This window comes from Kitasatospora sp. UYEF31 (genome assembly GCF_057291755.1).
On record NZ_JBXAWK010000004.1, the window covers coordinates 57,672 to 169,742 of the forward strand.

A 112,071-nucleotide genomic window follows, 5' to 3' on the forward strand; every position below is an offset into this window, starting at 1 on the left:
CGCACACGACCGCCGGGGTCGTGCCGCCGGTGAAGGAACCGGCGCCGGTCATCTGCACGACGTTGCCGAGGGAACCCCGGAACGTGGCGGTGACCATCGTGGTCGGCAGCGGCCCGCCGGTGCAGACGACGTTGCCCGCTCCGATGGTCGACAGGGCCACGAGCGCGGCCGTGACCTGCGCCGGTGTCGCGTTGTAGGGGATCGCGGCGGTGGTCTGCGCACCGCAGGTCAAGGTGAAAGTGCCAGCTGTCGGGGTGCCTGTGATGGTGACCGTCTGGACCTCGGCGCTGAAGAACGCGCTGATGTCCGCCGAGCCGTAGTTGGCCAGCTTGCTGACGGACGCGGTTCCGCCAGGGCCCGGGTACGCGGTGACCGTGAAGTCCAGCGTCGCGTAGTCGGACGTGCCGGTCTTGTCGTCACCCCGGTCGGTGATCTCGCCGTTGGGCAGGTAGTACATGACTTTCTTGTTGCCGTCGTCGGCGATGAACACCCAGGCGTACAGCCTGCGCGTCGGCCGGTCGGGGAGGTCCCAGGTCGCGATGCCGCCCACACCGGGGGCGACGGATGTGAGGGCCACGTTGTCATACAGCGCCCTGACCAGCGGCGACATCGACTCGTCTACCGTGAACTTCATCGTCCGGTTGGCCTTGACGATCTTCGAGGCGATCGGGGCGATCGACCCTGCCGCCTCCAGCTCCTTGCGGTCCTCCGACGGCGACCAGGTGCCGCCGTCCTGCGAGATCCAGCCGGCGCACACCCACGGCGACGCAAGGGCAGAGAAGTCGACCGGCTTGGCCGTGCCGACAGGTGCGAGGTAGACGAGGAAGTCGTTTGGGGCAAAGCTCAGATCCGCATTGCGGGTGTCGACCATTGGTGTCTCCAGACGTGGAGACCCCGGGCGCGGTCGGGGTCGTACGGGTGCGTCAGTCCGCAGGATTCGGGACGACGACGATCAGGTATGTGGCGTTGTACCGGGTCATGGCCGGGTTGTCGTACGGAAGTCTGCGGGGCCCGGCCCGCACGGACACGGCCTGCACGGTCGCCATGGCGGTGACGGTGCGCGGGAGCTGGTGCATCATCAGGTCGCGTACGTGGTTGGCGAGTTCGACCGCCTGAGCACGTGTCGCCGCATACACGTCGATGTCGACCACGGGCAGGTCCCGGAACTGGTCGTTGCCGCCGCCGACCCGGGCCGTGGCCACCAGCGGCAGGACATCGGCGAGGTTCGCCGGAAGGTCGGTCACCACCCGCTCGACCTCCGCACCCAGGTGCGTACGGAGCCACGACGTCAACAGCAACTCGACGTCCGCGAACTCCCGCGTTCTCACCGGATCCTCGCCAGGTCGACGGCCCGCTGCAGGGTGTGCCGTGCGTGGATCTTCTCGTTGCCGAACTCAACAGCAACGGCATGCGGAGAGTCATTGAGCACGGTGACCTGGGCCCGGGACCCGACTCCGTACCGGGGTGAAATCATGTGCCAGCGACCTTGACGCGTCCGCCACGACCTGCGATACAGACCAGGATGCTTGTCCCTCGGCGGGGTCCCGACCGGACTGATCGACTCGGCGATCTGCTGCAACAGGTCCGCATGCACCACCAGGCCCATCATCATCATCTGCGAGTTAGCCAACTTCTTGAGCCCCGCATTGTCTAGTTTCACAGTGGCAGCCACCGATAACCTCCCATCCACATCGGTCCAGCAATGGAGGGAACTGTGGAACCCGGCACTCTCCTGACCCGGGGATTCGTCCGCTTCGCCATCCCCGGCGCCGGAGCGCCCACCCGCCGCAATCCACAACGACTCACTGTCAGCCAGATCGAGGGCGACGACTTCACGGTGACGTTCCACCGCGGCGGGAACGGCGCATTCGCCACTGTCACCACGGCTGTGGAGGACGCGCTGGTACGACTGCGGCAACCGCCGACTGCTTAGCCGGTGACTCGCTTCATGTTGATCTCGGAGTGATGGAACCCGCCCGGGTCGAAAACCGGAGCAGGCTGGCCGTCCACCTCGAATGTCTCGTTCCGCCAGGTGATCCGGTCGCCCGGCTTGATGCCGTCCACATTGCAGACCAGCAGCCACTCCCACACAACCGTGTCCCGGCCGGCCGCTGTGGAGGTGGCCAGCGCGCTCTGCCCGCCCAGCGTCATCTCCAGACTGGTGAGCTGCTGCACCCAGGCCCGCACCGTGGTACCCGTGGACCACCCGGGGAGATCATTGCCGTACGGGTCGGTGCCCATCGTCGGGGTCTGCCACAGCACCGAGTGCGGCAGCAAGTCCGCCCCGATCACCAGCAGGTCCCATGCGACGGCACCCACGCCGGGCCGTCAGCGCAGATCACGCTGTACGCCGCATCGCCGTCACCCATCGCATCGCCGAGCAGGGTCTCCACCTCACCGTCAGTCAGGTACAGACCACCCGCCTCACCCAAGGTCTCGCTGTACTGGCCGATCGAGCGGCTGCGGTACCCGCCCGGGTTCGTACGAGCCCGCCGGGCGACCACCACCGTCAGCGCCCGAGCAGCATCCGCATCCGGGACGAAACCCCGCGGCAGACGGGAACGGATCAGCGCAGATGCGTCCTCGAGGAGTGCCTGCACCTGGACCCGGTCCGCCCCGGCGAGACTGACCGCAGTCCTGGCCTCGAAATCCTCCGTGGTCGCGAAAGCAGCCATGGTCAGCCCTCCCGGACGACCCCAGCAGCGACAAGCGCAGCCACGATCTCCTCGCGGGATGCACCCTGGGGAACGTCGACCTCGCGGGCAACGGCGAACTGCGCCCAGACGTCCTTGCCGGAACCAGGACCCGACCGCGGCGGCTCAACAGGAGTCACATCCTCCGGAGCCGGGGCCGCCTCAGCTTCGTCGTCGGCCCACGCCGCCGGGTTCGTGATCAGGGCACTCGCCCAGTCCGGAACCACATCATCAGGACCGAACACACAAGATCGACCGGACTCATCGTGAACATGCACGTGCTTACGCAGCCTCATCCGGGCTCCTCTGCTACGGGGTGACGACGTCGGCGACGAACGTGAGATCCGGATTCGCCAGGACCGGAATCACCACCGCTGCGGCCTTGGTCCACAGGGCCGGAGTCTCATCCGTCCGGTACACCCCGGCGACGATCCCCGCGTCCTCCTCCAGCGCGTACCCACCGTCGATGCTCTCGACGGTCGGACCCCAGAACGTGCCGCCCAGCTCGGTGTCATCCGTCGGAAGGAACAGCAACCGGTCATCAGGGATGTACCGGGTCGCCACCCCGCCCGCCTTGTACTGCGCGTCGTACGTGGTGACCGGCGGAAGGCCGTGCACCTCGAGGGTGGCCTGCAGCGCCGCCTGGGAGACGATCGCCGGAGCCCCGGCCATCGTCGCAGCCAGAGCCCGCACCTCGGCGTTGCGCAGCATGAACGCCAGCACCCGTCGGGACGTCAGAATGACCCCGGGGTCCTGCCCGTTGGTGGCCACGTACGTGTCCCGCCACGACAGCAGGTCGGTGATCGGCGTCGCGGTGGCCACCGTCGCCCACGAGGTCGCGGTCACGACCGAGTGCGCCGGGTTCCGCCCGAAGTCGACGGTGGCGGACACCCCGTTCTCGGCGATCGTCACCGCCCCGGTGACCAGGGCGTCCGCGCGGGCCTTCTCGACCCGCACCGCGATCTCCCGGGCCACCTTGCTCGCGTCCGCCATCAGCGCGTCGATGATGTCGCCGGTCGGGGCGTTGCGCTGCCGCAGCCGGTCGTACTCACCCAGCCGCATCTTCCGGGAAATGGCGGGGAGTTCCCCGGTCACCCGGCTGACACCGTCACGGCCGGAGATCGACGCCTCGGCATCGTAGGCCCGGTACGGGGCCGCCTCCAAGAGGCCGCCACCGCCCTTGTTGAACCGGTACACGAGGTCGTCCACCATCACGGCCGGCAGGTACTGCGCGAGCTGCAGCCGGTTGATCTCCATGTCCCTCAGCGCCATCCGGACATAGCCGGTGAGCTGCGCGGGGGTGATGTAGTCCTGGTTCAGATACATGATCGGTCACTCCCCTCAGAGGAACTGGATGCGGCCGGCGACGTCGACCTTGCCGGCGGCGTCGACGGCGATGGGCAGGCGGGCGGTGAGGACCTTGCCGTGGTCCAGCAGGGCACCGACGACCTTCGTGCCGGTGCTCGTGGCCGACGGCGAGGCGACCGTGCAGAACAGCATCCCGACCAGGGTCTGGCGCCCGTCGACCGCTGTGTCGTCGTACGGGCCGAACAGCCCGCCTGCGGTGACCTGCCCGAGCGCCAGCCCGGACGGGAAGTAGCCGTTGGGGTAGTGCGTGTTCTTCACGAACTTGGCCACGTCGAGCGTGATGCTCCGCGCCGCTTCCGTACCGTGCTGGGACGCCAGCCAGGACTGATCCTCCTGGCCCCAGGTTTCGGTCCTCAGGGTGAGGTCCATGCCTTCTCCTTTGTCTAGGTCTTCTTGCCGTGCCGTTCGAGCCACAGCTCCCTGCCGGCGGACTCGGTGCCCGCGGCCTTGTCCGTCTTGGAGGAACTGCGGGCGCCCTGGCCCGGGGTCACATGCCGTCGGTCGTCTGCCGGAGCGGCGGGCGCGAACCCGGCGATCAGCGCGGACACCTTGTCGGCGTCCACCTCGCCCAGGTCGTCCGCGAGCGCGGACAGGTCCATGAGGTCGAGCGCGGCGGCGGGGACCGTCACCCGTTCCTGTGCGGCGGCGGCGAGAACGGCGTGGTGGGCGATCTTCGACCGGAACGTCACCGACGCCTCCGTACGGCCGGCCGTCTTCGCTTCCTCGACGGCCCGTTCCTGCTCGCTCAGGCCCTTCTGCCGCAGCTCCTCCAGCTCCCGCTGGGCAGCGGCGTTCGCCTTCGACTGGTCCTCGTGCTTCCGCGAGAGGCCCTTCCACTTCTCCGCCTCGGCCTGCCAGTCGGTGACCTTCGGGTCCGGGGGATTCGGTGGTTCAACGGGCTTCGGGACAACGGCCGGAAGTGTGCCGCCGCCGGGGTCCGCTTCGGCTCCGCCAGCGATCGGCAGGATCGGGCGGCCGTCGCGGCGGTAGCCGAGCACGTGGCCGGGAGCATGGCGAAGCAGGGTGGGGCGTGTCATGTGGGTCTCCCGTGTCGGGTGTGCCGTGCCCGTGTCGGGCGCGGAAGTCAGGGGGCGGCGATGTCCCCGGGGCCGGTGAAGGTCTGGCCGGCCCAGCCCAGGACCGGGCCGAGTTCGCCATGCTGATGAGTGATCAGCAGGGACCGGTAGTCCGGCTGCCGGCCGCCGCGGTCGACCTGGCGGCCGGCTGCGGCAACGGCGTCGTGCACGCGTTCCAGCAGGCCGGGGTCGATGATGTGGCCCGGGTCGTCGTGGCCGGTGATGGGCGCGACCGAGCAGTCGCAGGCCGGATGGATCGGCATCAGGTCCCGGCGGTGGTACCGCTGGGTGGATGCGATCAGGCACAGCGCACAGGAGTACGGGCCTTCCGGCACCCGGCGGTACCCGACGACGCGTTCGCCCTGCCCGGAGATCGCCATCTGCGAGGCGTGCGTCTTGGCGAGCTGCAGGTCCGTCGCGGCCAGGGTCTCCAGGCGTCGCTCCGCACTCTTCAGCGCGGCGTCGAACTCCTTGCCCGCTTTGAGGTCTGACCACAGCTGGATGTACGGCCGCTCGTACACCACCTCGGACGTGACACCGCGCAGATCCTCCGGCAGGCGCACACCCACCGGGTCCGCGCCGACCGTGTCCGCGATGTACCGGTCCGTCAGCGCAGCCATCTGCTGCTGAGCACCCCGGACCACCGGAACGATCTGCTCGACGAACGCCGAAGCGTCCGCCCGGTCCCATGACCTGCGTTGTCGGAACGCCCCGAGAACCGCCCGAAGGAAGTTCGTCCGAAGCTTCCCAGTCGCCGCGAGATACGCATCCAGCGGCGTCGTCACGGCACTACACCGACTGCGGCCGGCGGACCCTGCTGCTGCGCTGCCTTGCCCGCCAGAGCATCACGCGCAGCACCAGGCCCCGTCTGCACCGGCTGCAGTGACGCAGCACCCACCAGCATCTCCCCGGCCTGACCCGCGACGATCCGCTTGATCCGCTGCGGCGACTCACCCATCTCCTCAGCGACCACCTCGAGGGGATAGCCCATCGACCGTTTCTTGATCCCCGCATCAGCGATGACCGCAGGGTTCAGGGCCCGGGAGTCCTCCCAGCGGATCTCATGCGAAGCGAAGTCCCGTCCGCCTTCCCCCGCCACGACAGCGGCCAGGGACAGGACGTCCTCGAGCTGCTCGCCGAAGTGGGCCTGGTGCTCCTTGACCTTGGCGAGGTGGTGACCGTCGAGCGCCGTCACCGTGTCCGTACCGATGTTGATGAGCTGCGTGACCGCGTAGTACGTCGGCGTATCGGTGATCAGCAGCAGGTCGCGGACATCGGCCTCGTGCGCTTTCAGGTAGCCCAGAAGATCCGTCTGTGAGAACTCGCCGAAGTGCGCGTTCTCGCCCTCCGACACCCAGACCGAAGCGGGGTCCGGAACGAACGGGTTGCCGGTCGGAATCTTCGTCGGCACTTCGACCTCGAGGCCGGACTCCGGATCCGTCACCGTCGTCATGACCGTCTTGGTCTGGAACTTGTGACCCGTCACATACCGCTGACGAAACGCCGAATAGCGTGCGGCGGTCATCCGGTTCAGCACACCGAGGTTGATCCGCTGCTGTAGCGGGATCCCCCGGTGGAACTCCGGCAACGGATCCTCGCCCAGCTCCGGCCTGCACCAGAACGGCACGACCGGCACCCGCTCGAACCCGTGCGGGATGACCTCCCCGGGATCCCAGGACTTCACGGACGGGGCGAACCGGCGGGCCACCTGCGGCCGGCGGTACTCCACCCGCTCGACGGGCAGCGTCACCGTCGCGCGCGCTTCCTGCCGGACCTCGTCGTACCAGACCTTCAACGCCGCGAGCCGCTCACCGGTCGCCGGATCGACCTCGACGATGCACTCCCGAGGGTGCTCCGGCACGATCAGCGGCCGGCCGGGATGGTCAGGATGCTCACCAACGGACAGGTACGCCTCGCCGAGGGCGAGCGAAGTCCGGTACACCTGGCGCTGTTTCGAGTCCAGGTGGTTGACCTGCCACCAGCCCCACGCCGCATCGTCGGCGACACCCTGGGCGTCGGTGACCCCGATGGCGTTCAGGCGGAAGACCGAAGCGTCGACCACGGACGCCAGGAAGTTCGTCCGGGCCATCTTCTGGAAGTCCCGGTACGCCTGGATTGCTTTGACCGGCCCCTGCGGCAATGGGTGGTCGCCCGTGTACCAGTCCCACCACATGTCCAGGTCCCGGCGTCGGGCTGCCAGCTTCCGGGACAGTCGCAGCAGCCACCAGTCCGCGGAACCAGGGTGGGGATCAAGCACGGCGATCACCCCGTCTTTGGTTCTCAGAAAGTCCAGCCGAGCATTTCTTCCTGCTCCGCGAGCACGCCCTTGGCGACCGCGTCCAAGCGGGCCTGGAAGGCGAGCACCGCGGCGACGATGGCGTCGATCTTGCGGGGTGAGTCCGGATGTTCCTTCGCGATCTGGAGACCGGACTTCGACGTCCGCCGCCGTGCGTTGAGTGCGTGCCGGGCGAGGACGGACGAGCCGTCATGTGTCAGCTCCCGCTCGATCACCGCGGAGTGGAACTTCTCCAGGGCGCGGACGATCGTCAGTGACCGGCCGCCGGTCATCCACCACTCGATGGGATGGGTCGTCGTCGCCTTCACCTTCAGGCCCGCGCCCCACTTGGCCTCCCAGTCGGCGACGTGCCCCTCCCAGCGGGCGGGGTCCGCGAAGAACCCGACCACCGTGAACCGGTCGAAAGCCTCCTCGACGACCGCGAGCACCTGCGGTACCGGCACCGTCCAGTCCTGCCCGGCCGGCCCTTCCGGCTCCTCCCATACCCCGAGCTGGAACAGGTGCCCGTCCGACACCCGGCACGCCACCAGGGCCGTAGCGTCAGCCACACCCCGCGCACGCGACCGGGACCCGTCGAACCCCAGCGTGATCACGTCGCCGTCGGCGACGGTCTTGTCCGGAGCCGCGCAGCCCGACCACTCCGGCTGTGTCAGCCAGCTGTCGGACGCGTGCGTGATCTGGTTGAGGAAGTCCGCCCGCATCACCTGCGGGTCGTTCGACAGATCCCAGAAGTCCCCGGCGATCACCTCGATCGGTGACCACCCCGGAGCGCACGGCGGCCGGTGCAGTACGCAGCCGGCCGCGTCGTCCGACGAGTCCCCGTATGCGAACCGCAGCCCCGCGACCAGCGAGGCCCGGTCCGATACGTCGGTGTCCGCGGGGCCCTCGCGGTGGTCGTACAACAGCCCCTTGGTCTTGGCGCGGCCGTCCTTGATGGCCGCGGCGAACGCCGCCGTGGTCTCGGCGACGGAATCCTCGCCTGGGGTGAACGCGTTCGGCGACTCGATCGTCGAACCGCCCAGTTTCGTGGCGTTGTCCCGCATCCGCTGGGCGAGTTTCACACCGCCGTTGCTCTGCCGCCACTCTTCGGTCTGGTCGAGGATCGCGTGCACCGCACGGTTGCCTTTGATCGACGTCGCTGACGATGTCACCGGCTCGATCCGGCCCTTCGGTAGGGCGACGAACGAGTCCATCGGGTCCAGGCCCGGGTACTCGTCCACCACGGGGCCTTCGCGGAGCATCTCCAGAAGCGGTGACCACGAGTTCTGCGTCTGTTTCTCACTGACCGCCGCGACCTGCACCAGCGGCGTACGGACAGTAGACCAGGGCTTCCCGACCGGCTGCCCGGTCGCGTCCCACCCGTCGAAGAGCACCGGGCCGAGCGCCTCCGCGCAGGCGATCGAGGACAGGAACGGAGACTTGCCCCAGCCGCGAGGGCGGGAGATCACACCGCGCCGGATGACCCGCTTGCCCGTGTGCGGATCCAGCTCATAGAAGCGGAGGATGAACTCGGCCTGCTCCCGCGTGGGAACGAACGGCTCGTACTCTGCACGGTCCGGGGCCGCCAGCATCGCCGTGATCCAGTCCAGGACTTCGAAGCCCAGCGTCGGCAGCTCACCCGGCTCGGATGGCCGCCAGGGCATCAGTCGCCCGACGCAGCCGACGGCAGGACCCGCAGCGTTCCGTACCGCTCCCGAGAGGGAGCGGCCTCCGGGCGACGGGCGTCCTTCTCGTCCGCGTCGGCGAACGCCATCCGCAACCTCGCCCGGTCCTCCGGCGTCGCGCCGAACTTGGCGACCCTCAACCTGACTTCGGCTGCCAGAGTCCACGCGCCCTTGCTCCACATCGCGTGATGCATCAGCGCCGTGTCCAGCAGGAACACCCAGTCCGTCTCAATCATCACCTCGGCCTGCGGCGACCGCGCCCACATCTCCCACCACGCCACCGTCCGCGGATGCCACTCCTGCCCGTCGCCGAGGTCCGGAAGCCCAGGAGCCTCCGCACGCTCGAACCGCAGCAGGGTCTGGGGGGCCGGGTCCCGGTTTGTCCGGGCCCGCCGCGACGCCGGTTTAGGCGCCGGACCGCGGCCGGCCATCAGACACCGCCCTGAGGTCGGCCCGCCGCGAGGACCTGGCCGAGGATGACCAGCGCCTGCTGCTCGGTGAAGCCCTCATTCACCAGTGCGACGAACATCTGCCGCAGATCCGCGGCGGGCTCGGTAGGAAAGCCGGACATGGTGAAACCTCCCGTGTCGGGAACAGCGTCCCCGTGTCGGGAACGCTCTAGGTGATCAGTGAAGTGACCAGGCCGGACAGGTCGCCGAGAACCGCCGGAGCGGACCGGAACGGGCGGTGCGTCACCGTGACGTACCTGCCCGACGGGTAGATCTCGGCCTTGCCGCCACCCGCCGTGTTCACCACCCGGCCCGCGGCCATGTCGGCCCGGCCCCAGATGTGCAGACCGTGCCCGCTGGGAGAGATCTCGGTGTACGTACGGCCGGCCGCCTCCACGACCCGGGCCGCCCAGTCCGTGAGCACCACGCCCTCGAGGCAGTGGTCCAGGTCGATGCACACGATGCCGTCGCCGTCGAGGACGAAGCCCGGGCCGACACCCTCAGGTGACGCCGCGGCCTTCTCGTACGTCGTCCACGTCGCCCGGTCCGTCGAGGACGCCAGACCCTGCCCGTCCGCCCGCAGCGGGACCTTCCGCGCCGAATACCGCACCCACCGTGGTCTTGCGGTCAGTTCGGCGGGCAGGACGTAGACCGCCAGGACCGGAGCCGGATTCTGCTTCCGGGCGCGGTGAGCGGCGACCCTGCACGTCACATCGCAGTACCTCGCGGTGATCCTCGCCCGCGCCGGGAGGGGAGTGCCGCAGTGGTCGCAGAGTCGGGGTTCCACGAGTCCATTCTACTGCGAATGTCGGTAAAAATGCAGGTGTAAGCGTTACATTCGGTCGATTGAATGTGCGGCGATCTGCCGCAGCCCGCGCCTGTCAGCCCGGGATGGTGGTGATCGGCCGCCACGCGGACGCCTGGATACCGTCCCGGTCCATGATCCCCAGACCTGTAGCCGCCGCGAGCGGCAGCATTCCTACGGTCCTGGCGATCTCCCCGGGGGGAGATCATCCCCACCCCAACAAACATGTTGTTGGATCTTCATTGGATCTTGTTTCCCGCATGATCAAACCTCGAAAGTTGGACAGCTTCGATCATGGGAACTTCGTGATCCAGCCATCTCGAACAACCAGGTCGTTCATGATTGTCCGATCAAGCTCGGCGATCTCCTCTGACCTTGATCAGCACAGCCCCGGATGCCGCTCCGCCGATCTCCGCTCACTGACCGCAGGACCGCGTGCCGCAGCTGCCTCGCCCTGCGTCTTGGCCCGGTGATGCCAGGCGCACAGCAGCCACAGGTTGTGGTCACCGTGGTCATCGCCCGCCTGTCTGTGGTCTACGTCCTGCCCTGCCCTCCCGCATATCCCTGCTGGGCTTGGCCATTGGCACAGTCCTCGGTCCCGTGCCCTGATCTTCGGCACGGTCCTGCTCGACCAGCCTGGTGGCAGCCGGGCTCTGCGGTCGCTGCTCTCCCAGGCCATCGCACCTCCTGGTCAGTGGATGGTGACGGGTCCGGCTTCGAGGACGGGACGTTCGGGGTCGGCGGTGGTCCTGGCGTAGATCGTGTATGTCCCGGGTGTGAGCTGCACGGTTCCGCCGGGGCCGACCAGTATCCGTACGGCGGCGTCCCCGTCGGGCTCGGCTGCTGTCCACGTCGCGGCATCTGGGTGCAGCTCCTTCCCGTCGGCCACGAATGTGACTTCGGTCGGCAGGCTGCCCGCTCCGGCTCCGCCTTGGGTGAGCGGGATCTGTATGAACTCTCGGCTGCCTGGCTGGAGTTCGGGCACCGGTTTCCCCTTCGCTCAGATGCTGGCCGGTCCGGCGCGCCACCGGGTCTGTGGTGGTCCGGCGCGGAGTTGGTGGGCGGTGCGGGCCTGGTCTCCGTGTGTGGCTGTGTCGGTGACGCCCATCTGGTCGGTGACGGTGGCCTGGCGGTCCATGGTCACGGTGACGGCGTCTCCCGGGGTGAGGCTGTCGGTGATGGCGGGGTCGACTGGTCCAGGGGTCAGGATCGCTTGCGCGGTGTCGCCGAGGGCGTAGGTGTCGGCGGTATCGCGGACGGCGGCGAGGCGGAAGGCCGCAGCGTCCGCGAGGCTGGCGGGGTCGCCGGTTCCTCGGGTTCCGTCGGCTGCGGTGGTGGCCGCGTCGGTGAGCGACGCCTGGTCGCTGACGTCCTGGCTGACGGCCCCTGACGCCTGGGTGACGGCCTGGTCGGTGAGTGTGAGGGGATCGCCCTGGGTCCGTGCGAGCGCGGCCTGAGGGGCGACCGTGTCGGCTCCTGTGAGCGCGTCGTTGACGCCCCGGTCGTACGAGGTCGAAGCCGTCGTCTGGTCCGTCAGCGCGGCTGCGTCAGCGGCGAATCTGGCCGAGTCCACGGTGGTGCTTGCGGTGTCGGTGAGGGTCGCTCCGTCGACCGTCGGCCGGGCCGCGTCGAGGGTGCTGTTCGCGGTATCGGCCAGGGTCGCAGGGTCGGTTCCTGTGCGGGCTACGTCGAGGACGACGCCGGCCGCGTCGGTCAGGGCCGCTCCGTCAGCCGCTGCCCGAGTGGCCGCGAGGGCGGTGCCTGCCGCGTCTGCGAGCGCTGCCGTGTCAGCGGCTGCGCGGACTGCGTCGAGGCCACTGACGGGGCTGTCTATGAGGCTGACGGTCTCGGCTGGCGCTGCTGCCCGGGCAAGTGCCGCAGTGGCTGCGTCGGTCAGTCCGGCGGTGTCGGCGGCGGTGCCCGTCAGGCTGCCCGGGTTGGTGTCGCTGACGCTGACGTCCACCCAGTAGTTCGTCGACTGGAATGTCGACGTCGGGTAGGTCAGGGACGCGCCGCCGATGTACGAACATTGGCCGGTCGTCGCGGAAGCATTGTTGACGCCGGTCAGGATGCCGTTGGTGATGCCGGACGCTCCGGCTCCCGCTCCCGCCCAAAAAGTGTTGCTGGCACCGTACTTGCCGGTCGGGTGCAGGACGACCGCTTTGTACCTGGTCGTTGCTGCGAGCTGTACCGGGGTGGCGAGTGTGGCGGTCTGCCAGCCGGTGCCGACGTCGGTGAACGTGACCGTGGTTCCGGCGACCTGAAGCCCGGACGTGACGAGGTAGATCGCGCCGGTGTGGGTTCCGGCGTCCGCTGTTGAGGGCCGCCAGTACAGGAGTGCGGTGACCCAGCCGGTGGCCGACAGCTGGAACTCTGTGCCCAGGCTCACGGCTGTGGCATCCGGGTCGGATGAGCCGGGGCCGCTGGTGGCCGGCCATAGGCGGTACGTCGTCACCGCGTCCTCCTCCGGTTACCCGGGGATAGCTCAGGTGCCTTGGAGGTCGTTCGTCCAGGTCACGGTGAGGGTGTCCGAGGCGCCTTTGGATCCGATTCCGGCCAGGAGCGCGCGGGCGACGGTCGCCGCCGCAGTCGAGGTGGCGTCGGCGAGCGTGTCGTTCACGATGACGACTTCGGTGATCGGCGACGCAGTGGTCGCCTTCCCCGCAGCCCAGACCGCCTGCCAGGTGATCCGTCGTGCGGCCCCGTTGAGCGCAGACGTCGGGTAGCCGCCGTTGAGCGCCTGGTGACTGTTGGCGAGGTAGGTGACCAGGGCCGCACCCGCGCCCGTCTTCGCCGTGGCCGTCGAACCGCCACCGAGTTTCATGCCGGTGACCTGCGCGGGCGGTGATCCGATCCCGGCAGCCCGTTCCGCGTAGTACTGGTCACCGGTCTGGGTGATCAGATTGTGGGTGGAGCCCTGGCGGATCACGGTGCCGTCGGGGGCGGTGAGCCGCCATTCGACTCGGCCGCGCAGGGCGACCGGGGAGGACGGGACGTCGGGCATGGGGTCACCTCGGGTGGTGTCGGCGGTGTGTGTCCGTCGGCTACGGCCTGCCAGTAGGCGGTCCAGACGGCGGTGCGGGTGGCGGGGGCGGGAGTCGAACCGGCACCGAAACACGGGGTTGAATCCGCTGCTACCTGATTGAGCGACCCCGCCCAGGGGCTACGCGGCCTGCTTCGCCCGAAGCTGCGCAGCCGCCAGGAACACATTCCGGCGCAGCGGAGCCCTGCCCCGCGTTGCGTGCTCGGCTGCGGCCAGATCAGCCAGACGGTAGATCTTCCGGCCGTCCGGCAGCGGATACCGCCCCACCGGCACGATCCGGCACCGGTGCACCCACTGACGCACCGTTGCCTTGCCGACGCCGACACGGGCGGCGAACTCCGGGACGGTGGTGTAGTCAGCCGGGTCGACGTCGTCTACAGGCAGCACCGGGACCTCCGGGAACGCGAAAAGCCCCGCACCACGAGGTGGTTGCGGGGCTTGCTGATCGTCAGCGGGCGCATTACGCCTGCTGCATGGAGTGTGACGCCCGGACGATCACAGCGCAAGTGAGCACGCGCTCGGGGTGCGGGACCAGCCTCCGTGGGGTGTCCTGGAGGTATGGAGCATCCGCTGAGCAGCCTGGTAGACCGCGTGATCGCGGCTACGGGCTTATCCCAAGCCGAAGCGTTCGCCCTCGTGAGCGAAGCGTGGAGCGCGGGCGTCGCCGAAGGGGAACGCCGGATGCTCGCGGACCTCGCGGATGCCCAGCGGGAGGCGGCCGACCTGCGGAACGAACTCAAGGGGTTGCCGTAGCGACGGCCGACAGGGGACCGCCCCCGGCCTCGGGTGGGGTTCCAAGGCCGGGGGCGGCGTCTACGGGGAGTGCGTCAGGCTTACGCAGCCAATCGCAGGTCCGGTCCGAAGTACTTCGCGGACATGAACACGGCGTTGAACGTGCCGGGTCCGTGACGCTGGTCGAGCCAGACGCACAGCCTGCTGGTGTCACCGGAGATCACAGCGGTGAGGACCGTCGTGTGCAGGTCCTCGGCCTCAGCCCCGCCGAAGTCGTCCAGGAACACGGTGTACCGGACGTTCACGCCCGCCTGGTACCTCCCCAGGGAGGTGAGGTACGCGGCGGCCTCCGGCGGCGCGAGCGCCGCGGCACCGGTCAGCGCCTCGGTGTCCTGGGCGTCGAGCTGCCCGGTGACGTCCCGGAAGGCGAACCGGTCGACGCCCTCGGTGTACGCGATGCCGTGCAGGCGCGCGACCTGCCAGGCCAGGGAACGCGCCTGCCGGTCGCACGCGCCTTCCATGACCACGCCCAGGTTGCGGGTGCCGGCCGTTCCGGGCAGGTCGGGGGACGAGTAGCTGCGCCCGGTGTGGTGGCGGTAGTTGATGCCGTACCGGGTCCGCACGACCTTGCCGTCCCGCAGCTGGTAGCTGCGGTACGAGCCGTAGTGCAGGCAGTCGTGGGCGTAGGAGCGCAGTAGGTCCAGTACGGCCAGGCCGGGGACCGGGGGAAGGGCGGTGCCCAGGTCTCCGTAGCGGGTGATGAGGGCGCGCATCTGGAGGTGCCGGTATCCCTGACCGGGGTGGTGGAAGCCGCCGAAGGCCCCGGGCCTGACGGACCGTACGCCGACGAGCACGCGGTCCACAGGCAGCAGCCCGGTCAGGCCCAGGGCGGCGTAGCAGGGCCGCAGGAGGTCCAGCCCGTCAAAGAACGGACTGATGTCGACCGCGCTGTGCTGCCACCGGTGGAGGGTTTCGCACAGCGGCAGGAACGTGTGGTGCGGGTGCTGCTGGGTGAGGGTGTCGGCGGTGCGCACACCCGCATGTGCGCCGCGACGATCCGTGCCCGCTGCGAGGAGCCGCGGATGCCGCTGCCCGACGGCGGGTCGGGGACCTCGCGGAGGTAGGCGTGCAGTTCGTCGGCGGCGACGTCGAGTTCGGCGTGGAGTTGCCGGAAGGCTTTGCGGACGCGTTCGCAGTACTGACGGATGGCGACGTCCGTCGTCAGCTCGGGGTCCCCGAGGATGGTGGGCATGTCAGACCGCCTTCAGCTGGGACCGCTGCGGGTATCGGGCGAGGGTGGGGTCGGTGTCGCGGGCGGACTGGCGGGCGGTGACGCAGGTGCCGTGGGAGTGCGCGAGTCCGCGGCCTTGGAGCGTTTGGCGGATCTCGGTGAGGGACGGCTCGGCGCGCATCCGCCGGTACAGCCCGGCGACCGTATGAGCTGCTGTCCCCTCGGCGAGTTCCTCCGGGATCGGCCTGTCCCACAGGGCGGTTGACGGTGTGCTGACGGGTGTCGGCGGGGGTGTCAGTGGCTGCGGTGGTGCCGGGGTGGCCAGGGGTGCGGCGGGGGTCGGCACGGCGAGCAGGCGGGGTAGCGCTGACGGTCCGCTGACGGCGGTGATGACGGGCGTCAGCACTGTCTTGACGCCCTGGTCGCGCCCGAGGGCGTGGACGCGCCACATCACCAGCGGGGCGACGGCTGAGACCGCGACGACCAGGTAGACGCTGACGGCCAGCATCCCGGCGGTGACGAGGTGGGAGGCCGCGTTGACGCCGATCATCGCGAGGACGACGGCGGCGACGTCACGGCGGGCGCGCAGGGCACGGACGGCGTAGATGTCCAGGGCGGCGGGCAGGGCGCCGGCGACGGTGCGGTCGTAGCCGACCTGGCGGGCGAGCTGGTATTCGGCGGCGGCGGTGACGGTGATCGCCGCGGCGAGTGCGGCCCAGCAGAGGATGTCGAGACGGGGTGCTGACGGCTGGTGACGGCCGTCAGTAGGGTTCGCAGTAGCCATTCGTGATCTCCTGGATCCGATTGGTCAGGCGTCCGGCGTGAGCTGCGAACTCATGCCGGGCGCCGCTTTGTTGATGGGTGTCGGTCTGCGATTCCGACGCTGTCAGCGTACGCCGTACGGGCGTCAGTCTGTTGTCGATTGGGTGTCAATGGCCTTGATCACGTGGCGGGTTGGCGGTGTCAGCGTTGTGCGCGGCGGCGTTCGACTCCGGTGTAGTCCTCGCCGTCGATCTGCTGGATGGTGGCGGCCGGGACGCGCATGACGAGGATGTCGGGTTGGCCAGCGGTCCATCCGTCGTATTCGACGACCGCCCACCAGGTTCCGTCGGGCGTGCGTTGCCACCAGCGCAGGCGGGCGTCGAGGATGCCGCCGCCGGGTTGGGTGACCCGGATGCGCGGCCGGTGCTCCTGGTCACTGCGCGTGTCCATTTGGCCATGGTGGCGCGCGGGTAGGCGGGATGTCCGCGAGTTCCCGGATCACGGGCTGCTCGACAGTGCCGGTGCGGGGTGACCGAGTCCATCGAGCGGACGTCGGCGGTTTCAGCAGACAGCCGTCACAATGATTGATCATCCGTCAAAAATTGGATGAGGCGGGCGATTTCCACAGCCGGGAACTGCTTGCGCAAGGAAGCAGCTGCTGACGCCGGGTTGTCAACGGGGATAGTGACGGTCTTCCGCCGGAATCCGCCTTTGATCATTGCGGCGTGAGCGGAGATGCGGCCGGCGAGGACTTCGGCGTGGAGCTCGGGTGCGTCTTTGCGAAGGCGGCGGAGAGCTTGCTCCTTGCTCGTTCCGGTGGGCCTAACCTCGTTGATGTTATCAACAAGGTCTGTTCTGGTGCCTGCTCTCCCGAGCAGTGCCTGATCCAACAGATCGACCGCTTCCGGGTCTGCAGACACGATCCGTTTGACCAGACTGACCGAAGCGCCCAAGCCCGCCGACGGCGCGGTACTGACGAAGTCGACGAACCGCTCGTACCGCACCACTTCGCCGCGCGGCGTCACGAATTCCCGCCACGCTTCCTCCTGAAGCAGCCGCTTCAACAGGGCGGGCACATCTTCCAGAGCATTCCCGCCCCGCCGCAGCGAGGACCCCAACGCCTCGACCAGGACCGCGTTGGCCTTGGCTTCACTCACCGGTACCCCCGCAACTGCTCCTCGACCAGGTCGAGTCGCCGCTGCAACGTCTCCAGAGTGGCCTGGGAAATGCTGCTCTCCCCACACATCCGGTTCAGCTCACTGTGGATGTGCGAGTGCGGAGTATTGGTCAGCCGTTGGAGCTGCCCGACCATCCGCTTCAGGCTGAGACGCAGGTCCTTCTTCTGCTCGGTGAGGGTCTTGTCCACCACAGTGGCGACTGGTGCCGTCGGCATTTCCACCGTGCCGACCTTCTTGCCGCCGCTGACCATCCGGAACGCCTGCGCGAGCTGCGCCAGGGAAACGCTGCTGGGTATCCCCGTTTGTTCCGCGATGTTCTTTGCCTGAAGAAGCTCCTCCTCGGTGTACGACTCCCCGCCGTACACCGTGGAGTGGTACATCGCCTCGGAGGAGTCGATCGGCTGCACCAGATCCAGCTGGAGAAACCCCTGCCCGCCGGCGCCGGCACGTCCTTCCCGGACGTCGTCGACCTGCTTCTTCAACACCGCGTCCACGGTCCGCTCGATCTCCTGCGCAAACCCGAGTAGAGGCTGCACCGAGGGGATGAACAAGGTTGCCGTCGTCTCGTCCTCCGGACCTCGGACCCGGACGAACCGGCCGACAACCTGTCGGAAGAACATCGGCGTCCGAGTGCGGGAGGCGTAGACACCGACCGCCAGACGCGGGATATCCACGCCTTCGGACACCATGTTGACGGCGACGATCCACTTCGACGCATCCCGGGAGAAGCGGTCGATGTTGGCCGACGCCTCGGGCTCATCGGAAATCGCCAGCGTGACCCGCTGGCCGGTGTGCTGTTCCAGGAGCGCGGCGTACTCCCGTGCTTTGTACTGGTCGGACGCGATGACCAGGCCGCCGGCGTCGGGGACTTCCTCACGTAGACGGGTCAGTTCCTCGTCGGCACGCTGGAGGACGGACCGGATCCACTGCCCTTTGGGATCCAACGCGGACCTCAGCGCGTTGACCAAAGTGGTTTCGTCGGTGTCGGCCAGGTCGGTGGACATGATGGTGCCCGCGTCACGCCAGCGGACATTTCCGTCGAGGGCGGGAAACGCGATCGGCCGGACGACGTTCCTGTCCGCCAGGGCGGTTCCGTAGTCGTAGTTGTAAGTGGGGGTACAGCGCCCGCCGGAGTCGTACTCGACGAAGGGGATCGGCTGGCCGTCAGTGCGGAACGGGGTGCCGGACAGCAGGATGCGTCGGGTGGCACGGGAGAACGCCTGGGTCAGCGCGAGGCCCCAGGAGAGGTGCTCGGCCTCTCCGGCGTGATGGATCTCGTCGAGGATGACCAGAGTCCGGGCGCCGGAAGCAAGTTTCGCCCACAGTAGAGGTGTGGTGGCGACGGTCTGGTAGGTGGCGACCACCCCGTCGTAGTCGCGGGCGACGGTCGCATCACCGTTGACGAAGGTGTAGTCGAGCTTCAGCCCCAGCTTGCTCGCGGCTTTGGCCCACTGCCCTCGCAGGTGTTTGCTGGGAACGATGACGATGACGCGCTGGACGTCTCCGCGGTCGATGAGTTTCTGCGCGGCGACGAGCGCGAAGGTGGTCTTACCTGCGCCGGGGGTGGCGACGGCAAGGTAGTCCTTGTTGTCTCGCAGGAGCCTGTCGAGCGCTTCATTCTGCCACGGCCGCAGTTCCATCCAGGTAGCTCCTTTGCTGAGGTTGCACGCGGGGCAGAGAGCCTGCCCGTTGACGACGTCGGTGGCTCCGTCGGCGGACCACGGAATCATGTGGTCGGCGTGCCAGCCCGGGGCGAGTTCGTTGCCACAACGGGCGCAGTGGCCGTCGGCGGCGAGGTAGAGGGCGACGCGTTCGCGACTGTTGAAGCGGCGGCGTTCGGGTTGCTGAGCATCCGTCAAGGAGGCTCCCAGTGCGTTGATGTTGCGAGCGTACGGGACGGTTCCGACACTTGAGTCGCAGTTGTGTCGGCCCGTCACACCGCTGCGATGAGCGCGTCGGCGTACATCTCGTACTCGTCCTGGTCCATGGCGGTGCCGCAGGCCCGGCACCTGACCTCGTCGGTGCCGTCGCGGCGGCCCAGGGCGATGTGGGAGCACTGCGGGCAGGGGGCTGCCAATGGTTGGTACTCGGGTCCGCCGCCGATGAGGCGGTCCGCGACTGCCGCCAGGGTGAGGATTTCCTGGCCGAGGTCTTGAGCGAACGGGGCGCTGAGGGCGGGGGTTTGGTGGCGTGTGAGGTAGGTGGCGGCGGTGCGCAGGTCGCGTCCGTCGTGGCGGTGTGACGGGTCGGGCCAGCGTGGTGTGTGGCCGACGTGTTCGCCGACGAGGTTCGCCCAGGAGCAGACGGTGCGGAGCATCTCGTCGGCGTGCTCCACCTCAGGGCTCAACGTCCCCGCGCTGGCCCGGGACGATCGTTCCGGCCTTGCCCGGGTGGCGAGTTCGGTCGTGTCCGCCAGGGCGGTGTACAGCTCGTACAGGCGGCTGACGGCCCCGCCGATACGGACCTGGCAGGACAGGCACCAGTCGGGTTGTCCGGGGGCGGGCTCGCGGTGCCGGCCGGGGCAGGGCGGGAGTTCGGCCTCGTGGGCTGCGTCTGCGGTGGTCACGGTGCCTCCGGGGTTGCGCGGCGAACCGGTCAGGTGGTGCGGCAGGTGGGGCATTCCTGGCGGACGTCGGGCAGTGGGTGGCCGGCGACGGCTGTGTTGATCTCGGCTTCGGTGGCGTCGCCGACGGACCGGTTGCAGCCGTTGCAGTGGCGTTTGAGGCGGACGTTGGTGGCGGCGGTGGTGCGGGTGGTTTTTCTGTCGGGGGTGTCGGGCCGCCGGTGGGTGTCGGCGTGCGCGAGGCCTGCGGCCAGGTCGCTGTCCTTCTGGGTGTAGACGAGGTGGTCCAGCCACAGTTCGATGCCGGTGCCTGCGTGGCCTACGGGTGGGGAGTCCCAGCCGCAGGAGCAGTGCAGGTGGTGGGCCTGCCACGTGGGTGTGTGCTGGGTGAGGGCGGGTGCGTGTTCCGGGCAGAGGTAGCCGTGGACGGCGTTGCACCGCAGCCATCCGGGGCCCAGCGCCATGAGGTCGGTCTCGGACCAGCACCCGAGGTACTGGCAGGTGCGGCGGGTGGTGCCGTGGGTACTGCGCCGCCGGGCGTCTTCGAGGGCGGCGGTGAGGCGGCCGATTTCGGCGAGGAGGTCCGGCACGTCCGTGTGTTCGGCGGCTGCGTCGGCTCGGGCCCGGATGGCGTCGAGGTCGAGGTAGGTCATGTGGTGCTCCTGGGTGGGGGCCCGGCGGCTGGTGGGCCGCCGGGCGGGCGGTCATGCGGCCGGTACTGGGCTGGACAGCGGGTCGACGGCTTCGCCGGTGAGGGCTTCGACGGCCATGGCGATGAGGTCGCGGGCGGTGTTGGGAGTGACTGCGTTGCCGAGCATCTGCACGCGCGTGCGCTTGTCCTGCGGCGTGAGGATGTAGTCGGCGGGGAATTCCATGGCGGCTTGGTACTCGTGGGGTTCGAGCATCCGGAACCGCATGTCCTCCGCCGCGGTGACCTGGCCGCCGTACAGGGCGCCGCACCGTTCGACGGTGGTGACGGTGGGCAGGGGCCGGTCTGCGGTCTGTGCGGCGGCGGTGGAGTAGTACGGGACGATCATGTTCGGGGCGGTGACGACTCCGTGGTGGTTGCCGCCGGCGCAGACGGTCGCCAGGGGGGCGGTAACGGCGCGGTGGGAGGAGGAGCCGCCGCGGAGTTCGACCATGTACGGGGCCAGGGCGATGCCGGTCTCGTTGCGGGTGGAGCAGGTGCGCATGGGCCCGTCGACGGACAGGGGCTGCTTGCCGTCGCGGCCTTCGACGGGTACCAGGTAGGGGCGGGTGAACTGGTCGAATCCGGCGCGGATGCGGCGCATGGTCGCCGGTTCGAGGGCCCGCATCCCGCGTTCGGCCCGGTCCTTGATGGCGGTGGCGGGCAGCGTCCAGTCGACGATTTCCGCGGCCGGGCGAACAGTAGGTTCGATGACGGCGTTGCGGCAGGAGGTGTGCGGGCAGCGCCACACGTACTGGTTGCGGGCCCCGTATTTGCCCCACGGCCGCAACGGGCTGCACAGGGCCGTCGTCTTCCAGCCCTGCAGGGCGCGGACGGTGCCGTGCTGGGGGCAGTGGGCGGAGGGCCGCAGCCATTTGTCGAAGTCGGGTGGCTGGGCGGTCTTTTCGGGCAGCCAGAACACGTCGTATTTGCGGTCGCGGGTCTGTGCGGCGCCGCGGCCGGCCGCCTGGGCGTGCATGGAGTTGAGGTACACCGGGCGGTGCTCGTAGCCCCAGGCGGTCATGGTGCTGAGCCAGGCGTCGTAGACGGCGCCGCGGTTGTTCTTCGGCCCCCACCAGCGTGATTCGACGACGTTCTCGACGATGACGACGGGATACCGGTGGGCTTCGGCGAAGCGGGGGACGTCCCACATGGTGGCGCGGGAGCGGATGGCGGCCTCGTTGGTGCCGTCGGGGGCGAACAGGCCGTCGTCCCATTCGCCGTGGGCGCGTTTGGTGCCGCGGGCGTTGGAGTGGTTGGTGCACTCGGGTGAGGCCCAGAGGATGTCCGTGGCGGGATAGCGGGTGGGGATGACTTGGGAGATGTCGGCGCAGTCGTGGCGGGTGTCGGGGTGGTTGGCCTGGTGGGTGTCGATGGCGTGCCGGGCGTGGTTGGCGGCCATGGCGACGCGGACGCCGGGGATCTGGACGGCGCCGGTGGATGATCCTCCGGCTCCGCAGAACAGGTCGGTGAGGGTGAGCACTGTGGGCTCCTGCTTCACGAGGTGGTGGGTTGTTCTGCGTGCTGGTCGCAGTCCCAGGGGTGGCCGGTGCGGGCGCGAAAATCAGCCAGCAGTACGGGGATGACGGTCGCCCCGTGGTTGATCTCTGCGGCGCGGACTTTGGGGCCGCCTTCGGTGAGGGTGAGGTGGGCTTTTTTTCGGGGTGTCGAGGCGTTGGCCTCCGGCGGTGGCGGTGGTGGCTGCGGTGATGCAGCCGCAGTGGCGGCGGAGGAGCCAGCCGCAGTCGGCGAGGGGGTGGTGGGTGCCGTCGATTTCGAGGGTGGGTGTCATGGGTGACTCCTGCGTCTGGGGTGCGGGCGGGGCGTGAAGGGGCCTGTGTGGCCGCGTGGCGGCCTGTTGGGTTCGATTAGTTCTGGAGTGCCGGACGGTTGCTGAGCATGCATTAGGCGGACTCCTGTGGCTCCGGCTTGCGGTTGGGGCGTGCGTACGACGCCTCGATGCGGGCCGCGATCAGTCGTGCGTCCCTCGGCATGGCCCGGGGTTTCGTCGTCAGCGGGTTGACGCCCTGGGCGATGCGGACGACGCGGCAGGCCAGGTCCCGGGCGGACACGTCCCCGCCGGCGAGGGCGAACAGGATCACGTCGTACACGTCGCGTTCGACGTCGGTGAGCGGCTGGCGGTTGGGTGCGGTGGCGGTCATGCGCGGCGCTCCTGAGTGGTGGCGTGGCGGGCGGCGGGTGTGATCTCCCAGCCGTGGGCGTCGAGTTCGGCGAGGACGGCTCCGGTTGCGGTGTGCGGGTCCAGGTGCCCGCGCGGGGCAGGTCGGGTGAGCCAGTCCTCGAGGGCGGCGCGGACGACAGCCAGGGCGGCGTCCGGCGTCACGACGCGGTCCCGTCGGTGCCCCGCACCCGCTGCTCGGCGGCGGCGACCAGGGCGAGCAGTGCGGTCCGGACCGGCGAGGCGTTGTGGGCGCCGTTGAACGTGTCCGGCGGGATGAACCCGTTCCAGATCCGCGGATCGCTGTGGCTCAGCGGCCGTTCGCGGAGCCGGGCGGCGAGGTCCGGGTGCGCCAGGACGAGGGCGCGCCGGCGCTCGCATTCGTCCAGGCCCTGCCGGAAAGCGATCATCAGCGTGTGGGTCATGTCGCCGTCGGCGAGGAGTGCGCGAACGTCCTGGTCGGTGAAGTTCACGCGGCCCTCCGGCGGTCCTGGCCGGGGATGACGACACGGGTGCACATCTCCGTGAGGCGGGAGGCGATGCGGTCGCCCAGGACGTCGGCGAGCTGCGTCGGCGTGACGTTGCTCGTGAAGACCGTCGGGGTGCATTCCTGGTACCGGTGGTTGATCAGCCGGTAGGTGACCTCCTCGGTCCAGTCGGTGTGCTTGGCCGCGCCGATGTCGTCGATCAACAGCAGTGGGCACTGCGCGACCTTGCGGAACTCGGTGGCGGAGTCGGTGTCCTGGCGGGGGCGCAGGTCGGCGTACAGGTCGGCGGCGGTGGTCGCCCGCCAGTCGGTGGGGCGGACGGTGGCGACGGCGGCGCGGACCGCCCCGAACGCCTGGTAGGTCTTGCCGACGCCGGTGGGGCCGAGCAGCAGCAGTGAGGGGCAGGTGCGGGGGTCGTCGCGGTAGTCGGCGGCCCAGGCGACGACGTCGGGCAGGTCGGCGTGGGCGGTGGTGTAGCGGCGGGGGAACAGTCGGTCGCAGCGGTCGAGGGCGCGGCGGATGCGCCAGTCGGGTTCGGGTGTGGGCGTCATGGGGTGTCTCCGCTCTTGATCTCTTCGTAGTAGGCGTCGTCCGATGCGGGGTTGCGGAACGGCTTGTGGCCTCCGGTCGCGCCGGTCTCGGTGCGGTTTTCTTCGGGGGTGGGGATGTAGTCGTCGTAGCGCTCGCCGTTGAGCCAGGTCGCGGGGTGGGGGATGTATTGCTGTGCGGTGTTGCACAGGCGGGTGTGGGCGGCGTAGCGGGCGGCGACGGCAGCGAGTTCGTCGGGGTTCTGGCCGTTCTTGACGGCGGCGGCGAAGGCCTTGCGGGCACTGCCCTTGGCGACCTTGCGGGGGTACGTGGACCAGAAGGCGTCGAAACCGTCGGCGGCCGGTCCGGGGGATGTGTCCGGGGGGTTCGCGCGGGGTGTGTGTTCTTTAGAAACAAACAAAGGACGGTTCATAGACGGTTCGGGCGGCGCTGAGTGCGTGACGGCCGCACTCTGAGTGCGTGACATAGGGGATGTCACGTCGTCTGAGTGCGTGACTGTCGCGGACTCTGAGTGCGTGACCGTCACGTCGTCTGAGTGCGTGACGCCCTTGTCGCGGGACCGCCGCTTCCTCTCGGCGGCCGAGGACCGGTCGCGTTCCTCCGCGGCCTCCAGCTCCGACCAGTCCGACGCGGGCCGGACCTTCGCCATCGCCAGCCGGTAGCGGACACAACCGTTCACCACGCCGTACGCGGACACCAGCCCGCCGCTCTCCAGACGGCGCAGTGCCCGCTGCACCGTCCGCCGGTCGTACCCGGTCCGGTACTGGATGCGCAGGACCGACGGGCGGGCGTCGCTGCCGTCGGAGTGCGCGTGCTCGGCCAGGGCCTGCAGGACGTGCCGGGCCGTGGAGTCCGGCCTGCCCTTGTCGGTGAGCAGCATGGGTGCCTCGTCCATCGCCCACTGCGTGGCCTCGATGCTCAAGAAGGTCTTCTTTCGGGTCGCGCAGGACGTCAGAGGACTGCGGGTGCGGGCCATCAGGCGCGTGTCCCCTTCTGTTGCAGGAGCGGAGGCGTGCAGGGTTGAGCGGGTTGATCAGAAACACTGATCGCATATGCAAAACGCTACCATCATGCAGGCCGAAACGCATATGCGTTACGCGTGCGATGAACCGCCGGAGTGTCGACTTGGACGCAATGCGTGGGCTAGTCTTTTGCCATGGCAACCACCCGCGAACCCATGGCGAACCGCGTCTTCCGGCTCGACACCGAGACGTGGGACACCTACGCCGAGGTGTGTGCCGACAAGGGCCTGTCCCGCTCGGACGACCTGCGCGTCTACATCAAGCGCGAAGTGGCTGCCCACCGAAAACGCCTGCGCGAGCAGCAGTCCTGACACGTCCCCTCCTTCCCGGGCCCGGCCGAACGGCCGGGCCTTCGTCACGTACGGGCCGTACGGGTCAGGTGTTGTTGGCGGCGGTGTGGAACCCACGGGAGGCGGCGGCGAGGCCGGTACGGATCGCGCGGAGTTCCGCGCCGATGTCCGGGTCGTCCTGGGTGAGGCCGGCGCGCTCCAGCAGTGGGCCGACGGCATCGGCGAGGTGGTCGAGCGTGTGGCCGAGGTTCCTGAGCGCGGCGCGGGGGTCGTCGCTTTCGGGGATGACGCCCGGTTCGTTGAGGGTGTGCGCGGATTCGCGGATCAGGTCGGTGTGCCAAACGGTGGTGCGGGTCATGGGTGTCCTGTTCTCGCGGGTGCCGGGGTGGTTGGTGCGGGGTCCGGCGGGGTCGGTGCCGCCCGCCGGACCCCGGGCTTTCAGGAGCCGCCGGGGAGCTCTCCGGCTTCGGCGTCGGTCATGAGACCGGAGGCGAGGCCCGCCTCGATGGCGGCGTCGACCGTTTCCTTCGCGTGCTCGGCCTGACGCTGGTTCTCGCAGTCGCAGGGCCAACCGCCCTCGACACGCTCGGCGTCGCAGTCGTCGTAGTGGTCGTAGTGGTCGGTCATTGGGTCCTCCGGTCGTTGTGTGTCGGTCTCAGGCCGCGGTGCGTGCTCGGTTCCGGGCGGCGCGGCGTTTGAGGGACCGGCGTTCGTCCTCACTCATGCCGCCCCAAACTCCGGCGTCCTGTCCGGTTTCGAGGGCCCACAGCAGACAAACTTCCTCGACGGGACACCGACGGCAGACCGCCTTCGCCTCCTCGATCTGCAACAGGGCCGAGCCGGTGTTGCCGACAGGGAAGAACAACTCCGGGTCTTCGTCCCGGCAGGCAGCTACGTGTCGCCAGTCGCTCATACGGCCCTCCTCGGGCAAGTCTTCTTGTGATCAGGGATGAGCGTCTGGACGAGGTCGATGACGGCGTACCGGCCGTCGGCGAACCGGCCCCAGCCGCAGGGGCATTCGAACCAGGCGCGGGCGAGCGGACTGTCGAGGTCCTTCACCTGGAAGCCGTTCAGGCAGGCCGGCGGCGGGTCAGTCGGAACGTGCATCGCGACGGGCCCGGTCGCGTTCTTCGGTGACTTCGCGCAGCTCCTCGAGGACGTCGTCGGCGAGGGTCCGCTCCCGGTCGAGATCCGCTAGGAGGTTGCGGAGCCGTCGCGTACGGATGATGCGGATCACGCGGCACCGTCCTGGAACTCGTCGGGCCGTGCGGTCGCGCACAGCGCCCACAGGACTCCCCACGCTCCGACGTGGAGCACGGCCAGGCCGATCAGCAGCGCGGCCATCACAGGGACCTCGGCGGCGCCGCACAGTGGCAGCACTGCCCGTCGCGGTGCAGCCGGAGCACACCCAGCTCAGCGAGGCACGGGTCCTCGGTGTAGCCGTCCGGCCACAGGTGCAGCGGCAGCACGTCCGCGAGGCTGACGGCCACGTCCCGCACGCCGATGGCAGGGATGGCGACCGTCGGATCGTCACGGGTAAGCAGCTCGACGGGGATCACGCCAACCCCCCGAGAGCCGCGGCACGGTCGTCCGCCGGCCAGTGCTGCGCGACCGGGACGTCCGGCCCGGCGTACAGCCCGGCGGCGAGGACCGGCTGGGCTCCGGCGAGGGCGAGCATCGCGTGCGCCTGCGCCCGGGCGGCCCTTGCGACGACGTCCCCGCCGGCAGGGTTCTGAGCGGCCAGCTTGAGGATCCGCTCCGCCTCGCGGTAGTGCTCGATCGGGGTCATGATCAGTTCCCTTCTTTGCTGTGGTCGGGGTGCTGGTCGAAGTGGTCGACCAGGTAGGCGAGATCGGCGAGCAGGGCATCCACGGCATCGCGTTCGGCGATCCACCGGGCGAGCAGCTCGGGCGACGGCCCGCCTGCGATGTCCGCCTCGAGGGCGGCCCGGTCGGTGTCGGCCTGGGCGGCGCGGGCGTCCCGCCGGCGGACGACGTCGACCCACGCGGGGTCGATCTTCACGACGGGCTGCTGCGGCACCAGGTGCAGGACCCGCAGCACCCCCAGCGCCACATCAGCAGCGGCATCCACCCACGGGGCGGTCACGACTCACCGCCAGGCCGCGCGGTCGACGGCCACTGCGCGGGCTCCGGCGACTCGACAGGATCAGCGGGCGGGGACACTTGGGCCTGGACCTCGGCCACAGTCACCCGCCGCTGAGGGAACTCATCGTCGACCGTGACCTCGCCCCGGTCGATGCTCTTGAACATCACGCCCAGCTGGGCGACGTCATGCTCCGTCCACTTCCCCGACGGCCGGCCGAACTTGTCCTCGATCCGGTCGGAGGTGATCCCCAGGCCCTCGAACGCCCGGATGGCGTCAGCGATGCGCTGCGGCAGTGGTTTACCGCCGCCGTCCCGCAACGTCCTGGCGCACAGCTCCTTGGCTTCTTCCACGAACCACAGGGGCAGGATCGCGAAGATCGCCTCCCGGACCCTGCGGGCCCCGTTGTTGGCGTTGTTCTCGTAGATATCCCGCATGTCGGTGAGTTCCTTGACGCCGGTCTTGGTGTCGCGGCGATGCGGAACGATGAACGTCGAACTGTTGCGGGAGTTGGTCTGGACGTCCCACGCGAAGGCCCGCATCTCGGACTGGCCGTAGCCGTCGTCACGCCGCATCTCGACGAGGCCGTACTCGACGTTGCCCCAGCAGCGGGCCAGCTCCCGGGCCAGGTGCACGGACGGTCCGGACACCGTCTGCCCCGCGCGGGGGAACCGGAAGAACGCCTTCTCGGCGAGGGCCGTCTGCTGGCTCGACTGCCGCATTTCGGCGACGGCGGCCTGGATGTTGCGCGGGCACTGCTGGGCGACGACGACCGCCGCCTGGACCTCGGCGACCGCACGGGACTGCTCGACCGCGGTGGCCTGCCCGATCCGCGCGGGCGTCGGTGCTGCGGGTGTGTGGGGTTCGGCGGAGTGGTTCACCGTGTCTCCTCGTGGAAGCGGTTCTCTGCCCAGGTCGGGATGCCGATGACTTCGATGTCGTCGCTGTAGCCGGGCCAGTGGTCTTCGGCCGTGCAGTGGTGGTAGACCTCCAGGGCCCTGCGGTTGAGGGCCGCGCCGATGCGCATCGCCACCGGGTCCGGCTGGACGACCGTCACCAGGTACGGCGGGGTCTTGTCCTGGAACACGAAGACGAACGCGGCGTCCCGGCCTGCGAGTTCGAGCGCCTGGACGGCGTCGAGATACCAGGCGGCCTGCTGGTGGTAGCCGTAGTCGTGCATCGACTTCTGGAGGGCGTCCGGCGCGGCACTACGCGTGGTCTTGTAGTCGGGCACGATCAGACGCCCCGGGCCGGGGTGGGGAAGCCAGTCCGGACGGGCCCGCCTCCACACGCCGGTCGGTCCGTCCTGCCAGAACAGGGACTGCTCGGGCCGGCCGCTGCCCGGCGCGAACAGACTGCGGGCGACGGGGTGGCCGTGGAGCGCTTCGGCCATCGCGACGACCTGCTCGTAGTCGGCGGTCAGGAGAGGGACAGCGCCCTGGTCGCGGGCTTCGTCGCGCTGCTGCTGCGCGGCTTTGGTCCGCCAGTCGGCGGCGTCGACCACGATCAGCTGGGGGCCGTCGCCGAGGACCAGGTGGTGCGCGGCCTGGCCGAAGTCGAAGCAGTCCTTGTAGTGCGGCGGGTTGTCCTGCTCGTACCGGAACAGGGCCGGGCAGCTGGGGGCGTGGAGTTTCCGGGCGCCGGACGAGGACAGGGACTGGCGGCAGGCGTGGTACTCCTGCGCGGGCATCCCGTCGTAGACGCCGGCTTGGAGAGGCTGGGGCCCGGGGGCCGCCCCCATGACGGGGGCGGCCAGTGCGGTGTCGGTCATCCGGCATCACCGCGGACGATGCGCTGGAGGTTCGCGACGCCGTGCGGGGTGTACTGCACCAGGCGGACCGCGTCCACGTAGTGTGGGAAACCCAGCCGGAGACGGGCCTGGTTGTCTTCGTCGGCCCAGTCGATCAGTTTGATCAGCTGCCGGGTGAAGTCCCCGGCCTCGTAGCCGCCGTGTCCGAAGTGCGCCAGGACGTGCGCGGCCACTTCGTCCGGGACCAGGCTGTTCGTCTCATCGGGCGTGGGGGTCACTGGGTCGCCTCCGTGGTGGTGGTGCGCAGCAGGTGGGCGTGGTCGCGGGCGGCGATGTGCGCGGCAGCGGCGACTGTCACCGGACAGCTGACGCACTCGACGCCGCGGTCCATGCCGGGTGCGGTCCGGAACCACTGGCGGCAGCTGGGGCAGATCCGCTTCACCCGCTCGTCCACCGGGAGCTTGGGCGGGGCGTGGCGGATCATGCCGCCTCCCGGGCGTCCGGCGCGGGCAGGACGTCCTCGTCCGTCAGCAGCCCGCGGGCGAACCCCAGTCCGACGGCATGCGCCCGGTCGCGGGCACCGAGCTTCCTGAACAGCCGGCGTGCGTGGGACTTGACCGTGTCCTCGCAGAGGAACAGCTCCCGGCCGATCTCTGCATTGCCGAGGCCGCGCGCCATACCGAGCAGGACCTGCTCCTCACGGCGGGACAGGTCCACCGCCCGGGCCGGCGCCCGCAGTCCGGCGGTGACGCCGTGCACCAGCGCGGCGACCTGGCCGGCGGTCAGGTCGATGCCCCGGTCCTGGCAGGTGGAGATGATCCCGTCGCGGACGCGGTCGTACATCGCGGAACTCACGCTGCCTCACCGGCCAGGCGCTCGGCGGCGTACCGGGCGGCCAGGTCGGTGACCGCGCGCCGCCAGTCCTCCACGCTGACGTCCGCGCCCCACGGGACGTCCATCGCCTCGTTCGCGGCCTGGAGCATCGCGATCTGGTGCTGCATCAGGAGGACGGCCTGGGCGTCGCGGCTGGCACGGACCACAGCCCGGCCCCGCTCCACCAGCTCGGACAGCTCCGCGATGCGGCGGCCGAGCGGCCTGAGGTCGGCGTCGTGCTCGATCCGGGACCCGGCCCGGCCGGTGCTGTGGCCGTCGGTGTAGCTCTTGTTCATCAGGTCGGCGAGCCGCCGACGGGTCATGAAGCGCACGAGTCCTCCTCGATGGGTGCGGGGGTGGAGCTGAGCCCGAGCGCGTCCAGCAGCCCCAGCTCGTCGGGAACGTCACGGGCCATGCGGGCCACCAACCGCCGGACCGCGGCGGCCCGTTCCACGTGCGTGGCCGCGAGAAAGACGGTGATCTCCGGGATCTGGTCACGGGCCGTCGACAACGTCACGACGACACCCACTGTGCGGCGGCCAGTGCCGCCCGAAGGCGCTCGACTTCAGCAACGAGGTCCGGAACATCGGTCCGGGCACGGGCGATGAACTCGGCGATGTACTCGCCGTAGTCGGGGATGGTGGCGATCAGTCCCGCGTCCGGATTGTCGGTCGGGTAGCCGATGAGCCAGCTGTTTCTGCCGTCTGCGAGCTCGTACGTCCAGGGCCCGGGGTAGTACGGGATGGCGTTCTTGATCGGCACGAGGTCGAGCGGCTCCGTCAGTCCCTCGGCGACGTCACTGACCCCTGCCAACAGCCCGGCCTTCGCCAGAGCTTCGGCGATGTTGTGGGCAGTGTCGTCAGAGTCGTCGCCGATCAGGCCACAGGCGATGATGTGCTGGGCCTGGGCGATCCGGTCGGCGTCGGTCATGACACACCGCCGTCCGCTGCCCAGGTGTACGTCGCCGACGCGTCGAGCGACTCGACCGGGCGGGTACTGACGGCCGTCAACACGTGCCCACAGCCGAGCAGTGCCCGCAGACTCTCCACCTGCCGCGCGGCGACGGTCAGCTCCGTCCGTCCGTAGCCGCCGGGCTCCGCGAACACCAGGGTCAGCGACCCGTCAGCCTCCGTACGGACACCGTCAAGAACCGCGCTCTCTGTGATCGTCACGAACCGCCGCTCCAGCGGCTGACCCGCCCTCACGACGACACACCCTCACGCCGCGGCTGACCGGGACGGGCCGCACGCTCCCGCTCCAGGTGCCCGACGGCCTTCACGACGGCCTCGGTCAGCCACTCCCGGGCCGTCTGGCTGAGTTCACACACATCCAGGACGGACTGCACACCGCCGATCAGCAGGGTGACCTGCGCGTCGAGCTGACCGACGTGGTACGGCCACTGGCAGTCCGGCGGGTTGTAGTCTTGCTTCACGATCACCATCTCCTTGAGAGTTGTTGTGGTGGTCAGCGGGTCGCGTCCTGAGCCGACGTGGCCCGCACTTACGTCAGAATGGGAAGCCGTCCAAAGCGGCGGCGTCGGCGATCGCCGAGTCCAGCTCCGCCTTACGCCGCGCGATCCGCTTCTGGATCAGATCCACACCCGCCGGCCGGACATAGAGCGTGTAGTGGGAACAACGGCCCCACGTGTGCTCCACCGGGTGCTCAATCGACCGGAAGTGCTGCGCGTGACTGGCGTAGAAGTCCCAGACCGTCACGCCACACAGCGCCTCACGGGCGAAGATGAACTTCTCCTCAACGAGGAAGCGGCGGAGGCCCTGCTGCCGCCAGGCCAGGAGCTTGGCGACCTCGCGGACCAGGCGCTCACCTGACTGCGCGGACAGGTAGGTGTCGTGCGCGACTGCCTTCGGCTCCAGTTCACGGAGTTTCGCGTCGGCGGCGACCAGCTGCTCGGCGGTCCGGACGAACTGGGTAGCCATCGCCAGGACGCCGGCCGCAGTGGTGATGTCCGGAAGCGCGGGCGCCGGGGGAACGACGGAGTACGAACCCGTCCGGCGAATCGACGGGATGACTTCGCCGGTGATCCAGCGGCGGAAGGCCCGCGCCTCGGGCTTTCGGCTGTCGAGGATTAGGTCGTACAACCCCGATTCGTTGGCCGCATAGGCCTGCTGGCGTCGGCCGAGGGAATCGGTGACCTCGATGGTGTCGAGGTCATCGGCGTTCAGCCGCCGCGCAGCGTCGGACGGGTTGCCGATGCCGAGGACGCGACAGAGATCCGCGATTACGAACCGCGGCTCGCCGTCGACAAGCGCCATGCGGACGTCCTGACCGGTGGCGGGGAATGTGAACGGAACGATGTTGCTCATTGGTGCGCCTTTCGAAGATCAGCCGGAGGCCGGATCTGCGGCGCAGGGACGGCCGTGCTGTTTTCAGGCCGCGCAGCGGCGGGCGATTACGTCCCGGGAGATCTGGCGCTCCTCCCACAGGACGATGTCGGCGAGGCTGTACAGCACGTCGCGTCCGAAGCGCGTTCCGCGAGGCCCGTGGCCCCGGTGGCGCCACATGCGGATCGTCTGCGGCTGCTTACGCAGCCGCGTGGCCAGCTCCTTCGTCGTCAGATAGGGCGAGTCCTGCTCGCTCATGGGTGTGCTCCTCGTCTTCGTAGGCGAGGGTCTTGACCTTCGTCTTCAGCTGGTCCGCGATGCGTTTCAACACTTCGGGCTGAGGACTGGCCAGACCTCGCTCGATCCGGGACAGGTGCGAGGGGGACGTTCTCGCTGCTCGGGCGAAGTTCCGCAGGCCGAAGCCCGCTTCCTCGCGCATGCGCCGGATTCGGGATCCGTCCACTTGCACAACAGAGACGATACGCAACGAGACGTAACGATGCAAGTGACGATGCGAATCAACGCGTGACAAGTCCTGGCGTGTGCTGAATGTCTGGTTCCTGACGCGGAAGTCTGGGCTGTCGGCGGTATCTTGTTGCCTGTCGTTGCTGATCGTTGATCGTTGAGGGGACCTGTGGCTCTGACGCAAGATCCAGAGACGTGGGCTCGCCTGGGGCGGGCCATACGGAATGCGCGCCTGCGACGAGGCTGGGACCAGAAGCGACTGGCCGAAGTTGCCCAGGTGTCCACGAAATCCGTTTCCGATGCAGAGTCAGGCAAGGTCCCTAAGGCGCGGATGCCGTACACGCTGGCGCGAATCGCGCAGGCACTTGGCTGGTCAGAGGGGGCAGTGGATGCGATTCTCAACGGAAGTGACCTCGGCAAGGCGGACGCCATGATTGGCGGTTGGAGCCAGGTGCCGGCGCCGGTCGACTCGGCGGACATCGCCTCGCAGATCATCAGCTCGGCCATGATTCGAGCTGCTGACAACGTGACTGCTTCGGAGATCAGAGAGGCTACGGAGATGGCCCTGAGTGAGCTCCGTCGTCACGGTTTGTTGCCTCCCGTTGCTAACGGCGCGTAAAGCGAACTGCAATGAACTGGTCGCTTTCGTTGGAACTCTCACCTACGCTGACGACCTGTCGCGGGTGGGGGCACCCGATGGGGGGAGCAAGTACATGCCGGAACAGACGCGTGACGAAAGCGCCGTCGTCATCGCATGTCCGCTCGGACGCAACATCGCCGCGTGGACCGGAACGGTGAACCGAACGCCTGTGGCCGTGATCAATGAGGCTGCCGGGATCGACCCAGATTTGTACGCCCAGGCGTGTGCGCAGGTGGCGGCTGCTGGTATCCACGTGGATCTTCGCGAGGTGCTTGATGGGGTACGTACTCGACCGATGGCACAAACAGAAACCCGGCCCTGGAGAGCCCCAGTGTGCTGAGCACAAAGGCAAAGTGCCGACCCTTGCTCATGGGAAAGGGAAGCGCTGGCAGTCCCGCTATGACGGTCCGGGCGGGAAGGAGGTGGCGAAGCTCTTCCGGACGCTGGTTGAGGCGGAGCGCTACTGGCAAGATGAGGAATCGAAGGTCCGTCAGGGGAAGTGGATCGATCCGAAACGTGGTGAAGTCACTGTGTGTGATTTCGCTACAGAGACGTGGCTTCCCAGCTGCGATGTGATTCCTCGTACGCTCAAGGAGTATGCGGGGGTTATTCGCCGGTACGTTGCTACGTCGTCGTTCGGTGGCCTGGAGATCGGTTCGGTCCTGCCGTCCCACGCCAGGCGCTGGCAGGCGGACCTTCGGACCAAGCACGGATTGGGCGCGAACACCCGGGCACGCATCGTCCGTCAGGTCAGCAGCATCTTTACGATGGCGCGTCTCGACCGCCGGATTTCCGTCAGTCCGTTCGAAGAGGTCGACCCGCCCAAGTCGCAGCAGAATGAGGCACATCCGCCGTCTGTTGAGGAAGTGCGACGGATGGTCGACCATGCGCACAAGCCGTTGTGGGCGGCGATGATCGAAGTGGATGCGCAGACTGGGATGCGGTCTGGGGAGTTGCGAGGTCTGGTCGTGGACCGGATCAACCGGAAGGCGATGACGATCCGCGTTGATCAACAACTTGTACACGAGCCGGGCCGCGGGTTCTACCTAGATGAACTCAAGACGCCGGCCTCGCGCCGAACGCTGCCTATCACCCAGCAGACGCTTGATTGCCTAGATGGGTGGATGAAGCGCCATCCACCCATTGAAGACGGCCACCTGAAAGGTCTGATCTTCACTCTCCCCAACCGGCGGGCAGTTTTGGAGTCGTCGGGGGACTGGGCGATCAAGGCGATCGGGCGCAAGGCGGGCATCGGCTGGATCTCTTGGCATCAGCTCCGGCACCACTATGCGAGTGTGCTGATCGCGTGGGGTGAGAGCGTGAAGGTCGTTCAACGGAGACTCGGGCACAAGAAGTCCAGTACGACGCTGGAGATCTACGCGCATCTGTGGGCGGAGTCCGAGGAGAAGACGCGGGCGGTTCTGGATGAGGCGTGGAAGGAAGATCTTTCCCAGCGGGCGGAAGAATCCCGGAAAGCCAAGCCGAGGAGACACGTCTTGCGCAGGTAGATCCATGATCTGGAACATCTGGCTTGGATGTTCCAGGCGGAGAACCAGAGCTGAGGTCGTACGGCCTTCTCTTCGGTTTTCCAGCACTCGCCGCCCGGCGCGGTGGACCCCACCCGGTCCGCCCGCCGGGCGGCGGCGTATCCGGCGTATCCGGCGGGTTCGGCCGTGCCGGGATGCGCCGATGATTCACTGAGAGCACTTTTTCTGTCACTTTGCGTCGCGACACGCAGAGCCGAACGGGTGAAAGATGGATCAAGGGCTGGTCTGACCGGATGGCCGCGGCGCAATGTGGGGACTTCACCATCAGGGCCTCTCATGAGGCCCGAGGAGGTGGACGGCCATGGATACGGTCGCAGAACACCTCGGCGGCGCAGAGCGTCCTGAAGACCAGCGCCCCGGACCGCAGCACTCCGAAGCGGAGCACTCCGAAGTACAGCGCCACAGGCCGCAGCAGTACGGGCCGCAGCGCCCCGTACGGGCGGCGTCCCCCCTCGCCCGCCTCGCCGCGCAACTGTTCACCGGACCCGTGCGGGAGCGGGCCCCCGCAGTCTGGCTCCTGACAAGCCTCCTCACCCTGGCCTGGTGGGTGGCCCTGGGCTGGTCGCTGCGCGACGGCGGCATGACCGCGACGTCGGCGACGGTCGTCGTCGGCGGCTGGGGCCTGGGGTTCCTGCCGGTGCACTGCGCCAGGCGACTGCGCGGAGCCGCCGGAGGACTGCCCCGCCAGCGCCGCGCGGCGACCGACTGCGAGCAGTGCCGGAAAGTCGTCACCAGGGCATCGTGACGCCGCCGTTGGGCCGCAGGATCTGCCCGGTGGTGAACTTGGCGGCGTCCGAGGCCAGATAGGCGACGGCGTACGCGATGTCCTCCGGCTGGCCCACCGCGTTCAGCGGCGACATCCGGCGCATCGGCCCTGAAACGGCCTCCTTGCGGCCCTCGTCCTGATCGCCGTCCTCGTCGGTCCAGTGCCGCCCGGTCATACCCGTGACGGTCCAGCCCGGGGCCACGGCGTTGACCCGGACGCCCTGCGGGCCGACCTCGGTGGCGAGGGTCTTGGTCAGCTGCACCATGGCGGCCTTGGCCGCGCCGTAGCACAGCAGTCCCGCGTTGGCGGTGTCCACGGCGCTGGACGCCATGTTGATGATGCTGCCGCCGTGCCCCTGCGCCACCATCACCCTCGCCGCCGCCCGGCAGCCGAAGAACGCACCCTTGAAGTTGACCGCCAGGACCCGGTCGAGGTCGGTCTCGTCGGTCTCCATGACGGTGCTCATGTGCATGATCCCGGCGATGTTCGCCATCACGTCGAGCCGCCCGTACGTCGCGACGGCACCGGCGACCAGAGCCTCGACGCTGGCCGCGTCCGCGACGTCGACAGTGGCGGCCGTGCCGGTGCAGCCGGCCCCGGCGATGGACTCCGCGGTCGCGTCGGCACCGGCGGCGTTGAGGTCCGCGCACACCACGGACGCGCCCATCTCAGCCAGGACCAGGGCACTGCTGCGGCCGATGCCGCTGGCCGCGCCGGTGACCACGGCGACCCGTCCGGTCAGGTCGAGAGCCTTGTGCAGCACGGTGCGCCTCCGCGGGTCGTCGGGTCGTCTCGCCGGGTGACCGTACGGCCGGACAGCCTTCGGATCACCGACGGGGCGACCGTACGAATGTTCTGACGAACAGTCAACGGAGGTGCTCGGTAACGGGGGTCACCCGGCGTCCAGAGGCCCCGGGCGGCAGGCCGGTCCGGGGCCCGGGGCTGGGGGAGGGGAGTGCCTGGTGGCCGGGGTGGCCGGGGTGGCCGGGCGGGGAGCGCGCGGCGCTCAGGGCTGCCCGGCCCGTTCCTGGTCGTGGCACTGCCGCCAGGTGCTCGAACCCGGCGACAGGAGCCCGTGGTCGGCGAGCTGGTCGCAGACACTGCGCGGGGCCTGGCCGGCGGCTGGCTGCTGCGGCGTCCGGTCCGGCGCGGGCCGGGGCGGACGGGGCTGCGCCGGCCGGGCCGGTGCCGTGTTCCGGGCCGGGACCCGGCCGGCGGGTCCGTCGGGGCCGCCGCCGAGGCTGCGGACGAAACCGGCCGGCGCGTCCGCGGCTGTCACCACCACCGGACCGGCGGCGTCCGCCGGGCCGTGCGGGCCGGGCGGAGCGGGCACGGGTGGTCCTGGGCGGGCCGCGGGAGTCTGCGCCGCGGGGGGTGTGTCCGTACGGTCGACTCCGGCCGGTGGCCGTGGCGCCGCCGTCACAGTGGCGCAGCCCGTGGCCGCGAGGAGGAGGAACGGCAGTGCGTACTGCCGCAGGCGCGTGCTCACAAAGGGGACCCTGCCGTCGCTGGGTTGTCGCCCGGCTGGGGAATGCGGGCAATGCCTACGCAGACGACCGGGGCCGCCCCGGGTCACCGGCACGGGGCGGGATTCGCCCGAAGGAGTGGCGCCGGCCGGTGCCGCGGCAACGGTGGCGCCAGCTGCAACGGCAGCGACCGGCCCGCCCCTCCGTGCGGCCAGGAGCGCGGAGGGTACGGACCGGCCGGGTACTGCATTTTTTTTCCCCCTACCGTGGCGCGTGCAGGGTCGCCACGGGCGGCGGTTGTCCCGGAGAGGGCTGCCCTCCGGTAGACGCCATCCTGACTGGCCGGCATGACCGCAGTGTTTCGGGTATCGGGCGGGCAGGTAACAAATCGTCAGCGTTCATGTCGTGACGGTGACGCTTCCGCCCGGATCGTGCTCCTGGCGCCCTTCCCTCCCGCCGGTCAGCACGCCTGCTGCTCTTTACGCCTGCCGCTCTTCAGCTCTGTGTGTAACGGCTGATCATCGGACCGGCCTACCACCAGTAAGCCGGGTAGGGGGTGCTCTTGCCGCTGCGCCCCGCGAGGTAGCCGACCCCGATCAGGATCACGGTGGCCAGCAGCAGCAACGACAGGAAGCGGACCGGGGGCGGCCCGGTGAGGACTGCGATGACCGCAGTCGCAGCCGCCGGCGAGTGCGGCGTGCGGACCAGTGCCATGGCTCCGATGGCGAGCCCGCCCGCCACCGCCGCCGTCCACAGCGAACCGCCGCCCACGGCAAGGGCGATGAGGCCGACGGACGCCGAGACCAGCTGCCCGCCGACGACGTTCCTGGGCTGGGCCAGCGGGAGGGTGGGGGCGGCGAAGACCAGTGCCGCGCTGGCGGCCAGCGGCGGGATGAGCACCGGCGCGTCGATCGCGGCGCCGACGGCCACGAGGAGGAGTAGGGCCGCGACACCGGTCAGCGCGGCGATCGCGATGGTGGAACGCGGCGGCCGGGCCGGGGCCTTGCCGGTCAGTGCGGCGGCGACTCGGCGGGGGGCGGATTCGTGGGGTGCGGGTGCGAGTGCGTGGGGTGCGGGTACGTGGGGGATGGGTCCGTGTGCGGCGGGTTCGTGCACTCCGGGTCCGTGGGGGGCCAGCTGGAGGCGGGCGAACTGACGGGGAGTGAGTCGGCGGGGGCCGCCTTCAGGTGTGGACGTGATGGACATGGGTGCCTTCCGTGACGAGCGATCGGCGGAGTGCGGCGGGGGGTGGCGAGTGCCGGGCGGGGGCGGACCGGGGGTGGGCGGGGGGTTGGGTGGAGGTTGGGTGGGATCGAATGAACTAACGCTATATTAGGAGAATGTGCATTAATTTGGTGAGGGATTTCCATCAACGCGGCATGATGGAGTGATGAGGGACGTGACGAACCGGCAGCCGGAACAGCCGACGGTGGACCAGATGCCGCTGACCGGCGAGCCGTTGCCGCTGGAACTGGTGAACACCACCTACGTCAAGGGCGGCGTACGCGGTCATCTCGTCGACGCGCTCGCCACACCCGCGGACCTCGACCGATGGCTCGGCCGGCACCGGTCGCAGCTCAGCCCCGCGCTCGCCGGCGCGCTGGAGCCGGCCGGCCCGGCCCACGTCAACCGTTTCCTGGAACTGCGCCGCGCCGTACGCGACCTGGCGGCGGCCCGGACCTCCGGGCGGTGCCCGGACCCCGCGGACACCTGGGTGGTGAACGCGGCGGCCCGGTCGGCGGCCCACTGGCAGGAGATGCGCCCCGGGCCGGGCTTCGAGGCGGTGCCGCGCTGGCCGGAGACCGATCTCCTCCTGGTCGCCCTGGGGGAGATCGCGGTGGCGGCGGTGCGTCTGCTGGCCGGTGCGGAAGGCGATCGGGTGCGGGCCTGCCCGGCTCCGGGCTGCATTCTCTACTTCGTCAAGGGCCACGCCCGCCGGGAGTGGTGCACCGCGGCCTGCGGGAACCGGGTGCGGGTCGCCCGGCACAGTCGCCGCGCGCGGAGCGGGGACGGTACGGGGACCGCCGCGGGGCCGGGCGCTTCCCCGGCCTGACGGTGGGTTACGGCCGATCAGCCGACCGGATGGGAGTTGGGTGGGCGGGCGCCGGGCGGGCCGGTCCCGAGTCTCCTTCTCCGTCATAAACTAAGCGGCGTCGCCGTATCACCCGTTAGGCTGAGAGACGCCTCGGCGGGAGCCTGACTGGGGGACGCGGGTCTCCGCCGGGTGGGCGTTGAATTCCGGGACCCGACCCGCCAGTCCGCCGCAGGCCGCGGACGGACCTGTCGGGGTCCGGCGCGCCGGCAGGGTAGATCCTGTGTCCCACGGGGGGATCCATGACCGTTGACCTCGCACTTTATCAACTGCGGACATTTCGTGAGGTGGCCCGCCTCGGCAGCCTCACCAAAGCCGCCCGGAGCCTCGGATATGCGCAGTCAAGCGTTACGTCGCATATTCGATCTCTGGAATCCCAGATCGGCGTCCAGCTTGTGCGGCGACTGCCGCACGGCGTGTGCCTCACCGCGGCGGGCGAGATATTCCATGATTACACCGGGCGGATATTCCTCGTCCTGGACGAGATGGCCGGTGCGCTGGACCCGGCCGGGAAAAAGGAGCGCAGTGCCCCGGCGGGCGCGCCGGACCTCCTGGCTGAGCCCGGGGCCGCCGCGGACCCGCCGGGAGCTGGCACGCCGCTTGGGGTGATCCGGGAGTAGGGATATCCCTCGCCGCGATTCGGGAGTAGGGATATCCCTGAAATTCTGCCGGGCCGGAACCGAATACCGTTCCGGCATGTCCGCATTTCCTCGTATCAGCCCATCGGGAAAATCGATACCATATATCGAAGGATGCGCGGAACCAGTCCGGGCCCGGTTGCGTATTTTCTTGTTAAATAGTCCTCTCGGGGAATTGAGGGGAACTCCGGAAACGCTGGTCAATGATCAGCGTTCCTGCTGACAAGAGGTCGGTCATGTCTGATATCTCGTACATCGCGAATGTGTTCCGCAGTGGATTCGAACTGGGCGACCTTGAGTGGACCGCGTGGTCCGAGCCCGGCCGGGCCGGGGTCGAGCACCATGTGCTCTGGTCGCCGGACAAACCCGGCGAAGGGGACGAGGACGCGGCCGGCCTGCTCCTGCGCTTCCCGGCCGGCGCGCACGGCGACTTCCACGAACACCTCGGCTACGAGCTGATGCTGGTCCTGGACGGCGTGCTCGACCACAGTGACGGGATCTCCTACGTCAAGGGGGACCTGGTCGTCGAGGGCCCCGGCACCGAGCACCAGATGTCCAGCCGTACGGGCTGCACCGTCCTGGCGGTCCGGACGAAGCCCGCCGCCGCGCGTACTCCGCACAAGCCGCTCCGTCGGGTCGGCGTCACCGCGGCGCCCTGACCCGGGCCGACCGGGGTTCCGCGCCCGGGACCTGACCGGAGCGCACCACCCCGGCCCCCGGCCTGAACGACCAGTTCCTGAACGACCCACGCCTGCACGCCTCCTGTGTGCACGGCTTCCTTCCGCACGCCTCCATCCGTGGACCCGAACCGAAAGATCTTCACCGTGTCTCCGCAGCCCCTTCAGCACGGCCGGACGCTCCTGGACGGCCGGATCTTCCAGTACGGCCGGTACCCGCAGCCCACCGGGCGGGACCGGACCGCAGACAGCTCCGGCCCGCGCGGCGCCCACCGGGTCCTGGTGTCCAGCGTCTCCTCGGATTCGCACACCTGGAACCTCGTCTACCTCCAGCTCTTCCTGGAGGAACTGGGCTACGACGTCGTCAACGCGGGCTCATGCGTGCCCGACGCGCTCCTCATCGGAGAATGCCGCCGTGTCCGGCCCGACCTGGTGGTCGTCAGCAGCGTCAACGGGCACGGGGCCCTCGACGGGGCGCGGGCCGTCCGGACGCTCCGGGCCCAGCCGGACCTGCGGGACCTCCGGGTCGTCATCGGCGGCAAACTCGGCGTCCGCGGAGCCGAAGCGGGCTCGTACGGGCCGGAGTTGACGGCCGCCGGGTTCGACGCCGTCTTCGCGGACGCGGCAGGTGTCGGGGAGTTCCGCCGCTATCTCGCGGAGTTCCCCGTCACCGCCCGCACCGCCCGCACCGCCCGCACCGCCCGCACCACAGCGGAGGCGGCATGAACGCCGGAGCGCCGGCGCGGGCGCACCCGAATCCGTATCCGTATCCGCGGTCATCGGCCGCCGGGGCGCACCGGGCAACCGGTCCCGGGGTGTTCGCGTCTGCCGTCGCCGCGGCCGGCCGGGCCGGGCAACTCGTCGTGCAGCCTCGGATGGGCTTCGCCGACGTGCCGCGCATGCGCGCCGGCCTGTGCGCCGTCAAGCAGGCCCGTGCCCGGACCGTCGGCACCCTCACGATCGACAGCTACACCCGGGTGGGGGACGACGAGTCGGCCCGGCGTGCCCTGCTCGACGGTACGGACCTCAACGGCTACCCGATCGTCGCCCACAGCGTGGAAACCACCCGGGGGCTCGTAGCGGGGCTGACCGGTGACGGCTTCGCTGTCCAGGTGCGGCACGGCTCCGCCGACCCGCGGGGCATCGTCCAGGCCCTCCTGGACGCCGGTCTCGACGCCACCGAGGGCGGCCCCGTCTCGTACTGCCTGCCGTACAGCCGCACTCCCCTGCGGGCAGCGGTCGACGCCTGGGCGCAAACCTGCGAACTGCTCGCCTCGCGCCCCGGCACGCACTTGGAGAGCTTCGGCGGGTGCATGCTCGGCCAGCTCTGCCCGCCCGGTCTGCTCGTCGCACTGTCGGTCCTCGAAGGCATCTTCTTCCGGCAGCACGGCCTGCGCAGCGTCTCCCTCAGCTACACCCAGCAGACCCACCACGGTCAGGACGTGGAGGCCCTCCTGGCCCTCCGCGCCCTGGCTGGCGAGCACCTGGCGGACCTCGACTGGCACGTCGTGCTCTACACGTACATGGGGGTCTTCCCGCGAACCACCGGCGGGGCACTGGGGCTTCTGCGCGACAGTGCCCGGCTGGCCGCGCTCACCGGCACCGAACGCATGATCGTCAAGACACCGGCGGAAGCGCACCGGATCCCCACCATCGAGGACAACATCCACGCGCTGGAGGAGGCCGCCCGGACCGCGGCTGAGCATTACGGGCGGGTGGCCGCGGCAGACGGGGAATTCGGCGTCCTGGCTGAAGCAAGGGTCCTGGTCGAGGCCGTACTGGAGCTCCACCCGGACACGGGCCGCGCGCTGACGGAGGCCTTCCGGCGCGGCATCCTCGACGTCCCCTACTGCCTGCACGCCGACAATGCCCAGCGCTCACGCAGCTACATCGACACACGCGGCAGCCTGCAATGGCACACCACCGGCTCCATGCCCGTCCCGGCGCTGCCCGTCCCCGGACGGGGCCGCCTGCGCGCCGACGACCTGCTCGGCATGCTCTCGCACACGCAGGAGCGCTTCGACCGGGCCGCGGCGGCCCGGTCCGGCGGACACACCATGTCGCCGTCCTGACCACCCGGGCCCGTGCCCGGTCCGGCGGGCACACCGGGCCGCCGCCACGGCCGCCACGACCCACTGCCCGGTCCCGCGCCATCCGCCAGCCAATCCCCTTAGGAATCCCCAGTGTCCGGTCATTCATCCACGACCCGCCCACTCGTCCTCGCCGTCATCGGCAGCGGCCCCCGCGGCCTATCCGTCCTCGAACGGATCGCCGTCCGGGTCAGGACCGAAGCCGCGCGGGCGGGGGACGACCCAGCGCCCAGGCCCGTACGGATCCACCTCATCGACGCGACGGAGATCGGCGCCGGCCGGGTGTGGCGCACCGGCCAGGACCCCTGGTTCACCATGAACACCGTCATCAGCCAGGTCACCATGTACTCCGGCGACCCCGACGGCGGCCCCGCCCGGCCCGGCGCGGGGCCCTCGCTCGGCCAGTGGATCGAACAGCGCGCCCGGCAGGACGAGGAACCGCTCGGCCCCGACGACTACGCCTCGCGGGCCCGGTACGGGCACTACCTCGCCGACGTGTACGCCACCATCGTCCGCAGCCTGCCCGAGCACGTCGAACTCGTGCCCCTCACCGGCCGGGTGACCGCGCTGCGGCCGGGCCCCGACACCGGCTACCTCCTGAGCCTCGACACGGCCCCGCACCTCCTTGAGGCGGACCGCGTGGTGATAGCCACCGGCCACCCGGTCAACGCTCCCGACCCCTTCGAGCGGGAGATGCTCGGTTTCGTCTCCCGCACCCCCGGCACCCGCTACCTGTGCGGCGACTCGGCGGCCGACATGGAACTCGACGAAGAAACGGTCCCGGCCGGAAGCGCCGTGGGCATCCGCGGACTCGGCCTGTCCTTCTACGACGTCATGCTCTCGTTGACGGTCGGCCGGGGCGGCGTGTTCCACCCCGGCCCGGACGGCACCCTGACCTACCGGCCCAGTGGCCGGGAGCCCAGGATCACCGCCGGATCCCGCAGCGGCCTGCCCATCCCCGCCCGGGGCCGCAACCAGAAGGCGCCGTCCTACAGCCACAAGGCGCTCTTCCTGACCAGGGACGCCCTGACCGCGCTGCGGGCCGTACGCCGGGCCTCGACCGGCAGCGGGCAACTGCACTTCGCCGAAGACGTGTTCCCGCTGCTGCTCCAGGAAGTCGGACACGTCTACTACGTCACGCACGTCCGGACCACCCGGGGCACCGCGGCCGCGGCGGAATTCGCCGAAGCGCACGCCGCCGCGCTCCGGGCCGGGTCCGACCCGGCGGCGCTCCGGGCCGGGGCAGGCCTGGCCGACGTGCCACCGCCCGACCTGGCGGCGCTCGCCCGTCCGTTCGGCGCAACGCGTTTCGCCTCGCCGGATGAATTCCGTACGCGACTGCTCGACGTCATGGACCGGGATCTGGCCGCCGCCGCGCTCGGCACCGCCGACGGGCCGCTCAAAGCGGCCCTGGACGTGCTGCGGGACATCCGCAACGTGGTGCGCGAAGCCGTCGACTACGGCGGTCTGCTGCCCGACTCGCACACCGGCGACTTCCACCGCCGCTTCCTGCCCGTCAACGCGCTCCTGTCGGCCGGGCCCCCGATGGCCCGGGTCGAACAGCTCCGGGCGCTGGTCAGCCAGGGGCTGGTGGAAGTCGCGGGACCCGCAACCGGTTTCGGGACCGACGAGCAGGCCGGTGCGTTCCGGGTGGGCTCGCCGCAGGTGGCCGGCTCCGCACGGCTCGTCCACACCCTCATCGACGCCCGTATCCCCAGCCCGGACCTGCGCCGTGACACCTCAAAGCTGGTCCGGCAACTCCTCGACGAGGGGATGGCCCGCGAGTACGTGATCGACGGGCCGTCAGGAAACGCGTACGTCACCGGCGGTCTGGACGTCACCACCGCGCCCTTCCACGTCGTGGCCGCCGACGGCGAACCGCAACGGGACCTCTACGCCCTCGGCATCCCGACCGAGCACACCCGCTGGTTCACCCAGGTCGGCAGCAGTAGGCCCGGCGTCGACACTCTCTTCTACCGGGACGCCGACGCCATCGCGGAGGACGCTCTGCGCCCGGTCGACGCCGGGACGTACCCTGACCCCGGGCCGGTGGTCATCCCCTGGCAGACAGGGACAGGGACAGGGACAGGGGCAGGGGCAGGGGCAGGGGCAGGGCCGGGTACCGGGTCGGACGGGTCCGGCCGGCGGGGAGGCCGCTCGTGAACACGCCTTGCGCCACGCCTTCCCCCACGGGGGCCCCAGCGGATTCCTCCATGGCTTGCCCCGCGGGTTCTCCCGCGGGTTCCCCCACTTCCCCCGCCGACAGGTTCCGGGCCGCCCGCGATGTCCTGCTCCGGCACCGCACCGACTGGATCCGGGCCGTGAGTGAGTTCCGCTGGCCCGAACTGACGGAATTCAACTGGGCGCTCGACTGGTTCGACACCATCGCGGCCGGAGGTGACCGCCCCGCGCTCCGGATCATCGGCGCGGGCGGCCCCGCCACCGACCGGCTGCTCACCTTCCAGGACCTGGCCCGGAGTTCCGGGCGGGTCGCCCACTGGCTGCGCACGGCCGGTGTGCGCCGCGGGGACCCCCTGCTGCTGATGCTCGGCAACCGCGCGGAGGTCTGGGAGACGATGCTCGCCGCCATCAAGCTCGGCGCCGTCATCATCCCCACCTACACCACGGCGACCCCCGCCGAACTGGCCGACCGGCTGGACCGGGGCGGCGTACGGTTCGTCATCGCCGAAGCCGCACTGGCCGGGCGCTTCGACGGGGCGCCCGGCGGCTGGACCGGCATCAGCGTGGGCGGCCGGGTCGCAGGCTGGTTTCCGTACGAACTCTCCGGACAGACCGGAGCCGGTCCTGCCGGGCTGGATCCGGCCGACAGCGGTTCGGCCGACAGTGGTTCAGCGGACAGTGGTTCAGCGGACGCCGGATTTATGCCCGACGGGCCCACCCCCGCGGCCGATCCGCTGTTCCGATATTTCACCTCGGGGACGACCGCCAAGCCGAAGATGGTCGAACACACGCACGTCAACTACCCCGTCGGGCACCTCTCGGGCATGTACTGGAACGGAATCAGGCCCGGCGACGTCCACCTGAACATCTCAGCCCCGGGCTGGGCGAAACACGCCTGGAGTTCGTTCTTCGTCCCGTGGAACGCGGAAGCCACCGTCGTCGCCCTGGACACGGCCCGGAGCAGCCCGGCGCAGGTGTTGGACATCCTGCGCACCCGGCACGTCTCCACGTTCTGCGCACCCCCGACCGTCTGGCGGGGCATGGCGGCCGCGGGCCTCGGCACACGACCGCCCGCCCTGCGGGAATCGGTCGCGGCCGGCGAACCACTGGAACCCGCACTGATCGAACTGGTGCACAGACACTGGGGGGATCGCCCTGCGGGACGGCTACGGACAGACCGAGACCACCGGCCAGATCGGCAACCCGCCAGGGCGCGCACCACAGCCCGGGTCCATGGGTCTGCCCCTGCCCGGGTACACGATCGCACTGCTCGACCCGGAGACGGGCCGGGAGGTGCCGGACGGCGAACCCGGCGAGATCTGCCTGAGCCTGACGGAGCGTCCACTCGGCCTGATGCGTGGCTATGTGGGAGATGCGGTCCGTACGGAGAAGGTCTTCGCCGGTGGCCACTACCACTCGGGCGACCTCGCCGTGCGCGCCCCGGACGGGGCTCTGACGTACCTGGCGCGTGCCGACGACATGTTCAAGGCGTTCGACCACCGCATCTCCCCACGGGAACTCGAAGAGGTCCTGCTGGGCCACCCCGCGGTGGCAGACGCCGCCGTGGTGCCGATACCCGACCCCGTCGGGCTGTGGGCGCCGAAGGCTTACATCGTCACCAGGCCGGGGTGTGCTGGGAACCAGGAGACGGCGTACGGAATCCTCGAACTGGTGCGCACCGCACTACCGCCTGAGAAGTGGGTCCGGGCACTGGAGTTCACCGCTGTTCTGCCACGCACCACATCCGGCAAGGTCCGCCGCGCCGAGCTGAGGGACCGGGGGGCCGACGGCGGGGACGGCGGGGATGACAGGGATGACAGGGACGGCGGGGACGGCGGGGATGACAGGGATGACAGGGGCGACAGGGACGGCGGGGACGGCGGGGACGGCGGGGACGGCGGGGACGACAGGGACGGGAACGGTGTCCGTGGGGTCCGTGGCGTCGTCTACCGGATCGAGGCCACGGAGCCTGTCTGACTCCGCAGAGGGCGGCTGCCCCGTGCAGTCAGGCCCGGGGCAGTGCCCCGGGCCGTCCCGGGCCGCCCCGTGCAGCCGTCCAGCCCCGCGTCGGAGAAGCCGCACGGGGCGGGCGCGGTGGCGCCAGTCGGCGCTGCGCCCTCCTGATCACCCGCGCAGCCGGAGCCCCTGCGGCGTCGCGTGGAACCCGGCGGCCTCCAGGGCCCGGCCGAGCGCGGACGTCAGGATCTCCTCACCGTCCGCCCGTTCGACCGTCAACCGGCCCAGGACCTGGTTCCGTGCGGCCGCTGCCAGGGCCTCCACGGCGGGGCGCAGGTGCTCCCCGTCGTCGGTCCAGCTCAGCAGGGACCGGCCGCCGCGCTCGATGTAGAGCACCAGGTGCCCGTCGACCAGGACGACCAGCGCGCCCGCCTTCCGCCCCGGACGGTGCCCCGTGCCGCCCGGCGCGGGGCCGGCGGCAGGGGTTGTCGCGACGCGCGCGGGGCGCTCCGGCCAGGGCAGCGCGGCCCCGTACGGACTGGCCGGATCGGCCGCCGCCAGGACCAGCGCCCGGGGCGGCCCCGACGGGCGGTCGTCCTGCTCCTCGCCGAGGGCCCGGTGCAGGGCCCGGAGCCGGTCCACGGCCCCGTCCGCGGCGAACTGCGCGGCACCCAGGCCCTCGACGAAGTACCCGCGGCGGACCCGGCCCGTCTCCTCGAACACCGACAGCACCTTGTACGCCGCCGCGAACCCGCCGGGGGCGTCCTCCGCGACCACCGCGCCGCGGGTCACCACCCCGTGCCGGTCCAGGAGTGTCCCGGCCAGCGCGGAGGCCCGCCGCGTCGGATCCGGCTCCACCGGGGGCAACAGCGACCAGCGGCCCGCCGCCGTCGGCGGCCCCGGCCTGCCGAGCGTCGCCGGCCGCCCCAGGCCCCCGAAGCGGCCCCGGGGCACCGTGCGGCGTGAACGGTGCGCGGTGGACCCGGCGGTCCGACCCGAACCGAGCAGCGCCCGCAGCGGACTGAGTGTGTCGCCGGTGACATAACCGCCCCATGCGAGGTCCCACAACGCGGAGACCACGGAGCCTTCGTCGGCCCGCGACCCCGTGTCGGCCCGCGACCCCGTGTCGGCCCGCGACGCCTCGTCGGTCCGCGACCCCACGTGCGCGGCGATCTGCCGGAAGAAGAGCCCGTAACCGCCGGCCAGGGCGTCCAGGACGCCCCGGTGAACCTCCGTCAGTTCCAGCGGCAACGGCTGTACGGGGAGCAGCAGCGGGGCGGCCTCGGCGAGATAGAGCGACACCCAGCCGTCCTTGCCCGCCAGGGCCCCGCGCCCCGCCCATACGACCTCGCCCGAGGCGCACAGTTCATCCAGGAGCGCGGGGGAGTAGTCGGCTACCCGGGAGGGCAGTACGAGCTTCTCGAGCGCGGACGCCGGGACCGCCGCGCCCTGCAACTGCTCGACCGCCCGGACCAGGGCGTCCAGGCCCCGGGCCGCGCGGCCCGGGGCCTGGGTTGAGGCTGGGACTGAAGTCGCCGAGACCCCCTGCCAGGCCGGCAGGAATCTGGCCAGCGCCACCGGCGGCACCGGCTCCACCTCCTGCCGCAGGGCCGCCAGGGACCGGCGGCGCAGAATCCGCAGCACCCCGGCGTCGCACCACTCGGTGCCCGAACCCCCCGGCCGGAACTCGCCGGTGACGACCTTCCCGTCCGCGGCCAGCCGCTCCAGGGTGTTAGACACCACCGCTGACCCGAGCCCGAACCGCCGGGCCGCATCCGCCGCGTGGAACGGGCCCCGGGTCCGGGCGTAGCGCGACAGCAGGTCGCCCAGCGGATCCTTGACCGGCTCGGTGAACGCCACGGGCACACCCACCGGCAGGGCGGTGCCGAGCGCGTCGCGGAGCCTTCCGGCGTCCTCGATGCCGGCCCACTGCTCCGCGCCGTCGATCCGGACCCGGATGACCCGCCGCGCCGACTCCAGCCCAGTGAGCCACTGCGTGGGGTCGTCCGTACAGCGTTCGGCGGTTTCGGCCGTCGTCAAAGGACCCAGCATCCGCAACAGGTCGGCCACACCTTCAAGGTCCTTGGCCCGGCGCTCGTCGACCAGACGCTGGAGCTGACGCTCCGTAACCTCCACGACGCCGGTGTCCAGGAGCTCGCGCAGCTCGGCCTGGCCCAGGAGTTCGGCAAGCAGCTTGGAGTCCAGCGACAGCGCCGCCGCCCGGCGCTCCGCGAGCGGGGAATCCCCCTCGTACATGAACTGCGCGATGTAGCCGAACAGCAAAGACCGGGCGAACGGTGAGGACTCCCGGGTCGTCACCTCCACCACCCGCACCGTCCGGGCCCGGACGTCGCCCATCAACTGCACGAGGCCCGGCACGTCGAACACGTCCTGCAGGCACTCGCGCATCGTCTCCAGGACGATCGGGAACGAGCCGTACTCACTGGCCACCGACAGGAGCTGCGCCGAACGCTGCCGCTGCTGCCACAGGGGCGTCCGCCGTCCCGGCATCCGGCGCGGCAACAGCAGCGCCCGCGACGCGCACTCGCGGAACCGGGACGCGAACAGCGCACTGCCGCCGACCTCAGCGGTGACGATCCGCTCGATCTCCTCCGGGTCGAACAGCGCGAAGTCCGCCGGCAGGCCGCCGGGTTCGTCCACCGCCGCGTCGTCGAACGGGTCGCCCGTGTCGGGCACGCGGATCACGATGCCGTCGTCCGCGTGCATCGTTTGGACATCCCCCACCCGCTCGCGCAGCCGGGCGGCGATCGCGAGCGCCCACGGAGCGTGCACCTGGGCACCGAACGGCGAATGGATGACCACACGCCAATCGCCCAGCTCGTCCCGGAACTTCTCCACCACGATGGTGCGGTCGTCCGGGACGTGCCCTGTGGCCTCCTTCTGCTCCCGGAGGTACTGCACCAGGTTGTCGACCGCCCACGGGTCCAGCCCGGCGGCCGCGACCCGGGCCCGCGCCCTGTCGTCCCTGAGCGCGGAGACCTCCCGTACGAACGCGCCCAGCGCCCGCCCCAGCTCGATGGGCCGGCCGAGGGTGTCCCCGTGCCAGAACGGCAGCTTCCCCGGTACCCCCGGGGCAGGCGACACGATCACCTTGTCGTGGGTGATGTCCTGGATCCGCCACGACGACGTGCCCAGAGTGAAGACGTCGCCCACCCTCGACTCGTAGACCATCTCCTCGTCCAGCTCACCGACCCGGGACTTCTTCTCACCCGACACGAGGAACACCCCGAACAGGCCCCGGTCCGGGATCGTGCCGCCGGACGTCACCGCCAGCCGTTGCGCCCCGGGTCGACCGGTCAGCGTCCCCGCCACCCGGTCCCACACAAGGCGCGGCCGCAACTCGGCGAACGCGTCCGACGGGTAACGGCCGGCGAGCATGTCCAGAACGGCCTCGTACGCCGAGTACGGCAGCGCGCTGAACGGAGCCGCCTTCCGTACCAGGGCGAGGAGTTCGTCCACCTCCCAGGTGTCCACCGACACCATCGCCACGATCTGCTGGGCCAGGACGTCCAAGGGGTTGCGCGGCACCCGCAGGGACTCGATACCGCCACTGCGCATGCGTTCGGTCACCACCGCCGTCTGCACCAGGTCCCCGCGGAACTTCGGGAACATGACGCCCCGGGACGTCGCCCCGACCTGATGCCCCGCGCGGCCCACCCGCTGCAGCCCGGAGGCCACCGACGGCGGCGACTCGACCTGGATGACGAGGTCCACCGCGCCCATGTCGATGCCGAGTTCGAGACTGGACGTCGCCACTACGGCGGGCAGCAGCCCGGCCTTCAACTCCTCTTCCACGAGGGAGCGCTGTTCCTTGGAGACGGAGCCGTGGTGAGCCTTCGCGAGCACGGGCGGGGCCGCGTTGTCGGTGCCCGCCTGGGCCATCAACTCGGCGGGGACCGCATGTGACAGGGCGGGCAGTGCCTCGCCGGTGGCCCTCTCGTACGCGATCTCGTTAAGACGCCCCGTCAGACGCTCGGCGAGCCGCCGGGAGTTCGCGAACACGATGGTCGATCTGTGTGCCTGGACCAGGTCGACGATGCGCTCCTCGACGTGCGGCCACACCGACTTGGTCTCCCGCTTGCCGGTGACTTCGTCGTAGTCGCCCGTCGGCTGCCCCAACTCGGCCATGTCCTCCACCGGCACGACCACCGAGAGGTCCCAGTTCTTCTGCGACGCGGGTTGGACCACCGTCACCTCGCGGGTGCCACAGAGGTATTTCGCCACTTCGTCCACCGGCCGCACCGTGGCGGACAGCCCGATGCGCTGCGCGGGGCGCTCCAACAGGGCGTCGAGCCGCTCCAGGGTCAGCGCCAGGTGCGCCCCGCGCTTGGTCGCCGCAACGGCGTGCACCTCGTCGACGATCACCGTGTCGACGCTCCTGAGCGACTCCCGGGCCTGCGACGTCAGCAGCAAAAACAGCGACTCGGGGGTGGTGATGAGGATGTCCGGCGGTTTGGTCAGGAAACGACGCCGCTCCGCGGGCGGCGTATCGCCCGAGCGCATCCCGACGGTGACGTCCGGCTCCGGCAGCCCCTGGCGCGCCGACTCCTGCCGGATGCCGGCCAGCGGACCGCGCAGATTGCGCTCCACGTCGACGGCGAGGGCCTTGAGCGGGGACACGTACAGCACCCGGCAGCGCAGCTTCGGATCGGCCGGGACCGGCTCGGACGCCAGACGGTCCAGCGCGGACAGGAACGCGGCGAGCGTCTTGCCCGACCCGGTGGGCGCGACGACCAGCGCGTCCCGGCCCAGGCCGATGGCCTCCCAGGCTCCGGCCTGCGCGGGTGTCGGGGAGTGGAAGGCCCCGGTGAACCAGGCACGGGTAGCCGGGGAGAAGCGTTTCAGCGCATCGGCCGGGCCGGTGGCCGCAGTGCCCGTGCCGGTATCCCCGGCGGTCTTCCGCACGGGGGAGTCACTGCGGGCTGTACGGGGCGCACGGCGCGCACGGGTTTCGCGGGGCGCGCTGTCGTCATGGTTGGCACGAGGCATAACAACCCATGGTGCCCTGCCGGACCGACAACAGCAGGAGGTACGGGCCGCAGAGCGGGGAGGAGGAGGTGCGGCGGCGCGCATGATGTCTTCGTGCGCGCCCGGCAGGCTGATTGGCCTATTTATTGCATCGTTGGAGTGGCCGGTCGATACCGAGCGGGCGGGGCCGGGTACGAGGCGGCGGTGACGCCGACTGAAGTGGAGACGCGTGGTGCCCGCATCCCCTCCTGATTTCCCCCCGGGCCCCGGCCTGGGCCGAGGGCGACGTACGGCCGCGCTGTTCGCGGCGGGACTGGTCCTGGCCACCGGCGTGGTCGCCCTGCCGACAGCCACCGCGGGGCTGACCGGGACGGTCCCCGGGACCCGTTCCGGTTCTGTCTTCCGTCCGGGCCCGGGGTCCGGCCCCGTGTTCAGTTCCGGCTCCGAATTCAGTGCGGGCCCGGATTCCGGCCCCGAGTTCAGTTCCGACCCTGCCTCCGTTGCCATCGCCGTGGCCGCCTCGGCCACCCCCGTGGCGGGCAGCATGAACTACCTGGTCAATACCCAGACCCAAGGGCAATCCCCAGTTGAGCGTCAGGCTCAGGGACATGCTCAGGGACATGCTCAGGGGCAGGGGCAGGGGCAGGCGGCCCAAGCCAAGGCCCAGGGGTCGGCGCAGGGCGAATCCCGGCGTCTGGCGGCCCGCAGCAGAGCGGCGGAGCGCCGGGTGACCGCCGCCGGAGGACGGGTCGTCCAGTCCTACCCGCAGATCGGCGTGATCGTGGCCAACTCCCCGGCGCCCGACTTCGCCGCCCGGCTTCGCGCGGCCGACGGGATCGACTCGGTGGGAGCCACCCGCACCAGACCGCTCGGGGCGGCGTTCACCGACGTGCCGGTGTACGTGACGGCACCCGCCGGATCCGGGCTCCACGCTGCCCCGCACGGGGCGGGCGAACCGCTCGGAACAGGGCTTCGTGCCACTGCGCACGGGGCAGGTGGGACAGGGCCCCGGGCCGCCCCCCACGGGGCGGGCGAACCGCTCGAAGACAGCCAGTGGGACCTGCGGGCGGTCAAGGCCGACCAGGCGCACCGGATCACCGGCGGTGGCGGCAGCGACAAAGTCACCGTCGGCGTCATCGACACCGGAGTGGACGACACCCACGAGGACCTCACCGCCAATTTCAGCAGCAAGGACTCCGTTTCCTGCCTGGGCGGACGGCCCGACACCACACCGGGCGCGTGGCGGCCCACCGAGGGCCAGGGCGGCTCGTACCACGGCACCCACGTGGCCGGCACCATCGCCGCCGACGTCAACGGCAAGGGCATCGCCGGGATCGCCCCGGACGTGCGCGTGGCCGCGGTGAAGGTCTCCGAAGGCCCCCGGAGCATGTTCTACGCGGAGGCGGTGGTCTGCGCCTTCGTCTGGTCCGCCGAACACGGGTTCGCCGTGACCAACAACAGTTATTACACCGACCCCTGGTACTTCAACTGCGCCGGGGACCCCGACCAGCGGGCCATCCTCGACGCGGTGCGAAAGTCCGCCGCGTACGCGGACCGCAAGGGCGTGCTCAACGTCGTCGCGGCCGGCAACGAGGGTATGGACCTCACCCGCGCCACCGAGGACTCCACAAGCCCGGACGACTCGACCCCGGTCAAGCGGCCCGTCGACGACAGTTGCGTCGAACTGCCCGCCGGGCTGCCCGGCGTGCTGAGAGTGGCCGCGACGGGCGCGAAGGGCCTCAAGTCCACATACTCGAACTACGGACTCGGGAAGATCGACATCGCCGCCCCGGGCGGGGACACCACCAGCCTCCAGCCGCCTGCGGCCCCGGCGGCGGACGGGGGGATCCTGTCCACCATGCCGGGCGGCCGGTACGCCTACCTCAGTGGCACCTCGATGGCCGCCCCGCACGTGGCCGGTGTCGCCGCACTGGCCAGGAGCTCGCACCCGCAGGCCCCGGCCGGGGAACTGCGGCGGCTGCTCCTGGCACAGGCCGACCCGATGGCCTGCCCTGTCCCGTACGACCTCGACGGCGACGGCAGGACCGACGCGGACTGCGCGGGGACCACGGCGTACAACGGTTTCGCCGGGCACGGGATGGCCGACGCGCTGGAGGCTGTGCGGCCGTAGCGCGCGGGCCCCGTGCCGACCGGCACGGGGCCCGCGCGGGATCCACCGCCAGGGCCTGCTCCGTGCCCGCGGCCGCCCGTGCCCCGGGTCGGCAGGGCCCCACCGCCAGGTGTCCGCGGGAGCCCACCGCCAGGTGTCCGCGGGAGCCCTCCGCCCCGTGCCGCATCGCGGACCCCCGGAAGGCGCGATAATGATCCGCATGCGATTGACCGAGTTCTGGCGACGGATGCGCGCCCACTTCGGCGACACGTACGCCGAATCCTTCGCCCGTGACCACGTCATGAGCCAACTCGGCGGCCGTACCGTCCACGAAGCCCTGGCCGGAGGCTGGGAGGCCAAGGACGTCTGGCGCGCGGTCTGCGTCGCCATGGACATCCCGTCCGCCGTCCGCTGAGTTGATCCGGCGCGGTGGACCGGGTGGACCACGATCCCGTGGCATACGTCCGCGCGCCCTGTCGCAATCCATGACCAGGCACAACGTACGACCATCACCACACGGGGGAGCAGCTCAGTGAGTACAGGGACCGAACGAGCGCCGGGCCGACTCCAGGCCGAGCGCATGCCCCCGTGGCTGCCCAGGGCAGTACTGATGATCCTCGCGATGCTCGTGGGCGCCTCGGTGTTCGTCTGGAGCTTCCAGCACCTGCGCGGGGTCCTCATGGACCTATTGATCGCCTTCTTCATCGGCCTCGCCATCGAACCCGCCGTCGACCGGCTCGCCCGCCGCGGCATGCGGCGCGGGGCGGCCACCGCCATCGTCTTCACCGTCTGCTTCGTGGCCATCGCCGGGTTCCTCGCCGCCATCGGGTCGCTCCTGTTCGACCAGGTGGTGACCCTCACGCAGAACCTCCCGAAGTACCTCCAGACCGTCATCGACTGGATCAACCAGCGGTTCGACAGCGAACTGTCCGTGGAGAAGATCCAAGGCGGCCTGTTCAGCGACTCCGGCACCGTGAAGGGCTACGCCCAGACCGTCGCGGACAATGCGTTCGGCGTCTCGGCCATGCTCCTCGGCGGACTGTTCGAGATGTTCACCGTGGCCCTCTTCGCCTTCTACTTCGCGGCGGAAGGCCCGAAGCTGCGCCGTGCCGTGTGCTCGCTGCTCCCGCCCACCAGGCAGGCCGAAGTGCTCCGGGCCTGGGAGATCGCCATCGAGAAGACCGGCGGCTACCTCTACTCGCGGGCGCTCATGGCCCTGGTGTCGGCGGTCGCGCACTACGCCTGCTTCGCCCTCCTCGGCATCGACTACGCGATCGCTCTGGCCCTGTGGGTCGGCCTGGTGTCGCAGTTCGTACCGACCGTCGGCACGTACATCGCCGCCGCACTGCCGATCCTCACGTCACTGACCGGCAACCCGATGAACGCCCTGTGGGTTCTGGTGTTCGCCACCGCCTACCAGCAGTTCGAGAACTACGTCCTGCATCCGCGCATCACCTCGATGACGGTGGACATCCACCCGGCGGTGGCCTTCGGCTCGGTGATCGCCGGAGCGGCGCTGCTCGGGGCGACCGGTGCGATCATCGCGATTCCGGCGACGGCCACACTCACGGCGTTCTTCAGTACGTATGTGACGCGGTACGAGGTCTCGGAGCACCATCTGGCGGCCGAGCCCGGCACGGAGCGCCATGGTGGTATCGCCAAGCTGGTCGGGCGGTTCAAGCGCCGTGACACCACGATGGGTGGGAACGGTTCCGGTGAGAACGGCGCCGGTCAGGCCGGCACAAGGCAGGACACCGCCGGTCAGGACTCCACGGCTCAGGACACCGCCGGTCAGGACTCCACGGCTCAGGACACCGCCGGTCAGGACTCCACAGCTCAGGACACCGCCGGTCAGGACACCGCCGGTCAGGACCTGAAAACCCAGGACCGGCAGCCCCAGGCCCCCGCGGCTCAGGACCAGAACTTGAAGAGCGAGTAGCCCAGGTCCGCGAGCCCCGCCGGGATGTCGATCGCGTCGGCCACCTGGTCGACGATGTCGAAGAAGAAGCGGTTGACCTCCGGCTGCCACATGAGCGCGAACAGCAGCAGGATCCCGTACGGGGCGAACGGTGCGATGGCCTTGCGGGCCTCGTGCGACAGCCACGGCTCCAGCACCCCGAATCCGTCCAGGCCGGGTACGGGGAGCAGGTTCAGCAGCGCGGCCATCACCTGGAGCTGCGCCAGGAACGCGATCCCGGCCTGGAACGGCCGCCCCGCGCCGTCGAACACACCGCCGCTGATCAGCAGCGCCAGGACGATCGCCAGGACCACGTTCGCCAGTGGGCCGACCAGGGACACCAGCGAATGCTTCACCCGGCCCTGGATGCGCTGGCGTTCGATGTACACCGCGCCGCCGGTCAGCGGGATCCCGCCGAGCAGGACGAACACCGTCGGCAGGATGATCGTCAGCAGCGGGTCGCTGTACTTCAGCGGATCGAGCGTCAGGTAGCCCTTGCCGATCACGCTGGTGTCCCCGGCGCGCAGCGCGGTGTACGCGTGGGCGAACTCGTGCAGGCAGACCGAGATCAGCCAGCCAGCCATCACCAGCAGGAACACGGAGACGCGGGGGCCGTCGTGCCACGCGTACCACCCGGCCGCGACGCACACGGCGACCAATGCGAGGAACACCGGACTCGGCCGGATGTGCCGCAGCTGACTGTCCCGGGTACCCGTATCGCTCATGCCCGCAGTATCGCGGACCGGGCCGGACGTCGTGCGGGTCCCCGGCGGTGTCGCGGCACCGGCCGATGATGTCGTACGGGCCCTGAGCGGCGTTGTGTGAACAACCGCCGAGGACCCGTACGGCCTGCTGAGCCCGACCGGTGGCCGCACGAACCGCACCCCGCGGGGACTTTCACCCACCCGTCAGTGGAACGCGTGTCCGTCCGGACTGCCAACCCGTCAGTGGAACGCGTGCTCCGGCCCGGGGTACTCGCCACCGACCACGTCAGTGGCGAAGGCCCGTGCCGCATCGCCGAGCACGGTGCGCAGGTCCGCGTACTTCTTCACGAACTTCGGCAGCTTCCCGGGCGTCATGCCGGCCATGTCGGTCCACACCAGCACCTGGGCGTCGCACCCGGCGCCGGCGCCGATACCCACGGTGGGGATGTCCAGTTGCGCGGTCACCTTCGCCGCGACTTCCTCGGGCACCAGTTCCAGGACGACTGCGAACGCGCCCGCCGCCTGCACGGCCTTCGCGTCGCGCAGGAGTTGGTCGGCCGCCTCGTCGCCGCGGCCCTGGACGCGGTAGCCGCCGAGGGTGTGCACCGACTGCGGGGTCAGCCCGATGTGCGCCATGACGGGCACGCCGGCCTGGACCATGGCTTCGATCTGGTGCGCGACGCGGGTGCCGCCCTCGATCTTGACGGCTCCGGCACCTGCTTCCTTGAGCATCCGTACGCCGTTGTGCAGGGCCTGCGCGGGGGATTCCTGGTACGCGCCGAACGGCAGGTCCGCGACGATCATCGCGCGCTGTGTGCCGCGGACGACCGAGGCGGTCAGCATGAGCAACTGCTCCATGGTGACCGGGACGGTGTTGTCGTAGCCGAGGTGGTTGTTGCCGGCGGAGTCGCCGACCAGGAGGACGGGGATACCGGCCTCGTCGAACACAGCGGCGGTCATCGCCTCGTAGGCGGTGAGCATCGGCCAGCGTTCGCCGGCCGTCTTCGCGCGGGCCAGGTCGCGCACTGTTATCCGGCGGCCCGTCCCGTTGCCCCCGTAGAGGGTGAGACCGGGGCCTTCGGCCGGAGGCTGCGCCGCCGTCGTGGCCTGCGCTGCGTTCGTGGCCTGCGCTGCGTTCGTGGCCTGCGCTGCGTTCGTGGCCTGGGCAGCCTGCTGCTGCGTAGACATCGTGTACTCCCTATCTCGAGGCGCACGTTCGGCGTCCCCGGACAACGCCATGGTGACATGCGCCGCCGTGTAGGAACAGAGCCGGGCGGACGGGCTACGGCGGGCTTGGCCGCTCCCGGTCGCCCTTCCCCGGGACCGGCCCGGCGCTCGGTGCGGTCAAGTCCGGCTTTCCGTGAACTTTACGATACGAGACGGGCTCGTTTCGTAAATCGGAGTACGATGTGGTCATTGCGAAGCGCGGTCCAGGCCGCGCACCGGGTTCACCGCCGCGAGACCGCACGCCGCACGCCACGCATCCCGGAACGCGCCCCGTACGCCGGACGGCGGAGTACAGCACAGCGGAGTACAGCACTCCACCACCACCATCGCCCCGCCGCTCCGGAGACGCGCGTCCACACGCCCGGAGCCCCGGGCCGCAGCCGCCTCTGGAGGCCTCCGCATGTCAACATCCGCAGCACCGCCCCCGGGCCTTACGGTCGACAAGCACATCCACGACCGACGCTGGTACATCCTCGGTGTGCTGGTCATCAGCCTGCTCGTCGTCGTCCTCGACAACTCGATCCTCAACGTCGCGCTCAAGGTGATAGCCGACCCGGACGCCGGTCTCGGCGCCACCCAGAGCGAACTCCAGTGGGCGATCAACTCGTACACCCTGGTCTTCGCCGGTCTGCTGTTCACCGCCGGCATCCTCGGCGACCGGTTCGGCCGCAAGCGGGTCCTGCTTTTCGGCATGATCGTGTTCGGCCTGGCGTCCTTGCTCTCCTCGTACGCCCAAAGTCCTGAACAACTGATCGCCGCCCGTGCGGTCATGGGCTTCGGCGGCGCGTTCGTCATGCCGGCGACGCTGTCCATCATCAGCAACGTGTTCGAGCCGCACGAGCGCGCCAAGGCCATCGGCATCTGGGGCGGGGCGGTCGGCCTGGCCATCGCCATCGGCCCGATCACCGGCGGCGCACTCCTGGAGAAGTTCTGGTGGGGCTCGGTCTTCCTGGTCAACGTGCCCATCGTGTTCGCCGGCGTGATCGCGATGATCCTGATCGTCCCCGACTCGAAGGACCCGAAGCCCGGTCGCCTCGACCCGGTCGGCGTGGCACTGTCCATCCTCGGCCTGGTCAGTCTGGTCTTCGGCATCATCCGCGGCGGCGACAAGGGCTGGAGCGGTGGCCTGGTGACCGGTTCGATCATCGTCGGCCTGCTGGTCATCGGCGTGTTCATCGCGTACGAGAAGCGCAGTGACCACCCCGCGCTGAACATGGAGTTCTTCCGCATCCCCACGTTCTCCGCGGCGGTCGCCACCATCGGCCTGGTGTTCTTCGCCCTGATGGGCGTGACCTTCTTCATGGCCTTCTACTTGCAGTCCGTACGGGGCTACACCCCGCTGCAGACCGGCCTGTTCCTGCTGCCCATGGCGGTCTCCCAGCTGATCTTCTCGCCGCGCAGCGCGAAGACTGTGGCCCGGTTCGGGATCCGCGCCGTCGCGGCGTCCGGCATGGCCGTGATCACCGTGTGCTTCGTGATGTTCCTGTTCGTGGACCGGACATCCCCGATGTGGCTCCTCTGCGTCATCTTCTTCCTGCAGGGCACCGCCATGGCCCACGTCATGCCCCCCGCCACCAACGCGGTTATGGCCTCGGTGCCCCGCGAGAAGGCCGGTGCCGGATCCGCCGTCAACAACACCGTCCGCCAGGTCGGCGGGGCCCTGGGCGTGGCCATCCTCGGCTCGGTCCTGTCCTCGGTGTACCGCGACAGCATCAGCGCGCACCTCGGCGACCTGCCGCCGAACGTGCCCAAGGGTGCGGCGGGCGAGTCGATCGAAGCCACCATGGCCGTGGCCCAGCGCCTGGGCCCGCAGGGACAGGGACTGATCGGCCCGGCCAAGGACGCCTTCGTGGACGCGATGCACGCCGCAGCCGCCGGATCGGCCGTCGTCGCCCTCATCGGCGTATTCGTCGTACTGCGCTGGATGCCGGGCCGCCCGGGACGGCAGACTGCCCCTGCGACACCCAGCTCCCAGGACTCCCGGCCCCAGGACACCCAGCACTCGAAGGCGTAGGACCCGTGAAACACCCCGACCCCGACCCCGAAGGCGACGGCGGTACGCCGCTCCCCGACGGTCCGCAGAACCCCGTCACCGCGGTCGTCAAAGCCCTCAAACGAGGCCGTCCGCGCAGCGCCGAAGCGGACAGGGTGATCCTGGACGCGACACTGCAACTGCTCGACGAGCAGCGCAGTGTCGCCGGGCTGTCCATGGAGGCGGTGGCGCAACGTGCGGGGGTCGGCAAAGCCACCATCTACCGGCGCTGGGCCAACAAGGAAGCCTTGGTCATCGCCGCGGTGGAGGCGCTGGAGGAACCGGTCCCCGAACCCGCGGGATCGGTCCGCGACGACCTGGTGGCCCTCCTGGAGGCGACCCGCCGCACCGCCGTCGCCGGACGCTCCGGCGGCCTCCTCGGCGCGCTCAGCGGCGAACTCCACCATCATCCGGAGCTGTCCGCCCGCTACCACGAAGTGGTGGTCAGGAAACGGCGGGCGGCGCTGGCCGCAGCGCTCCAGCGCGGCATCGGGAGCGGCGAGATCCGCGGGGACATACCCCTCGACCTGCTGCTGGACATGGTCGCCGGCCCCCTCCTGGTCAGGAAACTGGGTGCCCGGGACCGGGACCTGGGTCCCGAGCTCCCCGCGTTGATCATCGATACCCTGTTGGAGGGACTGCGGGCCGACCGTACGGACGGCACCCGCGACGCAGGCCACGCGCAGTGAGGGATCGAACACATCCAGTTTTTCCGGAACCTCCCGCCGCGCCCCGGGCGTCCTGTCCCTTACACGGGCACAATTCGCGAAGCACTCCGCTACGGGCCCGGTTCCGTACGGCATTCCAAGGGAGGCAGGCATGACGTGGCCCACTACGACGGACACCGGCACCGAGGGCGGCGACATGCCCGACGGTGAGCGGGGCCGTCACGACGGGCCCGAGGCGCCCCGTGACCGCCGGCGCCGGAAGGCGCCGTCCGGGTCCCCGCCGGGGCGGTTCAACGAGGCGCTGCGCAGCCCCGCGCCGTGGCGCCGCGGCAGGATCATCGCCGGCCTGGCGGTAGTCGCGACGATCCCGTTGCTCGCCCACAGCCTGATCCCGAACACCCCCGGGCACTTGGGCAGTTTCTTCGAGACCTTCCTGCCCTGGGCCGGACTGCCGATCCCGTTCCTGCTGCTCGCCGCGGGCCTGCGCCGCTCCTGGACGGGCCTGGTGGCCACGTTCCTGCCGCTCATCGTCTGGTTCGCCATGTTCGGCGGCGCGGTGTTCGGCGGCAGCCCCGCCAGCGGCGCGCGCGACCTGCGGGTCGTCACCCACAACATCAACGCGGGGAACCCGGACCCGGCGGGCACCGCGCGGTCGCTGCTGAAGGCCGACGCGGACGTCATCGCGCTCCAGGAGATCCCCGAAGGCCACACCAAGGACTACGGGCAGGTGCTCGACAAGGTCTACCCGCACATGGAGCGACGCGGCACCGTGGCGGTGTGGAGCAAGACGCCGATGACCGACGTCCGCACCGTGGACACCGGCATGGGCTGGCCCCGGGCCATGCGCGTCACGCTCGCGACGGCCAAGGGTGAGGTGCACCTCTACAACGCGCACCTGGCCTCGGTCCGCTTCGGCTCCGGTGGCTACTCGGCCGGGCAGCGCGACGCCACGATCAACCGCCTGGCGGCTGTGATCGACGCTGACACCGCGCCGAACGTGATCGCCGTCGGCGACTTCAACGGCCCGGTGACGGACCGCGCGCTGAAGCCGCTGACCGACGGCCTGAAGGACGCCCAGAAGGAGTCCGGCTCCGGCTTCGGCTTCACCTGGCCCGCGTCGTTCCCGCTCGCCGCGATCGACCACGTGATGGTGCGCGGCCTCAAGCCCGTCGGTGCCTCGGTGCTCGGCGAGACGTCGAGTGACCACAAGCCGGTGCAGGCCGATCTGAAGTTCTGAGTACGGTTTGCAGACTGCGGGACGCCGGGGAATCGAATCCCCGGCGTCCCGCAGTTCACTGTGCCGGACGGGAAGCCGGGGCCGGGGTGGTGGCCACGGGGTACGGCGGGCACTTGCCGGGCGGCCCCGTGCAGGGCTGCACGGGGCCGGTCGGGCGCTCGGTGCGGGTGGGCCGCATACCGCCGGAACCCGATGGGGGGCATGGCCGCGGGACGGTCTTCTTCGGGGACATCCGCCCGTGCCCGTCCCGTCAGCGCAAGCCTTCTTCCACGGAGACCTGCCGCCCGGTCGTCCGGGAGTCCGCGGTGATCCGTGCCGAGTAGACGCCCGATTCCGCGAACTCCTCGACCCAGCCGACCTCGACGTCCGTCCACTGCTGACCGCCGGACTCCGCGAGCCGGTACGGAACGTCCGCCGACGTGTCGTCGCCGCCGAGGAACCGGGTCAGTCCCGCGGCGTCGCCGGCGTTGATCAGTGCGACGTACGCCTGTACGAACGGCCGTATCTCCGACTCATGCGGCTTCCCGTCCACGGCGCTGAGGGCCTTCGTCACGACGGTCGCCAGGCCCGCGGTCAGCGCCAGTGCCCGCAGGAACCGCAGGGCGGGGCCCGGCTCGCCCACCGGCAGGCGTTCGTACGCTGAGTAGTCGTCGGGCACCGGACCTCCATGGTCTGACCTCGCGTCAGAACGGCCCGGATCGCACGGGAGGCTGCCCTCCTGTGCGGAAGGGCGACCCCTGGTGGCTATCAGTTCTCGTGAGTCAGTTTTCGTCAGCCGGCACTTGTTGTCAGTTCTTGTTTTCCCGCCACCGGTTCGTGATCGGCAGGCGCCGGTCCTTGCCGAAGCCCTTGATGGAGATCTTCGTGCCCGGCGGGTACTGCCGGCGCTTGTACTCGGCGGTGTCAGTGAGCTTCAGGATGCGGTCCACCAGCTCCGGGTCGTACCCGGACGCCACGATCGCGTCGCGGCCCATGTCACGCTCCACGTAGCCGTCGAGGATCTCGTCGAGGACCCCGTAGTCAGGCAGTGAGTCACTGTCCTGCTGGCCGGGGCGCAGCTCCGCGCTCGGCGGCTTGGTGATGGAGTTCTCCGGGATCGGCGCGGGCTCACCGCGCCGCAGGGCGTCCGCGTTGCGCCAGCGCGACAACTGCCACACGAGCGTCTTGGGGACGTCCTTGATCGGGGCGAAGGCGCCCACCGCGTCGCCGTACAACGTCGAGTAGCCGACGGCCAGTTCGGACTTGTTCCCGGTCGCCAGGACCAGATGGCCCTCCTGGTTGGAGACGGCCATCAGCGTGGTGCCCCGTACCCGCGCTTGGAGGTTCTCCTCGGCCAGGCCCGTGAGCTCCAGCGAACCCAGGAACGCCTCGACCATCGGCGCGATGGCCACGGTGCGGTAGTTCAGCCCGATCCGCTTCGCGGTGTCGGCGGCATCGTCCTTGGAATGCTCGGACGAGTAGACGCTCGGCATCGAGATGCCGTGCACGTTCTCAGCCCCGAGAGCGTCCGAGGCGATCACGGCGACCAGCGCCGAGTCGATACCGCCGGACAGGCCGAGCACCACGGACTTGAAGCCGTTCTTGCGTACGTAGTCACCCAGGCCCAGGACCAGTGCGCCGTAGATCTCCGCGTCGTTCGACAGGTGCGGGGCGATCGTGGACCCCACCGGCTCGTACGCCGGTACCGGCTCGGAACTGATCGTCGTCTGCCGGATCGTCATACCGTCCGCGACCACGTCGCCCGCGTTGTGCGCGCTGTCGTCGGTGGACGCCGCCGGCAGCTCCAGGTCGACGACGAGAAGCTCCTCGGTGAACTGCGCGGCACGGGCCACCAGGTTGCCCCCGGTGTCCACCACCATCGAGTCGCCGTCGAACACCAGATCGTCCTGGCCGCCCACCGCGTTGCAGTACGCCATCGCGCACCCGGACTCACGGGCCCGGCGCCGGACCAGTTCGAGGCGCGAGTCGTCCTTGTCCAGCTCGTACGGCGAGGCGTTGGGGGAGACCAGCAACCCCGCGCCCGCCGCCCGGACAGCGGCGACGGGACCGTCGTCCTGCCACAGGTCCTCGCAGATCACCACGGCCACGTCGACACCGTGCACCCGGACCACGGCCAGACTGTCGCCCGGTACGAAGTAGCGGAACTCGTCGAAGACGCCGTAGTTCGGCAGGTGGTGTTTGTTGTAACGGGCGTGGACCCGGCCCCCGTGGACGACGGCGGCGGCGTTGTACGGCGACCCCGCCGGGCGATTCTGGCGCGGCAGCGCCGTCCCGCAGCGGTCCAGGTACCCGATGACCGCGACGATTCCGCCCAGGCCCTCCTCGTCCAGCCGTACGGCTAGCTCGTCCAGCCGGGTACGGGACGCCTCGACGAACGAGCTGCGCAGGGCGAGGTCCTCCACCGGGTAGCCGGTGAGGACCATCTCCGGGAAGACGACAAGGTGCGCGCCGGCCTCCTGGGCCTTCCTGGTCCACGAGACGACCAGGTCGGCGTTGCCGTCGAGGTCTCCGACCACAGGGTTGATCTGGCTGAGGGCGATCCGGAGTTGAGTCACGTTTTCGACCCTACAACAGACTTGGCGTCACTATGACGAATAGTGGGGCTGAGTGGGGTACGTCTCAGGGGCCCGGGAGGCCCCGTGCAGCCCCGCACGGGGCGGCTGGTCAGCCCTTCAGCAGGGCGCGCGGCGCCGGGGGGAACCGATGATCGCGGACGGACGGCAGCCGGGGCCCCGTGCAGCCCCGCACGGGGCCACTGATCAGCCCTTCAGCAACGCGCGCACCGCGCCACCCACGACTGTCCCCCCGTCGCCGAGGTCGAACGGCAGATCGAAGTGGTTGCGCCCCGGGACGACCCCGTCGGTGACCGCCGTACCGTAGGACCGGGCCAGTGCGACGAACTCCCGGTGCTGCCGGTGGAACTCCCCGGTCTCATGCTCCCCGACGAACACCCCCAGGGGCGGCAGCGCCCGGTCCAGCAGCCGCTGCGGGCTCAACTCCCGTACATCTTCCCCAGTCAGCTCAAGCGGTTCGTCGACGTACGTCAGCCGGACGGGCTCCAGGTCGTACACACCGCTCAGCAGCACCGCGCCGCGCAGCACGGGGCTGCGACTGGAATCGGAGCCGGGGCCTGAACCGGAAACAGGATCTGAACCCGGGGCAGGATTTGAACTGAGGCCAGGGCCGGAGTCGGAGTCAGGGCCGGAGCCGGGTCCAGGGTCAGGGGCGTTGCCTGGCGTGAGCAGCGCCATCGCCGCCAGGTGCGCCCCGGCCGAGAAACCAGAGACGACGATGCGCGCCGGATCGACCCCCAGCAGCCCGGCATTGTCGACAAGGTGACGGACCGCCCGGCGGACCTGCCCGACCATGTCACCGAGCCGGTACGCGGGGGCCAGCCCGTATCCGACCGCCGCGTACGCGATCCCGTCCGCGACCAGACCCGGCGCGGGATACGCGGTGTCCTCTTTCGACAACTGCTGCCAGTAGCCGCCGTGGATGAAGACCACGAGTGGTGAACCGGCTCCGGGCCGCCCCGCACGGGGCGGTGCGGAACCAAGCGTCGCGCCTGTCGCCGCTCCGACCGCGGTTCCCCCCGCGGATGCGGCTGCGGCTCCGGCTGTAGTTCCGGCTGTGGTTCCGGCCGCCGGGAAGAAGTCCAGTCTCTCGACCGGGTCCGGACCGTACGTCAGTTCCTGCCACTCCAGCTCCGCGCGGGCCCGTGCGCTGCGCCCGGTGTACGCGTCGAGGAACGGACCGATGTCCGGTACGCACGAACTGGGCGAGTACTCGCGGTCCAGCCCGGCCTGGTCGAAGTCCCGGTAAACAGGGCTCACCGCTCCGCCTCCTCTACGTCGTACGGGTAAGGGCACGGGGCCTGCGGCCGTCCGTTGTCCGTCGTCCGTCGTCCGCAGCATATTGATCCCGCCCACGTGCGGAAACCAGCGGCCCGGGTGGCCCCGTGCGAGCTGGCACGGGGTCACCCGGGACTGCGTAACCCCGTGTCGGCCCGGCGCCCGGCCGCACCCGCTTCCGGGCCGGCCCTCGCAGCCCCGTGCCGCCCCGTGCTGCCCCGCACGGGCCCACGTGAGGCCCGCACGGAGCCGTTCGGCCCACTCCTCCCGTCACGAACCCGTCAACACCGCCCCGCCCCTGATCAATGCGGCGTCAGGGCGGCCCGCCACCCGACCGGACCGGGCATAACGTCGAAATCAACCCGCTGTCGTCCGGACGACAGCGGGCACCTTGAACGCACCGTGCGGACAACGAGGAGACCCGAAGGCCATGGCAGACAGCGACCAACCCCACCAGCTGCTGTACACACCCGTCGGCGGTACCGGCGCGGGGCTCGCCCTGCGGCTGTTCCGCGACCGCGACGGCACCCGCTGCGCTGTGGCCTTCAGCTCGCCCGGCGCCCTCGCCGGTGTCCTGGGCAGCCGGCAGCGCTGGATCCCGCTGGCCGAACCGGCGCTGCGCTGCCTCACCCGGCCGCTCGGCGTCGACAACCTGGTCCTCGACCCGGGGATGGTGGCCCCGCCGGTCAGCCCCAGGCCGACCCCGCTGTTCGACGCGGCGGCGCGCCCGGCGGTGCCGCACCTGCCCGCGGTGTCCTGACGGCGCAACGCGTCCCGAAGCCACGACGGGTCCTGGAACCACGACGGGGCCTGGAACCACGACGGGTCCCGAAGCCACGACGGGGCCTGGAACCACGACGACAACACGGCCGCCGCCCGCCTGCACTCCGTACATCCCTCACGTTCTTCCAAAGGAAGACCATGCCCGCACTGCGCACCACCGCCCCGCCCTCGACCGCCATCGCTCCGGCCTCCATCGGCCCGAGTGCGACAGCCCCGAGTGCCACCGGACCGATCGAGGCCACCCCGGCCCGGACCACCCCGCTGGGCGCACCCTGGCCCGCGGCCGCCGGTCGCAGCGCGGACGACATCCACGTCGGTGGAGTCCCGCTCAGCCGCCTAGCGGCCCGCTACGGCACCCCGTTGTACGTCCTGGACGAGCAGGACGTCCGGGACAGGTGCCGCGCCTACCGGCGGGCGCTCCCGGAGGCGGACGTGATGTACGCGGCGAAGGCGTTCCTCAACGGCGCGATGGCCGAATGGGTCCGGGAGGAGGGCCTCGGCCTGGACGTCTGTTCCGGCAACGAGCTGAACCTGGCGGTGGCGGCCGGGTTCCCGCCCTCCCTGATGGTGCTGCACGGCAACGCCAAGAGCCCGGTGGAACTACAGGACGCGGTACGTATGCGCGTCGGCCGGATCGTGGTGGACTCCGCCTCGGAGATCACCCGGCTGGCCGCGCTGGCCGATCCGGAGCACCCGCAGGGCGTCATGGTGCGGGTGGTGCCCGGGGTCGCGGCGGGGCATCACGCTGCCGTCCGGACAGGTGTCGAAGGGCAGAAGTTCGGCTTCGCCGTGTCCACGGGGGAAGCGGCGGAGGCCGTCGGCCGGGTCCTGGCGGCCGGGCCCCGGTTGCGCCTCCTGGGCTTGCACTGCCATCTGGGCTCCCAGATCAGCGACGTGGCGCCCTACCTGACAGCCGTCGACCGCTTGGTGGACCTGCTGGCCGGGATCGCGGAAAGGTACGGCGTCGAACTGCCCGAACTGGACCTCGGCGGCGGCCACGCGGTTCCGTACCGGGCCGGTGAACCGGCCTTTGACCTGGCCGGATTCGCCCGTCAGGTGCCGCAGCGGCTTGCGGAGGCCTGCGCCCGGCACGGCATCGCGGTGCCCCGGATCGTCGTCGAACCGGGCCGGGCGGTCGTGGGCCCAGCCGCGGTGGTCGTCTACCGCGTACTCGCGGTGAAACGCGCGGGACGCCTCACCGTCGCGGTCGACGGCGGCATGAGCGACAACCCCCGCCCCGCGCTGTACGACGCGCGGTACACCGCCGCGCTCGTCGGCCGCCGCCCGGCGGCCCCCACTACGGATGCGACGGTCGTGGGCCGCCACTGTGAAGCCGGGGACGTCCTGGTCCGCGACGCGGAGTTGCCGGCCGACGTACGCCCGGGGGACCTGGTCGCGGTGGCGACGGCGGGGGCCTACCAGTTGTCCATGGCCTCGGGCTACAACCTCGTGGGCCGCCCCGCACTGGTGGCGGTGCGCGACGGTGCCGCCCGGATGCTGACCCGCCGCGAGACCCTCGATGACTTCCTGCGCCGCGACGTCGGACGCTGACCGGCCCAGACCAGACCGGCCCAGACCAGACCGGCCCAGACCAGACCGGCCCCGTGCAGCCCCGCACGGGGCCAGTCCAGGGCCGGGGCAGGACTGGGGCAGCACCGGGGCCGTGCGTGGGCCGTGCCAGTGAGCGGGCCGGACACAGCGCCGCGCACAACACGCGGAACCCGCCCGGATCAGCCGCAGTCCACAACGGGCCGGAGTTCGCGACTCGGACCCGGCCCCCGTAACGCGTTCGCAACCAAGGCACGCCAGACTAGGCGCATGGACAAGCAGCAGGAATTCGTATTGAGGACGCTCGAAGAGCGCGATGTGCGCTTCGTGCGCCTGTGGTTCACCGACGTCCTCGGCTTCCTGAAGTCGGTCGCGGTCGCCCCCGCCGAGCTTGAACAGGCCTTCTCCGAGGGCCTGGGCTTCGACGGCTCGGCGATCGAGGGCTTCGCCCGCGTGCACGAGTCCGACATGCTCGCCAAGCCGGACCCTGCGACCTTCCAGATACTGCCGTGGCGCGCGGAGGCACCCGGCACCGCGCGGATGTTCTGCGACATCCTCACGCCGGACGGCTCGCCGTCCTACGCCGACCCGCGTTACGTGCTCAAGCGGACCCTGGCCAAGGCGGCTGACCGGGGCTTCACCTTCTACACCCACCCCGAGATCGAGTTCTTCCTGCTGAAGGACCGCCCGACCGACGGCACGCCGCCGGAACCGGTGGACCACTCGGGCTACTTCGACCACACTCCGCAGCGCTCGGGCCACGACTTCCGCCGCCAGGCGATCACCATGCTCGAGAACATGGGTATCTCGGTGGAGTTCTCGCACCACGAGGGCGCCCCGGGCCAGCAGGAGATCGACCTGCGGTACGCGGACGCGCTCAGCACCGCGGACAACATCATGACGTTCCGTCTGGTGGTCAAGGAGGTCGCACTGGAGCAGGGCGTGAACGCCACGTTCATGCCCAAGCCGTTCAGCCAGCACCCCGGCTCGGGCATGCACACCCACCTGTCCCTGTTCGAGGGTGACCGCAACGCGTTCTACGAGGCCGGTGCCGAGTACCAGCTGTCGAAGGTCGGCCGTTCGTTCATCGCGGGCCTCCTGCGGCACGCCGCGGAGATGTCGGCGATCACGAACCAGTGGGTCAACTCGTACAAGCGCATCTGGGGCGCGTCGTCCCGGACGGCCGGCATGGGCGGTGAGGCCCCCTCGTACATCTGCTGGGGCCACAACAATCGATCCGCGCTGGTGCGGGTGCCGATGTACAAGCCGACCAAGGGCCAGTCGACCCGGGTCGAGGTGCGCCAGCTCGACTCGGCGTGCAACCCGTACCTCGCCTTCGCCGTCCTGCTCGGGGCCGGCATGAAGGGCATCGAGGAGGGCTACGAACTGCCCCCGGGCGCCGAGGACGACGTGTGGGCGCTGTCCGACGCGGAGCGCAGGGCGATGGGCATCGAGCCGATGCCGCAGAACCTCGCCGAGGCGATCGGTCTGATGGAGCGCAGCGAGCTGATGGCCGAGATCCTCGGCGAGCACGTCTTCGACTACTTCCTGCGCAACAAGCGCCAGGAGTGGGAGGAGTACCGCCAGCAGGTGACTCCGTTCGAGCTGAGCAAGTACCTGCCGGTGCTGTAGGCGCGACACAGAAGACACGGCACAGCGAACAGCCTTGTGAAATGGCCCCGTGCCAGTGGGAATCCACTGGCACGGGGCCATTTTCAACCAACCAACCAAACAGCCAATCAATCAATCAATCAATCAACCAAACAGTCAAACAGTCGACCGATCAATCGGGCGTACGGATTTCCCCCGGCCGGACGGCGGCATCAGCAGAGCGAGGTCAGGCCTTCCCCGCTGCCCTGACCTCCGCCACCAGACCCGTGAACTCCCCGACCGCCGCACGGACGTCCCCCGCCGTCCACTCCAGCGCCGACGCCCCCACTGTCACCTCGGTCATCGACATCCCCGGCGGTCCCGCCGCACCCCACCTGCGGAACAGGGTGGTCCGGGTCTTCTCCGCCAGCCGCACCCCGGCTTCGTCGAGCACCTCGGACGGGTACGGCAGCCACACCTGGAACTGATGCGTGTGCGGCACCTCCGGGTTCACCGTGAACCACGGCACCCCGGCCTCCGTGAAGCCCGCCCGCAAGGCGTCCGCGACAGCCTTGGCGTGGGCGACGTACGCGGGCAGCCGGGGCAGCTCCCGGTCCAGCCCGGCCAGCGCGGACAACGCCGCGGGCCACTGCTGGAACAGCATCCCGCCGTAGCGGTGCCGCCAGACCTTCGCCTCCTCGACGAAGTGCTCCGAACCCGCCAGCGCGGCACCGGAGATCCCGCCCAGCGACTTGTAGAAGGACACGTACACACTGTCCGCGAGGGAGGCGATCTCCGGCAGCGTACGGCCGAAGTGCGGCGCGCACTCCCACAGTCGCGCACCGTCGAAGTGCACCACCGCGTCCCGCTCCCGGGCCGCCGTGACCACGTCCGTCAGCTCCTCCCACGACGGGAGGACGAACCCGGCGTCCCGCAGCGGGAGTTCGAGGGCGAGCGTGCCGAAGGGCTCAGCCAGGTCGCGCACCTCGGCGGCCGTCGGCAGCCGCGGCTCATCCGTCGGGTGCACCATGCGCAGGCCGCTCACCACCGCGTACGCGTCCCGCTCGTGCACCTCCAGGTGCGACAGCGGGTGTCCGGCGACCGTGGTGCCGCCGGTACGCCCGGCCCAGCAGCGCAGCGCCACCTGCTGCGCCATTGTGCCGGTGGGGAAGAACGCCGCGGCCTCGGCGCCCAGGAGTGCGGCGGTCCGCCGCTCCAGCTCGCCGACGACACCGTCGCCGTAGCAGTCCGCCCAGTCGCCGAGGTCGTACACACCGGGTGACCCGGCCGTCAGCCGGGCCAGTTGCTCACCGATCGTCGCGCCGAACGCGCCGGTCGAGAGGGTCCGTTCGGATCCGTGCCACGCGGCCAGCCGCCTGGCACGCCCGCTGTCCGGGTTGTCGTCGGTCCGGCCCACTCCGGCCTCTCCGGGATCTGTCTGATTCGCCATCCGCCGATCATGCCCCACCGGAAACCGGGCGGCGAACGGTGTCCGCGCCCCGCCTCCCGGCCCCGTGCCGGGCAGGAAACCGCAGGCACGGGGCCCCGGACGGGGCAGTCGGCAACCCCGCGCGGGACAGCGGCGACCGTGGTGCGATCCGTACGAAACGACTTTGAAGGGACCGGCCCCGGGCAGGACCGGACCCTTCAGGTGCCACCACGGAACTGATTCAGGCGGGAACCTGACGAACCATCACGCACGCCGTCTCACGGACGGTGCCTCACGCACGCCGTCTCACGGACTCTCTCTGGACATCGGCGGCGTCATCATGTCCATGACGTACTGCATGAACACGTTCTGCTCCTCACCCGACGGCAGCAACTGCGGTGCCCCGTGCCGGACCAGGGCGATGCCGACGACCATCATCCAGGCGGCCAGGGCCTGCTGTCTGGCCTGCACGGGCGCCATGCCCTGCTCCTCGTTCATCCGGGCGCCGAAGTCGATCCGCTCCCGGGTGACCCGCTCCAGGAACGGGCCGACCACCGGGTGTTGCGCGTTGAGCAGCAGTGTGGTGGTGATGTCGGCGCTCGCCGGGGACTTGAACGCGAACTCGGTGATCCACCGGCCCCGGGCCACCGGGTCGGGGATCTCCTGGGCCTTCGCCATGAACTGTCCGGACTCGGCGAGCCACAGTTCCAGGGCGGCCTGGATGAGGGCGTCCCGGTCCTTGAAGTGCCAGTAGAAACTGCCCTTTGTAGTGCCGAGGCGTTCAGCCAGGGGTTCGACGGCGACGCCGACGAGCCCCTTGGCACGCATCGCCTCCAGGGCCGCTTCGGCCCAGTCGTCCCGGGAGAGCGTACGGCGGCCCGCCCGGGTGGGGCGGTCGGCCCCGGTGCCGGTGTCCGGGGTGGACGGGGTGCCGTCCGGGGAAGTTGAGGGAACTCCATTGCGCATGTGACCTACGCTAACGTAGGGTCACGTTCCGTACGGTGGCGTATGGCTAAATTGGTGTGCGGAACATTCCTTCGGGCCGTGGGACGGACGGCCCCGGGGACCCGGCACCACACGGCACCGTGACGCGATGCCGGTGCGGCCTCTGCGGCCGGGGGGCTCGGGAGTCGCACCGGTATTGCCGTCCCGCGCGCTGGAACACGCACCTGCCAGTGCGCACAAGTGTTTGGCACGGGGCGGCCGGCGGCTAGTCTCGGCACGTGAGTTCCGGGACACCGCAGACACCGAGTACACCCCAGCCGCCTGGTACACCGCAGACGCCGAGTACACCCCCGCCGCCTGGTACACCACAGACACCCAGCACACCGCAGACCTCCAGCACACCGCAGACCTCCAGCACACCGCAGACCCCCAGCACACCGCAGACCCCCAGGCGACCGCCGACACCCGGAGACCTGTTCGTCCCGGGCGCCGGCGACACCGCCAGGCTGGCCCGCCTCGGTTTCACCGACTCGGCCACCGCCGCCGCCAGACTCCGCGACCCCGCGTTCGACGGGGCCGCCGCGGACTCGGTGCTCCTCGAAGCCCTCGCCGCCACCGCCGACCCCGACCTGGCGCTGCTCGGCCTGCTGCGCCTGGCCGAGGCCGCGCCCGACCGCGCCGTACTGCTGAACACGCTCACCTCGGCCAAACCACTGCGCGACCGGCTCCTGGGTGTCCTCGGCGTCAGCGCCGCACTGGGCGACCACCTGGCCAGGCACCCCGCCGACTGGCACATCCTGGTCACTTACGAAGTCGCCGACACCCACCCGGACACGGCCTACTTCCGGCGCGTACTCGACCAGGCACTCGACGGACTCACCGGCGAACCCGCCCGCAACGCCCTGCGCACGGCCTACCGGCGCTGCCTCCTGGCCATCGCGGCCCGCGACATCTGCGGCACCAGCGACGTCGTCCAGGTCTCCCGCGAGATCGCCGACCTGGCCGGGGCCACCCTCGACGCGGCCCTCGGCTTCATCACCCGCGAACAGCCCGAGGACGCCGCACGCAGCCGTCTCGCGGTGATCGGCATGGGCAAGTGCGGCGGACGCGAACTCAACTACATCTCCGACGTCGACGTCGTCTTCGTCGCCGAACCCGCGCCCGGGGCCGATGAAGACGAGGCCGTACGGTCCGCCACCAAGCTGGCCGCCGCACTCATGCGCGCCTGCTCGGACACCACAGTCGAAGGCGCCATCTGGCCAGTCGACGCCAACCTGCGCCCCGAGGGCCGCAACGGGCCCCTCGTACGGACCCTCCCCAGCCACGTCGCCTACTACGAACGGTGGGCGAAGACCTGGGAGTTCCAGGCGCTGCTCAAAGCCCGCCCCGTCGCCGGCGACCGCGACCTCGGCAACCGCTACGTCGGCCAGCTGTCACCGATGGTGTGGTCCGCCGCCGCCCGCGACAACTTCGTCAGCGACGTCCAGGCCATGCGCCGCCGTGTGGTCGAATCCATCCCGCACGCCGAAGTCGACCGCGAGCTCAAACTCGGCCCCGGCGGCCTGCGCGACATCGAATTCGCCGTCCAGCTGCTCCAGCTCGTGCACGGCCGCACCGACCCCACCCTGCGCACGTCCTCCACCTGGGACGCCCTGGCCGCACTGTCCGCCGGCGGCTACATCGGCCGCGGTGACGGGGAATCACTCGACACGGCGTACCGCTTCCTGCGCAGCCTCGAACACCGCGTCCAGCTCTACCGCCTGCGCCGCACCCACCTGCTGCCCCGCGACCCCGCCGACCTGCGCCGACTGGGCCGCTCACTCGGCCTGCGCACCGACCCGGTCGGCGAACTCGAAGCAGCCTGGAAGCGCACCTCCACCGGCGTCCGCCGCCTGCACGAAAAGCTCTTCTACCGGCCGCTCCTGGACGCCGTCGCCCGCCTCGCACCCGACCAGGTGCGCCTCACCCCGGAAGCCGCCGGCTCCCGGCTCAAAGCCCTCGGCTACGCGGACCCGGCCGGGGCCCTGCGGCACCTCCAGGCACTCACCACGGGGGTCAGCCGCCGCGCCGCCATCCAGCGCACCCTCCTGCCGGTGATGCTCGGCTGGTTCGCCGACTCCGCGAACCCGGACGCCGGACTCCTGGCCTTCCGTCAGGTCTCCGACGCGCTGGGCACCACCCACTGGTACCTCCGGCTGCTCCGCGACTCGGGCGCGGGCACCAGCGGAGCCGCCGCCGAGGACATGGCCCGGGTACTGGCCTCCGGGCGGCTCGCCGTCGACCTGCTGCTGCGCGCACCCGAGGCCACCGCGATGCTCGGCGACGCCGACGGCCTCGTGCCGCGCACCCGGGTCGCCCTGGAGCGGGAGGTCCAGGCCAGCACCGGGCGGGCCGCCGAGACCACCGGGGCCGTCCAGACCGCACGCAGCATCCGCCGCCGGGAGATGTTCCGGATCGCCGCCGCCGACGTCCTGGGCCGGCTTGAAGTCGACCAGGTGGGCACCGCCCTGAGCGACGTCACCGCAGCCACCCTCGGCGGGGCGCTCCGGGCCGCCGTGGACGGGGAGGAGCGGGCCAGGGGCGGACGGCTGCCGACCCGGATCGCGGTCATCGCGATGGGCCGCTTCGGCGGCCGGGAGACCGGCTACGGCTCCGACGCCGACGTGCTGTTCGTCCACGACCCCCTCCCCGGCACCGACGAGCAGGTCGCAGCCAAGGCCGCCACCGCGGTCGCGTACGAGGTCAAACGACTGCTCCAGCTCCCCGGCACCGACCCGCCGCTCCTGGTCGACGCCGACCTGCGCCCGGAGGGCAAGCAGGGGCCGCTGGTGCGCTCACTGGTCGCCTACCAGGCCTACTACGCCCGCTGGTCCAAGCTGTGGGAGGCCCAGGCACTGCTCCGGGCCGGCCCTGTGGCGGGCGACCCGGACCTGGGGGAGCGGTTCATCGCGATGATCGATCCGCTGCGCTACCCGGCCGGGGGCCTGACCGAGGACCAGGTACGGGAGATCCGCCGCATGAAGGCCCGCATCGAGACCGAGCGACTGCCGCGCGGGGCCGACCCGACCACGCACACCAAGTTCGGCCGCGGCGGGCTCGCCGACGTCGAATGGGCCGCCCAGCTGCTGCAACTGCGGCACGCCCACGAGGTCCCCGGGCTCCGTACGACGGGCACCCGGCAGACCCTACGGGCGGCGGCCGGGGCCGGGCTCCTGGACCCCGCCGACGCCAAGGTCCTGGACGACGCGTGGGTCGAGGCCACCCGGGTCCGCAACGCGGTGATGCTCGTCCGGGGTCGCGCCGCGGACAGCTTCCCCGCCGACGCGCGCGAGCTGGCGGGGGTGGCCAGACTCCTGGGCTACCGGCCGGAGGCGGTGCACGTCCACGGATACCAGGAGGGCGGCACCGGCACCGTCGTCGAGGACTACCGGCGGATCACCCGGCACGCCCGTGCGGTCGTCCTGCGGGTGTTCTACGGCGAGGACGAGGAGACGGGCTGAGCTTCCTGCGGCGCGGGTCCCACGGGTCCCACGGGTCCCACGGGTCCGGCCGCCGGCCCGCCCGCCCGCGGGTCACCCGCCGGATAGCGGGTGAAACTGCGCGCGGCGCGACCGCTGAGGAGCCTTTGTACGGCGAACCCGAACGCCAGTGCGAGCAGCCCGCCGACGGCGTCCAGGACGAAGTGGTTGCCGGTGGCCACGATCACGACGAGCGTGCACACCGGGTAGACCAGGCCGGCGGCGCGGGCCCACGTGTTCCCGGCAAGCAGGAAGATGGTCGCCCCGCACCACGTGGACCAGCCGATGTGCATCGACGGCATCGCCGCGTACTGGTTCGACACCTGCTTCAGGTCGCCCGACGCCAGCGAACCCCATGTGTGGTGCACCAGGACCGTGTCGATGTAGTCACCGCCCGGCAACAGCCGGGGCGGGGCCAGGGCGTAGAAGAAGAACCCCACCAGGGCGATGCCCGTGGTGACGAACAGGACGGTCCGGAAGGCCCGGTAGCGGCCCGGGTGCCAGCGGTACATCCACACCAGCACACCGATGGTGATGACGAAGTGCAGCGTGGCGTAGTAGTAGTTCATGCCGACGATCAGCCACGTCACACTGTCGACCGCGTGGTTGACCGCGTGCTCGACGTCGATGCGCAGGAAGCGCTCCATGTCGAGGATCTGGTGCGCGTGCCGCATCGCCTGTGATTCGTGGTCCGGGACCGCGTTGCGGATCTGCCCGTAGACGATGTAACTGATCGCGATCAGGGCGATCTCGATGATCAGCCGGGGGCGGCGCGGTGTCGCCAGGTGGCGCCGGACCCGGGCGGGGACAGACCTCAGAGCGGACGCTCCCGACCGTCCGTGGACGGCGGATTCCCCCGTCACCGACTGTGACGGGTGCGGCCTGAGTTCTTCGGTCGACTCGCGGGTCGGGACAGCCCCCATGGCCCCAGTCTGCCAGAGGGGGCCCCGGCGCCGATCACCGCACGGGACGCCGCCGTACGGGTCCGCGGGCCCGTCGCACTTGTGCTCGACTGGCGAAACGTGCCTGCAATCCCTGTCCGCCATTCACTCGTCCGGCGCAGTCCGGACGGGCGCCGGGGCCCCGTGCCCGCAGGCACGGGGCCACCGGCGGGTCCCCGGAGGATCCACGACAGAGCCACGACAGAGCCACGACAGAGCCACGACAGAGCCACGACAGAGGCCCTGGCGAGCCGTACCGGACCAGGCCCGGAAACCTCAGCGCAGCGGCACCGACACCCATGAAGGGTCACCCTGCGGCGACCCGAAGGTGATCCGTGCCCCGTCCGGGTTGTGCTCCGTGTACATCGGGTCCGCGGCGTCGGCGACCAGCGCGATCCGGTGCCCGGCGGGGACGTCGTACGAGGTGGCGAACAGGTCCACGTCGGCGGTGAACGGCTGCCCCGGGGTCTTCCCGGCGAAGCTGTACGGGGCGTGCGAGATCAGTCGTCCGACACCCAGCGCGTCGACGTCGTACAAGTAGGTGAAGAAGGTCCCATCCGCCTGGCCCGGGGTCACCTGGGTGTGAAGCTTGGCGGTCCCGCGCACCTGGCGGGCCTGCGGCTGCCGGCCCGTCATCCACACTGCGCCGGTGCTGCGCGACACCAGCGGCAGCGAGGCCAGCGGCGGCACCCTGAGGAACTGCTCGACCAGGTTGTTGAGGAACGGCGTCCCGGCGTCCGCGCCGGAGTTCCAGCCGGTGCCGATCGTGGTGGACCAGCCCGCGGGGTCGTTCGGCGCGAGGCCGCCGGTGCCGAGCCAGTCCTTGCGGCCGAGCTGCAACTTCATCGACGAACCGGTGACGTCCGACCAGTCCTTGTAACCCTCGTACACACCGCTCACCCGGGTCTGCAGCTTCACCGGCTGCTCACGCTCGACGCCGTTGTCGGTGCCCTTCAGGTAGTGGTCCAGCCACTTGCCCGCGCTGTCCCACACGTCGTTGGGGATGCCGGCCAGGCCCAGGCCCTCGGCGGTGGCGTGGTCGCCCGGGCGGAGCTCAAGCCGCTTGGGGCCGGTCAGCTTCCCGTAGAAGTCGATGAGCTGGTTCGGCCCGAAGATGCTGTCGCCCCAGGCGTTCGCCAGCAGGACGGCCGTACCGTTCCTGTTGATCTGGTCGACGTAGGTGACGGCCGAGCGCTGCTTGCCCCAGGCGATCAACTGGTCGATGTTCCGGCCTGCGGCGAAGTCGTCGAGGATCCGCTTCATCTCCGCGCTGGGCCGCCCGGTCAGCTGGGCCAGCAGGTTGAGTATGCCCACCGCCGAGCTGTGCTGGGTGTCCCCGGAGTACAGCGAGCCCACCATGTCGGCCCAGCCACTCATCGCCGCGACCGCCTTGATCCGCGGATCGCGTCCGGCGGCCAGCAGGCCGAGGCCTGCCCCGTACGAGATCCCGGCCAGGCCGACCCTGTCCTTGTCGGCCGGGGCGTTGGCCAGCGCCCAGTCGATCACCTTGGACACATCGGCCTGGTCGTCGGGTCCGGCGGTGCCGATCTCCCCACCGGACAACCAGAAGCCGCGCGGGGTGTACTCCACGACGGTGTAACCGGCGTCGGCCAGCTTCTTCGCCGGGACGATGTACTCGATCTGCGGCATCGACCAGCTGGCCGGCAGCACGATCAGCGGTGCGGGGTGCGCGGCGTCCGCACCGGCCGGGGTGAAGATGTTGGCCCGGAGCTTGACTCCGTCGGCCACCTGGATGTCGGTGAACCGGAAGGACGGGGCGGCTGCGGACTGGGCTGCCGCGGCCGGAGCCGCAGCGGCGGCGGCGGCGGCCGGGATGGCGACGGTCGGTCCGATGAGTGCGGCGGTCAGCGCGAACCCGACGAGTGCGCGTCTGGGGCGGGAAGCTGTGGAGGGCATGACAGCAGGACTCCTTGGTGCGGAGGAGTGCGGGGTGGGTGCGGTGACGCCCAAGCAACTGGACGGTAACTTGGGTGACTGGACGGTAACTTCTCCAGCCTCAGAAGTTAACAACGGCTAGGGTCACGAACCGGTAACGCTGATTTCCGGCAATTGGCGGCCGGTCAGTCGCCCGGCCGGTCGGCCACCCGCCGTCCGGTCAGCCACCTGGCCGCTCCACCCGACGGGCAGACAGACAGGCAGGCAGGCCGACAGGCCGTCACGCCGCCAGCGCCCGCATCAGCAGATCCGCGAACGCGTCCCCCACCGCGCGCGGCGTCAGCGCGCCCGCCGGGTCGTACCAGCTGTCCAGATGGTGGACCCCGCCGAAGTAGTTGTGCACCGCCAGGTCCGCCGACACGTCCGTGCGGAACACCCCGGCCTTCTGCCCTTCTTCGATCAGGCTCCGGAACCGCTCGTGGTACCGCCGCCGTTCGGCCCGCACCTCCGCCTGCTTCTCCGCCCCGAGCAGGTGCGCGGAGCGGAAGAACACCACCGCGTCGTGCTGGTTCTGCAAGGTCGTCACCACCACGTCCGCGGCGGCCTCCCGCAGCCGCGCGTCCACCGGGCCCTCCAGCGCGGCGACCGCCTCCAGGCGCTCAGTCTGCATGGCCAGCATCCGGTGGTAGATCTCGTACAGCAGATCGTCCTTGGACGCGAAGTAGTGGTAAAGGCCGCCCTTGGTGACCCCGGCGGCGTCCACGATCTGCTGCACCGACGTGCCCGCGAAGCCGCGTTCGGCGAATAGCCGGGACGCCGTGGCCAGCAGACGCTGGGGCAGCGACTCGTCCGGCTCCCCGCGGGGGCGTCTGGCCAATGAGTCCTCCGTACGCAATCACCGGGTTGGTCCAATCCTGACCCTAGCGAACATTCCGACCGGTCGGTATGTTGAGCGCGACCGCCACGGGAGCATGCCAGGGAGACACATGGTGAACCGCGATCCACAGGGGCTGGACACCGCCGCGCTCGGCGATTACCTGACCCGCGAGCACCCCGGTCTCACGGCAGGGAAACTGACCGCCGAGCTCATTCCCGGCGGTCGGTCCAACCTCACCTACACGGTCACCGACGGGGCGTCCGAGTGGGTCCTGCGCCGTCCCCCGCTCGGCCACGTCCAGGCCACCGCGCACGACATGGGTCGCGAGTACCGCGTCATCAGCGCACTCGGGCCGACGGAGGTCCCCGTCCCGCGCACCTACCTGCACTGCCCGGACACCGGTGTGACCGGCGCGCCCTTCTACCTCATGGAGAAGGTCGACGGCACGGTCTACCGCACCGGGGAGCAGTCCGCCTCGCTCGGGCCAGAGAAGGCGAAAACCGTCTCGTACGGATTGATCGAAACCCTGGGCGACCTCCACGCCGTGGACCCGGAAAGCGTCGGCCTCGCCGACTTCGGCCGCCCCGCCGGCTACCTGGATCGGCAGGTCGCCCGCTGGCGCAAGCAGCTCGAAGGTTCCCGCAGTCGCGAACTGCCCGACGTCGAAGTGCTGTTCAGCCGCATCGTCGACACCGTGCCGACCACCCAGCGGACCGGAGTCGTGCACGGCGACTACCGCCTCGACAACACCATGATCTCCGCCGACGGCACCATCGCCGCCGTCCTCGACTGGGAGATGGCCACCCTCGGCGACCCTCTCGCGGACGTCGGCCTGTTCTCCGTCTACTGGACCTCCGCCGCGGGGACGGGGACCATCGTCGCCTCGGGGATCACCCCGGAGAACGGCTTCCCGACGCTCGACGACCTCCTCGGCCGCTACGCCGCCCGCAGCGGCCTCGACCTGACCCCGCTGCCCTGGTACGAGGCCTTCGGCTACTTCAAGCTCGCGGTGATCCTCGAAGGCATCCACTTCCGCTACCTGCAGGGCAAGACGGTCGGGGAGGGCTTCGACCACATCGGCGAGGTCGTACCGCGGCTGGCCGCGTCGGGCCTGGCCGTACTCAAGGGCTGACACTCACTCAAGGGCTGACACTCACTCAAGGCTGACGCTCACTCAGGCACTGGCGCCCGCGCCGGAACTGACGCCCACTCAAGAGCCGGCACCCGGACACGGGGACTCAAGAGATCTCAAGGGGACTCATGGACTTCGCATACGACGCACGTACGGAAGAACTCCGCACCGCAGTGCAGGCGTTCATGGACGAACTGGTCTACCCGGCCGAACAGGTCTTCCACGAACAGGTCGAAGCCCTGGCCGACCCGTGGGACCGCGCCCCCGTCCTTGAGGAGCTCAAGACCGAGGCGAAGAAACGCGGCCTGTGGAACCTTTTCCTTCCCAGGACACACAGCCTGCCGGGCGGGCACGGGGCCGGACTGACCAACCTCCAGTACGCGCCGCTCGCTGAGATCATGGGCCGCAGTCCCCAACTGGCGTCGGAGTCCTTCAACTGCTCCGCACCGGACACCGGGAACATGGAAGTGCTGTCCATGTTCGGTTCACCCGGACAGCAGGAACGCTGGCTCAAGCCGCTCCTGGACGGCGGGATCCGCTCCGCCTTCTGCATGACCGAACCCGACGTTGCCTCGTCCGACGCGACGAACATCCGTACGAGCATCAAACGCGACGGTGAAGACTACGTCGTCAACGGCACCAAATGGTGGTCCTCCGGCGCGATGTACAAAGGCTGCGAGATCTTCATCGTCATGGGTCAGACCGACCCGGAGGCCGAACGGCACCGCCGCCAGTCGATGATCCTCGTCCCCCGCGACACCCCGGGCGTCGACATCAAGCGCGGCATGAACGTCTTCGGCAGCAACGACAGCAGCCACGGCGGCCACGCCGAGATCACCTTCACCGACGTCCGGGTCCCCGCGGACAACATCATCGCCGGGGAAGGCGAAGGCTTCGCCATCGCCCAGGCCCGCCTCGGCCCCGGACGCATCCACCACTGCATGCGCCTCATCGGCATGGCCGAACGCGGCCTCGAACTCATGTGCCGCCGGTCCCTGCTGCGAACCCCCTTCGGCAAGCCCCTCGCCGAACAGGGCGTCGTCCAGGAGTGGATCGCCGAATCCCGGGTCCGCATCGAGCAGTTGCGGCTCCTCGTCCTCAAAGCCGCGTGGCTCATGGACACCGTCGGCAACAAGGGCGCGCACACCGAGATCCAGGCCATCAAGATCGCAGCGCCGCTGACCGTCGAATGGATCCTCGACAAGGCGATCCAGGCCCACGGCGCGGGCGGCGTCTCCCAGGACTTCCCGCTCGCCGCCCTGTGGGCGCACGCCCGCACGCTGCGCCTGGCAGACGGTCCCGATGAGGTGCACCGCCGCTCGCTCGCCTTCCGTGAACTCAAGAACTACCGCTGAGGACCGGTCACCATGTCTACTTCGGAATCCCGCACGGAGCCCCGCACGGAGCCCGGCTCAGCACCCCGTACCGGCCCCCGTGTCGCCGTCGTCACCGGCGCCAGCCGCGGCATCGGACTCGGCATCGCCCAGGCCCTGGTGGCACGTGGCGACAAGGTCTGCATCACCGCCCGCGGCGAAGACGCCCTGAAGGAGGCCGTCGAGCAGCTCGGCGGCCCGGACAACGCGATCGGCATCGCCGGCAAGGCGCACGACCCGGCCCATCAGGACGAGGTCGTCGCCCAGGTGCTCAGCACCTTCGGCCGGATCGACATGCTGGTCAACAACACCGGCGTCAACCCGGTGTACGGGCCGCTGATCGAGCTCGAACCGGGCGCCGCCGCCAAGATCATGGAAGTGAACGTCCTCGCGGCACTCGCGTGGTCGCAGAAGACCTACCGTGCGTGGATGAAGGAGCACGGCGGCGCGATCGTGAACGTCGCCTCCGTGGCCGGGATCCGGCCCGCCGTCGGCATCGGCTTCTACGGCACCTCCAAGGCCGCGCTGATCCACCTCACCGGGCAGCTCGCCGTCGAACTCGCTCCGGGCGTCCGGGTCAACGCGGTCGCACCCGCGGTCGTCCGCACCAAGTTCGCCACCGCCCTGTTCGAAGGGCACGAGGACGCGGTCGCGGCGATGTACCCGATGAAGCGCATCGGCGTCCCCGCGGACATCGCTGACGCGGTCGCCTTCCTGCTGTCCGACCAGGCGTCCTGGATCACCGGCCAGACCGTCGTACTCGACGGCGGCCTCACCCTCGCCGGAGGAGTGTGATGACTGCGCGGGTGAGCCTGTACGGGCCGGTCACCACGGGACTGACGCCGGTGCGACAGGAGACCGTCACCACGGGACTGACGCCGGCGCGGGCGACTGGAGGCCTCCGATGACCGAACTGTCAGGCGCGGGAGTGGTCGTCACCGGAGCCGGCAACGGCATCGGCCGCGCGCTGGCCCTGCGGTTCGCCGCCGAGGGCGCCCGGGTCATGGTCAACGACATCGACTCCGACGCGTGCCACTCCGTCACCGCCGAGATCATGGCGGCCGGGGGAGTGGCCGCCGCCGTCGCAGGTGACGCCGCGTCACCCGAGGGGGTGGCCGCGCTCATCAACCGGGCCCGCAGGTCACTCGACTCCGAGATCGACATCTTCTTCGCCAACGCCGGCATCGTCACCCAGTGCAGCGAACAGACGGGCGACGACGACTGGGAGCGCTCCTGGCAGGTCAACGTCATGGCCCACGTCCGCGCCGCGCGTGAACTCACCGGGCCCTGGCTCGCCCGCGGCCACGGCCACTTCGTGTCGACCGTTTCGGCCGCCGGGCTGCTCAGCATGCTCGGTTCCGCCTCGTACTCCGTCACCAAGCACGCGACGCTCTCCTTCGCCGAGTGGCTGTCGATGACGTACGGGGACCGCGGGATCACCGTGCAGGCGATCTGCCCGCTGGGGGTGCGCACAGCGATGGCCGCGAACGACGACGCGGCCACCAACCTCCTGATCAAGCCCACGCTGATCGAACCGGCGGAGGTCGCCGACGCGGTCGTCAAGGCGCTGGGTACGGGGCAGTTCCTGATCCTGCCGCACCCCGGCGTCGCCGGGATGTACGCCGGGCGGGCCGCGGACAGCGACCGGTGGCTGCGCGGGATGCGCGGGCTACAGGCGCAGATCGACGCGGCCGGCTGACCCCGCGGGTCTCCGGGCCCCGTGCGTGCCGGCCCGGGGCCCGCCCGCCCAACTCCCGCCCGCCCAACTCCCGTCCGCCCAACTCCCGTCCGCCCAACTCCCGTCCGCCCAACTCCCGTCCGCCCAACTCCCGTCCGCCCAACTCCCGTCCGCCCGGCTCCGGCCACCCACCCACCCACCCACCCACCCACCCACCCACCCACCCACCCACCCACCCACCCACCCACCCACCCGCACCCTCGCCCCGTGCCACCCCGCACGGGGCAGCGAACCCGTACAAAAGCACCTCGAAAAACCCCGCACGTGTGTACCACCCGCACCACCCGTTGACGCCCACCCGACGGCAGTAGCGAGGAGAGACACCACCCATGAGCTTCAACCTGGCGACCATCCTGCGGGAGTCGCGCAACTCCCACCCCGACAAGGCCTGCCTGAAGTTCCTCGGCAACGACATGACGTTCCGGCAGATCGACGAGGAGTCGACCAGGTTCGCGCACGGACTGCGCGCCGCCGGGTACGGCAAGGGCGACGTGGTGGCCATGTCGCTGCCGAACCTGCCGCAGTTCGTCATCGCGTACTACGGCACGCTCAAAGCCGGTGCCACGGTGCTGCCGCTCAACCCGCTGCTCAAGGCCGCGGAGATCGAATACCACCTCGCCGACGCGGACGCGAAACTGCTCATCGCCTTCGAGATGTTCGCCGCCGACGCCCTCGGCGGGGTCGCCCCGTCCGGTATCCCGCTCTACATCGCGACCCTGTTCGGCGGCCCCGTGCCGGACGGCACGGCGCCCTTCGAAGACCTTCTGACGGACCCCGCCCCGGGCGACCCGTACGCCCCCGACGGCCCCCGCGGTGACATCGAGCCGACCGGCTCCGACGACGTCGCCGTACTGCTCTACACCTCGGGCACCACGGGCCGCCCCAAGGGCGCCGAACTGACCCACTTCCAGCTGTTCATGAACGCCGACGTCGCAGGCAAGACGTTCGGCGTGCAGGAGGACGACATCTGCCTGGGCGCACTGCCGTTCTTCCACGTCTTCGGGCAGTCCAGCGTGCTCAACATCGCAATCCGCTTCGGCGGCACCATCTCCCTGGCCCCGCGCTTCGAAGCGGGCCCCGTGCTCGACCAGATCGCCGCCGACCGGGTCACCCTCATCTCCGGCGTCCCGACCATGTTCCAGGCACTGATCGCCGAAGGCCCGGGGGACAGGGACCTGTCCTGCCTGCGGTCCGCCAACACCGGCGGCGCCCCGATGCCGGCCGAGACGCTCCGCGCCTTCGAGGCGATGTACGAGATTCCCGTACTGGAGGGCTACGGCCTGTCCGAGTCGGCCAGCGCGGCCACCATGAGCACTCCGGAGCACCGCCGGATCCTGTCCTCCGGCAAGCCCGTCTGGGGCGTCGAGCTGCGCATCGGCGACCTCGACGACCGCCCGCTGCCGCCCGGCGAGGACCACATCGGCGAAGTCCTGCTGCGCGGCCACGACATCATCCCGCGCTACCACAACCGTCCCGAGGAGACCGCCGAGGCCTTCCGCAACGGTTGGTTCCACACCGGCGACCTCGGCTACGTCGACAAGGACGGCTACCTCTTCATCGTCGACCGCAAGAAGGACCTCGTCATCCGCGGCGGCTACAACGTCTACCCGCGCGAGGTCGAAGAGGTGCTGTACACGCACCCGGCCGTCGCCGAGGCCGCGGTCATCGGGCAGTCGGACGAGCGGATGGGCGAGGAGATCGTCGCCGTCATCTCCCTGAAGGCGGGTCAGCAGGTCACGGAGGACGAGCTGAAGGCGTTCTGCAAGGAGCGGATGGCGGCGTACAAGTACCCCAGGGTCATCCGCATCGTCGACGGACTCCCGAAGGGGCCGACCGGCAAGATCCTGAAGAAGGAGCTGCGTTCGTCATGAGCGGATCCGACCCCCGGGCCGCCACTCCGTCACCACCCACCCCACCGCCACCCACCCCGGCGACCTCCGTCAGTCATCACTTTGTCGACACGGTCCGCGGCCCGGTGGCCGCCGCCGACCTCGGTGTCACCCTCGCGCACGAGCACGTGTTCGTCCTTTCCGCAGACAGTCACGCCCAGTGGGCACGGGGGGACTGGGACGAGGAGGCCATGGTCGCCCTGGCTGTCGATAAACTGACCGAACTCCGGGACAGCGGCGTCCAGACGGTCTGCGACCCCACCGTCGACGGGCTCGGCCGCGACATCAGGCGCATCGCCCGCATCCTCGACCAGGTGCCCGGTTTCAACATCGTCGCCGCCACCGGGGTCTACACGTACTCCGACGTCCCGTTCTTCTTCGCCCACCGCGGTCCGGGCGTCGACCCGGAACTGCCGGACCCGATGGTGGAACTGTTCGTCCGGGACATCCGCGAGGGCATCCAGGGCACTGGTGTCAAAGCAGCCTTCCTCAAGTGCGCCATCGACCACCACGGCCTGACCAAGGGTGTGGAACGGGTGCTCCGCGCGGTCGGCAGGACCCACGTCGAGACCGGCGTCCCCGTCATGGCCCACACCCACCCGGGTTCGCGCAGTGGCCTGGACGCCGCCCGTGTCCTGGCCGAGGAGGGCGTCGAGCCGCGGTACGTCCAGTTCGCCCACTGCGGCGACACCACCGACGCCGGCTACCTGACGGAACTCGCCGACCGGGGTTTCCTGCTCGGCATGGACCGCTTCGGACTCGGACTCGACATGTCCTTCGAGGCCCGGGTGGGGATCGTCGCCCTGATGTGCGCGCGGGGTTACGCGGGCAGCATGGTGCTGTCCCAGGACGCCTCGTGCCACATCGACTGGATCGACCCGGATCTGCTGCCGCTCCTGCCGGACTGGAACTACCTGCACGTCCGGCGCGACGTCGTCCCCGAACTGCAAAAGCGCGGGGTCACCGGGGAGCAGCTCACGCAGATGTTCGTGGACAACCCCCGCCGTTGGCTCACCACACACCGGAGCGCCGTATGAACAACCGTCAGATCCGCCTCGCCGCCCGCCCCGTCGGCCTGCCCGAGGACAGTGACTGGGAGCACCACACCGCTGAGGTCCCGGAGCTTGAGGACGGCGGGTTCCTGGTCAGGGTCCAGTACATCTCCCTCGACCCGGCCATGCGCGGCTGGATGAACGAGGGGCGCTCGTACGTCCCGCCGGTGAAGATCGGCGAGGTCATGCGGGCCGGGGCCGTCGGTGAGGTCGCCCTCTCGCGGAATCCGGAGTTCCCCGTCGGCGCACACGTCTACGGGACCTTCGGAGTCCAGGAGTACGCCGTCTCCGACGGCCGCGGTGTCACCAGGGTCGATCCCGGCGCCGCCCCGCTGCCCACCTACCTCGGCGCGCTCGGCATCACCGGCCTCACCGCCTACTTCGGCCTCCTCGACGTCGGCGATCCCCAACCCGGCCAGACCGTCCTGGTGTCCGGCGCCGCGGGCGCGGTCGGCAGCGTCGTCGGCCAGATCGCCAAGATCAAAGGCTGTCGTACGGTCGGCATCGCCGGCGGCGCGTACAAGTGCCGTCAGCTAGTCGAAGAGTTCGGCTACGACGCCGCCATCGACTACAAGGCCGAAGACGTCAAGAAGGCGCTGTACAAGGCCTGCCCGGACGGTGTCGACGTCTACTTCGACAACGTCGGCGGCGAGATCCTCGACGCCGCGCTGACCCGGCTCGCCCCGCGGGCCCGGGTGGTCATCTGCGGAGCGATCTCGCAGTACAACAGCACCACCGGCTTCCACGCCCCCGCCAACTACATGTCGCTCCTGGTCAACCGGGCCCGGATGGAGGGCTTTGTCATCTTCGACTACGCCGACCGCTACGCCGCGGCCGTCACCGAGATGGCCGGCTGGATGGCCGAGGACAGGCTGACCTCCCGCGAGGACATCGTCGGCGGCGGTGTGGACGCGTTCCCGCAGACCCTGCTCAGGCTGTTCACCGGGGCGAACTCGGGGAAGCTGATCCTGGCGGTCGGCACGTAGGGCTCCGCCGGCGGCGCCTCCCCCGCGTCGGGCACGCTCGGAATGCTGTGACCGGAGATCCACTGAACAACTTTCCGAGCAGGCCCGACGCGGCGCCACACTGGGCGGTTACGCCCGGCAGCCGGGTGCGGCGAAGGAGTGGACCGTACGCGAAAAGCCCCGGGAGGCCGGGCCTCCCGGGGCTTCGCCGGCGCGCGCGCCGATCGTCAGAGCGCCCCGAGCACCGCCCCCAGCAGTCCCGGGAACCGCGCCTCCAGGTCCTCCCGGCGCAGCGAGACGGTCTTGGTGCGGCCTTCCTTCACCTCCCGGGTGACCCCCGCCTCCCGCAGGACCCGCCAGTGGTGCGTCGCAGTCGCCTTGGTGACCTCCAGCGGCAGGCTCCCGCACGTACGCCCCTGCCCGGAGGAGGCGAGTTCGCGCAGGATCGACAGGCGTACGGGGTTGCCCAGCGCGGCGAGCACATCCTCAAGGAGGAGCTGCGCGCGGTCGGGGTGGAGGCTGGCCATGGGATAGATCGTACGAACCTCTCCGTGATCCGGAACACCGGGAACCTAATGTACGATATATCTCGTACAGTCAAACGATTCCTCCGGAGAGCCTCGTGACCCAGCCCGCAGTCACCCAGCCCGCAGTCACCCAGCCCGCAGTCACCGGGCCCGCAGTCACCGGGCCCACAGCCACCCGGCCCGTCGCCATCGTCACCGCCGCCACCCAGGGCATCGGTGAAGGTTTCGCCCGCGAGCTGGCCGCCGCCGGCTACCGCGTCGTCCTGTTCGCCCGTACGGACCGCGTCCACGAGCTGGCCGCCGAACTCGGCGGCACCGGCGTCCAGGGTTCCCTGACCGAGCCCGCGGACCTCGCCCGTCTCGTCGGCACGGCAGTGAACACCTACGGCCGCGTCGACGCCCTCGTCAACGGCGGCGGCCACGCGCCCAACAGCCCCGAACTGCTCGACGTCAGCGACGAGGACTGGCACGCGGGGCTCGACATGGTGCTGCTCAGCGTCGTCCGCCTGGCCCGCCTGGTCACGCCCCACATGGAGCGCGCCGGGCGCGGTGCGATCGTCAACCTGTCCTCGTTCACCGCGAGCGAACCCGTCGCCTTCATCCCCGTCAACTCCGCGCTGCGCGCCGCTCTTTCAAGCTTCACGAAGCTGTACGCCGACCGTTACGCGGCAGCGGGCATCCGCATGAACGCGATCCTCCCTGGCTACGTCGACAGCTGGCCCGCAGACGAGCGGACGACGGCTCAGATCCCGGCCGGCCGCTACGCCACCGTCGCCGAAGTCGCCAAGCTGGCCCGCTTCCTGCTGTCCGAAGACGCCGCGTACATCACCGGACAGGGCGTCAGAATCGACGGTGGACTCTCCCGCTCGATCGCCGCATGACTGAGCGTCAGGTCAGGAATTCCAAGGTCAGCTCTCTGTTTCCCTAAGCGCAGGCAAAAGGGCAAAGCCCCATGGGAGCATCTCGTCGCCCGCACCGTTGGAGCGCCGACAAGGCGCCGGTCACGCAGGCACCTGCCCATGGGGGAAATGCGATGACCGAGCCACAGACCCCCGCCGAACCCGCCGAACCCGTGGAGCCCGTGGAGCCCGTCGGCCCGGCCAGACCTGGCGGACCCGCCGGCCCGGCCGCGCCCGCGCGCAGCCCCCTGGCGGCCTTCCTCCTCGGCTGGGGCCCGACGATCCTGTTCAACATCCTCCTGCCGATCATCACGTACAACGTCCTCAAAGACCACGGCGTGAGCTCGGTCAACGCACTCCTGCTGATCTCCCTGTGGCCGGTCGTCGACCTGATCGTCTACTACGCGCTGAACCGCCGCCTGGACGAGTTCGGCATCATGACCCTGTTCTTCATGCTGCTCGGCGTCGCCGGCGGGCTCATCTTCCACAGTGAGAAGATGCTGCTCGTCAAGGACTCGCTGATCACCGGGCTGTTCGGAGTCATCCTGCTGGCATCGCTCCTGATGGAGCGTCCGCTGATGTTCCACCTCGGCCGGAAGTTCGCCACCGACGGCACCCCCGAACGGGTCGCCGAGTGGAACGGCATGTGGCAGTACGAAGGTTTCCGCAACAGCCAGCGGTTCCTGACCGTCGTGTGGGCCGCCGTCTTCCTCGCTGAGGCCGCGCTCCGGATCGTCATCGTCTACACGACGTCCACCGATACGGCCCAGGGCGTCAACAGCTTCCTCCCGTACGTGTTCACCGCAGCGCTGGTCTTCTGGACCGTCGCGTACGGAAAGCGCAAGCGCGCGGCGGCCGAACGCGACAACCCGGCCTTCCGCGGCGGCGCGACCGCGGCACCGTGAGCGGCAGGCGTGGCCGCTGCGCGCGCCCCGCGGGCCCCGGGTGTCCCACCGGCGGGGCCGCCGACCGTTTACCCTGCGTCATGTGCGTAACCCCCTCTTGATCACCTTTGTCGCCGCGCTGTTCGGTGTGACGGCGTGCGGCGTCGCGGACGGTCACACCACGGTCGTCTCCGACAAGCCGCCGGCCGGCGGACCGGCGCGGGTGGACGGCGGGGGCCAGGACCGGCCCGCCCTTCCGGTCTGCCGGGCCCCGCTGGGCATCGCCCACCGCGGCGGCCCCGCGTCCGGCCTCCCGGAGAACAGCCTGCGGGCGTTCGCCGCCGCCGCGGACGCCGGTGTCCGCACTTGGGAGACGGACGTACGGTGGACCAGGGACGGCGAACCGGTGATCCTCCACGACGCCACGGTGGACCGCACCACCGACGGCACGGGCGCGGTCGACCAGTTGACGCTGGAGCAGTTCCGCGCCCTGCGGGCCCGCGACGGCCATCCCGTGCCGACCCTGCGTGAGGTGCTCGACACCGGACGCCGCTACGGGGCCGCAGTCGTCCTCGACGTCAAGGTCACGCCGGACCACCGGCGGCTGGCCGGAATCCTGACTGTGGCGGACGCCGCCGGGATGAGCGGCAGTGTCGTCGTCCAGCTGACCGACCCGGCGACCGCCGACGCCCTCGCAGCCCGGTCCCCGAAGACGGTCTCCGCGTTCCTGGCCTACGAGGCGGCGCTCCTCCCCGACGTGCGGAAGCACAGTCGCATCCTCAACATCAGCGACGACCAGGTCACCGCGGAACGCGTCAGCGCCTGGCACCGCGCCGGCTTGACCGTGTGGACCTGGACCGTCGACGACCCGGTCCGCTGGGTGGAACTCCGCGCGGCGGGGGTGGACGGCATCATGACCGACCGGGCCCCCGGATACCACGCGTGGGCCCAGGCCCAGTGCCCCGGGGTTCCAGGCCGGCCGGAGTCGTGACCGCGTACGGGAGTTCCCGCTGCGCAGACCAGGATTCCCGTGTGTTCAACTGGCTGAAAACGCGCACCGGAAGTACACGCGAATCATGAACCCCTAGGGCCTGTTCTGGGTTTCCCGCCGGACCAGGCCGCGTTGTCCGGCGCCGTGCGTCGCAAGGCGCCGGATCCGAACCCGTACCGGTCGTACCTGGAGGATTCGGCAACGCCGCGAGGGGCGGTGCCGGGCGGTGCGGCCCCGGCGAACCCGCGCTCCCCGAGCCGGACCTGGTGACTGAGCAGAACGCGGCAGAACGCGGCAGACTGCGTCGGAATGCTACAAGAACGCGTCGGAATCCAGACGGGAAAGCCGTACGGTAGTCCCATGAGTGATCTCGACACCAGCCCCGCCGTCCGCGTCTGCGGCGGCCGTGACGGCGTTCCGGGCGGCCCCGTGCACGAGCTGACCGCCGGCCGCGCCGCAGCCGTGGGGGAGAACAGTGAAGTGCGCCGGCTGCTGCCCACACTCGGGCGGCGGATGGTCGGCCCGTGGTGCTTCATCGACCACTACGGGCCCGACGACATCGCCGCCGAACCGGGCATGCAGATCGCCCCGCACCCGCACATCGGACTCCAGACGGTCAGCTGGCTGCGCGCGGGGGAGGTCCTGCACCACGACAGTGTCGGCAGCACCGCGACCGTCCGCCCCGGCGAACTCGGGCTCATGACCTCCGGGCGCGGGATCGCACACTCCGAGGAGTCACCCGCACCGCATCCGACGTTCCTGCACGGACTCCAGCTGTGGACCGCGCTGCCGGCGGAATCCCGGGACACCGCACCGCACTTCGAGCACCACACCGACCTGCCGGGCATCGGGGCCGCCGGGCTGCGGGGCACCGTGGTCATGGGGGAGCTGGACGGCGCCCGCTCGCCCGGGCACGCCTACTCGCCCATCGTCGGCGCGGACCTGACCCTGTCCGAAGGCGCGGACGTCCGGCTGCCGCTGGAACCCGACTTCGAGTACGCCGTGGTCGCCACCGGGCCGGGCGCGGTGGTGGACGGCGTAGAACTCCCCGTCGGATCGCTGCTCTACCTCGGCTGCGACCGCGGCGAGTTGCCGCTGCGCGCCACAACCGACACCAACCTGATGCTGCTCGGCGGCGAGCCCTTCGCCGAGGAGATCGTCATGTGGTGGAACTTCGTCGCCAGGACCGGCGACGAGATCGCCGAGGCCCGCGCCCGGTGGACCGCGGCCGACCCGCGCTTCGGGCCGGTCGACAGCTTCGGCGGCGTCCGCCTGCCCGCCCCCGCGCTCCCGCCGTTCCCGCTGAAGCCGCGCGGCCGGGTGCGCTGAACTCCAGCCGGAATCAGACTGGTTCGTACGCCGGACCGCGGTCGGCAGGCAGCGCGGGGCCGCCGGCGAAAGCAGGCGGCTCAGCCCTGCGGGAAGCTGAACCCGTACCCCTGCTCCGTCAGCCACGGCAGCAGGGTCTCCAGTGCTTCGATGGTCTGCGCGCGGTTGCCGCCGCCGTCGTGCATCAGGACCGTCGGGCCGTTCTTCGCGAGCTGGTGCTTGACCGACCGGACGATGGCGTCGGCACCGGGCTTCTTGTAATCGCCCGGGTCGACGTTCCAGCCCAGGTTCCGCATTCCGTGCGCCGCGGCTATCTGCCGGCTGGCGGGGGTGAAGGCGCCGCCGGGGGCCCGGTAGTACCAGACCTTCGCGCCGCCTGACGCTTCGTCGATCATCTTCTTGGCGTCGAGGATTTCCTTCGACTGGTAATCGACGGATTTCTTGTCCATCGCCGTGTCGTGGCTGACCGAGTGGTCGCACAGGCGGTGCCCGGCCGCGACGACCCGCTTCACGAGGTCCGGGTGGGCTTTCGCGTTCGGTCCCGTCATGCAGAATGTCGCCTTCGCGCCGTACTGCTTGAGCAGGTCCAGCGCCTTAGGCGTCCACGTCGGGTCGGGGCCGTCGTCGAGAGTGAGGTTGACCATCCTGCCCGGGTCCTCGGGCGCATGGACGATGTCCATGCTCACCAGCGGAGGCGGCAGCGCCGGGGAGACCGGCGAGGTCTGCTGCGGCGCCGGTGCCCCGCCCGGTGTTCCCCCGGGTGTCGCGCCCGGCGGGGGACTCTGCTGCGGAACAGGGACGCCCGGAGTGCTTTGCGTCGACCCGGCGGCCGGGTTCTTCGCGGCAGCGGGGCCGGAGCCGTCACCGCCGCCGCAGGCCGCCACCCCGGCCAGCACCACGCCCGCCAGGGTTGCGGTTCTCGTCACCGCCGCGGCCTTCGCCGCTGCCGTGCTGACGTGCTTACGCCGGGTTACCCGCACCTGCATGCGCAACTCATTCCGTACTCGCAGTGACCGTCCCGCCTCGCCGAGGCCGTGACCCGAATGGAGAAACCGGAAGGTTAACTCTTTTTCGAGCAATGCGGGACGATCCGGGCGCAGCGCGGCGCGGCGAGGTGCGGCCAGGTGCGGCGCGGTGCGGTCCGGTGCGGTCCGGTGCGGCCAGGTGCGGCTCGGTGCGGCCCGGTGCGGCCCGGTGCGCCGGCCCCGCGGGGCGTCACGCCTGCGGGAAGCTGAACCCGTACCCCTGCTCCGTCAGCCACGGCAGCAGCTTCTCCAGTGCTTCCATGGTCTGCGCGCGGTTGCCGCCGCCGTCGTGCATCAGGACCGTCGGGCCCTTCGGCAACTGGCTCTTGACCGTCTTCAGGATCGTGTCCGCCCCGGGCTGGTTGAAGTCGCCCGGGTCGACGTTCCAGCCCAGGCTCCGCATTCCGTGCGCCGCGGCTATCTGCCGGCTCTCCGGAGTGAAAGCGCCGCCGGGGGCCCGGTAGTACCAGACCTTCGCGCCGCCTGACGCTTCGTCGATCATCTTCTTGGCGTCGAGGATTTCCTTCGACTGGTAATCGACGGATTTCTTGTCCATCGCCGTGTCGTGGCTGACCGAGTGGTCGCACAGGCGGTGCCCGGCCGCGACGACCCGCTTCACGAGGTCCGGGTGGGCTTTCGCGTTCGGTCCCGTCATGCAGAATGTCGCCTTCGCGCCGTACTGCTTGAGCAGGTTCAGCGCCTTAGGCGTCCACGTCGGGTCGGGGCCGTCGTCGAGGGTAATGTTGACCATCCTGCCCGGGTCTTCAGCCTTCCGCACGATGTCCATGTTCACCACCGGCGCGGGCAGCGACGGGGAGGGCTGGGACGTCTGCTCCGCCACCGGGACTGTCCCTGAGCCGCCGCCGGACAGTTTGGCCGCACTGTCGCCACCGCTGGAACACGCCACCAGACCCGTCAGCGCAAGCCCCGCCGCCGCCGTCGAAACGACCATGCGGGCGTCTTTGCGCTGAACTCCCAGAAACTTCATGTTATTTCCCATCCGGTGTGCTGTGAACGTCCTGCCGTACCGAGGTAAACACACGAATGGCCGAGTAAAGCGGGCCGTCATCGTTTCATCACTAAACGACAATGAAGCCATCATCTGCTCCGCGCAGCATGGTCACGGACGGGGCCGGAAAGAGGTTCTCGTACGGAATTCCCACAGTTTCCCGCACCCCGATCCAGCCCCGGAGAACCGCGCGACCATGACACGAGTACTGCTCATCGAAGACGACCCCGCCGTGCGCGAGGGCATCATGATCGCGCTGCGCCGCCGCGGCCACGAGATCGAGGCCGCGCCCACCGGCGAGCTCGGCCTGGCGGCCCTGGACGTCTTCCACCCGGACCTCGTCCTCCTCGACCTGATGCTCCCGGGCGTCAGCGGTCTGGAGGTGTGCCGCCGCATCCGGGAGACCCGGCAGCTGCCGGTCATCATCCTCAGCGCCCGCGGCGACGACATCGACATGGTGGTCGGCCTGGAGGCGGGCGCCGACGACTACGTCGTGAAACCCGCCAACGGCGCGGTGCTCGAAGCCCGGATGCGCGCCGTGCTCCGGCGCACGGTGCCCCAGGACGACGCGGCCTCCGGCGACGCGGTCCCGGGGACTGTAGAGACGTACGGGACACTCACCGTGGACCGGGCGGCACTGATGGTCACCAAGGACGGCGTCGAACTCCTCCTGGCCCCCTCCGAGTTGAAGTTGCTGTTGTTCCTGAGTGCGTCACCGGGCCAGGTCTTCAGCCGCCAGCAACTCCTCGAACAGGTCTGGGAGCACAGTTACTTCGGTGACTCACGCCTGGTGGACGCCTGCGTCATGCGACTGCGCGCCAAACTCGAAGTGGACGCCCGCACCCCGCACTACGTCCAGACCGTCCGCGGGTTCGGCTACCGGTTCGGCCCGCTGTGACCTTCCTGCGCCGCCTGGCCACCGCGCTGGCCGGCGCACTGTCCGGTGCCCGGGGCCTGCGGGCCCGCCTGATGACCGCGTTCCTGGTCGTCTCGGCGCTGAGCGCGCTCATCACCGCGGTGCTGACCTTCGGCGAGGCCCGCCGCGGGATCCTGGAGCGTACGCAGAACGCCGCCGTCCACGACCTGCGCGTCCAGATCGACTCACTCGCACCCGACCTGCCCTTCCCGCCCACCACGCAGGACCTGCAGAACTTCACCCTCCAGCTCGACCGGGCCGGCGGCTCCCGCGACTGGCGGACGTCCGCGGCCTACCGGAGCGGACCGGCCGTGCCCGAATCGCTCTCCGAAGGCCAGGACGCCGTCTCCGACAGGCTCCGCGCCGAGGTCCGCGAACACAACACCACCGTCTACCAGCGGGTGGAGCACGGGGGAGAGCCCTGGTTCGTCATCGGCATGCCGGTCGACTTCGGGGGAGCCGGTTCCATGAGCCCGCAGGACGGCGGGCCGTCCGGCCTCGCCGTGTTCGCCCAGTTCTCGCTCGCCCCCGAGAAGCAGGACACCGCCGCACTGGTCAACGCGGCCCAGGCGGGCGCCCTGCCCGCGCTCGCACTGGCCGTCGTCCCCGCCCTCTTCGCGGCCCGCCGGGTGCTGCGGCCCGTACGGAAACTACGCCGGGCCGCCGAGAAGCTGACCACGGGCGCGCTCGACACCCGGCTCCAGGTCACCGGACGGGACGAACTCGCGGACCTCACCCGGACGTTCAACGACATGGCCGCGGCCCTGGAGAAGGACGACGCCGAACTGCGCCGGCTGGAGGCCACCGCCCGGCGCTTCGCCGCGGACGTGTCGCACGAACTGCGCACACCGCTCGCCGCCATGGTCTCGGTCACCGAAGTCCTCGACGAGGACGCCGGGTCGCTCGACCCGGAAACCGCCGGAGCCGTACGGCTGATCAGCTCGGAGACCAGGAAACTCGCGCGCATGGTCGAAGACCTGATGGAGGTCTCCCGTTTCGACGCGGGAGCGGCGGCGCTCCACCTCGACGAGGTCGACGTCGCCACGGCCGTACGGATGACCCTCCAGTTGCGCGGGTGGGAGGACCAGGTCGACACGGACCTGCCCGCCGGCACCCGAGCCCGCTTCGACCCGCGCCGCGTCGACGTCGTCCTGGCCAACCTCATCGGCAACGCACTGCGCCACGGCGGCGCACCCGTGCGGGTCGCGGCACACCTGGCGGACGGTCACCTGGTGGTCGAAGTCGCGGACAACGGCCCAGGCGTCGACGCGGAAGTCCTCCCGTACGTCTTCGACCGTTTCTACAAGGCCGACGCGGCCCGGGGCCGTTCCGAGGGGAGCGGCCTGGGGCTGGCCATCGCGATGGAGAACGTGCGCCTGCACCAGGGCACCCTCACCGCCGCGAACTCACCCGGCGGGGGCGCGGTCTTCACCGTCGTGCTCCCCGACACCCCGCAGGAGGACGAGTGAAGCGCCTCATCCCCGCACTGGCGGCGCTCCTGGCGCTCACCGGCTGCGGGATCGGCACCACCGGGACGGTGCGGGCCGGTGACCCCGCGCAGGGCATCACAAAGCCGGGCGAGCGGGCGTACACCGCCCGGCTCTACTTCCTCGCCCCGTTCGGCGTGCGCGCGGTGTCCCGCCCGGCGTCCGCCCCCGTCACTCCCCAGCAGGCGCTGGACCTGCTGGTCGCCGGTCCCACCGCGGAGGAGCTGGCGCGCGGGCTGGTCAGCGAAGTGCCAGAGAACAAGGGGCTGTTCCGGGCAGTCGTCAGGGACGGCGGAGTCGATGTCCGCAGCCTCCTGGCCGTCACCCGGATGGAGGCCGTGGCGATCAACCAGATCTCCTGCACCGTCGCGAACGCGGCCCTCACGGGCGCCGCGGTGGTGGACGACATCGATGTGCGCTTCTACGAAGAGGAGTCGAACTCACCCTGGACGGTGCGCTGTTCCGGGAACAGCGGCGCGGCGTATCCCGCGCCCCGGCCGAGCGGCAGCTGAGGTCCCGCGGGCCGGGGACCGCCGGCTGACACGTACTGAAAGCCCGTCAGGTCGTTTCGAGGACGACCCGACGGGCCTTCAGGGCGCTGGTGGGTTCAGGCCTGGTGCCGGTGGATCTGACCTGGTGTCGGCGGATCAGGCCAGGTGCCTGCGGATCAGGTCGGCTGTTTGTGGATCAGGCCTGCCCGGCCTTCTCCAGCGCCGCGCAGCAGGTGTTCGTGATAAGCCGGGTCACCACGTACGGGTCCACGTTCGCGTTGGGGCGACGGTCCTCGATGTAGCCCTGCTTGTCCACCTCGACCTGCCACGGGATGCGCACCGAGGCACCGCGGTCGGAGACACCGTAGGAGTACTCGTTCCACGGGGCGGTCTCGTGCAGACCGGTCAGCCGGTCCTGGATGCCGAAACCGTACTCCTGCACGTGCTCCTCAACCTTGCCCTCGGCGCCCAGCGACTCGCACGCCGTGATGATCGCGTCGTAGCCCTCGCGCATCGCCCGGGTGGAGAAGTTGGTGTGCGCGCCCGCGCCGTTCCAGTCGCCCTTGGCCGGCTTGGCGTCCAGCGTCGCGGTGACGTTGAAGTCCTCCGCGGTGCGGTAGAGCAGCCAGCGCGCGATCCACATGTGGTCGGAGACCTCAAGCGGCGCGACCGGACCGATCTGGAACTCCCACTGGCCCGGCATGACCTCGGCGTTGATGCCGCAGATGGCCAGGCCCGCGGCCATGCAGTGGTCCATGTGCTTCTCAACGATGTCGCGGCCGAAGATCTCGTCCGCGCCGACGCCGCAGTAGTAGCCGCCCTGCGGGGCCGGGAAACCGGCCTCGGGGAAGCCCAGCGGGCGGGCGCCCACCATGAAGGTGTACTCCTGCTCGATGCCGAAGACCGGCTCCTGGGCGCCGAACTGCTCGGCGACCGCCCGCAGCGGCGCGCGGGTGTTCGACGCGTGCGGCGTGCCGTCGATGTCGAAGACCTCGCACAGGACGAGGAGGTTGTCGCCGCCGCGGATCGGGTCCGGGCAGGAGAACACGGGATTCAGGACGCGGTCCGACGCGTGGCCCTCGGCCTGGTTGGTGCTGGAACCGTCGAAGCCCCACGTCGGCAGCTCGGCGCCGTCGGCCAGGATCCGGGTCTTCGAACGCAGCTTCGCGGTCGGCACGGTGCCGTCGATCCAGATGTACTCGGCCTTGAAGCTCACGGGCGCCGTCCTCGCAGGGGAAGGATGTGGTTGATGCCCGGAGGATGGCAAGCCTCCGTTGCCCGGCTGTTGCACTTGTGTTTCCACTACATGAACTGGGCCGATTGTCAGACAGATCACGTGCGGGGTCCGTACGGAGCGCTGTCACTCCGTGACGCGCGACAGCCACACCCGTACGGGCCGGTTGGCAAAACGCCGCTCAAGCGTCTCCCGCAACCCGGCGGCGACTACACGGCCGGGTTAAAATCCGAACATGAGCCGCGATGAATCGACGGACCAGCCGGACCAGCCGGACCAGCCGGACCAGCCGGACCCCACCCGACCCGATGCCTTTGTGGTGTCCCCCGTGCGGTCCGACGCGGCGCGGACCACGTGGCCGGTTCCGGTGCTGCCGCATCAACAGGGCGCGTCCCACGCCGGGTTCGCGCCGTACCGCCCGGCGCAGACCGAACCGCGCAGGTTCGGCGCGCTGGGCCTGCTGTGGGCGTGTGTCCCGGCGTTCTCCCTCGGATTCCTGGTCTGGCTCCCGTTCGTCTGGCTGGCGGTCCGGGACCGCCAACGGCGCGTCGCGAACATCCTGTCCGCGGTGTTCTACCTCTTGGGCTTCTCGCTGTCCATGGCATACCTGCCGGCCGAACAGGACAGTTCCGGTACCTGGTCCGCCCTGTTCCTGCCGATCTGGCTCGGCGGGACCGTGCACACGGCCATCGCCGTCGGCCTCGCCGAGCGACGGCCCACGGCCGGTGCGGTGTACTCCCGGCCCGCGTCCCGGCCAGCGTCTTCTGATCCCGTCCGCACCGCCAACGAGGAGGCCGTCAAAGCGGTTCTGGCGGTGCAGGAGCGCCGAGACGCGGCCCGGAGACTCGCCACGGACAACCCCGCCCTCGCCCTCGACCTGTGCGTCGGCCGCCCCGACCTGCCCCGTGCGTACGACGACGGCGGCCTGGTCGACGTGAACACGGTCCCGGCCGGGGTGCTGGTCAGCCACCTGGGCTGGACCGCCGACGAGGCCGCCGACGTGATCACCACCCGCACCCGCCTGGGCGGCTTCTCCGACGCCCGTGAGGTCACCGCGTTCACCGAGCTGAACCCGGCCCGGGTGGACGTGGTGTGGCGGGTGCTGTTCTTCTCGGGCCGGGTCGAGCCCTGAGGCGGCGCTCCCAAGACCGATATCCCCAAGATGGTGATCATCCGGGCGGCGGATTCAAGCGGTGCTCGCAACACCCCTGATCTTCAGGACGCCAGCAGCGCCCAGAACCGCTCCACCGCGGTCGCCCGCTCCGGAGCTTCCGGCCGCTCACCCGGCTGCGCCGTCCCCCACCCCCACATCGCACTCGCCGCCTGCCCTTCGTGATGGATCACCTGCAACGCATGCTCGACGGCTCCCTGACGCAACGTCGGAACCAGCCGCAGCAGCACGGAAACCTGCGGCTGCCAGCGCCCGTCAACGACCCGGTCTATTACGTCCCGCAGATCGTCTTCGCGCCCGGTCGCCACCACCAGGCCGTACGGGTCCAGGTGCAACGCCTGCGCCAGCCGGAGGGTCTGGTGGGCATCCCCGTCCCAGCGGAGCCCGGCCTCCAGCCGGACGTACGCCTGCGGGGTGATCATGAGCCGCCGGGCCAGCTCCGCAGGGGACAGGTCCAGGGCCAATCGATGATCGCGTACGGTCCGCGCCCGGTCGATCATCAACTGACCTGGGGAACACCACAAAACCCGGGCCAGGGCGACGAGTTCGTGTTCTCCCGGCAGCAGTGCGCCGGACTCCCAGGCGAGGAGTTGGGTGGCGAACACCGTCACTCCGTGCGCGGCCATGCTCTGCGCCACCGCGTCCGGGGTCAGCCCGAGAGCTCTGCGCGAGGCCCAGGCGGCGGCCGGGTCGAACGGGACAGGTCGGGGTGCGCGAGCGCGTCTTCGCATGTGTCGTGATGGTAGGCAGCGACCATGGGGTTGCCCAGGAACGGATCATCCGGGAAACACGGCCACAGGGAGGGCCCGGTTCGGATGATCCGCCGGTCCGGTTCCCGTAGTCGTGGACGTATCCGTCGGCCGCCACCTGGGGGATGGGCCCGGACAGGGCAGCCGACTTCCACGAACATCGAAGCGGAATGGAAACTCCGGCTGCGCCGCCTCCTGCGTTCCGGCCCCCGGCGGGGCTTCACCGTAGAGGTAGTGCGATCACGCGGTTAGATCAGTGCCGCACACTCGCCTAACCGGGTGGGGGCGTCATCCGTCGGGCATCATGGTGCCCGTCCGTGTCGTGAGGGTGACTGCGGTGGTGACGGGGGAGCGATGGACGGGACACACAACACCATCAGCGGCGGTGAGTTCACCGGCCCGGTGATCCTGGCGCGGGTGGTTCACCAGCACGCGACCCAGACCGTACGGCGACCTCCGAGGCAACTGCGTTCAGCTTCAGGGAACTTCGTCAACCGTGTGGCCGAACTCCAGCTGCTCGACGCCGCATTGGTCCCGCAGGCAGGGCCCGTTGTCGTCGTCCTCGCCGGCATGGGGGGTGTAGGCAAGACAGCGACCGCGCTGCGCTGGCTCGCGGGTATCCAGGAGCGGTACACCGGCGGCAGTCTGCACATCGACCTGCGGGGCCAGGATCCGGACACCTCGATGGCGCCGACTGCCGTACTGGACCGGTTCGTTCGCGACCTCGGCGTTCCACCCCAGGACATCCCCGCCGATCAGGAACGGCTCCCCGAACACTTCCGTTCCCGCACGTCGGAACAACCGGTGATCGTGTTCCTCGACAACGCACGTACGGCCGGGCAGGTGCGCCCTTTGCTGCCGGGGCACCCGGACAACCTTGTCGTCGTCACCAGCCGGCATACCCTGGCGGGTCTCACCGCCAGCCACGGCGCTGTCCGGATCCCGGTGAAGCCGCTCGGCGAAGACGACGCAGCCGTGCTGCTGACCGCCATGACGGGGCAGACCGATTCGGCGGCGGAACTCGCGTGGGCCTGCGGGGGCCTGCCGATCGCCCTGTGCCTGATGGGCGCGCACGTGGCCGGACAGCTGCACGCGACCCTCGTCGACGCCGCGTCCGCGGTGGGCGGCAGTACCCGCCACGGCCGCCCCGGCCCGGACTGGGAGGTGCTCTCCATGCCTGACGACGACATCTCGGTACGCGCGGTCTTCGACGTCTCCTACCGATCACTGCCGCCCGACGCGCAACGGTTGTACCGCTGCCTCGGACTTCATCCGACCCCGGCGTTCGACACCCGGGCCGCCGCCTCCGTCGCCGGACCCGACGCACCCGGGACACGAGGACTGCTCGACGTCCTGGTGCGGGCGAGCCTGCTCGAAGCGGATCCGGGCGCGGGCTGCTTCCGCATGCACGACCTCGTCCACGCGCACGCGACCGACATGGCGGCGGCGGAGCCCGAGGCGGAACGAACGGCCGCCCAGAACCGCATCGTGGACGGCTACCTGGCGCGCGCCGTCGAAGCCGACCGCGCGGTGAGTTCCCGCTGGCGCCACGGTCCGGCTTTTGCCGACCGCGCTCTGGCCGACCCCGCTCCCGCCGGTCCGGCCGAACCCGGCTACCGGGATCCGGGATCCGCGCTGGACGCGCTGGAACGGGACCGCGACAACCTCGTCGCCGCTGTGCGTCTCGCCGCCCGCATCGGCAGACACGATGTGGTGTGGCAGTTGTGCGAGGCGCTGTGGGGCCTGTTCTTCATGCGGCGCCACTACACGGACTGGATCGAGACCTACCGGCTGGGCGTCCGCTCCGCCGGACTGACAGGCGACACGGTCGCCGACGCGCGTATGCGACTTCAGCTGGGATTCGCCCACTTCGAGCGGAACGCGGGTGCCGCCGACGAGGCCGAAGCCCACCGGGGCTTCACCGAGGCCCTGCTCTCGGCACAGGACACCGGCCACGCGCGCACCACGTCCAGCGCGTTGGAATCGCTCGGCTTACTCGCGCTGCGCTCCGGCGATCCGGGCCTCGCAGCCGAGCACTTCGATCAGGCGGTCAACGCGCTCGACGGCGTCGACCATCCACGCGGGCGGGCGTTGCTCACCCATCACCTGGGCCGGGCGCTGGCACTCAGCGGACAGGATTCCGAGGCCGTGGCCCGGCTGACAGTCGCCCGGCAGGCGTTCGCGGACCTCCCCGACCCGTACAACGAGGCCCGTGCCCTCGCCAGCCTCGGTGAGGCCCACCTCCGGGCGAACCGGCCCAGGAAGGCGGCGACCGCGCTCACGGCAGCGCTTCCGCACATGCGGGACAACGGCGTGCGGCACGAACAAGCCCGTATCCAGCACCTGCTGGGCGACGCCCGGGCCGCATCCGGGGAAACAGCGGAGGCACACACGGCGTGGCTGGCGGCGGCCGACCTGTACACGGAGCTCGGCGATCCGCGCGCGGTGGACCTTCGCCAGCTGATCCCCGGACGCCGGCCCGCGACCCACAACAACGTCCGCCTGGAGACGCAGTCGTTCGTCGGGCTCAGCTCCGTCGACGACAAGATGGGCGTCCGTCAGATGAGCGTCGGTCCCGGTGCCCAGTGCGGCGGGGTAGCGGCGCAACGCCACCACCCGGCCCTCGATGGCGACAGCCGTCATCGTCGCGGGATCCACCGGGGAGCGGCGCGGGCCGACCACGGTATCCGTACCGGGCAGTTCGACGGGGTGCGCCACCACGGGACCGGCCGGCTCGGGCAGGCCCAACCGGTCGTAGAACAAGGCACGCAGCGCACGCGCCGACCCGCCGGGGAGGGACGTTGCGTGATCGGTGACGTCAGTGACGTCAGTGACGCCCGCATCGGCCGCGGAGCGGGCCGCCGCCACCGCGTCGATCTGCGGTGCCAGGGGCGTCCGCGTATCGACCCGGGCCAGCAGCGGGAGCAGCCGGGCGATCGGTGATGCCCCGGCCAGGGTGCCCGCGGCGGGCATTCCGGACAACAGTGTCGGCACACCGAGGGACGCACCGTAGAAGGTGACCGACCCGTAGTCGCCGACCACCGCGTCGGCCGCCACCAGGGCGGCTTTCCACCCGTCGCCTTCGGGGCGGATGACCGTCAGCCCGGCGGCCTGGAGCGGCGCCAGCCAGGACCGCACCTGCCAGGGGCTGTGCGCGTACCAGACATTGGGGTGGATTATCGCCGCGGTACGGAATTCATCGCGCGGCAGGGTCGCCAGGGCGTGGCGCAGGATATCGAAGGACTGGCCGAGTTGTGATTCACGACTCCAGGTGGACGAGACCGCCACGAGTCGCTGTCCGGGGAGCAGTCCCCAAGCGGACCGGTATTCCTCGCGGAAAGGAAGACTCGCGCGCAATTCGTCCAGACAGGGGTCGCCGGCCACGACGGCTGCGGGGAGCGCTTCGGGGCAGCCTGTCGCGAGGCGGTGCAACTGCTCGACATGGGACAGCACCACAGCCGACGGGACCACGGTCCCGTCGTGGGTCAGCCACTCGGCGGTGAGCCCGAAGCTTCCGGCGCCGGTGTCCCCGGACTTCGGCGCTCCGCTACCCGGCTCCCGGCTCCCGGCTCCCGGCTCCCGGCTCCCGGCTCCCGGCTCCCGGCTCCCGGCTCCCGGCTCCCGGCTCAGTATTTTATTGTATCCGGCCCCGTGTGGGGTGCCGATTATCGGAGCCTGTACCCGGTGGAGGTCCCCGCCCCGGCTCGTCGTTACAGCCAGGTCGAATCTGGTGTCGACCGCCTGCTCCCACGGGAGGCACACGAGCCCGTTGTCGCGGATGAACTCCGGGATCCCCTGCTCGAAGGCCGACGATCCCGTGCACGTGAAAACAGTCTGTATCCGGGTGTCCCCGTCGAAAAGCCGCAGCAGATCAAGCAGACGGGTCGCCGACGTGACGTTGTGGATGACCCCGAGAACGGTCCGCTCGGGCCGTACGGTCAGCCACCGGTCCGCCGCAGCGCCCACCGGAAGGGCGACCTGACCGCCCCGAGGAGCCCCGAGCATCCGTTCCCCCCCATGCTTCCGACTTCCGCCAGACCCTAGCCGAACCGCGCGCGGTACTCCCGCGGCCCCGGCTCCCGATCCGATCTGCCCAGATCCGATCCGCCCCCGCCTTCCCCCACCTCCCTCCAGTTCCCCGACCTCCCCCTGCCCCGCACAGGGGCCGGTATCGCGGAGAGGCCGGTCACGAGATATCTTGACGTCAAGACGTTGTAGACGCGAAGGCGGAGTACCGGTGACTGAGTCGACCATCATCTATACGCACACCGACGAGGCCCCGGCCTTGGCGACGTATTCGTTCCTCCCCGTGATCCAGGCGTACGCCTCGACCGCGGGCGTCAGCGTGGAGACCCGCGACCTCTCGCTGGCGGGCCGCATCATCGCGGTCTTCCCGGAGTACCTCCAGGAGGGCCAGCGCACCGCGGACGCCCTCGCCGAGCTCGGCGAGCTGGCGAACACCCCGGAAGCGAACATCATCAAGCTGCCGAACGTCTCGGCCTCGGTGCCGCAGCTGAAGGCCGCGATCGCCGAGCTCCAGGGGCACGGCTACGCGTTGCCTGACTTCCCGGACGACCCGAAGTCCGACGAGGACAAGGACGTCCGCGCGCGGTACGACAAGGTCAAGGGCAGCGCCGTCAACCCGGTGCTGCGTGAGGGCAACTCCGACCGCCGCGCGCCCGCCTCGGTCAAGAACTACGCCAAGGCGCACCCGCACCGCATGGGCGCGTGGACGGCGGAGTCGAAGACGAACGTCGCGACCATGGGCGCCGACGACTTCCGCTCCACCGAGAAGTCCGCGGTCATCGCCGAGGCGGGCACGCTGCGCATCGAGTTCGCGGGGGACGACGGCACCACCACCGTCCTGCGTGAGTCGGTACCCGTACTCGCCGGCGAGGTCGTGGACGCCGCGGTCCTGCGCGCGGCCGTGCTGCGTGAGTTCCTCACCGCGCAGATCGCCCGCGCCAAGGCCGACGACGTGCTGTTCTCGGTGCACCTCAAGGCCACGATGATGAAGGTCTCCGACCCGGTCATCTTCGGCCACGTCGTGCGCGCCTTCTTCCCGAAGACGTTCGCGGCGTACGGTGCGACCCTCGCGGCGGCCGGGTTGAGCCCGAACGACGGCCTCGGCGGCATCCTCAAGGGTGTCCAGTCGCTGCCCGAGGCCGCGGCCATCAAGGCGTCCTTCGACGCCGAGCTCGCTGACGGCCCCGCCCTGGCGATGGTCGACTCCGACAAGGGCATCACCAACCTGCACGTCCCGAGCGATGTCATCGTCGACGCCTCCATGCCGGCCATGATCCGTACGTCGGGCCGCATGTGGGGACCGGACGGCAAGGAAGCCGACACCCTCGCGGTCATCCCGGACAGCAGCTACGCCGGGATCTACCAGGTCGTCCTCGACGACTGCCGCGCGCACGGCGCCTACGACCCCGCGACGATGGGCTCCGTGGCCAACGTCGGCCTGATGGCGCAGAAGGCCGAGGAGTACGGCAGCCACGACAAGACCTTCGAGATCGCCGCGGCCGGTACGGTCCGCGTGGTCGACGGCGGCGGCAACGTCGTCCTTGAGCAGAAGACCGGCGCCGGCGACATCTTCCGGATGTGCCAGACCAAGGACCTGCCGATCCAGGACTGGGTGAAGCTCGCGGTCACCCGCGCCCGCGCGACCGGCAACCCCACGGTGTTCTGGCTCGACGAGGACCGCGCGCACGACGCGCAGCTGATCACCAAGGTCAGGACCTACCTCGCGGACCACGACACCGACGGCCTGCGGATCGAGATCATGACGCCGGAGGACGCGATCGCGTTCTCCCTTGAGCGCATCCGCCGCGGCGAGGACACCATCTCGGTCACCGGCAACGTGCTGCGCGACTACCTGACCGACCTGTTCCCGATCCTTGAGCTCGGCACGAGCGCGAAGATGCTCTCGGTCGTCCCGCTCATGAGCGGCGGCGGACTGTTCGAGACCGGCGCCGGCGGCTCCGCGCCCAAGCACGTCCAGCAGCTCGTCAAGGAGAACTACCTCCGCTGGGACAGCCTGGGCGAGTTCCTCGCCCTGGCCGTCAGCTTCGAGCACCTCGCGACGACCACGGGCAACGCACGCGCCCAGATCCTCGCCGACACGCTCGACAAGGCGACCGGCACGTTCCTCAACGAGGACAAGTCGCCGAGCCGCAAGCTCGGTGGCATCGACAACCGCGGCAGCCACTTCTACCTCGCCCTCTACTGGGCGCAGGAACTGGCGGCGCAGACCAAGGACGCCGAGCTCGCCGCGGCGTTCGCCACCCTCGCCCGGACGCTGGCCGAGCAGGAGCAGACCATCGTCGGCGAACTGATCGCGGTCCAGGGCTCCCCGGCCGACATCGGCGGCTACTACCTGCCCGACGCCGCCAAGGTCGCCGCCATCATGCGCCCGTCGAAGACCTTCAACGCGGCCATCGCGACCCTGGGCTAGCATCCCCACCGCGTCGATCATGTACGGAATTCCCCTGTAGAGATCGCCAAGGGGCATTTTGTACATGATCGACGCAGCTCAGCCGGTGAAGCACAGAAGGCCGCCGACCACGCTCAACGAGCAGCGGTCGGCGGCCTTGTCTGTGGGGGCACCCCTCAGTGGGGGAGTGCCACTCCGGATCTCCTGCCGGATTCAGACGCCGGATCAGATGTCGAAGTACAGCTCGAACTCGTGCGGGTGCGGACGCAGCTGGATCGGCGCGATCTCAGCGGTGCGCTTGTAGTCGATCCAGGTGTCGATCAGGTCCTGGGTGAACACGCCGCCCTCGAGGAGGTACTCGTGGTCGGCCTCCAGGGCCTCAAGCACCGCCGGGAGCGACGCCGGGACCTGCGGGACCGCGGCGTGCTCCTCCGGGGCCAGCTCGTACAGGTCCTTGTCGACCGGCTCCAGCGGCTCGATCTTGTTCTTGATGCCGTCCAGGCCCGCCATCAGCTGCGCGGCGAAGGCCAGGTAGGGGTTCGCCGACGGGTCGGGGGCGCGGAACTCGACGCGCTTGGCCTTCGGGTTGCTGCCGGTGATCGGGATGCGGATCGCCGCGGAGCGGTTGCGCTGCGAGTACACCAGGTTGACCGGCGCCTCGAAGCCCGGGACCAGACGGTGGTACGAGTTCACCGTCGGGTTGGTGAACGCGAGCAGCGACGGCGCGTGCTTGAGCAGGCCGCCGATGAAGTAGCGGGCCATGTCCGAAAGGCCCGCGTAGCCCTGCTCGTCGTAGAACAGCGGCTGGCCGTCGGTCCACAGCGACATGTGGCAGTGCATGCCCGAGCCGTTGTCGCCGAAGATCGGCTTCGGCATGAAGGTCGCGGTCTTGCCGTTGCGCCACGCGACGTTCTTCACGATGTACTTGAAGAGCATCAGGTCGTCGGCCGCGGCGAGCAGCGTGTCGAACTTGTAGTTGATCTCAGCCTGGCCGGCCGTGCCGACCTCGTGGTGCTGACGCTCGACCTGGAAGCCGGACGCCTCCAGCTCCAGGGAGATCTCAGCGCGCAGGTCGGCGAAGTGGTCGACCGGCGGGACCGGGAAGTAGCCGCCCTTGTACCTGACCTTGTAGCCGCGGTTGTTGTCCTCGGAGCCCGTGTTCCACGCGCCGGCCTCGGAGTCGATGTGGTAGAACGACTCGTTCGCGCCGGTGGCGAAACGCACGCTGTCGAACACGTAGAACTCGGCCTCGGGGCCGAAGTACGCGGTGTCGGCGATGCCGGTGCTCTTGAGGTAGCGCTCCGCCTTCTTGGCGATGTTGCGCGGGTCGCGGCTGTACTCCTCATCCGTGATCGGGTCGTGGATGAAGAAGTTGATGTTGAGCGTCTTGTCCTTGCGGAACGGGTCGAGCCGCGCCGTCGACAGGTCGGGGCGCAGGGCCATGTCCGACTCGTGGATCTGCTGGAAACCGCGGATCGACGAACCGTCGAAGGCCAGCGTCTCGGCAGGATCGAAGATCTTCGCCGGGATGGTGAAGTGCTGCATGACGCCAGGCAGGTCGCAGAACCGGACATCGACGAACTTCACGTCGTTGTCGGAGATGTACCGCGCCACCTCTTCGGCGTTGTTGAACATCCATCCTCCTCGACCCGGCACCAGGCACGGGGTTGTGTAGTTCTTCGGGGACAGCCTTCATCCCCGACGGTCACTGTGGCTGAACGTAGGAGTGGGCGGTTTCCCGACCGTGTCCCCAGTGTTTCCCCCAGGTTACGCAATCCTCCAACCGGACGAATGCCCAAGTGGGGGGCCTGGCACTGTGACACACCTTTCACCAGCGGGGGGTCATGAAACGTCACGACCCGGGGAAGACCGCGCGCGGACCACATCAGCCGGGGGCCGGGGGGTCGTCCCCCGGAAGACTCAGTAGCCGGGGGTCGGGGGGTCGTCCCCCGGAAGACTCAGTACCGTTGTACGGGTGGACACCAACGCGCGGAACGCACCCCAGCCGGGCACGGAAACCGACGGCTACCGCGGGGAGCGCCTCGGACTCCCCGGGAGCGGCTCAGGGTCGCTCGCCCCGGTGGGCCGCAGACTCGGCGCCCTGCTCATCGACTGGCTGCTCAGCTACATGATCGCGCTGGCCTTCCTGGGCCACGGCGACGCGAGCTCGATCGGCACCAGCTGGGGCACCCTCGCGGTGTTCGCGGCGGAGAACATGATCCTCCTCAGCACCATGAACACGACCTTCGGCAAGCGGCTGCTGAAGCTCCGGGTGGTCTCGCTGCGCACAGGCCGCCCGACGCCGGGCGCGATTGTCGTCCGTACGCTCCTGTTGTGCCTGGTCTTCCCCGCCGGCATCTATGACCGTGACGGCCGCGGCCTGCACGACAAGGCAGCGCACACCGCGGTCGTCAACGCGTAGGAGACCGGAGCCCCCGGCAGAAGAAAAACGGCGGGTGCCCGACCTGTTCCCAGGTCGGGCACCCGCCGTCGACGTTGACGGGGGAGTACGGGGCTACTGGCGCGGTCCGCGCGGCATCCGGGCGCCCTTGGGCATCGGGCCCTTCGGCATCGGCATGTTCGACAGCAGGTCACCCAGCGCGCGCAGGCGGTCGTTGACCGTGCCCACCTGCTGCTTGGTCATGGTGACCGGGAGCTTCATGATGTGCCGCTGTAGCTTCTTCAGCGGAACCTGGCCCTCTTCGTCACCGACGATGACGTCGTAGACGGCGATGCCGTCGGCGACCCGGGCCATCTTCTTCTTCTCCGCGGCGATCAACTGCTTCACGCCCGCCCCGCGGCCTTCACCGACCAGGACGATGCCGGGGCGGCCGACGGCCCGGTGCACCATGTCCTGGCTGCGGTTGGCGGCGACGCCGGGACTGACGACCCAGCCGCGCTTGAGCGACTGGAGTACGGCCGCGCCGGCACCCGGCTGGCCCTCCATCTGCCCGAGTACGGCCTTCTCGGCGCGTCGGCCGAACATGATCGCCGCTACGAGGAGACCTGTCAGCGCACCCAGGACGCCCAGGTACACCGGGTGTCCCCACCAGAACCCGATCGCCAGCACGACCGCGAAGACGATCAGGCCGTAGCCGGCCACGATCAGGCCGACCTTCGGGTCGGACTTCTTCGTCATCTGGTACGCGAGCCGGATCTGCTTCAGCCGGCCGCCGTTCTCTGCTGGTTCCTTGCTCGCCATGCGCAAGAGAATACGTGGTCGCAGCCAACTCTCCGACAAGTGCCCGGAGTTTTTGTCCGGCCACCACCGGCACCGGACCTCCGGCGCGGACGGTCAGGCTTCGCCGGCCGCGTTCTGGCGGTTGTTCAGCCGCTGGAGGATGTCCCCGGCCTCCGCCCGCTCGCGGGCCCGGCTGCGGTCGGCGCACACGGCGGTCCAGGCGTTGCGGCGCGCGGTGCGCTGGCTGCCCTGGAACATGAACATCGTCTCGACTGTGCGCAGCACCCTGCCGACGGCGGCACGCTGGGCGGCGGCGCCGAGGTCGAGGGCGCCGCGGATCGCGGTCACGTTGTCGTAGGCCGTCCGGTCGGGTGTGGCGGATGCGGTCTGCATGGTCGTCTGCCCCCAGAGTGCGGGCCGGTCCGCGACGGGGCGGACGGGTCCTGAGTCGGAAATCGAAACCACAGCCCCCGGTGTACGGAGTCCGGTGGGTGGTGCGGGTCGCTCTGAACTCTCGCGACCCTGTGTTACCAGTCGATTGCGTACGGGTCAAACCGCGGTGAAGGTATTTCCCACGGTGTGGGACCCGCGCCGCCGGGCGGAGGTGCGCACGGCGGTCCGCGGCCGGGACCCGGAATGGCCGGATCCCGACGCGCGTGTGCCTGCCCGGCGGCCGGTCAGACCGCCGGGGCCTGCTGTCCGCGGTGCTCGAGCGCCTGGCGGTAGAGCCGGCCCGCGCGGTACGACGAACGCACCAGCGGCCCGGACATGACACCGGCGAAGCCGATCTCCTCAGCCTCTTCGCTCAGCTCCGTGAACTCCTCCGGCCTGACCCAGCGCTCCACGGGGTGGTGGCGCACGGTCGGCCGGAGGTACTGCGTGATCGTGATCAGTTCACAGCCCGCGTCGTGCAGGTCCTGCAGCGCCTGGCTGATCTCCTCGCGCTCCTCGCCCATGCCCAGGATCAGGTTGGACTTGGTCACCAGGCCGGCCTCACGGGCCGCGGTGATCACCGACAGGGAGCGCTCGTAGCGGAAGCCGGGGCGGATGCGCTTGAAGATGCGCGGCACCGTCTCCACATTGTGGGCGAGTACCTCAGGACGGGAGGAGAAAACCTCAGCCAGCTGGTCGGGCTGCGCGGTGAAGTCCGGGATCAGCAGTTCGACGCCGGTGCCGCCCGGGTTTTCAACAGACGCTGTGAGTTCGTGGATGAGCCGCACGGTCTCCGCGTACAGCCACGCCCCGCCGTCGGGCAGGTCGTCACGGGCGACACCGGTGATCGTGGAGTACTTCAGACCCATGGTCCTGACCGACTCGGCGACCCGGCGCGGTTCGTCCCGGTCCAGGGCGTCCGGCTTGCCGGTGTCGATCTGGCAGAAGTCGCAGCGCCGCGTGCACTGGTCGCCGCCGATGAGGAAGGTCGCCTCGCGGTCTTCCCAGCATTCGTAGATGTTGGGGCAGCCGGCTTCTTCGCAGACGGTGTTCAGGCCTTCGCTGCGGACCAGTTGCTTCAGCTCGGTGTACTCCGGGCCCATCTTCGCGCGCGTCTTGATCCACGAAGGTTTGCGCTCGATCGGAGTCTCCGCGTTGCGGACCTCCAGTCGGAGCAGCTTGCGGCCGTCGGGCACAACAGCGGACACGCGTGATCCCCCTTGTATGGGTGGCAAAGCGGATCTACCAAGGATTCGAAGGCGTCCGCTGGTCGGTGCTTCACAGAGTACGCCTCCGTGCGGAACCTTCCGTAAACGGGGAACGACAAGCCCCCGTCAGGGATTCCAACACTGGAGCGTCGACTGCGTCACAGGAAGTCAAAGGCAGGACGGGGGCGTACGGTTCACAACCGCGCCGGAAGCCGCCCGAACACCTCGGCGAGGTGCTTCTCGACGAGCGGCAGCACCTCGGCGACCGTGACCCGGCGGCCCAGCTCCTGACTGAGCGAGGTCACCCCGGCGTCCCGGATGCCGCACGGCACGATCCGGTCGAACCAGGTCATGTCGGGGTCGCAGTTGACCGCGAAGCCGTGCATCGTCGTCTTGCGGGCGACCCGTACGCCGATCGCGGCGATCTTGCGGTCGTCGCCGCGCTGCCCGGCGTTGGACGGGGCGTACTGCGGACCCGCCAACCGGGCATCGAACTCGGGATCTTCGCGCGGGTCCCTGGAAATCCCCGGAGCCAGCTGGAGGTTCAGGCCGCCGGCCGCGGGGACGGGGGCCTGCGGCACCGGGTCACCGAGGACCCACACGCCGCTGCGCCCCTCGATGCGGGTCGTCTCCAGGCCCAGTTCCGTACACAGGCCCAGGAGCGCGTCCTCAAGCCGCCGCACGTGCGCGACCACGTCGACCGGGTCGCCCAGGCGCACGACCGGATAGCCGACCAGCTGCCCCGGGCCGTGCCAGGTGATCTTCCCGCCGCGGTCCACGTCGAGCACCGGGGTGCCGTCCACCGGGCGCTCGGACGGTTCGGTCCGGCGGCCCGCGGTGAAGACCGGCGGGTGTTCGAGGAGGAGGACGGTGTCCGGGGCGTCGCCCGAGACCACCGAAGCGTGGAGGGCGCGCTGCATCTCCCACGCCTTCTCGTACGGCACGGCGTCCTCGCCGGTTCCGGCGTATACGAATCGCAGATCAGCCAC

116 protein-coding genes and 2 pseudogenes (1 of these 118 cut by a window edge) are annotated in these 112,071 nt (G+C 70.2%); 40 read left to right on the top strand and 78 right to left on the bottom strand.

Annotation, left to right across the window (positions count from 1 at the left end; genetic code table 11):
• The 3 genes in view from AC0Z36_RS02930 to AC0Z36_RS02940 are tightly spaced (at most 52 nt apart) and all read right to left on the bottom strand, a layout consistent with a single transcriptional unit that may run on beyond the window.
• Positions 1 to 871, bottom strand: partial view of a phage tail tube protein gene (locus AC0Z36_RS02930; RefSeq protein ID WP_485461046.1) — the 5' portion only. The gene continues 35 nt to the left of window position 1, outside the view; only the first 871 of its 906 coding nucleotides appear in the window; the start codon lies at positions 869 to 871; its stop codon lies beyond the left edge, outside the window.
• A gap of 52 nt (positions 872 to 923) precedes the next feature.
• The gene (locus AC0Z36_RS02935) at positions 924 to 1,328 is read right to left on the bottom strand and encodes a phage tail termination protein (RefSeq protein ID WP_485461047.1); all 405 of its coding nucleotides are present in this window, start codon (positions 1,326 to 1,328) and stop codon (positions 924 to 926) included.
• Entirely contained in the window at positions 1,325 to 1,672 is a 348-nt protein-coding gene (locus tag AC0Z36_RS02940) for an HK97 gp10 family phage protein (protein ID WP_485461048.1), read from the bottom strand. The genes AC0Z36_RS02935 and AC0Z36_RS02940 overlap by 4 nt, the downstream gene beginning before the upstream one ends.
• Before the next feature lie 42 nt (positions 1,673 to 1,714).
• Here AC0Z36_RS02940 and AC0Z36_RS02945 point away from each other — a divergent pair, with 42 nt between their 5' ends.
• Complete coding sequence (locus AC0Z36_RS02945) at positions 1,715 to 1,933, top strand: hypothetical protein (protein ID WP_485461049.1); 219 nt, start codon at positions 1,715 to 1,717, stop codon at positions 1,931 to 1,933.
• Here the strand turns inward: AC0Z36_RS02945 and AC0Z36_RS02950 are convergent.
• The 30 genes from AC0Z36_RS02950 to AC0Z36_RS03095 form a co-directional block, all read right to left on the bottom strand.
• Positions 1,930 to 2,319 carry a head-tail adaptor protein gene (locus AC0Z36_RS02950; protein ID WP_485461050.1) on the bottom strand — a complete coding sequence of 130 codons (390 nt, stop codon included), beginning with the start codon at positions 2,317 to 2,319 and terminating at the stop codon, positions 1,930 to 1,932. The two genes, AC0Z36_RS02945 and AC0Z36_RS02950, sit on opposite strands and share 4 nt — an antisense overlap.
• Positions 2,289 to 2,675, bottom strand: a complete 387-nt coding sequence (locus AC0Z36_RS02955) for a hypothetical protein (protein WP_485461051.1) — start codon at positions 2,673 to 2,675, stop codon at positions 2,289 to 2,291. Before AC0Z36_RS02955 ends, AC0Z36_RS02950 begins: the two co-directional genes overlap by 31 nt.
• A 2-nt stretch (positions 2,676 to 2,677) precedes the next feature.
• A complete protein-coding gene (locus tag AC0Z36_RS02960) occupies positions 2,678 to 2,938 on the bottom strand; it encodes a hypothetical protein (RefSeq protein WP_485461052.1) in 261 nt (86 codons plus the stop codon).
• A 64-nt stretch (positions 2,939 to 3,002) separates the two neighbouring features.
• Entirely contained in the window at positions 3,003 to 4,019 is a 1,017-nt protein-coding gene (locus AC0Z36_RS02965; RefSeq protein WP_485461053.1) for a major capsid protein, read from the bottom strand.
• 15 nt (positions 4,020 to 4,034) lie between these two features.
• Entirely contained in the window at positions 4,035 to 4,430 is a 396-nt protein-coding gene (locus AC0Z36_RS02970) for a head decoration protein (protein ID WP_485461054.1), read from the bottom strand.
• Positions 4,431 to 4,444: 14 nt separating this feature from the next.
• Positions 4,445 to 5,098: a hypothetical protein gene (locus AC0Z36_RS02975; RefSeq protein ID WP_485461055.1), complete on the bottom strand. Its 654-nt coding sequence runs from the start codon at positions 5,096 to 5,098 to the stop codon at positions 4,445 to 4,447.
• Positions 5,099 to 5,145: 47 nt separating this feature from the next.
• Positions 5,146 to 5,922: a VG15 protein gene (locus AC0Z36_RS02980; protein ID WP_485461056.1), complete on the bottom strand. Its 777-nt coding sequence runs from the start codon at positions 5,920 to 5,922 to the stop codon at positions 5,146 to 5,148.
• Positions 5,919 to 7,394 (bottom strand): phage portal protein, encoded by a 1,476-nt coding sequence (locus AC0Z36_RS02985; protein ID WP_485461057.1) that lies wholly within the window; start codon positions 7,392 to 7,394, stop codon positions 5,919 to 5,921. Before AC0Z36_RS02985 ends, AC0Z36_RS02980 begins: the two co-directional genes overlap by 4 nt.
• Before the next feature lie 23 nt (positions 7,395 to 7,417).
• A complete protein-coding gene (locus AC0Z36_RS02990; protein WP_485461058.1) occupies positions 7,418 to 9,076 on the bottom strand; it encodes a terminase in 1,659 nt (552 codons plus the stop codon).
• On the bottom strand, positions 9,076 to 9,528 hold the full coding sequence (locus AC0Z36_RS02995) for a phage terminase small subunit (RefSeq protein WP_485461059.1): 453 nt from the start codon (positions 9,526 to 9,528) through the stop codon (positions 9,076 to 9,078). Before AC0Z36_RS02995 ends, AC0Z36_RS02990 begins: the two co-directional genes overlap by 1 nt.
• On the bottom strand, positions 9,528 to 9,668 hold the full coding sequence (locus AC0Z36_RS03000; RefSeq protein WP_485461060.1) for a hypothetical protein: 141 nt from the start codon (positions 9,666 to 9,668) through the stop codon (positions 9,528 to 9,530). The genes AC0Z36_RS02995 and AC0Z36_RS03000 overlap by 1 nt, the downstream gene beginning before the upstream one ends.
• Positions 9,669 to 9,715: 47 nt before the next feature.
• A complete protein-coding gene (locus AC0Z36_RS03005; protein ID WP_485461061.1) occupies positions 9,716 to 10,333 on the bottom strand; it encodes a DNA primase in 618 nt (205 codons plus the stop codon).
• Between the two features lie 709 nt (positions 10,334 to 11,042).
• Positions 11,043 to 11,336, bottom strand: a complete 294-nt coding sequence (locus AC0Z36_RS03010; RefSeq protein WP_485461062.1) for a hypothetical protein — start codon at positions 11,334 to 11,336, stop codon at positions 11,043 to 11,045.
• Positions 11,337 to 11,351: 15 nt separating this feature from the next.
• A complete protein-coding gene (locus AC0Z36_RS03015; RefSeq protein ID WP_485461063.1) occupies positions 11,352 to 12,806 on the bottom strand; it encodes a DUF4082 domain-containing protein in 1,455 nt (484 codons plus the stop codon).
• A 30-nt stretch (positions 12,807 to 12,836) separates the two neighbouring features.
• Complete coding sequence (locus tag AC0Z36_RS03020; RefSeq protein WP_485461064.1) at positions 12,837 to 13,355, bottom strand: hypothetical protein; 519 nt, start codon at positions 13,353 to 13,355, stop codon at positions 12,837 to 12,839.
• Positions 13,356 to 13,514: 159 nt separating this feature from the next.
• A complete protein-coding gene (locus AC0Z36_RS03025) occupies positions 13,515 to 13,781 on the bottom strand; it encodes a hypothetical protein (RefSeq protein ID WP_485461065.1) in 267 nt (88 codons plus the stop codon).
• A 446-nt stretch (positions 13,782 to 14,227) separates the two neighbouring features.
• A complete protein-coding gene (locus AC0Z36_RS03030) occupies positions 14,228 to 15,112 on the bottom strand; it encodes a hypothetical protein (RefSeq protein ID WP_485461177.1) in 885 nt (294 codons plus the stop codon).
• Positions 15,004 to 15,378, bottom strand: a complete 375-nt coding sequence (locus AC0Z36_RS03035; protein ID WP_485461066.1) for a hypothetical protein — start codon at positions 15,376 to 15,378, stop codon at positions 15,004 to 15,006. The genes AC0Z36_RS03030 and AC0Z36_RS03035 overlap by 109 nt, the downstream gene beginning before the upstream one ends.
• A gap of 1 nt (position 15,379) precedes the next feature.
• Positions 15,380 to 16,141, bottom strand: coding sequence for a hypothetical protein (locus tag AC0Z36_RS03040; RefSeq protein ID WP_485461067.1), 762 nt, complete (start codon positions 16,139 to 16,141; stop codon positions 15,380 to 15,382).
• A gap of 179 nt (positions 16,142 to 16,320) precedes the next feature.
• Positions 16,321 to 16,569, bottom strand: a complete 249-nt coding sequence (locus AC0Z36_RS03045) for a hypothetical protein (protein WP_485461068.1) — start codon at positions 16,567 to 16,569, stop codon at positions 16,321 to 16,323.
• A 125-nt stretch (positions 16,570 to 16,694) separates the two neighbouring features.
• Positions 16,695 to 17,276 (bottom strand): hypothetical protein, encoded by a 582-nt coding sequence (locus tag AC0Z36_RS03050; protein WP_485461069.1) that lies wholly within the window; start codon positions 17,274 to 17,276, stop codon positions 16,695 to 16,697.
• Positions 17,273 to 19,156 carry a DEAD/DEAH box helicase family protein gene (locus AC0Z36_RS03055; protein WP_485461070.1) on the bottom strand — a complete coding sequence of 628 codons (1,884 nt, stop codon included), beginning with the start codon at positions 19,154 to 19,156 and terminating at the stop codon, positions 17,273 to 17,275. The genes AC0Z36_RS03050 and AC0Z36_RS03055 overlap by 4 nt, the downstream gene beginning before the upstream one ends.
• 74 nt (positions 19,157 to 19,230) lie before the next feature.
• Positions 19,231 to 19,863, bottom strand: a complete 633-nt coding sequence (locus AC0Z36_RS03060) for a hypothetical protein (protein ID WP_485461071.1) — start codon at positions 19,861 to 19,863, stop codon at positions 19,231 to 19,233.
• A gap of 29 nt (positions 19,864 to 19,892) precedes the next feature.
• Positions 19,893 to 20,513 carry a hypothetical protein gene (locus AC0Z36_RS03065; RefSeq protein WP_485461072.1) on the bottom strand — a complete coding sequence of 207 codons (621 nt, stop codon included), beginning with the start codon at positions 20,511 to 20,513 and terminating at the stop codon, positions 19,893 to 19,895.
• 51 nt (positions 20,514 to 20,564) lie between these two features.
• Positions 20,565 to 22,049, bottom strand: a complete 1,485-nt coding sequence (locus AC0Z36_RS03070) for a DNA cytosine methyltransferase (RefSeq protein WP_485461073.1) — start codon at positions 22,047 to 22,049, stop codon at positions 20,565 to 20,567.
• Between the two features lie 403 nt (positions 22,050 to 22,452).
• Positions 22,453 to 22,710: a hypothetical protein gene (locus tag AC0Z36_RS03075; protein ID WP_485461074.1), complete on the bottom strand. Its 258-nt coding sequence runs from the start codon at positions 22,708 to 22,710 to the stop codon at positions 22,453 to 22,455.
• On the bottom strand, positions 22,707 to 22,892 hold the full coding sequence (locus AC0Z36_RS03080) for a hypothetical protein (RefSeq protein ID WP_485461075.1): 186 nt from the start codon (positions 22,890 to 22,892) through the stop codon (positions 22,707 to 22,709). The genes AC0Z36_RS03075 and AC0Z36_RS03080 overlap by 4 nt, the downstream gene beginning before the upstream one ends.
• Complete coding sequence (locus AC0Z36_RS03085; protein ID WP_485461076.1) at positions 22,889 to 23,200, bottom strand: hypothetical protein; 312 nt, start codon at positions 23,198 to 23,200, stop codon at positions 22,889 to 22,891. Before AC0Z36_RS03085 ends, AC0Z36_RS03080 begins: the two co-directional genes overlap by 4 nt.
• On the bottom strand, positions 23,197 to 23,766 hold the full coding sequence (locus tag AC0Z36_RS03090; RefSeq protein WP_485461077.1) for an ATP-binding protein: 570 nt from the start codon (positions 23,764 to 23,766) through the stop codon (positions 23,197 to 23,199). The genes AC0Z36_RS03085 and AC0Z36_RS03090 overlap by 4 nt, the downstream gene beginning before the upstream one ends.
• On the bottom strand, positions 23,763 to 24,686 hold the full coding sequence (locus AC0Z36_RS03095) for a helix-turn-helix domain-containing protein (protein ID WP_485461078.1): 924 nt from the start codon (positions 24,684 to 24,686) through the stop codon (positions 23,763 to 23,765). The genes AC0Z36_RS03090 and AC0Z36_RS03095 overlap by 4 nt, the downstream gene beginning before the upstream one ends.
• A gap of 234 nt (positions 24,687 to 24,920) precedes the next feature.
• Here AC0Z36_RS03095 and AC0Z36_RS03100 point away from each other — a divergent pair, with 234 nt between their 5' ends.
• Positions 24,921 to 25,097: a hypothetical protein gene (locus tag AC0Z36_RS03100; protein ID WP_485461079.1), complete on the top strand. Its 177-nt coding sequence runs from the start codon at positions 24,921 to 24,923 to the stop codon at positions 25,095 to 25,097.
• Between the two features lie 64 nt (positions 25,098 to 25,161).
• On the opposite strand, the gene AC0Z36_RS03105 is transcribed toward AC0Z36_RS03100, so the two are convergent.
• The 21 genes and pseudogenes from AC0Z36_RS03105 to AC0Z36_RS03205 form a co-directional block, all read right to left on the bottom strand.
• Positions 25,162 to 25,434, bottom strand: coding sequence for a hypothetical protein (locus AC0Z36_RS03105; RefSeq protein WP_485461080.1), 273 nt, complete (start codon positions 25,432 to 25,434; stop codon positions 25,162 to 25,164).
• An 80-nt stretch (positions 25,435 to 25,514) separates the two neighbouring features.
• Entirely contained in the window at positions 25,515 to 25,703 is a 189-nt protein-coding gene (locus tag AC0Z36_RS03110) for a hypothetical protein (RefSeq protein ID WP_485461081.1), read from the bottom strand.
• Positions 25,704 to 25,731: 28 nt separating this feature from the next.
• Positions 25,732 to 25,989, bottom strand: a complete 258-nt coding sequence (locus tag AC0Z36_RS03115; protein ID WP_485461082.1) for a WhiB family transcriptional regulator — start codon at positions 25,987 to 25,989, stop codon at positions 25,732 to 25,734.
• Complete coding sequence (locus AC0Z36_RS03120) at positions 25,986 to 26,183, bottom strand: hypothetical protein (RefSeq protein WP_485461083.1); 198 nt, start codon at positions 26,181 to 26,183, stop codon at positions 25,986 to 25,988. Before AC0Z36_RS03120 ends, AC0Z36_RS03115 begins: the two co-directional genes overlap by 4 nt.
• Entirely contained in the window at positions 26,167 to 26,313 is a 147-nt protein-coding gene (locus tag AC0Z36_RS03125; protein ID WP_485461084.1) for a hypothetical protein, read from the bottom strand. Before AC0Z36_RS03125 ends, AC0Z36_RS03120 begins: the two co-directional genes overlap by 17 nt.
• Before the next feature lie 106 nt (positions 26,314 to 26,419).
• Positions 26,420 to 26,635 (bottom strand): hypothetical protein, encoded by a 216-nt coding sequence (locus tag AC0Z36_RS03130; RefSeq protein WP_485461085.1) that lies wholly within the window; start codon positions 26,633 to 26,635, stop codon positions 26,420 to 26,422.
• Complete coding sequence (locus AC0Z36_RS03135) at positions 26,632 to 26,865, bottom strand: hypothetical protein (RefSeq protein WP_485461086.1); 234 nt, start codon at positions 26,863 to 26,865, stop codon at positions 26,632 to 26,634. The genes AC0Z36_RS03130 and AC0Z36_RS03135 overlap by 4 nt, the downstream gene beginning before the upstream one ends.
• Positions 26,866 to 26,867: 2 nt before the next feature.
• Positions 26,868 to 27,182: a hypothetical protein gene (locus AC0Z36_RS03140; RefSeq protein WP_485461087.1), complete on the bottom strand. Its 315-nt coding sequence runs from the start codon at positions 27,180 to 27,182 to the stop codon at positions 26,868 to 26,870.
• Positions 27,179 to 28,060, bottom strand: coding sequence for a hypothetical protein (locus AC0Z36_RS03145; protein ID WP_485461088.1), 882 nt, complete (start codon positions 28,058 to 28,060; stop codon positions 27,179 to 27,181). The genes AC0Z36_RS03140 and AC0Z36_RS03145 overlap by 4 nt, the downstream gene beginning before the upstream one ends.
• Positions 28,057 to 28,950, bottom strand: a complete 894-nt coding sequence (locus AC0Z36_RS03150) for a PD-(D/E)XK nuclease-like domain-containing protein (RefSeq protein WP_485461089.1) — start codon at positions 28,948 to 28,950, stop codon at positions 28,057 to 28,059. The genes AC0Z36_RS03145 and AC0Z36_RS03150 overlap by 4 nt, the downstream gene beginning before the upstream one ends.
• Positions 28,947 to 29,207, bottom strand: coding sequence for a hypothetical protein (locus AC0Z36_RS03155; RefSeq protein ID WP_485461090.1), 261 nt, complete (start codon positions 29,205 to 29,207; stop codon positions 28,947 to 28,949). Before AC0Z36_RS03155 ends, AC0Z36_RS03150 begins: the two co-directional genes overlap by 4 nt.
• Positions 29,204 to 29,413, bottom strand: a complete 210-nt coding sequence (locus AC0Z36_RS03160; RefSeq protein ID WP_485461091.1) for a hypothetical protein — start codon at positions 29,411 to 29,413, stop codon at positions 29,204 to 29,206. Before AC0Z36_RS03160 ends, AC0Z36_RS03155 begins: the two co-directional genes overlap by 4 nt.
• Positions 29,410 to 29,649: pseudogene (locus AC0Z36_RS03165) on the bottom strand (helix-turn-helix domain-containing protein); the annotation flags it as partial. The pseudogene AC0Z36_RS03165 and the gene AC0Z36_RS03160, both read right to left, overlap by 4 nt.
• A gap of 131 nt (positions 29,650 to 29,780) precedes the next feature.
• Positions 29,781 to 30,134 carry a hypothetical protein gene (locus AC0Z36_RS03170; RefSeq protein ID WP_485461092.1) on the bottom strand — a complete coding sequence of 118 codons (354 nt, stop codon included), beginning with the start codon at positions 30,132 to 30,134 and terminating at the stop codon, positions 29,781 to 29,783.
• Positions 30,122 to 30,319: a hypothetical protein gene (locus AC0Z36_RS03175; RefSeq protein ID WP_485461093.1), complete on the bottom strand. Its 198-nt coding sequence runs from the start codon at positions 30,317 to 30,319 to the stop codon at positions 30,122 to 30,124. The genes AC0Z36_RS03170 and AC0Z36_RS03175 overlap by 13 nt, the downstream gene beginning before the upstream one ends.
• Positions 30,316 to 30,732: a hypothetical protein gene (locus AC0Z36_RS03180; protein WP_485461094.1), complete on the bottom strand. Its 417-nt coding sequence runs from the start codon at positions 30,730 to 30,732 to the stop codon at positions 30,316 to 30,318. The genes AC0Z36_RS03175 and AC0Z36_RS03180 overlap by 4 nt, the downstream gene beginning before the upstream one ends.
• A complete protein-coding gene (locus AC0Z36_RS03185; protein WP_485461095.1) occupies positions 30,729 to 30,974 on the bottom strand; it encodes a hypothetical protein in 246 nt (81 codons plus the stop codon). The genes AC0Z36_RS03180 and AC0Z36_RS03185 overlap by 4 nt, the downstream gene beginning before the upstream one ends.
• Positions 30,975 to 31,003: 29 nt before the next feature.
• Positions 31,004 to 31,234: a hypothetical protein gene (locus AC0Z36_RS03190; RefSeq protein WP_485461096.1), complete on the bottom strand. Its 231-nt coding sequence runs from the start codon at positions 31,232 to 31,234 to the stop codon at positions 31,004 to 31,006.
• 73 nt (positions 31,235 to 31,307) lie between these two features.
• Positions 31,308 to 32,126: a BRO family protein gene (locus AC0Z36_RS03195; RefSeq protein WP_485461097.1), complete on the bottom strand. Its 819-nt coding sequence runs from the start codon at positions 32,124 to 32,126 to the stop codon at positions 31,308 to 31,310.
• A gap of 63 nt (positions 32,127 to 32,189) precedes the next feature.
• Positions 32,190 to 32,402, bottom strand: a complete 213-nt coding sequence (locus AC0Z36_RS03200; protein ID WP_485461098.1) for a helix-turn-helix transcriptional regulator — start codon at positions 32,400 to 32,402, stop codon at positions 32,190 to 32,192.
• Complete coding sequence (locus AC0Z36_RS03205; protein ID WP_485461099.1) at positions 32,344 to 32,613, bottom strand: helix-turn-helix domain-containing protein; 270 nt, start codon at positions 32,611 to 32,613, stop codon at positions 32,344 to 32,346. The genes AC0Z36_RS03200 and AC0Z36_RS03205 overlap by 59 nt, the downstream gene beginning before the upstream one ends.
• A gap of 165 nt (positions 32,614 to 32,778) precedes the next feature.
• On the opposite strand from AC0Z36_RS03205, the gene AC0Z36_RS03210 reads away from it, so the two are divergent.
• From AC0Z36_RS03210 to AC0Z36_RS03220, 3 genes are all read left to right on the top strand, one after another.
• Complete coding sequence (locus AC0Z36_RS03210) at positions 32,779 to 33,228, top strand: helix-turn-helix domain-containing protein (RefSeq protein ID WP_485461100.1); 450 nt, start codon at positions 32,779 to 32,781, stop codon at positions 33,226 to 33,228.
• A gap of 443 nt (positions 33,229 to 33,671) precedes the next feature.
• On the top strand, positions 33,672 to 34,757 hold the full coding sequence (locus AC0Z36_RS03215) for a tyrosine-type recombinase/integrase (protein ID WP_485461101.1): 1,086 nt from the start codon (positions 33,672 to 33,674) through the stop codon (positions 34,755 to 34,757).
• A gap of 340 nt (positions 34,758 to 35,097) precedes the next feature.
• Positions 35,098 to 35,541 carry a hypothetical protein gene (locus AC0Z36_RS03220; protein ID WP_485461102.1) on the top strand — a complete coding sequence of 148 codons (444 nt, stop codon included), beginning with the start codon at positions 35,098 to 35,100 and terminating at the stop codon, positions 35,539 to 35,541.
• Here the strand turns inward: AC0Z36_RS03220 and AC0Z36_RS03225 are convergent.
• The 3 genes from AC0Z36_RS03225 to AC0Z36_RS03235 form a co-directional block, all read right to left on the bottom strand.
• A complete protein-coding gene (locus tag AC0Z36_RS03225; RefSeq protein WP_485461103.1) occupies positions 35,525 to 36,325 on the bottom strand; it encodes an SDR family NAD(P)-dependent oxidoreductase in 801 nt (266 codons plus the stop codon). The genes AC0Z36_RS03220 and AC0Z36_RS03225 overlap by 17 nt on opposite strands.
• A 243-nt stretch (positions 36,326 to 36,568) precedes the next feature.
• Entirely contained in the window at positions 36,569 to 37,051 is a 483-nt protein-coding gene (locus tag AC0Z36_RS03230; protein WP_485461104.1) for a hypothetical protein, read from the bottom strand.
• 508 nt (positions 37,052 to 37,559) lie between these two features.
• Positions 37,560 to 38,234, bottom strand: coding sequence for an HPP family protein (locus tag AC0Z36_RS03235; protein WP_485461105.1), 675 nt, complete (start codon positions 38,232 to 38,234; stop codon positions 37,560 to 37,562).
• A 184-nt stretch (positions 38,235 to 38,418) separates the two neighbouring features.
• Between AC0Z36_RS03235 and AC0Z36_RS03240 the strand changes: the two genes are divergently transcribed.
• The 7 genes and pseudogenes from AC0Z36_RS03240 to AC0Z36_RS03270 form a co-directional block, all read left to right on the top strand.
• On the top strand, positions 38,419 to 39,081 hold the full coding sequence (locus AC0Z36_RS03240; protein WP_485461106.1) for a CGNR zinc finger domain-containing protein: 663 nt from the start codon (positions 38,419 to 38,421) through the stop codon (positions 39,079 to 39,081).
• Positions 39,082 to 39,362: 281 nt separating this feature from the next.
• Complete coding sequence (locus AC0Z36_RS03245) at positions 39,363 to 39,740, top strand: LysR family transcriptional regulator (protein ID WP_485461107.1); 378 nt, start codon at positions 39,363 to 39,365, stop codon at positions 39,738 to 39,740.
• A gap of 254 nt (positions 39,741 to 39,994) precedes the next feature.
• Positions 39,995 to 40,417 carry a cupin domain-containing protein gene (locus AC0Z36_RS03250; RefSeq protein WP_485461108.1) on the top strand — a complete coding sequence of 141 codons (423 nt, stop codon included), beginning with the start codon at positions 39,995 to 39,997 and terminating at the stop codon, positions 40,415 to 40,417.
• 138 nt (positions 40,418 to 40,555) lie between these two features.
• The gene (locus AC0Z36_RS03255) at positions 40,556 to 41,161 is read left to right on the top strand and encodes a cobalamin B12-binding domain-containing protein (protein ID WP_485461109.1); all 606 of its coding nucleotides are present in this window, start codon (positions 40,556 to 40,558) and stop codon (positions 41,159 to 41,161) included.
• 89 nt (positions 41,162 to 41,250) lie between these two features.
• On the top strand, positions 41,251 to 42,507 hold the full coding sequence (locus tag AC0Z36_RS03260; protein ID WP_485461110.1) for a methylaspartate mutase: 1,257 nt from the start codon (positions 41,251 to 41,253) through the stop codon (positions 42,505 to 42,507).
• 111 nt (positions 42,508 to 42,618) lie between these two features.
• Complete coding sequence (locus AC0Z36_RS03265; RefSeq protein ID WP_485461111.1) at positions 42,619 to 44,688, top strand: FAD/NAD(P)-binding protein; 2,070 nt, start codon at positions 42,619 to 42,621, stop codon at positions 44,686 to 44,688.
• Between the two features lie 50 nt (positions 44,689 to 44,738).
• Positions 44,739 to 46,503: pseudogene (locus tag AC0Z36_RS03270) on the top strand (AMP-binding protein); the annotation flags it as partial.
• A gap of 327 nt (positions 46,504 to 46,830) precedes the next feature.
• On the opposite strand, the gene AC0Z36_RS03275 reads toward AC0Z36_RS03270, so the two are convergent.
• Positions 46,831 to 51,672 carry an ATP-dependent helicase gene (locus AC0Z36_RS03275; protein WP_485461112.1) on the bottom strand — a complete coding sequence of 1,614 codons (4,842 nt, stop codon included), beginning with the start codon at positions 51,670 to 51,672 and terminating at the stop codon, positions 46,831 to 46,833.
• Between the two features lie 211 nt (positions 51,673 to 51,883).
• Between AC0Z36_RS03275 and AC0Z36_RS03280 the strand changes: the two genes are divergently transcribed.
• The 3 genes from AC0Z36_RS03280 to AC0Z36_RS03290 all read left to right on the top strand — a co-directional run bounded on the left by AC0Z36_RS03280 (position 51,884) and on the right by AC0Z36_RS03290 (position 55,700).
• Positions 51,884 to 53,782: a S8 family serine peptidase gene (locus AC0Z36_RS03280; RefSeq protein WP_485461113.1), complete on the top strand. Its 1,899-nt coding sequence runs from the start codon at positions 51,884 to 51,886 to the stop codon at positions 53,780 to 53,782.
• Positions 53,783 to 53,981: 199 nt separating this feature from the next.
• The gene (locus AC0Z36_RS03285) at positions 53,982 to 54,176 is read left to right on the top strand and encodes a DUF3046 domain-containing protein (RefSeq protein WP_485461114.1); all 195 of its coding nucleotides are present in this window, start codon (positions 53,982 to 53,984) and stop codon (positions 54,174 to 54,176) included.
• A 117-nt stretch (positions 54,177 to 54,293) separates the two neighbouring features.
• Positions 54,294 to 55,700: an AI-2E family transporter gene (locus AC0Z36_RS03290; RefSeq protein ID WP_485461115.1), complete on the top strand. Its 1,407-nt coding sequence runs from the start codon at positions 54,294 to 54,296 to the stop codon at positions 55,698 to 55,700.
• Here AC0Z36_RS03290 and AC0Z36_RS03295 read toward each other — a convergent pair.
• Positions 55,673 to 56,443 carry a site-2 protease family protein gene (locus tag AC0Z36_RS03295; RefSeq protein ID WP_485461116.1) on the bottom strand — a complete coding sequence of 257 codons (771 nt, stop codon included), beginning with the start codon at positions 56,441 to 56,443 and terminating at the stop codon, positions 55,673 to 55,675. The genes AC0Z36_RS03290 and AC0Z36_RS03295 overlap by 28 nt on opposite strands.
• A 219-nt stretch (positions 56,444 to 56,662) precedes the next feature.
• Complete coding sequence (panB, locus tag AC0Z36_RS03300; protein WP_485461117.1) at positions 56,663 to 57,610, bottom strand: 3-methyl-2-oxobutanoate hydroxymethyltransferase; 948 nt, start codon at positions 57,608 to 57,610, stop codon at positions 56,663 to 56,665.
• A gap of 439 nt (positions 57,611 to 58,049) precedes the next feature.
• Here panB and AC0Z36_RS03305 point away from each other — a divergent pair, with 439 nt between their 5' ends.
• The 3 genes from AC0Z36_RS03305 to AC0Z36_RS03315 all read left to right on the top strand — a co-directional run bounded on the left by AC0Z36_RS03305 (position 58,050) and on the right by AC0Z36_RS03315 (position 61,586).
• A complete protein-coding gene (locus tag AC0Z36_RS03305) occupies positions 58,050 to 59,663 on the top strand; it encodes an MFS transporter (RefSeq protein WP_485461118.1) in 1,614 nt (537 codons plus the stop codon).
• Positions 59,664 to 59,668: 5 nt separating this feature from the next.
• A complete protein-coding gene (locus AC0Z36_RS03310) occupies positions 59,669 to 60,370 on the top strand; it encodes a TetR/AcrR family transcriptional regulator (RefSeq protein WP_485461119.1) in 702 nt (233 codons plus the stop codon).
• 130 nt (positions 60,371 to 60,500) lie between these two features.
• Positions 60,501 to 61,586: an endonuclease/exonuclease/phosphatase family protein gene (locus tag AC0Z36_RS03315; RefSeq protein WP_485461120.1), complete on the top strand. Its 1,086-nt coding sequence runs from the start codon at positions 60,501 to 60,503 to the stop codon at positions 61,584 to 61,586.
• A 250-nt stretch (positions 61,587 to 61,836) separates the two neighbouring features.
• Here AC0Z36_RS03315 and AC0Z36_RS03320 read toward each other — a convergent pair whose 3' ends face one another.
• From AC0Z36_RS03320 to AC0Z36_RS03330, 3 genes are all read right to left on the bottom strand, one after another.
• The gene (locus tag AC0Z36_RS03320) at positions 61,837 to 62,244 is read right to left on the bottom strand and encodes a hypothetical protein (RefSeq protein WP_485461121.1); all 408 of its coding nucleotides are present in this window, start codon (positions 62,242 to 62,244) and stop codon (positions 61,837 to 61,839) included.
• Between the two features lie 130 nt (positions 62,245 to 62,374).
• Positions 62,375 to 64,141, bottom strand: a complete 1,767-nt coding sequence (locus tag AC0Z36_RS03325) for an NAD+ synthase (protein WP_485461122.1) — start codon at positions 64,139 to 64,141, stop codon at positions 62,375 to 62,377.
• Positions 64,142 to 64,345: 204 nt separating this feature from the next.
• A complete protein-coding gene (locus AC0Z36_RS03330) occupies positions 64,346 to 65,419 on the bottom strand; it encodes an alpha/beta hydrolase (protein WP_485461123.1) in 1,074 nt (357 codons plus the stop codon).
• 448 nt (positions 65,420 to 65,867) lie between these two features.
• Between AC0Z36_RS03330 and AC0Z36_RS03335 the strand changes: the two genes are divergently transcribed.
• The 3 genes from AC0Z36_RS03335 (at position 65,868) to glnA (AC0Z36_RS03345) (ending at position 69,400) form a co-directional block, all read left to right on the top strand.
• Entirely contained in the window at positions 65,868 to 66,197 is a 330-nt protein-coding gene (locus tag AC0Z36_RS03335) for an SAV_915 family protein (protein ID WP_485461124.1), read from the top strand.
• Between the two features lie 161 nt (positions 66,198 to 66,358).
• Positions 66,359 to 67,771, top strand: a complete 1,413-nt coding sequence (lysA, locus tag AC0Z36_RS03340; protein WP_485461125.1) for a diaminopimelate decarboxylase — start codon at positions 66,359 to 66,361, stop codon at positions 67,769 to 67,771.
• 267 nt (positions 67,772 to 68,038) lie between these two features.
• On the top strand, positions 68,039 to 69,400 hold the full coding sequence (glnA, locus tag AC0Z36_RS03345) for a type I glutamate--ammonia ligase (protein WP_485461126.1): 1,362 nt from the start codon (positions 68,039 to 68,041) through the stop codon (positions 69,398 to 69,400).
• A 205-nt stretch (positions 69,401 to 69,605) separates the two neighbouring features.
• Here glnA (AC0Z36_RS03345) and AC0Z36_RS03350 read toward each other — a convergent pair whose 3' ends face one another.
• Entirely contained in the window at positions 69,606 to 70,808 is a 1,203-nt protein-coding gene (locus tag AC0Z36_RS03350; protein ID WP_485461127.1) for a threonine aldolase family protein, read from the bottom strand.
• 285 nt (positions 70,809 to 71,093) lie between these two features.
• Complete coding sequence (locus AC0Z36_RS03355; protein WP_485461128.1) at positions 71,094 to 71,753, bottom strand: TetR/AcrR family transcriptional regulator; 660 nt, start codon at positions 71,751 to 71,753, stop codon at positions 71,094 to 71,096.
• A gap of 452 nt (positions 71,754 to 72,205) precedes the next feature.
• On the opposite strand from AC0Z36_RS03355, the gene AC0Z36_RS03360 reads away from it, so the two are divergent.
• The gene (locus tag AC0Z36_RS03360; protein ID WP_485461178.1) at positions 72,206 to 75,232 is read left to right on the top strand and encodes a bifunctional [glutamine synthetase] adenylyltransferase/[glutamine synthetase]-adenylyl-L-tyrosine phosphorylase; all 3,027 of its coding nucleotides are present in this window, start codon (positions 72,206 to 72,208) and stop codon (positions 75,230 to 75,232) included.
• Here the strand turns inward: AC0Z36_RS03360 and AC0Z36_RS03365 are convergent.
• From AC0Z36_RS03365 to AC0Z36_RS03375, 3 genes are all read right to left on the bottom strand, one after another.
• Positions 75,205 to 76,173, bottom strand: a complete 969-nt coding sequence (locus AC0Z36_RS03365; protein ID WP_485461129.1) for a phosphatase PAP2 family protein — start codon at positions 76,171 to 76,173, stop codon at positions 75,205 to 75,207. The genes AC0Z36_RS03360 and AC0Z36_RS03365 overlap by 28 nt on opposite strands.
• A gap of 294 nt (positions 76,174 to 76,467) precedes the next feature.
• Positions 76,468 to 78,108: a CocE/NonD family hydrolase gene (locus AC0Z36_RS03370; protein WP_485461130.1), complete on the bottom strand. Its 1,641-nt coding sequence runs from the start codon at positions 78,106 to 78,108 to the stop codon at positions 76,468 to 76,470.
• A 259-nt stretch (positions 78,109 to 78,367) separates the two neighbouring features.
• Entirely contained in the window at positions 78,368 to 78,964 is a 597-nt protein-coding gene (locus AC0Z36_RS03375; protein WP_485461131.1) for a TetR/AcrR family transcriptional regulator, read from the bottom strand.
• Between the two features lie 109 nt (positions 78,965 to 79,073).
• On the opposite strand from AC0Z36_RS03375, the gene AC0Z36_RS03380 reads away from it, so the two are divergent.
• From AC0Z36_RS03380 to AC0Z36_RS03410, 7 genes are all read left to right on the top strand, one after another.
• Positions 79,074 to 80,096, top strand: coding sequence for a phosphotransferase family protein (locus tag AC0Z36_RS03380; RefSeq protein WP_485461132.1), 1,023 nt, complete (start codon positions 79,074 to 79,076; stop codon positions 80,094 to 80,096).
• A 128-nt stretch (positions 80,097 to 80,224) separates the two neighbouring features.
• On the top strand, positions 80,225 to 81,451 hold the full coding sequence (locus AC0Z36_RS03385) for an acyl-CoA dehydrogenase family protein (protein WP_485461133.1): 1,227 nt from the start codon (positions 80,225 to 80,227) through the stop codon (positions 81,449 to 81,451).
• A 12-nt stretch (positions 81,452 to 81,463) separates the two neighbouring features.
• Positions 81,464 to 82,264 (top strand): SDR family oxidoreductase, encoded by an 801-nt coding sequence (locus tag AC0Z36_RS03390; protein ID WP_485461134.1) that lies wholly within the window; start codon positions 81,464 to 81,466, stop codon positions 82,262 to 82,264.
• A gap of 109 nt (positions 82,265 to 82,373) precedes the next feature.
• The gene (locus tag AC0Z36_RS03395) at positions 82,374 to 83,168 is read left to right on the top strand and encodes an SDR family NAD(P)-dependent oxidoreductase (protein WP_485461135.1); all 795 of its coding nucleotides are present in this window, start codon (positions 82,374 to 82,376) and stop codon (positions 83,166 to 83,168) included.
• A gap of 368 nt (positions 83,169 to 83,536) precedes the next feature.
• On the top strand, positions 83,537 to 85,078 hold the full coding sequence (locus AC0Z36_RS03400) for a long-chain-fatty-acid--CoA ligase (RefSeq protein WP_485461136.1): 1,542 nt from the start codon (positions 83,537 to 83,539) through the stop codon (positions 85,076 to 85,078).
• Entirely contained in the window at positions 85,075 to 86,133 is a 1,059-nt protein-coding gene (locus AC0Z36_RS03405) for a phosphotriesterase family protein (protein WP_485461137.1), read from the top strand. The genes AC0Z36_RS03400 and AC0Z36_RS03405 overlap by 4 nt, the downstream gene beginning before the upstream one ends.
• The gene (locus AC0Z36_RS03410; protein WP_485461138.1) at positions 86,130 to 87,134 is read left to right on the top strand and encodes an NADP-dependent oxidoreductase; all 1,005 of its coding nucleotides are present in this window, start codon (positions 86,130 to 86,132) and stop codon (positions 87,132 to 87,134) included. The genes AC0Z36_RS03405 and AC0Z36_RS03410 overlap by 4 nt, the downstream gene beginning before the upstream one ends.
• Positions 87,135 to 87,340: 206 nt before the next feature.
• On the opposite strand, the gene AC0Z36_RS03415 is transcribed toward AC0Z36_RS03410, so the two are convergent.
• Complete coding sequence (locus tag AC0Z36_RS03415) at positions 87,341 to 87,640, bottom strand: ArsR/SmtB family transcription factor (protein WP_485461139.1); 300 nt, start codon at positions 87,638 to 87,640, stop codon at positions 87,341 to 87,343.
• Positions 87,641 to 87,735: 95 nt separating this feature from the next.
• Between AC0Z36_RS03415 and AC0Z36_RS03420 the strand changes: the two genes are divergently transcribed.
• The 4 genes from AC0Z36_RS03420 to AC0Z36_RS03435 all read left to right on the top strand — a co-directional run bounded on the left by AC0Z36_RS03420 (position 87,736) and on the right by AC0Z36_RS03435 (position 91,743).
• A complete protein-coding gene (locus AC0Z36_RS03420; RefSeq protein ID WP_485461140.1) occupies positions 87,736 to 88,521 on the top strand; it encodes an SDR family oxidoreductase in 786 nt (261 codons plus the stop codon).
• 152 nt (positions 88,522 to 88,673) lie between these two features.
• Positions 88,674 to 89,444: a VC0807 family protein gene (locus tag AC0Z36_RS03425; protein ID WP_485461141.1), complete on the top strand. Its 771-nt coding sequence runs from the start codon at positions 88,674 to 88,676 to the stop codon at positions 89,442 to 89,444.
• 82 nt (positions 89,445 to 89,526) lie between these two features.
• Positions 89,527 to 90,414: a glycerophosphodiester phosphodiesterase gene (locus AC0Z36_RS03430; RefSeq protein WP_485461142.1), complete on the top strand. Its 888-nt coding sequence runs from the start codon at positions 89,527 to 89,529 to the stop codon at positions 90,412 to 90,414.
• A 360-nt stretch (positions 90,415 to 90,774) separates the two neighbouring features.
• On the top strand, positions 90,775 to 91,743 hold the full coding sequence (locus AC0Z36_RS03435; protein ID WP_485461143.1) for a pirin family protein: 969 nt from the start codon (positions 90,775 to 90,777) through the stop codon (positions 91,741 to 91,743).
• 80 nt (positions 91,744 to 91,823) lie between these two features.
• Here AC0Z36_RS03435 and AC0Z36_RS03440 read toward each other — a convergent pair whose 3' ends face one another.
• Together AC0Z36_RS03440 and AC0Z36_RS03445 are read right to left on the bottom strand one after the other, a co-directional pair.
• Positions 91,824 to 92,729 carry a polysaccharide deacetylase family protein gene (locus AC0Z36_RS03440; RefSeq protein ID WP_485461144.1) on the bottom strand — a complete coding sequence of 302 codons (906 nt, stop codon included), beginning with the start codon at positions 92,727 to 92,729 and terminating at the stop codon, positions 91,824 to 91,826.
• A 229-nt stretch (positions 92,730 to 92,958) separates the two neighbouring features.
• A complete protein-coding gene (locus AC0Z36_RS03445; protein ID WP_485461145.1) occupies positions 92,959 to 93,756 on the bottom strand; it encodes a polysaccharide deacetylase family protein in 798 nt (265 codons plus the stop codon).
• Between the two features lie 217 nt (positions 93,757 to 93,973).
• On the opposite strand from AC0Z36_RS03445, the gene AC0Z36_RS03450 reads away from it, so the two are divergent.
• The 3 genes from AC0Z36_RS03450 to AC0Z36_RS03460 are packed head-to-tail and all read left to right on the top strand — an operon-like array spanning position 93,974 to position 96,692.
• Complete coding sequence (locus AC0Z36_RS03450; RefSeq protein WP_485461146.1) at positions 93,974 to 94,675, top strand: response regulator; 702 nt, start codon at positions 93,974 to 93,976, stop codon at positions 94,673 to 94,675.
• 5 nt (positions 94,676 to 94,680) lie between these two features.
• Complete coding sequence (locus tag AC0Z36_RS03455) at positions 94,681 to 96,162, top strand: ATP-binding protein (RefSeq protein WP_485461179.1); 1,482 nt, start codon at positions 94,681 to 94,683, stop codon at positions 96,160 to 96,162.
• Positions 96,159 to 96,692: a GerMN domain-containing protein gene (locus AC0Z36_RS03460; protein WP_485461147.1), complete on the top strand. Its 534-nt coding sequence runs from the start codon at positions 96,159 to 96,161 to the stop codon at positions 96,690 to 96,692. Before AC0Z36_RS03455 ends, AC0Z36_RS03460 begins: the two co-directional genes overlap by 4 nt.
• Positions 96,693 to 96,867: 175 nt before the next feature.
• On the opposite strand, the gene glnII is transcribed toward AC0Z36_RS03460, so the two are convergent.
• Positions 96,868 to 97,887: a glutamine synthetase gene (gene glnII, locus AC0Z36_RS03465; protein WP_485461148.1), complete on the bottom strand. Its 1,020-nt coding sequence runs from the start codon at positions 97,885 to 97,887 to the stop codon at positions 96,868 to 96,870.
• A 253-nt stretch (positions 97,888 to 98,140) separates the two neighbouring features.
• Between glnII and AC0Z36_RS03470 the strand changes: the two genes are divergently transcribed.
• Positions 98,141 to 99,037: a hypothetical protein gene (locus AC0Z36_RS03470; RefSeq protein ID WP_485461149.1), complete on the top strand. Its 897-nt coding sequence runs from the start codon at positions 98,141 to 98,143 to the stop codon at positions 99,035 to 99,037.
• An 83-nt stretch (positions 99,038 to 99,120) separates the two neighbouring features.
• Here the strand turns inward: AC0Z36_RS03470 and AC0Z36_RS03475 are convergent, their stop codons facing one another.
• The gene (locus tag AC0Z36_RS03475; protein ID WP_485461150.1) at positions 99,121 to 99,807 is read right to left on the bottom strand and encodes a helix-turn-helix domain-containing protein; all 687 of its coding nucleotides are present in this window, start codon (positions 99,805 to 99,807) and stop codon (positions 99,121 to 99,123) included.
• Between the two features lie 372 nt (positions 99,808 to 100,179).
• Here AC0Z36_RS03475 and AC0Z36_RS03480 point away from each other — a divergent pair, with 372 nt between their 5' ends.
• Together AC0Z36_RS03480 and AC0Z36_RS03485 are read left to right on the top strand one after the other, a co-directional pair.
• Positions 100,180 to 102,768, top strand: coding sequence for a tetratricopeptide repeat protein (locus AC0Z36_RS03480; protein WP_485461151.1), 2,589 nt, complete (start codon positions 100,180 to 100,182; stop codon positions 102,766 to 102,768).
• 1,294 nt (positions 102,769 to 104,062) lie between these two features.
• Positions 104,063 to 106,282 (top strand): NADP-dependent isocitrate dehydrogenase, encoded by a 2,220-nt coding sequence (locus AC0Z36_RS03485; RefSeq protein ID WP_485461152.1) that lies wholly within the window; start codon positions 104,063 to 104,065, stop codon positions 106,280 to 106,282.
• A gap of 204 nt (positions 106,283 to 106,486) precedes the next feature.
• On the opposite strand, the gene glnA (AC0Z36_RS03490) is transcribed toward AC0Z36_RS03485, so the two are convergent.
• Positions 106,487 to 107,896, bottom strand: a complete 1,410-nt coding sequence (glnA, locus tag AC0Z36_RS03490) for a type I glutamate--ammonia ligase (RefSeq protein ID WP_485461153.1) — start codon at positions 107,894 to 107,896, stop codon at positions 106,487 to 106,489.
• A 340-nt stretch (positions 107,897 to 108,236) separates the two neighbouring features.
• Here glnA (AC0Z36_RS03490) and AC0Z36_RS03495 point away from each other — a divergent pair, with 340 nt between their 5' ends.
• On the top strand, positions 108,237 to 108,683 hold the full coding sequence (locus AC0Z36_RS03495; RefSeq protein WP_485461154.1) for an RDD family protein: 447 nt from the start codon (positions 108,237 to 108,239) through the stop codon (positions 108,681 to 108,683).
• 93 nt (positions 108,684 to 108,776) lie between these two features.
• On the opposite strand, the gene AC0Z36_RS03500 is transcribed toward AC0Z36_RS03495, so the two are convergent.
• The 4 genes from AC0Z36_RS03500 to lipB all read right to left on the bottom strand — a co-directional run bounded on the left by AC0Z36_RS03500 (position 108,777) and on the right by lipB (position 112,071).
• Positions 108,777 to 109,463, bottom strand: coding sequence for a DUF4191 domain-containing protein (locus tag AC0Z36_RS03500; RefSeq protein ID WP_485461155.1), 687 nt, complete (start codon positions 109,461 to 109,463; stop codon positions 108,777 to 108,779).
• Between the two features lie 93 nt (positions 109,464 to 109,556).
• Positions 109,557 to 109,907, bottom strand: a complete 351-nt coding sequence (locus tag AC0Z36_RS03505; protein ID WP_485461156.1) for a hypothetical protein — start codon at positions 109,905 to 109,907, stop codon at positions 109,557 to 109,559.
• 212 nt (positions 109,908 to 110,119) lie between these two features.
• A complete protein-coding gene (gene lipA, locus AC0Z36_RS03510) occupies positions 110,120 to 111,082 on the bottom strand; it encodes a lipoyl synthase (RefSeq protein ID WP_485461157.1) in 963 nt (320 codons plus the stop codon).
• Between the two features lie 194 nt (positions 111,083 to 111,276).
• On the bottom strand, positions 111,277 to 112,071 hold the full coding sequence (gene lipB, locus AC0Z36_RS03515) for a lipoyl(octanoyl) transferase LipB (RefSeq protein ID WP_485461158.1): 795 nt from the start codon (positions 112,069 to 112,071) through the stop codon (positions 111,277 to 111,279).

What these genes read in the sequence shown, in the direction of transcription:
- AC0Z36_RS02955 (WP_485461051.1), bottom strand. Translation starts at nt 2,675, where the DNA reads ATGGCTGCTTTCGCGACCACGGAGGATTTCGAGGCCAGGACTGCGGTC.
- AC0Z36_RS02965 (WP_485461053.1), bottom strand. Translation starts at nt 4,019, where the DNA reads ATGTATCTGAACCAGGACTACATCACCCCCGCGCAGCTCACCGGCTAT.
- AC0Z36_RS02970 (WP_485461054.1), bottom strand. Translation starts at nt 4,430, where the DNA reads ATGGACCTCACCCTGAGGACCGAAACCTGGGGCCAGGAGGATCAGTCC.
- AC0Z36_RS02975 (WP_485461055.1), bottom strand. Translation starts at nt 5,098, where the DNA reads ATGACACGCCCCACCCTGCTTCGCCATGCTCCCGGCCACGTGCTCGGC.
- AC0Z36_RS02990 (WP_485461058.1), bottom strand. Translation starts at nt 9,076, where the DNA reads ATGCCCTGGCGGCCATCCGAGCCGGGTGAGCTGCCGACGCTGGGCTTC.
- AC0Z36_RS02995 (WP_485461059.1), bottom strand. Translation starts at nt 9,528, where the DNA reads ATGGCCGGCCGCGGTCCGGCGCCTAAACCGGCGTCGCGGCGGGCCCGG.
- AC0Z36_RS03000 (WP_485461060.1), bottom strand. Translation starts at nt 9,668, where the DNA reads ATGTCCGGCTTTCCTACCGAGCCCGCCGCGGATCTGCGGCAGATGTTC.
- AC0Z36_RS03020 (WP_485461064.1), bottom strand. Translation starts at nt 13,355, where the DNA reads ATGCCCGACGTCCCGTCCTCCCCGGTCGCCCTGCGCGGCCGAGTCGAA.
- AC0Z36_RS03035 (WP_485461066.1), bottom strand. Translation starts at nt 15,378, where the DNA reads ATGCCCACCATCCTCGGGGACCCCGAGCTGACGACGGACGTCGCCATC.
- AC0Z36_RS03040 (WP_485461067.1), bottom strand. Translation starts at nt 16,141, where the DNA reads ATGGCTACTGCGAACCCTACTGACGGCCGTCACCAGCCGTCAGCACCC.
- AC0Z36_RS03045 (WP_485461068.1), bottom strand. Translation starts at nt 16,569, where the DNA reads ATGGACACGCGCAGTGACCAGGAGCACCGGCCGCGCATCCGGGTCACC.
- AC0Z36_RS03065 (WP_485461072.1), bottom strand. Translation starts at nt 20,513, where the DNA reads ATGACCTACCTCGACCTCGACGCCATCCGGGCCCGAGCCGACGCAGCC.
- AC0Z36_RS03075 (WP_485461074.1), bottom strand. Translation starts at nt 22,710, where the DNA reads ATGACCGCCACCGCACCCAACCGCCAGCCGCTCACCGACGTCGAACGC.
- AC0Z36_RS03090 (WP_485461077.1), bottom strand. Translation starts at nt 23,766, where the DNA reads ATGACGCCCACACCCGAACCCGACTGGCGCATCCGCCGCGCCCTCGAC.
- AC0Z36_RS03100 (WP_485461079.1), top strand. Translation starts at nt 24,921, where the DNA reads ATGGCAACCACCCGCGAACCCATGGCGAACCGCGTCTTCCGGCTCGAC.
- AC0Z36_RS03105 (WP_485461080.1), bottom strand. Translation starts at nt 25,434, where the DNA reads ATGACCCGCACCACCGTTTGGCACACCGACCTGATCCGCGAATCCGCG.
- AC0Z36_RS03110 (WP_485461081.1), bottom strand. Translation starts at nt 25,703, where the DNA reads ATGACCGACCACTACGACCACTACGACGACTGCGACGCCGAGCGTGTC.
- AC0Z36_RS03115 (WP_485461082.1), bottom strand. Translation starts at nt 25,989, where the DNA reads ATGAGCGACTGGCGACACGTAGCTGCCTGCCGGGACGAAGACCCGGAG.
- AC0Z36_RS03120 (WP_485461083.1), bottom strand. Translation starts at nt 26,183, where the DNA reads ATGCACGTTCCGACTGACCCGCCGCCGGCCTGCCTGAACGGCTTCCAG.
- AC0Z36_RS03135 (WP_485461086.1), bottom strand. Translation starts at nt 26,865, where the DNA reads ATGACCCCGATCGAGCACTACCGCGAGGCGGAGCGGATCCTCAAGCTG.
- AC0Z36_RS03150 (WP_485461089.1), bottom strand. Translation starts at nt 28,950, where the DNA reads ATGACCGACACCGCACTGGCCGCCCCCGTCATGGGGGCGGCCCCCGGG.
- AC0Z36_RS03160 (WP_485461091.1), bottom strand. Translation starts at nt 29,413, where the DNA reads ATGATCCGCCACGCCCCGCCCAAGCTCCCGGTGGACGAGCGGGTGAAG.
- AC0Z36_RS03180 (WP_485461094.1), bottom strand. Translation starts at nt 30,732, where the DNA reads ATGACCGACGCCGACCGGATCGCCCAGGCCCAGCACATCATCGCCTGT.
- AC0Z36_RS03195 (WP_485461097.1), bottom strand. Translation starts at nt 32,126, where the DNA reads ATGAGCAACATCGTTCCGTTCACATTCCCCGCCACCGGTCAGGACGTC.
- AC0Z36_RS03200 (WP_485461098.1), bottom strand. Translation starts at nt 32,402, where the DNA reads ATGAGCGAGCAGGACTCGCCCTATCTGACGACGAAGGAGCTGGCCACG.
- AC0Z36_RS03220 (WP_485461102.1), top strand. Translation starts at nt 35,098, where the DNA reads ATGGATACGGTCGCAGAACACCTCGGCGGCGCAGAGCGTCCTGAAGAC.
- AC0Z36_RS03235 (WP_485461105.1), bottom strand. Translation starts at nt 38,234, where the DNA reads ATGTCCATCACGTCCACACCTGAAGGCGGCCCCCGCCGACTCACTCCC.
- AC0Z36_RS03240 (WP_485461106.1), top strand. Translation starts at nt 38,419, where the DNA reads ATGAGGGACGTGACGAACCGGCAGCCGGAACAGCCGACGGTGGACCAG.
- AC0Z36_RS03245 (WP_485461107.1), top strand. Translation starts at nt 39,363, where the DNA reads ATGACCGTTGACCTCGCACTTTATCAACTGCGGACATTTCGTGAGGTG.
- AC0Z36_RS03250 (WP_485461108.1), top strand. Translation starts at nt 39,995, where the DNA reads ATGTCTGATATCTCGTACATCGCGAATGTGTTCCGCAGTGGATTCGAA.
- AC0Z36_RS03275 (WP_485461112.1), bottom strand. Translation starts at nt 51,672, where the DNA reads ATGCCTCGTGCCAACCATGACGACAGCGCGCCCCGCGAAACCCGTGCG.
- AC0Z36_RS03285 (WP_485461114.1), top strand. Translation starts at nt 53,982, where the DNA reads ATGCGATTGACCGAGTTCTGGCGACGGATGCGCGCCCACTTCGGCGAC.
- AC0Z36_RS03295 (WP_485461116.1), bottom strand. Translation starts at nt 56,443, where the DNA reads ATGAGCGATACGGGTACCCGGGACAGTCAGCTGCGGCACATCCGGCCG.
- panB (WP_485461117.1), bottom strand. Translation starts at nt 57,610, where the DNA reads ATGTCTACGCAGCAGCAGGCTGCCCAGGCCACGAACGCAGCGCAGGCC.
- AC0Z36_RS03305 (WP_485461118.1), top strand. Translation starts at nt 58,050, where the DNA reads ATGTCAACATCCGCAGCACCGCCCCCGGGCCTTACGGTCGACAAGCAC.
- AC0Z36_RS03315 (WP_485461120.1), top strand. Translation starts at nt 60,501, where the DNA reads ATGACGTGGCCCACTACGACGGACACCGGCACCGAGGGCGGCGACATG.
- AC0Z36_RS03335 (WP_485461124.1), top strand. Translation starts at nt 65,868, where the DNA reads ATGGCAGACAGCGACCAACCCCACCAGCTGCTGTACACACCCGTCGGC.
- lysA (WP_485461125.1), top strand. Translation starts at nt 66,359, where the DNA reads ATGCCCGCACTGCGCACCACCGCCCCGCCCTCGACCGCCATCGCTCCG.
- glnA (WP_485461126.1), top strand. Translation starts at nt 68,039, where the DNA reads ATGGACAAGCAGCAGGAATTCGTATTGAGGACGCTCGAAGAGCGCGAT.
- AC0Z36_RS03350 (WP_485461127.1), bottom strand. Translation starts at nt 70,808, where the DNA reads ATGGCGAATCAGACAGATCCCGGAGAGGCCGGAGTGGGCCGGACCGAC.
- AC0Z36_RS03355 (WP_485461128.1), bottom strand. Translation starts at nt 71,753, where the DNA reads ATGCGCAATGGAGTTCCCTCAACTTCCCCGGACGGCACCCCGTCCACC.
- AC0Z36_RS03365 (WP_485461129.1), bottom strand. Translation starts at nt 76,173, where the DNA reads ATGGGGGCTGTCCCGACCCGCGAGTCGACCGAAGAACTCAGGCCGCAC.
- AC0Z36_RS03370 (WP_485461130.1), bottom strand. Translation starts at nt 78,108, where the DNA reads ATGCCCTCCACAGCTTCCCGCCCCAGACGCGCACTCGTCGGGTTCGCG.
- AC0Z36_RS03380 (WP_485461132.1), top strand. Translation starts at nt 79,074, where the DNA reads ATGGTGAACCGCGATCCACAGGGGCTGGACACCGCCGCGCTCGGCGAT.
- AC0Z36_RS03385 (WP_485461133.1), top strand. Translation starts at nt 80,225, where the DNA reads ATGGACTTCGCATACGACGCACGTACGGAAGAACTCCGCACCGCAGTG.
- AC0Z36_RS03390 (WP_485461134.1), top strand. Translation starts at nt 81,464, where the DNA reads ATGTCTACTTCGGAATCCCGCACGGAGCCCCGCACGGAGCCCGGCTCA.
- AC0Z36_RS03395 (WP_485461135.1), top strand. Translation starts at nt 82,374, where the DNA reads ATGACCGAACTGTCAGGCGCGGGAGTGGTCGTCACCGGAGCCGGCAAC.
- AC0Z36_RS03400 (WP_485461136.1), top strand. Translation starts at nt 83,537, where the DNA reads ATGAGCTTCAACCTGGCGACCATCCTGCGGGAGTCGCGCAACTCCCAC.
- AC0Z36_RS03405 (WP_485461137.1), top strand. Translation starts at nt 85,075, where the DNA reads ATGAGCGGATCCGACCCCCGGGCCGCCACTCCGTCACCACCCACCCCA.
- AC0Z36_RS03410 (WP_485461138.1), top strand. Translation starts at nt 86,130, where the DNA reads ATGAACAACCGTCAGATCCGCCTCGCCGCCCGCCCCGTCGGCCTGCCC.
- AC0Z36_RS03415 (WP_485461139.1), bottom strand. Translation starts at nt 87,640, where the DNA reads ATGGCCAGCCTCCACCCCGACCGCGCGCAGCTCCTCCTTGAGGATGTG.
- AC0Z36_RS03425 (WP_485461141.1), top strand. Translation starts at nt 88,674, where the DNA reads ATGACCGAGCCACAGACCCCCGCCGAACCCGCCGAACCCGTGGAGCCC.
- AC0Z36_RS03435 (WP_485461143.1), top strand. Translation starts at nt 90,775, where the DNA reads ATGAGTGATCTCGACACCAGCCCCGCCGTCCGCGTCTGCGGCGGCCGT.
- AC0Z36_RS03440 (WP_485461144.1), bottom strand. Translation starts at nt 92,729, where the DNA reads ATGCAGGTGCGGGTAACCCGGCGTAAGCACGTCAGCACGGCAGCGGCG.
- AC0Z36_RS03445 (WP_485461145.1), bottom strand. Translation starts at nt 93,756, where the DNA reads ATGAAGTTTCTGGGAGTTCAGCGCAAAGACGCCCGCATGGTCGTTTCG.
- AC0Z36_RS03450 (WP_485461146.1), top strand. Translation starts at nt 93,974, where the DNA reads ATGACACGAGTACTGCTCATCGAAGACGACCCCGCCGTGCGCGAGGGC.
- AC0Z36_RS03470 (WP_485461149.1), top strand. Translation starts at nt 98,141, where the DNA reads ATGAGCCGCGATGAATCGACGGACCAGCCGGACCAGCCGGACCAGCCG.
- AC0Z36_RS03475 (WP_485461150.1), bottom strand. Translation starts at nt 99,807, where the DNA reads ATGCGAAGACGCGCTCGCGCACCCCGACCTGTCCCGTTCGACCCGGCC.
- AC0Z36_RS03480 (WP_485461151.1), top strand. Translation starts at nt 100,180, where the DNA reads ATGGACGGGACACACAACACCATCAGCGGCGGTGAGTTCACCGGCCCG.
- glnA (WP_485461153.1), bottom strand. Translation starts at nt 107,896, where the DNA reads ATGTTCAACAACGCCGAAGAGGTGGCGCGGTACATCTCCGACAACGAC.
- AC0Z36_RS03500 (WP_485461155.1), bottom strand. Translation starts at nt 109,463, where the DNA reads ATGGCGAGCAAGGAACCAGCAGAGAACGGCGGCCGGCTGAAGCAGATC.